This window comes from Modicisalibacter sp. MOD 31.J, from assembly GCF_020147985.1.
GTDB lineage: Bacteria > Pseudomonadota > Gammaproteobacteria > Pseudomonadales > Halomonadaceae > Modicisalibacter > Modicisalibacter coralii.
This window is the reverse complement of the sequence record NZ_JAGXFF010000005.1, coordinates 339761-451192: the sequence shown is the minus strand read 5'-3', so window position 1 is coordinate 451192 and position 111432 is coordinate 339761. Positions and strand designations below refer to the sequence as shown.

Below are 111432 nucleotides of genomic sequence, written 5' to 3'. Positions count from 1 at the left end.
CCTACGAGGCGCTGGTGCAGGCCTTCCGCCACTTCGGCGGCGTGCCGCGCACGGTGCTGGTCGACAACCAGAAGGCGGCGGTGCTGAAGCACGCCAGGGACCACCGGGTGATCTTCAATGCCGGCTTCCTGCAACTGGCCAACCACTACGGCTTCGCGCCCAAGGCGTGCCGTCCACAGCGCCCGCGCACCAAGGGCAAGACCGAACGCATGGTGGGCTATGTGAAGCAGCACTTCTTCCAGCGTTACCGGCAGTTCGAGAGCTACGCCCACCTGAACCAGCTGCTCCTGCTGTGGCTGGAACGGGTCGCCGATCAGCGGCCGTTACGGCAGTTCCGCCAGACCCCGGCCGAGCGCTTTACTGCCGAGGTCGAGGCTCTCCAGGCGCTGCCGGCAATGGACTTTGACACCCGCTACCACGATCTGCGCCGGGTCGGCTGGGACGGCTACATCGAGGTTCGGGGTAACCGCTACAGCGTCCCCGAGAGTTACTGTGGCCAAGCGGTGGTGATCCGGCTGAGCCTGGACGATGAGCTGACCGTTTACTCGCCGGCCGGTGACGCCATCGCGTAGCATCGCCTGCAAGCGCCACAGGCCGGGTGGCGCACCGTGCCGGAGCACCATGCCGCCCTGTGGCAGCAGACCCTGTCAGTGCAGCAGCGTGACCTGCGAGTCTACGAGGAGGTGCTGTGATGGCCCTGGAACAGCTGCTCAACCGCCTGAAGATGGAGCACCTCCAGGCCTCGCTCGACAGCCTCTGCGAGCATGCCAGCAAGCAGGACCTGAACTACCGCGAGTTCCTCGAGCAGGCCCTCGCCCAGGAGTGGGGCGGCCGCCACCAGAAGGGACTGGAATCCCGGCTGAAGCAGGCCCGGCTGCCATGGATCAAGACCTTGGAGCAGTTCGACTTCAGCTTCCAGCCCAGCATCGATCACAAGATCGTGCGCGATCTTGCCGGCCTGGGCTTCGTCGAGCGCGGGGAAAACGTCGTGCTGCTCGGCCCACCCGGTGTGGGCAAGACGCACCTCGCCGTCGCCTTGGCGGTGAAGGCCGCCGAAGCCGGCCACCGCGTGCTGTTCATGACCCTGGATCGGCTGGTCGGCACCCTGATGCGCGCTCGCCAGGAGAATCGCCTGGATCGGCAGCTCCAGCAACTGACCTATCCCAAGGTGTTAGTGTTGGACGAGATGGGCTACCTTCCGATGAACCGCGAGGAGGCCAGCCTGTTCTTCCGCTTGATCAACCGGCGCTACGAGCGGGCCAGTACGATCCTCACCTCGAACAAGTCGTTCATGGACTGGGGCGAGATCTTTGGCGACCAGGTCATCGCCACGGCGATCCTGGATTGACTGCTGCATCACTCGACCACCCTGAACATCAAAGGCGAAAGCTATCGACTGAAGGACAAACGACGAGCTGGCTTGGTGACCACACCTGCCACGAAGGAGGACGAGCCCTCACACGACCCTGAACCTGTTCCGATGAAGGAGCACTGATAAAAACCGGACAATCTGAAGTGATGAAATCCGGACAGCCTTCAATGGCGTTGACACGGGCGCTCCTTTACCTGCCGTAGGCCCCACGGAGGCCTGGTTGTACATTGACCTTCGCTCCAGGTCCTTGTCGGTGTTCCTCGAGCATAAGGTCATCCTGACGATCGGACACGTGGCTATCGGTAGGAATGGCTCGCGGCGGCTTCGTCTTGAAGGCAGCCGCATGACGCCCACTGGAACCTTCCGGATCGATCGCATTAACCGGGAGAGCCGCTTTCATCAATTCTTCGAACTCGACTACCCGAATCCATCCATCGCGCGGGATGCAGTGCGCCAAGGGTTGATATCGATGGCCGAAGCCTAGAGCATCAAGAAGCATTACTCACGCTATCGAGCAGCGCTACCGAGTACCTCGCTTGGCGGGTATATTGGGATTCATGGACTTGGCGGCCGTAGCCCCTACCTCAACCGGCGCATGGACTGGACGGATGGCTGCTTGGCGGTAACCGATGCAGAAATCGATAAGCTATCCCGCTGGGTCAAAGTGGGGACCCAAGTGGTAATCAGCGGGTGACTCCCAGCGAATAACGACCGAGACCTCGTTTATGACAACACAAGTCCGATTGGCTTGGGGAAAGAACCGAGAAGGCCGGCTGACCCACATCACGGATGTCTCCACTGGCAAAGGCTGCCGTTGCGAATGCCCGGCCTGTGGACAACCGCTGATCGCTAAGCGAGGGCAGGTCATGCGTCCTCACTTTGCGCATGCGGTTACCAGCGAATGTAGCCGAGCGCCATCTCTGGCTAGAATCGTCCTGAATCTCCTGGCCCGTCGGGCAATGCATGAGGTAGATGCGCTACCCAACTTCCATCTGCCGGAACAGGCCTATGAGGCTCCCAGTCTGTACGGAGTGGGGGCAGGGGAGCGTCGAGTCGCTCGCGAGAGTCAGGTTTTTATTCCCGATAGGGTGCTGGAGCCAGAAGAGGTGGGTCTCGCAGAGGTTCCTATCGACCTACTGCTCGAGAGTGCAGATGGCTTGCGCCTGGGAGTGGTATTGCACGGAAATCTCAGTGCCGATGAGGTCGGGAAGCTCAAGCATGCCGGGATACCCACATTGTGCTACGACCTCGAGCAACTTGCCGGTCTGGATGTCACGGCCGAGCAAGTCCTGGAGACCCTGAGTTCGCATGAGCGCTCGCGCGATGGGTATTGGCTGTACAGTCGAATTGCCGAGGACGAACTGGCGAAAGCTCTAGACGATCTGGAGGAGCGACGAGAAGCTCTCAGGGCGCAGGAGGTGGCAGAGCGTCGACGTCGAGAAGAATTCGAGCGTGCCAATCGCGAGCGTCGTGCAGCGATGCAAATCCGCCAGCGTACTCCCACTGATACTGTACTTCCGCTGCAGGTTCCAAGCGAGCCGCACCGCTCTGTAGAACAGGATCGCTTGGCTGAGAAAGAGAAGTTACGACGACGACTGCTGGCATTGGTGGACGTCCACATTGAGTGTTGGTCTCGTAATACCCTGGCAACGTTAGCCGCAGAGGAAGAGCGCGCTGCCGCCCTCTCTGAGGCAAAGCAGGGTGCGCGCGCTCGACTACAGGCCTATATCCCGGCGGCTGATGAGATCTGGATACAGGAAGCCCTGTCACCGTGGGTAAAAGAGCTGGCCGAGAAGGGCGCCGACTTAGCTATCAAAATTTGGTGGAAACAACGATCGCGCTGAAGGTGTGTAAAGGCCAGTAGGGCAATGTGATTTTGGTGCTAGACAAGAAGGGCCGGTCATAGCCCTTCTTTCAAGGCGGGATGTTACTGTGCGCGTCAATCCCGCTCCTCGACCAACCAGCTCTCGACAGTGCTGTCGCCGTGCTCGTCTTTCCAGGCTTTGAGCGTCTTCTGATTGCCTCCGCGGGTTTCTACGACCTCGCCAGTATGAGGATTCTTGAAGACCTTGAGTTTGCGGCGACGACGCCCGGTTGGTGCTTGGCTCTTGCTCTGTTCTTGCTTCGGGGGAGCGAGTAGGTCGAGCACGTCTTTGGGCGACTTCTCGAATTCTTTCATCAGAGCCTCAAGACGGCCCTTGAATTCCAGATCTCTCTTAACCTCCTTGTTGTCTTCAAGCTCCTTGAGCTCTTGTGAGAGTTGCTTGAGTAGCTGCTCCTTGCGGGTGTATTCGTTAATCAGTGACATAGTCAGTTCCTTATCTCGGTGAGGCTCTGTTTAAGTATCACGAATAGACCTTGATCAATTCCGGGGCTTAGTCATGAACAGTGTGTAAGCTACCTTAATGTGTGCTAATGGTCAACGCTTGCAAGATAAGTAAAAGAGCATAGTCAAGTGCCGCCAGAGGTTTATATCACTCAGGGTCCATTTCTGTACTGATTTTGGAAAGCTCATCAAGTACACAGAAGACTTCGCCTAAGTCTTCGCTATATGATGCAATGTAGTTGATTGTGACCACTTGGCGCTCAGGGTTGTCGATTGCAACTTCGCGTATTTTTTCTTTATGGTTTGTCCAGAACTGTCCCATGGTCTTGGGATTGAGTCCCCCTAGGATACCTTCTTTGGTGGCAAAGTAGCGCAGCTCATCTTCATTGTAAAAAAATGAGTTGCTTAAGTTCGATAAACAGAAGTCAAGGAAAAGGAATGAGTTTTCAGTATCCACGTCGGGGTTAAAGCAATAGTCAAACATGTATTGATTCATGATCTTGGCGATGTGGCCGGAGTCACTTGTTCCCGACTCATCATAATAGCCACAGCCCACACCTGAGCCAGTTGGAGGGTGCGAATTGCTTAGTTGATAAATTATGAAGGTCTTGATAGAGGACCGAATTGCAGGCACGCGTTGTTTTAAAGAGTCTATGTCTTGCTTATCCTTGATGCCCCCCCGGGGAAAGTTGTTGCCAGATGGGTTTACAATGGAGCCAAGGAATTCTTCATCGGGAATAGAGTCGGCTTCGGTAATGAAGTTCTTATTGGTGTCTATGTAAGTGCGCTTGAATATTGCAAAGGTTTCTTGAGATATTTCCCGCATACCAAATTTCGCGAGGTTGTTAACTTGGCCGGTTGTGGGTGACTCTGGGTCCTGGTGAACGATGAGTGCCCTCTGCAAATTATATAATTGACCATTGCGGTCCGCAGAGCACTGAAGTCTAAATAGCATCAAGTCGTTCCAACCAAGAATGCCTCTTGTAGGATCGGAAAGGCGTTGTAGAAGTCCTAAGTTCTGATGGCGGTCTTCGCCAAATATTCTATGAGCAATCTCTACTGTGTTTTCCGCTGAGTTGTTCCCTTGGCTTGGTCTTCCAATCCACCCCCTACGGTCTAGTAACAAGAGTAGCGAGAATATCGATCTTTGACGCAATCCTCGATCATGATATTCAATTGAAGGGTAGTAAGGCAAATAGTCCACCAAAGTATTGATGGCATCTTGGGCCACAGTGTCTTTCAATTCGTGCGACTGATTGACCAGGAGTTTCCAAAATTTATCATGCACAATGGCTCCGTTTCTAAGATTTAGTTCATTGGACTCAAGAATGGAGGTAATAGAGGTGCCAGATTGGATTCTGTCCACTGCACGTTGATAGAAAGAAAATGTATCTTTAGGGTCTGGTGTTACGAACCTTACAAGCAGCTTTAGGTAATTTTCTAGATTCCTAAAAGAAGGTTGATTGAAGCAGGCGCGTATGGCCATGGTCGGCTCATCAACCCCATTAAACGAATTTAGCTTTAAGTGGTCGGCATCAAAAAGTTGTTTAATGAGGAATGCTGCTGGGGCTGGTTCTTTTTTTAATTTTTCTTCGAAGCCTTCTGAATTTAAAAATTTTTTCTCTGCATGGCTTCTTTTAACAGAAAAGCTACCTGAGCGCCCATCTGTTTCTTCAGAATAGATCTGTCTAAATAGGCCGGGATAGTTAATGTTTAAAAGTATAAGGTTTATAAGGTCCTGTTTGCTGAAGTCGGTTTGGCCGAGGTCGCTTTTTTCAAGCTGCATCATTAGCATGGCATTAATGAATCGCTTTATTTTTCTCATGTTGCCAATCAAAGGGAGATAGTGAGATGCCATATCTCCATCAAGGATGTCTGCTAATTCATTGAGTATGGAGCCGAGGCTAAGCATTGTGTCGGCCGGGATTAAACGTTGTTCACGTTCCGCACGTTTCCATTCACTACGCAGGAAGTCTCGAATGCTTGAGCTGTCAATAAAGAGGTTTAATTTAACTGTTACAAATTTTTCTATAAAGTTTCTCGCTTTTTCGGCGTTTTCCTGAGTGCCGGTTAGTATCTCGGTATCGTAGCAGAGAATATAAGTAGCCTGCGATAAGTTAAAAGTTCGACGAGTGGCAAATAGCACATTGTTTATAGTGTTTGTGTCTAGGCGATCGAGATCATCGATAACTATTATGACACGTCGCCCTATGTACTTAAGAGCATTGTCAATGTCTTCGAGAAGCTCGTCTGCGCTATCCTGTGATGGGTCTAAAGATAGTTTGAATCCGAGAAAAGAGATGTCCGCTTTTCCTCTTAGTAGCCGAGAGTACCGTGTTGCCACTGGTTTGAATTCAGGAACAAAAACCTTGTGTTGAATAGTCGATGATAGGTCACGAATCAATCTGTCAGTTATGTTAGGCTCTGATGCATATCTTAGCGGTTCGAACCGGCAGACAATAACTTTATCGTCTGCTTCATTCCAGTAACGTTCGGCAAGATTTATAAAGCTTGTTTTGCCGACCCCCCATGCCCCGTCGACCCCAAAGATAAGGCCAGAGTGGGCTCCACTTTCAAGTACCATGCTTGCAAAGGACTCTGCTTGTGACTCGTTTTCTAGTAAGTCTTCTTCTTTGGTTCCGATTTCTTCATCAGCAACGAAATATAGCTGGGAGTGTCTTGCCTTTCTTTTAGAAATGTGATGCCGAATTATTTGCGATAGCATTATAGCGCAAAAGAAGGCGGTTATTGCCGGTGCCCAGTTAGGGTCTAGATTTTTAATTGCTGTATGAAACTTAGCTAGCCAATTGGACGCTAGCTCATTCACCCAAATGCCTATGAATACGGCGAAAAGGATATCTACTCTTAGGCTTTGGACTATACGTAGAGCCGATGTAAGAGCCTTCCGTTTGTGTGCGTATATTATACATAACAATAATGGCAAAAGCATCGGAATAAATATCGGCCATGTTGGCACACTGTTTAGCAGTAGGGAGAAATTAGAGCCCATATAAAATGATGTTCGCCAAACTTCTGCAAGAATAAAGCCGATAGCAGAAGATTTGGCGAATATGAGTAGTTCGGGCATTTTCATATTTTTAGTGGCTGACGCCATTAAGTGCCTCCGGGAGGTGGGTCGTCACAATTCTGTAATGGCTATTAATGATAGCAGTTCCTGATAACGATGTTCATACTACCCTGCCGCTTGAGTGCTGGAAAAATCCTATCGGATTGGATTTAACATTCTCGGTTTCCCTGTCCCTCAGCGCTCTGTCACAAAATGACGCTGACCACCAGCGACAGGAAACCAGGATGTTTCAACGCCTATTCTCGCGGCCCGCTGCTCCGCCGATCGCTGCCGGATACCAGGCCCCTCGATCGGGCGAGGCGCTCCTGGCGACGCCTCGTCGTCAGCAGATGGTCAAGTTGATCTGGGATACGACGTCTCTCACTGAGTCTGTCTTCGACGCCTACCTTCTGGCCCCCATTCGCCGCTATGCGGAATTGGTACAGCTTCTGCCTGCCTCTGAGTCACATCATCATGCATACGCTGGCGGGATGCTCGATCACGCCCTCGAGACGGCTTGCTACGGGCTCAAGCTCCGGCAACGTCATCTTCTGCCGCCTGGCGCGAAAGCCGAGGACCAAAGTTCCGCCGGGGAGCTGTGGAGTGCGGCGATCATCTATGGGGCGCTCATGCATGATGCCGCCAAGGTTCTGGTCGATATCGAAATCCACCTGGATGACGGCACTGAGTGGAGGCTCTGGCATGGAGCCATTCCACGACCTTATCGGGTGAGGTATCGCCCTGGGCGAGACTATCACCTGCATGGTGTGATTAACCCACTGCTTTGTGAGCAAGTTCTTGGCCCAAGGGCTCTCGACTGGCTGATGACACAGCCCCAGCTTTTTGCGCTTCTCATGTACACCATCTCGGGGCACACCGAACGCGGTGGAATCATCGCCGAGTTGGTTCATCAGGCCGACCGCGCGAGCGTCGCTAAGGCGCTGGGGGGCGATCCGATACAAGCACTCGCTGCGCCTTCCGAATCCATTCAGAGGAAGCTCGCCGACGGGCTGCGTTATCTGGTACGTGAGCAATTCAAGATCAATCAGAAGGGCGGCGTGGGGTGGTTGACCGACGATGCCCTGTGGTTAGTGTCGCCGCGGGCCGTGAACGAACTCAAGACACATCTATACAGTCAGGGTATCAAAAGCATTCCGGCAGACCTCAATAGGCTGTACGGCGAGCTGCAAGCTCATGGATTGATCGAAGAAGTGGGAGAGGGGAAGTCAGTCTGGAAAATCGAGATCCAGGACGGCGACTGGCAGCAGGTGTTCAACATGATCAAAGTCTCTCCCACGCTGGTCTGGGGAGTGGAAGGGCGTCCAGCCTCTTTCACGGGAACAGTGACTGTTCAAGGGGCCAGCGCAGATGAGTCCTCCAATGTCCAGGCACCAGACGATAACCTAGAATCCAATATACAACTATCTCAAGAAAAGGTGGGCGGAGAAGACCATTCGGGAATGGCAGCTTCTGGGAAGTTGGATGAAGATATTATGTCTCTGTTTCCTGAAAAAATGGATGAGGGCGATACGAAGACAAGGACTACAACGCATTCAGAGAATGACCATGGATTTTCTTCGAACATGCTCGATAGCATGGAGAATGCCGAAGCTGATAAGGGAGCAGGGCCTCCTTTGGAAGAAGTTGGGGAGTATAAAGAAGATCCCAGTCAGGATGCGTGTTATGGGGTTCAGTTTTGGAAATGGCTGAAAACCGGGTTGGCGGATCATTCTATTCTCATCAACGATACTCAGGCACCGGTTCATGTTGTTGACGGAACCTACTTCCTAGTCAGTCCAGGCATATTCAAGAGTTTCAGTCGTTTGGTGCTTGACGATGAATCTCAGTGGAAGTTTGTCCAAAAACGCTTCCAGAAGTTAGGTGTCCATGTAAGAACGCAGGGAAAAAATATACACACTGTCATCGTCGAAGGTCCAAAAAAATCTCGGGAGCTACAAGGATATTTGATCAAGGATCCCAAGTGTCTTGGCCAAAAGGTTCCTGCAGACAATTGGGCGTTGGCGTTGAAGAAAAAAGAAGAAGGGTAAGGTCCCAAAATGAACGACGTTTCGTTTCTTGAGCTTGTCAGTCGCTATTCTGCAGATCGGCATTTGAGGCCGAAGAGTGTCAGTACCTATACAGGCGTGGTCCGCCTGTTCAGGCGATACTTGGAGGCTGATGCGTATCCCAGCATGGTGACACGAGATATGGTGGTGACTTGGAGAGAGTCGATCGTCCGCTCTGCTTCGAACCCAGAGGGAATTGCGGAATCGAGTTGGAATAATTATGCAAGACATCTAAAAGCACTGTATAGATTTGGTATAAAATATCAACTAATAGCCATCACGAGCAACCCGTTCGAGGAGGTGTCTCTAAAACTACCGAGGAAGCCCAAAAAAACACTGACTACGAGTCAAGTCAAGACCGCGAGAGAAGCGTTGAAAATATGCCGCCGCTATGAATCGGATTATAATGAACCCTCAGTCATGCACCCGGCATGGTTTTGGCAAGTTGTGATGGAGACATTTTATTACACAGGGATAAGGCTAAACCAGTTGTTGTGTATCAAAGTGGCGGAAATAAACCTTCGGGAGCGCGTCTTCGTGGCCTCTGCGGAAGGCTCCAAAAATAATAATGAAATGTCTTTGCCTATCCCAGCCCCGTTATATCCCTACATGAGTGAATTGCTTGTGGCGGCTCATCATGCGGGGTTCAGGAAGGGCGATCAGCTTTATAACGTGAATCGTTTCAGTGAGCGGCATAGGCGGTCGGAAATGGATACGTGGCAGGTCGAGGGTTTTTTCAAGAAGCTCTCGCAGTATAGCGGGGGGAAGATCACGCCGCACCGCTTTCGACACACGCTAGCGACAGAGATGATGCAGAATCCTGAAAAAAATATTCACATGGCTCGCGACATACTCAATCATAAGGATCTGCGGTCGACATTGGAGTATGTGCATCCTGATGTGGAAGCGATGCGAGACTTCCTGGACCAGAGGCGTAGCGCCGACATGTGACGACCCGAAGCCCGCTTGGCGGGCTTCTCCGCTTTTGGCCGAATGATTTCTCTGGTTTTTGGTTGACGGGTGTGGGAGCGTCAGCAATACTTTGACTGTCCCTTGTAGTGCAGTGTCATGTGTTCCTGCGGATAGGACATGGCCTCACTACATGCGTCGACAACTGTGCTTGAGAGCGGCTTGCACTGGTTGGTACTGCTATTGACTTGTAATCAGTAGGTCCCGGGTTCGACTCCTGGTGCCAGCACCAACTAAGCGCCGCCAAATCAAGCGCTTACAGATTTTAAAAGCCGCCTTTAAGGGCGGCTTTTTTGTTGTGCATAGATTCGGTATTGCTCCCATGCTTGTCGGGAGTCGATAGGCCACGTTGACGACCTGCTTGTCATCGTTTCGTTACACGAGCCTGACATTCTCTGTCCTGCACGTGCAGCACCAACCTTCGCACCCGAGCATGTGCCTGCTGACCGGCCTCGAGGGCCGGTCGCCTCGTTTCTGCGACGCCTTTCTGGTGCACTTCTAGCGATGTCCGTCGTGACACACTGACAATGACGACCTATCCAGCGGTCAGCGGGATATGCGGGTTAAGGTTGTCATTGAGGGTGTTCGGGTCGAAGTCGGCCATGCGATTGAGAGCCTCAAAATCGAGCAGGCGGATATTGCGTCTCGATCGCTGTATCAGTCCTCGGTTGGCCATTTCCACCAGGGTGCGGCTGACGTGGACGGAACTCATGCCCAGCAGCATGCTGAACTGCCGCTGCAACAGCGGCAGGTCGAAACTGTCGCCCGAGGTTTCTTCGATGCGCTGCAAGCGGTGGTGTACCTCGAGGACGAAGTGGGCAATGCGCGACGCGGCATCGTGACTCAGGACATTGACCATGCGCTGAGTGATCAAGCCCTCCTGTCGTGCGGCGGAGGCCTGCAAGGCCCAGGCCAGCCTGGCGGAACGGCGCATCAATCTGGGCAGCCGATCGATCGGGAAGGGGCTGACCACGCCGTCGGTCAACATCACCGCCGTCGTCGAGTGATCATGGTAGGTGAGATCGCGCAGCCCCATGATGTCGCCGGGTAGAAAGAGGTCGAGAATCTGGCGCGATCCGTCCGCCGAACACTGGCTGGTGTAGGCCCAGCCTTCGCAAAGGGTGTAGAGCTGATCCGGGGTGGTTCGCGATTCCCAGAGCACCGTGCCCTTGGCAACCGGTCGAGGGCTGGCCTCGAGCTCGGCGAGCAGGGCGTGATCGCGTTTCGAAAGGCTGAGGTGATGGCCGATGTTCCTGGCCATGTAGCGTTCCTGTGCAGGCATGGCACGACTCCTTGTGCGCTGCCGGCCGGGAGTGGTGATGTGTTCGAACCCGAACGGCACGACGTAAAGACGGATCCCGTATGGCGATCCGTGGGTTCTCATCACTTCCTCTGTGATATTGACACCGTGGCAAGGTTTACCGGGTTCGGCAAGCAGGAAAATGTTACCGACCCTTGCCCGCAGCCTCCCGAAATATTCTTGGCTTTGCGCCTGCCGAGACGCCCCGGCGGTGTTTGCCTTTATCGCCACAAGCCGCCTGGTTGTCGATGTCACCTGCGAGATTCGGCTATCAGCTGGCCTTGTCGAGGCCCGGATATTGCTCCGATTCGTCGTGAATTAACCTGTGTTGAATAAACGACCCGCTCCGATCTGTTAGTAATGTTGGGTGACATCGTTCATAGGGGGCAGGGGCGAAGGGTGGCGTCGCTGCTTGCCGCCCTTCGTCGTCACCGCTACTGGAACAAGTGGGACAGGCACGGGTTGATGCGATCCGTGAATTTCTCGGGTCGAAAATCGGAAATCTTGGAGAGTGTCTCCAGGTCGTTGATCAAGAAGCTCTGGCGCTGGCGGGTGATCAGGCCGCGATCGGCCAGCTCACTCATGGTGCGGCTGACATGGACTTCGCTCATGCCCAGCAGCATGGCCAGTTGGCGCTGTGTCAGCGGCATCATGAAAGCGTTGCCGGTGGCCTCCCCGATGCGGGTGAGACGGTAATAGATTTCCAGCGCAAAGTGGCCAAGACGCGAGCAGGCATCGTTACTGAGCACGTTCACCAGGCGCTCCGTGATCACTCCCTGCTGACGTGCGGCCGAGGCGTGCAGACCGAGCGCCAGTCGCGGCGACTTGGTGAACAGGTCCTCGAGACGCACGGTGGGAAACGGGCAGATAACGCCGTCGGTGAGCATCGTCGCGGTCGTGTAGTGCGTCACCGAGGTGGCGTCGCGCAGGCCCATGACGTCGCCGGGGAGGAAGATGTCGATGACCTGCTGGGCGCCGTTCTCGGAGCAGTGGAAGGCATAGGCCCACCCGGAGCGCAGGGTATAGAGCTGGGTGGGCGTGTCCTGGGCTTCCCAGAGCACCGTGCCTTTCTCGACCTGACGCGGGTCCTTCTCCAGATCCTTGAGCAAGGCGATGTCGGAGTCGCGCAGATTGACGTGATGACCGAGGTTCTTGGTGACACAGCTTACCGGTTCCTGCATGTCCACATCCTTGTGTCGTCAGTATCGGGGTGAAGGAAGCTTGGCTGTTGCACAGCGATATCCGCCTGGTTTTGCGAGCGAAGCTCTGAATTTACTAGAGCCGCCGTCCAAAAGGGAGATCCGACACGAAAGATCACGTGCCGCAAGCGGCGAACTCATTGGCAGTGCCGTAGTCGACAAGGCAAGGCGGATGTGGCCCAGGCCCAGGGTTGGTTCTCCGCAACCCGCTCCGCTACGTTTATTCAGGTATCAACCACGCAATTCAGGGAGGATGACGTGAGTGACACGGATCTAGGCATGATGGACGCCGGTAGTCTGGTCGAGCTCTTTCGCTCGGGGAAGGCTTCCCCGTTGGAGGCGACCCGCGCCGCGCTGGATCGCATCGACCGCTTCAACGACAAGGTCAACGCCTATGTCCACGTGGACCGGGAGGGCGCCGAAAAGGCGGCTCGCGCCTCGGCTCGTCGCTGGGGCCAGGGCCAGCCATTGAGTGATATCGATGGCGTGCCGGCTTCGCTGAAGGACCTGACCAATGTCGCCGGCATGCCGGCCCGCGAGGGCTCGCTCACGGTGCCGGATACGCTCTGCGAGTCGGATGCCCCCCCGGCGGCCCGGCTGCGCGAGGCCGGTGCCGTACTGCTGGGCAAGACCAACACCCCCGAATTCGGCTGGAAGGCGGTCACCGACAATCGCGTCTACGGGGCTACCTGCAATCCGTGGGATACCCGTCTGACCCCCGGCGGCTCCTCGGGCGGCGCCGCCGCGGCGGCCTCGCTCAACATGGGCGTCTTGCACCAGGGTGGCGACTCGGGCGGCTCGATTCGCATTCCCGCCGCCTTTACCGGGGTTTTCGGGTTCAAGCCGACCTTCGGCTGGACGCCGCAGTGGCCACCGGCCCAGGAACCCTCGCTGTCGCATATCGGCCCGCTGACACGCACCGTGCGGGATTCCGTGCGCATGCTCAACGTGATCGGCCGTTACGACTACCGTGATCCCTACGCGACACGTGGCCAGCCGGAAGATTGGGGGGCCGATCTCGATCAGGACCTGCGCGGGCTGCGCATTGCCTACTCGCCGACGCTGGGCTATGCCGATGTCGATCCGCAGATTGCCGAGCGCGTCCGCGAAGCGGCCCTGCGTCTCGAGGAACTCGGTGCCGAGATCGTCGAGATCGAGCCCGGCTTCGAATCGCCGATCGATATCTTCCGCAAGCTATGGTTCACCGCCTCGCTGGAGCTGTGGTCACAGTGCAGCGAGAAGCAGCGTCAGCAGCTCGATCCCGGCCTGGTCGCCAATGCTCGGCATGCCGAGTCATGGAGCGCTGTCGAGTTGTTCCGCGCGCAGGCCGATCGCGCCCGGCTGGCCGAGCAGCTCGAGCACTTCAATCAGGACTATCATCTGCTGATGACGCCATCGGTGCCGCTCGAACCCTTCGAGATCAATCATGAGGTGCCGCCAGGCAGCAACATGCGCGACTGGGAGGAGTGGGCACCGTTCTCCTATCCCTTCAACCTCAGTCAGCAACCGGCGGCGTCGATTCCCTGCGGGTTCACCGCTTCCGGGCTGCCGGTGGGCTTCCAGTTGGCGGGCGGCAAGTTCGACGATGTTCGCGTATTGCGCGCCTGTCACGCCTACATGGAAGCACACCCGGCGCGCCATCCAGCGGTGCCCGATCCGGCCCAGTACGGTTGATTGTCGCGCGGTTGCAGCGGGGCGCAGCGGTGAGACGCCACCGCGCCCTAGCATGGCAGAGGCCGGGTGTCCTCCTGCCGGCGAGCAGCCAAAGACGCCTTTCATTTATCGATCGAAAGCAAGGAGGAGCATTCGATGATCGTTCGTGACCATAAGGATGCCGAGCAGACCGCCGTCGACGAGGACAAGTTCATCAGCCGCCGCTACACGTTGCGCGCCGATGGCATGGGTCACTCGCTGCACGAGACCTACATCAAGCCCGGCGAGGCCCTGCACATGTGGTACAAGAACCACAAGGAATCGGTGATCTGCATCGAGGGCGAGGGCCAGATCGAGGACCTGACCGAAGGCGGCAAGTGGGACCTCAAGCCTGGTGTCATGTACGCGCTCGACAAGCACCAGAAGCACATTCTCAGCAGCGAGAAGGGCATGACGGTGCTTTGCGTATTCACTCCGTCGCTGGTCGGTCCGGAAGATCACGACGCGGAAGGCAGTTACCCGCTGTACGACGATGACGGGACGCTGATCAAGCACTGAGCGTCGTGGGGAAGAAAAAAGTTACTCAAAACTTGTACAGAGGGGTTTGATTGTCTAGGCTTTGGGTAAGCGGCAATCAGGACGATTGTCCAGGCAAGCAAGGACGCTCAGGCCATGGATGGCCGGCGGGGCAGGCAAGGCACGTTCACGACAGGAGTCATGATCGCCAAGGATGCCCGCGAGCGACCCTCAACGTTTGGCCCCGTACCCCCTGCGGGGCTTTCTTTTGCGCGTCTCATCCTGCCAGGAAGCGTGCTACGGAATATGCCGTGCGACGTCGGCAATCGTTGGTTCGGCATTTGAGTAGAGGCAAAAGTGTGGCATCTTTGACGCCCCTCGATGGCGCAGCGACGCATCGTGGTCACGTCAGGGCAGCCAAGGAGAGTGTAGTGTGATGACGGAGCTCGACCTGGAAGAGGCCAAGCTCGCCCTCAGCGATGCGGATGCCTATCTCCGGTTGGCGAATGCCATGAGCGAGGCGGGCATGTCGTCGGTGACGCCCGGGTACCTGCGCAACCTCGCCGAGGAATTGCGCCGTGAAGGCGACGACGAAGCCTGATCACCGGTGCTTGTCGTTTCATTGACGAGCCAGTAACATTCAACCCGCGCCGACGTAGCTCAGCTGGTAGAGCAACGCACTCGTAATGCGTAGGTCGGTGGTTCGAGTCCACTCGTCGGCACCAGTGAAAACAGAGGGTTGGCGGCAATTCCGCCGCCCTTCTGTATCCCTCTCTCCCCCTATTTGGCACACTCTTGGTACTTCCGCGAGAGTGAACTCATGGCCACATTTCAGAAGCGCTCAGGCTCCTGGCGAGCCATCGTCCGCAAGAAGGGCTACCCCCAAGTCAGCGCCACGTTCGACACCAAGGCGCAGGCCGAGCGGTGGGCGAAGCAGATCGAGACCGAGATGGCACAGTCCCGGTTCATCGACACGCGGGAAGCCGATGCCCTGACGATCGCCGCCGCCCTGGAGCGATATGAACGCGAGATATCGGTGCACAAGAAGAGCTACCGCAACGAGCGTTCACGCCTGGCGATCCTGAAGCGTGACCTGGGCAACTACACACTGACCTCTCTACGGTCATCGGACGTCGCCGCCTACCGTGATCAGCGTCTGGAGGTGGCGTCGGGCTCTACCGTGAGGCGCGACCTGGCGCTGTTATCCCACCTGTACACGATCGCGCTCAAGGAATGGGGCATGCCCGTCGACAACCCCTGCGCGAAGATCCGCAAGCCGAAGCTCAACAACGATCGCGAGCAGCGCGTCAGCGATGCGGAGCTTGGTCGAATCCTCCAGGCGGCACGAGAGCGGCATGCCGAGCTGGCCAGCCTGATCACCCTCGCCGTCGAGAGCGGGATGCGCCGGTCGGAGATCCTGGAACTGAGGCGGGAGAATGTGAAGGGGAGCGTGGCCTATCTGGCCGACACGAAAAACGGCAGCGCTAGAGCGGTGCCGCTATCGAGCGTAGCGCGCGCGGCGATCGGAGAGCTGCCGTCGCGACTCGACGGCCGGCTGTTCTCGCTGCGCCCTGATACCGTCACGCACTACTTCGCCAAGTGCTGCAAGGATGCCGGCGTCGCCGGCCTGCGCTTTCACGATCTGCGTCATGAGGCGACGTCGCGATTCTTTGAGCGAGGCCTGAACATCATGGAGGTGGCCGCGATCACCGGCCACAAGGATCTTCGTATGCTCAGGCGCTATACCCACCTCAACCCCTCAGCGCTTGCGGAGAAACTGGGGTAGAACGCGGCCGCCCTGGACCACGGCGCGGCGCCGGTGCCGCCGCCCCGTCCTCCAACTGATCCAGCCACGTCATCACCGTTGACCGACGCCAGGCCCACAGCCGGCCCATCTTGAAGCGGCCAGGCGGCAGCATGTCGCTGTCGCGTTGAATCGCGTTGCTGATCGCCTGCTGGGTCTTGCCCAGCAGCTTGGCCAGGTCGGTCGCGTACAGGATTTCGCTTCGTTCTTCCATCTTGATGGTCTCCTGGTTACGCCTGGCGGGAACGCCAGCGGTTCACTCGGTTGCGGATCTGGCGGAACTTGGCCGCTGCCCGCGGGTTGCTGTCGAGATCGGCGCGGCTCTGGATCTGACAGGCTGCGCAGAGCCAGTCGCGGGCGTCCTGCGCGTTGTGGGTGCCATCGGGTAGGTCCTCTTCGCTGATGCCGAACTTATGCCTTCGCCGGCGATCAAGGAACAGCCCGAACACGGGATCCTGGCAGAGCATGGCGGCGGCCCTGGCCACTGGGCCGCCCTTGGGTTGTTGGTCGCTCATTCGGCCCCGTCCTTCGCCTCTCGGCGCAGGCGGGTGATCATTTCGCGAGCCCCTGAGCGGCTCAGCATCAGGGACCACTCGAGACCCAGCGCCTTCATTTCCTTCTCGCGATGGGCGAGGCTGGTTTCGGGCGTGTCGTCGAGGATTTTTCCCAATGCCGGAACTGTCTTGGAGAGCGGCGTCCCGTAGCCATTGCAAAGCCGCTCTATGCGCTCCACATGCGCCGCCAGCGCATCGCGCTCGTTGCGCAACCGCTCGTTCTCGGCAATGAGTTTCTCCGCTTCCTCACGAATGCGTGCAAAGCTATGCCTCATGCGCTTGCCGCCTTCACGGATAATATCGCTCATGACTCGCTCTCCCGGGCTTGTCGCTGCCGCTGGGCATCGCGTAGTCGCTTGGCATTGCGACGCTCGCGGCGCATCTGGGCGGCTCGGATTCGTGCCTGGTGGTCGCGAGGTGGCCGCGTGGCCACCTTTGCTCTTTTGTGGTTGATGGTCTGGCTGTCGGCGCTATGCGAGAGCACGGCCATCATGGTGGGAAGCAGCAGGTTCACTGATCACCTCCCTCTGCCGAACGGTCATGCTCGATCGCCTTGGTCGGATCCATGCCCTGCCAGGCGGGCCAGCTGCGGCTTTCGTTCTCGGTCAGCTTGGCCACGATCGCCTCGGTGACGGCGATGCTCGAGTAACTGCCGCCGGCGTAGGCGGAACGCCACGCGCCGTCCATCGCCAGGAGGATGACGTCGACCCACTCGGTGACGTCGAAGGGGGCGGCCTCGATCTCGCGCAGCTCCTTGCGGATGTGGTCGATGACCATCTCGGTGCGCATGCCGGGGCCGAATGTTCTGGCGGAGAACTTGCGTTGCCGCTCGATGATCGACGGCAGGCTCTTGGTCCCGGGGTCCTGTTGCCGCGCTTCGTGGCGCATTAGCAGGGCGGCGTTCAGTGACTTGTGGGAGATCTCGCGACACTCCTCGAGATCCTCCCGCAGCTTGGTGTTGTGGGCCCGGGTGCGTTCGAGCTGCGACAGGGTTTCCTCGAGCTGCTCGCGCAGGACGATAACCTCGTCGCACAGTTCTTGGTATGTCTTGTTCATCGACGTGCCCTCATCTCCCGGATGCCCTGGCACTCGATGCAGGTGTGTGCCCCGGGCGCGGCCTCGCGGCGGGCGGCGGGGATCTCTTCGCCGCAGTCCACACACTCGGCGCGGGCCATATCGACGCCGATCCAGACGGGGCGGTTGGCCAGCGCGCCGGCGAGGTGGCGTTCGCTGATCTCGGCGGCGATGTCGGCGTTGTCAGCCATGGGCGGTGTCCTCCTGTGGCATCGCGGGGGCGTAGACGACGCGGAAGCCGCGGCGCCAGTAACTGAGCCAGATGAGCCAGGCGACCGCGCGGCGGACGTCCCGCCCGGCGCGGGCGGCGACGCCCTGGCTGCGGTCGATATGCTGGTGGACGCGCCCGGCCGGGTCGCGCACCAGGTAGAGCCGGTCACTCATGGCTCAGCTCCTGGATGCGATCGCTGTCGCGGTAGGCGCAGCGGTGTTCGTCGATCGCGCGGCGCAGGTCCTCTTCGCTGGCGAAGGCGACGACCATCGCGTAGCGGTGGCGGGTCGGCTCGTTCGAGTCACTGAGCACGGCGACCTCGCCGGCGTCCTGCAGGGTGCCGCGGGGGATGGCGTTTTGGTGGTTATGCATGGTTCCTCCTGGTTGCGATCAGATGCCCTCGGGCCAGAACTCGGCCGGCTCGGGCTCCGGTGCGGGGATGTGAATGCCGCGCCTGGCCAGCTCTTCGCGGGCTTTCGCGTCGTGCTGGAGTCGCTGGCGTGATTGGGCCTGGAGCATTCGCTCCTCGAAGGTCACGTCATCGAGTTGGGCGCGCACTTCGTCGCTCGCGCGCCACTCGTCGTATCGCCGAACCTGTTCGGCGAGGACCTCCGGCGGGGGTGTGCGGGGGGTGATGTCGACCCCCGTACAGTTATTGACACAAGTCCAAGGGGCCCCGGCTTCGCCGGCGCCCGAGGTGCCCGCCGCGAGCGATTGCCGGGGGCGGATCTCCCAGCGGTACAGCCGGGTGAGGTATTCGGCCTGGCGGCCGCGCGGGTCGGTGACGACCAGCCCCCAGGTCGCGGTGACCGGCTCGCCGTAGCGGCCCCGGGCGGTGATGTCCTGGCTTTCCTCGCCGGTGGCGTGGCTGACCCCGGCGCGGCCGGTGTCGAGCCGCTCGACGCGCCACGGCTTGAGGGGGCGTTCCTTCCGCGGCCGGTTGGGCCCGCCCATCAGGCGGACGAAGCGGTCCCACTCGCCGGCGTTGGCCGCCTGGCGGATCTCGCGCAGCGTCTCGGCCACGCGCGGGGCCGGGCGGGTGGCTTCTTCCCAGCGTTTGAGCTGGTCCTCCTGCTTCTCGGTCAGCCGGCGCACCTCGCGCCACACTGTCACCGAGGGCAGGCCGACGAACTGAAACTGCCTGATTCCCCACGTCGCGGCCCAGGCCTCGATGCGCGGGGCGCTGTCGTTCATCGAGCGGCCGTAGTGGTCGGCGTCCATGAACTGTTCGCCGTTGATGTTCTTCGAGATGTACTTCGCGACGTAGCCCGTCGCCGTGCCGCGGCTGTAATCGATCGCCTTGGCATCGAAGCGGGCGTTGGTCTTGCCGTTGCGGTCGAACAGCTCCTCGGGGGACTCGGCCTCGGCGTATTCACGCAGGGTCTCGGTCACGCGGGCTTCGTCGCCCGGCTTCATCCAGACGAGCAGATGCCAGTGGGGCGTGCCGTCGTGGTGGGGCTCCGCCACGCGGATGCCGTAGATCGCCAGCCCCTCGCGGGCCAGCTTGGCGCGGGCCTGCGCCCACAGCTTCTGCAGGTGCTGCTGGGCCTCGCGGGGTGTCGAACCGTCGTATTTCGGGTTGCGGCGGCAGCGATACCGCTTGCCCTTGCCGGTGCGGTTGGCGATGACCGGGTGGAATCGGCTCGGCGTGGTGATCGTGTAGAACATCCCGACATGGCCGAGATGGCGGGCCTCGGCTTCGGTATCGCGGATCCGCAGCATCAGCTCCGCGCGCCGGTGGTCCGGGTTGGCCAGGCCCAGCTCGGCGAGTTCCGCCAGCGTGTAGACCTGACCGTCCTGGTTGATCGCCTCGATGGTTTCCAGCAGGGCGCGGTTGCGCACCTTCTGGCTGCGGCGGCGGTAAATCGTCATGTCGCTGCAGTAGATGCCGGCCTGGGCGTGCACGCGGTGCGCCTCGCGCTGAATCTGCTCGATCCGGCGCCCGGCGGTGACGCGCAGCTTGCGCCGCCACCACTTGGCATCGCACAGGCGGCCGATCTGCTCGCCAAGTGGCGCCTTGGGATCGGGCGGCTGGATGCCGTGGGCGCGGGCACGCTCGCGGGCGCGGCGCACGGTGAGCGCATCGGCGACCGACTGGCTCATCACCGGCGCGCGGTGCCAGCGGAACACCGCCATCAGCGGGATGCCGGCGGGCGGCGGGGTGAGCGGATTGCGCGCCCGGGCGATCAGCTCCGCCATGTGGCGGTGCTGGGCGGATACGCTCTTGCCGCGCGGCCGGGGCAGTGCCGCCGGGGGCGGCAGCAGGCCCAGGCGCAGGCGACGGTTGTGCTCATTGATGCCGGCGAGGCGCCTGCCGCGCTCGTCCTCGATGGCGCGGGCCTGCGCGGCGGCGTAGGCGACCAGGGCATCGTCGTCATGGGTGGCGTTCAGCCCGCCCAGGACGAGGCGCTGTTCGACCTCGGTCAGCCAACGGTTGGCCGACTGGATGCCCTCGATGGTGGTCGGCTCGCGGCGGCGCAGGGCCTTCGCGCCACGCTCGAGATCGGTGGCGATCGAGGCGAAGCGGCGGTAGACGTGCCCCGGCTCGATCAGATCGCTGGCCTGCCGACGCAGCCAGCGGTTGCCGGCGGCGTTGCCGTAGCGCTTGGCGACGTGGACGAAGCCGGCGGCGAGATCCTCGGCAAGGCTGGGCAGCCGGTCGAAGAACTCGGCCTGACGCCAGCGCCGGCAGTCCGCCGTGCCGTAGGCGCGGGATTGCTCGAGGGCCGTCATGCTTCGCCGTCCCTCTCGATGCTCTTGTAGCCCGCCAGGCGCACCGGCGAGATGGCATCGGCCAGGGCATTGGCACAGGCACGCAGCGCCCGGGCCTCGACCGGGTCGTGGGTTTCCGTGTACCTGGCGAGGTTCCGGCAGGACCGGACCCGCTGGTCCAGATCGTCCGCGATCTGCTCGACGGCCCGCTTGGCGGGCGTGTCTTTCATCAGGCTCATCACGCCTCCTCGTTTCGCAGAACGCCGTTGCTCCTGGCCTCGGCCTCGATCTGGTCGGCGAGCTGGCAAATGCGCTGTTCGACGTCGCGGGCCCAGCCGTCGGTGACTCGGTCGTTGGCCATCGCGTAATCGGTCGCCAGGGTGCGCAGGTTCGTGACCGCCAGAACGGTCGTCGTCTCGAGAGAGAGCGCCATCACGCCACCCCCCGCTCGATCAGCGACAGCCAGTGCAGGGCGGCCTCGGTGTTGCCCTCGGCCAGGGCCTGGCGGGCGTGGGCGGCAAGGTCGCGGCTGGGGTGGGGGCGCTCGCCCTCGAGGCGCTCGCGCAGGCGGCGGGCGTAGCCGCTCATGCGGACGATCGCGGCGCGGATGGCGTCGCGGTCGGGCTTGGCCATCTCGTCGAGAGGACGAACGGCCGCCGCGCGATCGAGCCGGGCGCTACCCAGGATGACGCGACGCTCATCGATGGCGAGATCGGCCCACAACGCGGCGAGGTCACGATCCTCGGCGCGGGCGTGGAGTTCGGCGCGCAGCGCGCCCCACTCCCCGCGGTCGGGTTCGACCGCGGGGCTGGCGTGGCTGGGCGTGGGTAGATGGTGAATCGAGGCCATGGCGGCACCTCCGAAACGTCGGCTTGCGATGAAACGAACGGGCGGTCAGCGCTGGATGACGAGCAGCCGGCCGGTTTCCTTGTTGGCGGTGGCGAGGCGCTGCGACTGCAGCAGGTTCAACAGGTCGGCGACGGTGAGCAGCACGCGCTGGCCACGGCCGGTGTTGAGGATCAGGCCCTGCGTGGTAGTGGCGTCGAGCTCGATGGTCGCGAGTTTGTTGAGGCTATCGAGATCGGCGTAAGCCAGGCCGGCGGCGTTTTCCGCCGCGCGCTCGGGCATGTCGTGGTTGACCATCAGGTCCTCGATGCAGCCATCGAGCAGGTAGTCGCGGCGCGGGGTGCGGCCGACGTAGCGCCACAGGTGCGCGGTGGCGAGGTTCTCCGGCTGGAGGTGCGGGGCGCGGGCCTTGGCGATCGGGGTGACGGTAGCGGTGTTCATGGTTTCAGTTCCTAGTAATGGCGCCCCTCTGTCGGGGGCTGTTTTCGGGATTGACGGTTCAGTGGCCCATCACCAACTGCTCGAGCATCGCCTTGCGGCTGCCCGGGTCGAGGGGGATGCGCACGCCGGGGGCGGGCCGCAGGCTGGGCGAGAGCGAGATCGCGCATTCGACGTAGAACTTGCCGCCCCAGCCGCACTCGGGGTTGATGCACTGCGCATAGACTTCGTAGAGCACCGGCGAGGGCCGCTTGCTGGTTCGTGTGATGGTGCGATCGGCGCAGTGGGGGCAAAGAATCCTCACCGAGATACTCCTGACTTGATGGGATAGAGGGCTCGGCCTCGGCCCGTGAGACCCTGCGCGCCCTTGCGCAGGCGGCGGCGGATCAGCCACTCGATGGCCTGCTCGCGGGTTTCGAGCCCTTCCTGTTGGCGTACCTGCTCGATCAGGTATTCCAGTTGGGCGTCGGCGTTGAGTCGCTCTTCGGGCATGGGGACTCCTTGAGGTCCTGAAAAAGGCCTCGGTTCAACCGGCCTGCTGGCTGACACTGGTGGTGTCGAGGTCCGCGATGCCGAGCGTTTCGAGGGCCTCCTTGAGCACCAACTGGCGCAGCAGGGCGGCACGCTCGATGCCGGTGTAGTCGACCAGCGCATCGATCAGGCGGGCCTCGTACTTATCGAGATTGATGGCGCCGTAACGGCTGCGAACGCGTTTCGGGTCCTGGTACATGACGGTTTTCCTTATCGAGTGATCAGGAAGCAGCGTTGTGACGGTTCATTTGCTCCAGGCCGCGCAGGGCGAGAAGCCGCACGGTGGCCGACAGCGACCGGCTCTCGGCGCGAGCGACGGACTGAAACTTCTCGCGCTCTTCGGGGGTGACTTGCGTCATCACCTGGCAACTGACGCCGTTAGGCGAACGGGTGACGGGGGCCGTGGTGGACATGTGTTAATCTCCTTTGTGGAATTACCGGCAATTCGATTAAGAGGTTTGAGCAATGGCTGAGCGCGTTCCCTTCGATCCTTTCAACAGCCCCGAGCAAGCGGCCCAAGACGTGGTGCTGGAGCTATGCCGCACCGGAGCCTTCGGCGTTGGAAGCGGGCAAAACCTGATGGGCCGAGATGACGGCGAAGACCTGGCCGAAGCGGTCAGCGCGTTTCATGAGAAGCTGACGGCTTACTACAAGAGCCTGAAGTCGCGTTGATCACCGACAGGCCCGCCACCAGCGCGGTCGCGATCTCGGTAGCGCGTGTTTCCAGGTCACCGGCTTTGGTGCCACTTTTCGCCAGCTCCCCGACCGCATGGGCGAGCGTCTGGCTGGCGACGCCCCGCTGTGAATGCGGCAGGTAAACCAGTGCGGATGGCTCTTGGTGATTGTGCTGCGGCATGAGTAGACCTCTTTTGGTTACTCTAAATTGTCTTACGGATACTAAGGTAATCGAATGATGGTTCTGAAAAGCGAACCTGTCAAGAGGGTGGTACTCGCAAGATGACTCTTGGGTCCAGATTACGAGAGGAGCGTGAGCGCGTAGGGATGACCCAGACGGCCCTGGCGGCCCGGGGTGGTGTTGCGAAGAACACCCAAATTCTTTACGAGACTGACCGACGCAGCCCCAAGGCTGATTACCTTCAGGCTGTAGCTGAGGCAGGTATCGACCCCGCTTACGTCCTAACTGGCCAACGTTTGGTGTCGCAGAGTGCTACACCAATGACGGCCTCCCGCCTCGATGACGGCGCCATTCTGAGTGGTGCCGATGCAGAGGCCGAGGACGTGACCCTGGTGCACCTCTACGACGTGGAGGGGGCGGCGGGTGACGGTCGCTCGCTCGAGGGCGAGCCGATCGCCGGAGTGATTCGCTTCGACACCGAGACGCTCAAGATCATGGGGATCCCGACCGCCAATCTGGCGGGGGTGAAGGTGCGCGGGGATTCGATGGAAGGGTCGCTCAACGATGGCGACTGGGTCCTGATCAACCGGGGCGACCAGGACGTGCGTCAGGATGGGGTGTTCCTGCTGCTGGTGAGTGGCGAGCGGCGCATCAAGCGCGTGCAGCGCCTGGCGGGCGGGGCGCTCTACCTGATCAGCGACAATGACCGGTACCAGCCGGAGATGATCCGGCCCCAGGACATGCACGACGTGCGGGTGCTGGGCCGCTGCGTGGTGCGGATCGGGCCGATCGCGTAGCTGTAGAACTGTAGAGCCGTAGAACCGCACGCACGGTTCTATGGGATGAATAAGGGCGGACCACCGCCCAGTTAACAGCAGGGGGCATCATGAAGGATCTGTTGGCAGCGCTGATCATGATTTTAGCGCTTGTGGGTGTCTGGTACTGGATCGCCAAGCGGTTGCAAAACAGCGGTCGTGGTTTCGTGCTTCGCCATCTGGCGGGTAGCGTGTGTGGTTTCGGGGCATTGTTCGTTATCGGGATCGTCCTCGCCGCTGTCGGTCTCCTTGAGCCTAGCGAGTCTTCCCAGGCGCCAGCGGATGGCGAGGAGTCCGAGGTGGCGGGGTCCTCCACGTCGAATGGTTCCGTAGACTCCGACCTGTCATCGCTCTACACGGTCCTCAGTGACGACTACCTCGGGAACATGAAGCGGACGGTGGAAGTCGAGTTGGACGATCGAATTACCCGCGACCAACTGACCCAGATAGCCAAGGCTATCCGTGCCGACCAAACGCACGACACCGAACGGACGTTCATCGGCTACCGGCTCGCGGAACAGCAGGGCGGTGGCACTTACTGGGCGACCACTCACTACAACCCCGACCTCGCTGTCCAAATCCTGGGTAGCACCATTGATCAGCAAGCGGAGATTGAAGCCAGCGATACCGGCCCGAAACAGTTCGCTTCTATTAAAGCCGCGTTCGAGCAATTCCAAGATTACCCGCCGGGAAATGGACATTTTGAACTGGTCGGGAATAACCCCCTTCATATCCGGGTTTCTCCCGATGTTTTCGATGCGGATCCCAGCGATGTCATCCATGATTCGACCTGGCGTGCCGCTTTCTATGGCGTATTCACTACCTTCGTGCATACCGATGCGGAGCGAGTGATCGTCGACGCTATTCCGCTGGAGAATCAGGAGGTAGGAGACGAGCACCCCGAGCCTATTGACGCGCAACGTATCTCGCTCGACATGACACGCGACGATGCAATATCTGTCGTTCGTGAGTTGATGGGATTCGATTCGGTGGACCAGGTCAAAGAGCCGACCCAGTATGGTTACCAGTGGAGTGGGGGGTTCCAGTCGTACTACTATGACAACCTCGATGCCTTCGCAGAAGCTGTCAGCCCATACTGCAGCGGCAGCTGTTCATAGCTCGTAGTATCTGATGAAAGTCACTTATCTCGGGCCGCTGCGCCTTGGCGGCGGCCACGCGGCATTGGCTGATGTGCCGGTCAGCGACCTGCCGGCGAGCTGTTACGTGGTGGAAGTGAGCGAGGACGCCGGTGTCGACGGCGAGATCATCGAGGGCGACGTGCTGATCGTCGACGAGGCGTTGCCGGCGCAGCACGGCGACCTGGTGCTGATTGGCGAGGACTGCGAGCTTTATCTCTACCGGAGCCACCGGATCGGCGGCGGGATGCGGATGCTGCCGATGGGCGGCGGTGAAGGGTGCTTTGCCCGGCGTGTGGATTGCCGGGGCGTGGTGGTGCGATGGGCGAGGCAGGAGCTGGCCGAATTCTGATAAGAAATTACGATAACGCGACAAGGGGAATCATCATGAAACCTATCCCAAAAGCACTGGTTGTCTTTGCCTTTCTGGCGCTATCTGGTGCGAGTATCGTATATGCGCAGTCAGGCGACGATGTTTCTACTGGATTAGAAACTGCCAAGGCTTTGACTGCGGAGTCGTTCAAGAGCGCAGCCGAAAGCGTGTTTTCTCCGTCAATTTTGGAAAGTGTCGAATACGATACTGGTCAGGGCTCCATCACCTTTCAGGCGCCCAAAGTGCTGCCCGATTATTTCGAGTCTGGCGATAAGGTTAACAAGATAATCGCCATCGACTCCGCCCGCCTGTTTAGACACCTGCCGTCGTTGGAAAGTCTCTCCCTGAGAATTCCGGTTGGCGGAGATGACGTGCAGGCGACTTTGCCTCGCCAAGCGGTTGAAGAGTTCTATGGGGTTCGCTTTTCTGAGCTACATAATGACATGAATGCGTGGCGAGAAGACTTCAGTTCCAAGTACGATAACAAGGCATCTAGGAAAAAGTTCGTCGAAGAATTTTTCTAATTCGACACCGCTGGAGAAATTTCGACCTGAGACATAGGTCATTGCGTTGTCAACATTAAATATAGCGTTCTCAAGGCCACGCTTATCTTTAGGCACTTGCCATAACCAAAACGAGGATTGTTCAATGAGTTCAACTGAAAAATTTACAGTCGGTGATACCGTGAAGCTTAAGTCGGGTGGCCCAATTATGACTGTACGTAACTATAACAGGCCTAATAAACTTTATACGTGTCAATGGTTCGCAGGAAAAAAATTAGAGATGGGGCATTTTCCTGAAGACTCTCTTGAGCTGACTGAGAAAGCAGAATGAAGCCAGCGGATGTGGCGGCTTGGATGCTTGCCGAACTAGAGCGTCAAGATTGCCTCTACCAGGACGATGTTGTCGATTACCTGGTAAGGGGAAAGGCAGAACATCTTTTGCGAGAAAACGCGGATGGAAACCTGGTGATCGGTCGAAGCGTTTTGACTGCATTCCAGCGCCTGACTGAGACGAATGTCGTCTGGGTGAGGCCTGATCGGTATTGGCGTTTTCGCGTGCCAGAAGATGAGCCTGGAAGAGAAGCACGAGGCTAAAAAAGGGTATCCGGATTAAGTGTTTGAAGGGGCCTTCTAGCCCCTCCAAGTGCTTAGTCCGGCCAGAAGGTTGATAGATCGACGCCGAAGTTCTTCTCTTGCTCCGGCAGTCCCATGCTGTAGGTCATGGTAGCCCTGCCCAGGAATGGGGATACCCTGGTCTGTGGCGACTTCTTCTTGTGCTTGGTATTCAGGCAGGTGGAGGGCATTGTCTGTCAGACTGGTCACGCGACCCCCTTACCGTTCCAGCTTGCTTGACAGCGATAAAGCGTTAAGACCTCGACGGCGAAGGATTCGTGTAATATCCGCCCATACCCCCGCGGGGATTGGGCGATCACCGCTCATCCACTGGCGCACACGGCGGGCATCACCAATGCCTAGATCACGAGCCAGGTCAGTTTGCCAGCGCTCTCCGTAAAGAGCCTGACCTGCCTCAGACAGCTCAGCCGGGCCACAAGCCTTGGCCTTGTCTGCGGCGGCCATCCACTGGTAGTAGCCGAGCCAGAAAGGCCCCTGGTCTTCAATCTTCACGCCACCCTTTGGATCAGATAGATCATCAGGGAGGCGGCTGACGAGCCGGTCCAAATCTTCGCCAGCGTATTTAGCTGTAGGTGAGCGCATCACCTTGGCCAGGCCGGTCGCAGGCTGAACAAGTATGACGTCAATCATCTCTGGCTCAGCGCCGTCGGGAAGGGCGCAGCGCGTGATCTGGCCGAGGGTGTACATGGTTTCAGGATTCATGATTGCCTCTGGGAATTTGTAAGCCCCGGCGCTGGGCCGGGGCGGCGGGGTTTAGTGTTCGACGCACTCAGGGACATCTGCTGCGTCGGCACCATCTTCCCACCAGCGCTCGACTTGCTCTCGCTGCTCGAGGCTGACTTCGAAAGCCACCAGACCCTTGATGTCTCCATCCGTCCCGACCTCGCTTGCCGCATCCTTCATTGCCTGCTCAGCAGTCTGTGCGTCCCAGGCTCCCCAATATGAGCCATTCGCGAAAATAGCGTAGAGCGTGTTTTCGATAGCGCCGCCGTTATACATTTTTCAGCTCCTTGTCGTTTCTTGGCAGTGAGTCTCGCAAAACCCCGGCGCGCGCCGGGGTAACGTGAAGTGGGGGTCACTTGATGATGACGTAATCGGCTGCCTGGCTGCGGCGGTCGATCAAGTCGCATCCGATCAAGCGCTCAATGGTCTCGATGGCGGCGCTAGAGTCGCGGCCGCGACCGTCTTGGAGGCGGAGCTTGCCGTCCTCTTCCCACCAGACCTTGGTGGCGGCCTGGCCTACGTCGAGATAGTGGCGCTTCATGGTGCCCTTCTGCCAGGCTGAGACAGATTGGACGCCGGCGGTTTGCTGGATCTGCTCGAGGGTGATGGTTTTCATGGCTAAGCCCCTTTGGCTATCGGTCGGCCCCTATGGCCTTACCGTTGTACCTAGTTTAAGGTACAAAACAAGCATCGTCAACCACTTTCTGCGCTGTGACCTCGAAAAAGTCACAACACCCTGGGTTACGGAATTAACCATCTATTCCGGATACCCTTTATAACCCCAGTAACTCTATTTGGTCCGATCAACCCGTATCGATCTCGAGCGAGAGCGTGGTGGTGTAGCCGGTGTCGCTCATATCGTGCACGACCTCGGTGATCAGCCAGGGCGTGGCGTCGATCTCGGCCTTGAAGTCGCGCAGGGTGACCGGCGTCTCGGGGTAGAGGTCGGCGCGCCCCTCGGCGAGAACCAGGCTCATCTCGGCCAGGCCGCGCTGGATGCGTTGCCATTCGGCGGTGGCTTCCTCGGTGGCGTGGTCCGCGTTCTCGTAGGTGGGGCGCAGGCGCTTGGCGTTGCCGGTGTCGCCGATGACGACGCGCTGGCGTTCGGCGGTTTCCAGGCTCGACCAGTAGGCGATGACGCCGGTCCAGGACTCGCGGTCGCTGGCGATGTAGCGGTGGCGGTCGCCGACGTCGCGGCGCAGGGTGAGTCCGGGGATCCTGGTGCCACCGGCGGTCTTGCCGGTGCCCTTGGGGAGGAACAGCAACTGGCCGTTCTTGGGGGTGCAGGTGGCATCGAAGCGTTCGGCCAGGCGCGTGAGCAGGTGCATGTCGCTCTCGTCAGTTTGATCAAGGTGTTCGATGAAGATGCCGGCGAGCGCCCCGCCGATGCGCGGGCTCAGGTCGAGCCGGCCGGCGAGGTCGCCGACGATCATGCCCAGGTACTTCTTCTGCCAGCTGCCACAGCGCTTGGCCGGGTTGTCGATGCGCAGGTCGGCACTGCGCGCGCGGATGGTGAGCGTGTCGGGGGCGCCGGCGTGTTCGACCTCGTCGACGATGTAGGTGCCGCGATCGATCAGCCCCTGGTCCTGGAAGCCGAGGGACAGGCCCAGCCGGGCCCCTTTGCGGGGGATGGCGAGGCGGCCGTCGTGGTCCTCGAGCGTGAATTCGAGCTGGTCGGCGTCCATGGCGCGCTTGTCGACCAGGCGCAGGCGTTGCAGGCGGGCGTCCAGCGCGGGGCTGATGGACATGCCGAGGCCGGAGATCAGATAGCCGGGCTTGCGGGCGGGTTTCATGGCTTAGACCAGACGGGTGATGGCTTGCAGGGTGGCGGGGGTGATCTGGCCGAACAGGCTGGCGTTGTCCTCGTCGACGCGCTCGAGGGTGAGGTCGAATTCGATCTGTTGCGCGGCGCCGTCGCGCATGAAGGCGCTCTTGCGCTCGTTGATGCGGTGCAGGACGAACAGGCCGTAATGGGTGCCGGCGCCTTCGATCAACGGCCAGGCGTTGCCCTCGGCGGCCATCTCGCGCAGTTCGTCCAGGTTCTGTTGGCCGCCGGTGAACGCGGGCAGCAGGGTGCCGGTGAGGGTGATGGTGTCGTCGCCCGGGCCGAGAAACTGGCGGGCCGGGCGGCGGCCGACGCGCTTCTGGGCTTCCTGTCGCCAGCTCGAGGCGCGCTGCAATTCCTGATAGGCGGCGGTTTCGAGGCCGAACACGAACATGCCGTAGGTCATCATCATGGCACGATGCTCCTAGTCGATATCGTTGAAGGCACTGCGCCGGCGAACGCCGCGATCCCGCGCGGCGTCGTCGAGGGCACGCTGGACCTCGGCGGCGACGTAACGGGCCAGGGCGCGTTCGTCCATGCCGGGTGCGGGCTGGACGTTGATGTCGCCGATGGTGATGTTGACGGTGTTGCCGCCGGACGATTGCAGCGGGGGGCGGCGGTCGATCGCCAGGTCGGCCACGTCGGGCCGCTGGATACGCAGGTCCGGCAGCGTCGGCAGGCTGGGCCGTCGGATCTCCAGCGCCGGCAGGTCGGGGAGCGTCGGCGGCTGGATGGCCATGGCGGGCAGGGCGGCGGTACCCAGGGCCATGCCGGCGCCGGCGCGCTTGAGATTGCGGGCCAGGCCATCGACGGCACGCAGGGGCTCGCGCTGACGATCCTGCAGGCCCAGCGTCAGGCCGTCGACAGTGTGCCGGCCGTACTCGGCGAACACGCGCGAAGGAGAGCGGATGCCGAGCTTGTCCTTGAACCAGCCGCCCACGTTGTCCGCCATCTCGCCGGCGGCATCCACTGCCGCCCCTGCGCCGTCCTTGATACCTTTACCCACGCCGCTGGCGACGTCCTTGCCGGCTTGCCACATGCTGCCCGGCAGTTCCTTGAGGTAGGCGATAGCCTCGTCCCACTTGGCCTTGAGCTGGCCCATCAGGTCCCAGGCGGCGACCATGTCGCGGATGGCGTCGATCGCCTTGCCGGGCAGTGACGTGAACCCTTCCCAGAATTGCATGGCGCCGTTCTTGATGACGTCCCAGGCGGCGAGGATGGCGTCGCCCAGCGTGCCGAGCCGATCGGGCACGTCGACACCGAGCTTTTCCAGCCCGGCGATGGCGGCCCGATAGATCAGCCCGATGGGGTTCCAGTTGAGCAGCAGCCGGATCACCGCGCCGGCGCCGTCGTCGAAGGCGGCTTTCACGTCGGCCCAGCGATCGCGGAAGAACTGGCTGATGTCGTCCCAGTTGCGATAGATCAGGTAGGCGGCTCCGGCGATGGCGGTGATGGCCAGGCCGATGGGATTGAGCAGGAACATCCGGCCGACCAGCGCGAACGTGCGGCCCAGCCAGAGCAGGGCCTTGCCGATCGCGGGAATGGCGCCCTTGGCGAGCTTGAGCAGCTTGCCCCCCGTGCCGCCGGTCTGAATGCTCAGCAGCGCGAGCCCATAACGGACGGTGACGATGGGGCCGAGTATAGAGGCCATCATGATCGTGAAGGCGCCGCCCACGGCGACCAGGATGGCGAGGCCTGCTGCGGCCTTGGCGATGCCGCCGGCGAGCTCCGGGTTCTCCTTGATCCAGTTGCCGACCGCGCGGGTGATCGCGGTGACGTTCTGGATCAGCTCGCGTAGCGGCCCCTCGTTGGTATCGGTGATCGAGATCCCGACTTCCTCCCACGCCGACTTGAGGCCCTTCAAGTCGCCGCCGATGTTGTCGGCCATGGTCTTTGCCACGCGGCTGCTTTCGCCGGCGGCGTTCTCGAGGATGCCGACGAACCGCTCGACGCCGGCGGCGCCCTGCTGGTCGATCAGCTCGGCCATGCCGGCGCCGGGCTCCTCGCCGAAAATGGCCTTGAGGTAGCCTGCCCGGTCGGCGTTGCCCATGTTTTCGGTCGCGCGGGCCACGTCGGCGAGGATCCTGGGCACGTCGCGCAGGTTGCCGTCAGCGTCTTGCGCGTTGATGCCGAGTGTCTCGAGCGCGCCGGCGGCCTTGCCGGTGGGCGCGGCAAGGCGCGTCATCATCGCGCGCAGTGTGGTGCCGGCCTGGCTGCCCTGAATGCCGACGTTGCCCAGCAGGCCGGCCATGGCCGCGGCCTGCTCGAGCGAGAGCCCCATCGCCTTGGCCTGCGGGGCGACGTACTTCATCGACTCGCCGAGCATCTCAAGATCGACGTTGGCGCGCGTCGTCGTGGCCGTGAGGACATCGCCGACACGGCCCATCTGGTCCGGGTCGAGCCCGAAGCCGCTGAGGATGTTCGAGCTGATATCCGCCGTGCGCCCCAGGTCCATGTCATTGGCGAGCGCCAGATTCAGCATGTCCTCCATCGCGGTGTGGATGGCATCCGGCGTGAATCCCGCCATGGCTAGGAACGCTTGCCCCTGGCCGACTTCGGTCGCGCTGAACGCGGTGCTCGACCCCAGGTCCCGGGATTGTTGGCGCAGGGCGTCCATGCGCGCGTCGTTCTTGCCCAGCCGGGTGAGCGCTTGCACCTGGCTCATCTGTTCGAACCACTCGACGCCCGGGGCGAGTAGCCTGCTGCCGGCGTAGAGCGCGGCGCCGCCGGCGGCCAGGCCGGTCATGCCCGCGCCGCGTGCCGCGTTGATTCGGCCCATGCTGCGGTCGAACTGCTGGGACGCCTGCTGCGCTCGGCGCTGTTGTGCGGCGAGTTGCTGCAGCTTGCGCTTCTGTTCGTCGACTTCTCTGTTGGCCTCGCTGATCTGCTGGCTGAGATGCTGCTGGGCTTGTCCCAATTGCCGGGTATCAACCCCGGATTGATCGAGTGTCGATCTCAGTCGCTGGAGGGTCTGACGTTCGTCGTCATAGCGCCGGCTGAGCTTGCGGGCCTGCTCGATCGCCTTGCGCCGTTCGGCCGCCAGTGCTGCGCTGTCGCCCTGGTTGTCCTTCATCTGCCGTGACAAACGCTTGATGCGTTCCTGCTGCTCGCGCAGGGCCTGGCCGGTGGCATTGGACTGGTTTTTCAGCTTTTTGAACGCGCTGACGTCTTTTTGCACGGCTTGTAGCCGTTTGAGCTTTTGACGTTGCTCCTTGAGGGCGCTCGATGCCGCGTCCGTCGAGCGCTGGATCGCCTTCATCGGGCGGGTCGCCTGGTCGATGGCCCGGAGCATCACTTCGAGTTTCAGGTCGCGGGCCATCGGCGGGTCCTATCGTGGCTTGGATGGTTCGTGGCGGCGGCGGGCGCGTTCGCGCCAGTCCATGAGTTCGACGAGGGGCATGTCGTCCATGTCGGCGGGCGCCCAGTGGAACACCATGGCGAGATCCGCCATGGCGTCGTCGACGTGCTCGGGGAGCGTCAGTCGTTCTCCACGCGGGCCGACCTCGGCAGCAAAAAACCGGCGACCACACCACCCAGTTGGACGAGGTCGGCGGGGTCCATGTCGCGGATCTCGGCCTCGGTGAGCGCGGGGTCGGTGATGCGCGGCAGGACCTTGGTCAACGCCTGCACGTCCATCTGCAGGACGTCGGTCAGCGCGACGCCACGCAGGGCGCCGGACTTGGGTTTGCGGACGTGGATCTCGGTGATCGAGGTCTTGCCGCGGGCGATCGGCTCGTCCAGCACGACGGTCTCGACGCCGGTCGTCTGGTTGGGCTGTGCCGGAGTCTCGGGGGTGGATGCTGCGTTTTCCATGAGCGTGTTCCTGGTCAGTCAGATGGTGGAATGAGCCCCGGCTATCCGGGGCGGTGGCGGGTTAAATGCCCAGGGCCTGGCGGCGCTGCGCGAGGCGGTCTTCGCCGCGGACCTTGAACACGTAGCCCGGCCGGTCCATCTCGACGATTTCCTCGCCGTCCACGGTCAGCTTGTAATAGCTGAGCGTGGTGGTGACCTCGCCGGTGGTGTTCTCGCCCTTGCTGGCGTCGCCCATGCCGATGGTCTTGTGGCGGCCGCGCACGACGATCTCGACGGCGACGGTGTCGCCGGTCTCGTCGGACTCGTAGGCGCCGGTGAAGCGCAGTTGGGCGGCGTCGTGGACCGGCGAGCCGAAAGTGTCGAACAGGCCGTCGACGATCAGGCCGCCGGGCGTCCATGTGAACTCCTGCAGGTTGGCGCCCATGTCGACTTCGATGGGGCCGTCCATGCCGCCGCCTTCGTACTCGACCATGCGGCGTGCCAGCTCGGGCAGCGTGAGTTTCGTCACCTGCCCTTGCCAGTTGTTGCCGTCGCCGAACAGGTTGAAGTCCTTGAGGATCTTGGGGATGGCCATGGGAAGCTCCTATCAGGCGGCGGCGATGCGCTCGGCGAAGTCGACGAGGTAGCGGTCGGTGATGCGCTGCTGCAGCAGCAGGTTTTCCAGCGGCGGTACCGGGGTGTAGTCGTAATCGATGTAGAGCTTGCCGCTCTTGAGCACTTCCTTGCTGTTCAGCGTCTCGTCGAACCATGCGCCGCCGTCGATCAGGTAGCCTTGGCGCTTCAACTCGCGGAACTTGGCATTGATGCCCTCGACGATGTCCTTGACCAGGCTGGGGTGCATGGGCTTGTCGACCGCCCACAGGTGCGCTTCGGCCATGGTATCGGCCAGTACCTGTGCTGTGCGGGTGTAGGACTCGAAGGCGAACAGTGGGTCCTCGCTGCAGGTGCGCGAGCCCCAGAAGCGAAAGCCTGACTTGTTGATCAGCGTGGTGACCTCGGCGGCGTTGAGCACACCGGCATCGGTGGCCGGGTCCTGGAGATCCCAGAACACGTCCGCGCTGATGCCGGTGACGCCGTTGACGGGGACGTTGGAGAGCGTCTTGTGCCAGCCGATCTCGTTGTCGAGCCGGGCGCGATGGCCGAGCGCCTTGGCCACCGCCGACAGCGGCCGGGTCTCTTCGGCGGTGGTATCGAAGGCCTCGAAGTCGGGCCAGATGACCATGCCCTCACGGGCGCCGAAGTTCTCGCGGTACATGACCGCTTCCCCGACGGTCTGGCAGCCCTGGGCGCTGACGTAGGCGAAGGCGCGCAGCTTCTGGGCGATAGCGATCAGCTCGGCGGCGACGCTTTCGTTGTCGAGTTCGGGCACGCCGAGGATGCGCGGTCGGACGCCGAAGCGCTGCTCGGCGGCGAGTAGGGCCTGCATGCCGGTCTTGCGGCCGGTGGTGTCGTCGACGCCACCGATCAGGTTGGCGGTGGTTTCGGCGTCGTCGGCGCCGGCCTCGACGCGGACCACCACCGCCAGCGCGCGGGTCTCGGCGACGATGGCGCGCAGCGAGCGGGCCAGTGTGCCGTCGGTGCCGGCATTGCCGAGCGCGGCATACAGATCGGTGACGAGCACCGGGGTGTTGAGCGGGAAAGCGTCGGCGTCGGCATCGGCGGACGTGGCCACCAGCCCGATCACGGCGGTGGATACCGTGCGAATCGGCCGGGTGCCTTCGTTGATCTCGATGACCTCGACACCGTGATGGTAATCGGCCATGGGGGCTCCTGCGGGGTGAGCGTTCGAGCTGTCATGCTTGCCCGCGGGGGAGCGAGTCTCCAGCACTCGCGGTTGTAGATGGCCGATCTACAACGCGCGAGTTACGAGTTACCAGGTGATGGTGTCGATGGTCTCGAGGGTGGCGGCCTGGATCTGCGCGGCGAGTTGTGCCTCGCGTTCGATCAGTTGCGAGCGGCGCGCGGCGATGTCGAGCAGCGCCTGGCGGACGTCGGCGACGGGATGATCCGCGTGAAACTGGTCATCGCTGTCTTTCCATGATGGAAACGTGTTGAGGCTTTGCGCATCGGCGAGATCGACGGCTTCTCGAAGCGCCTGGCGGTTTTCGGGGTCGCCCCCGTAGCGGATGCCGTTGAGCGTGATGCCCTGGGCTTCGGCGGCTTTGCGGGCGTCCTCGATCTCGCGCCGCTTGACGTCCTGAGCGTCGGCGAGGCGTTGGGCCAGCTCATCGGCAGTGTAGTCCCGCACGCTCCACGCCTGCCGCCACTCGCCATCCTCGCCCTTCTCGAACCCGGAAGGCTCGACGACATCACCGGCCGGCGGCTCGCTATCTACGACATACGCGCGCGGCGGAGCGAGTTGGGCCAGGGTCTCGGCGGGCGGATTGCGGGGAAGCGGGATGCCGGTCGCTTGGCTGATCTTGCGCGAGGATTCGAGTTCGTGGGTTTCAGTGTTGATGATCATCTATTACTCCACTTAGATGCAGAGAGTCGAATTCGATAATGAGTTGCCCGTAGCCAGTTCCGTTAGCCACGCATCACCGGAATTCTTAGCTCGCCCAACGACACTGCCATTTTTAGAAGAGTAATATACTTCGTAGCCCAAAGCGACATCGACACCGTAGGTCGAAACCTCGGTGGTTGATGCGGTCATGGGTCCGTAGGCGCCTAGGTAGCCATTTGAGTCGATTGAGTTTGTTTGGATCACATTACCCTCGCGTGTCACATAAATGTTTGGGGTTTCTCTCGACTTCCTGGCAAATTTCTTTGGTATATTTCCGTTACCATAGTTACCTTGGTAACTAAAAGAAGAGTTGAACGCTCTCACTAAAGAGCTATTGGTTATGAAATGAAACCCTGAGCCGTTGAATGCGACAAGCTCATCGTAGGTGTATGATGAAGTGTTAGCAATCAGTGTCTGAAGAGACGCTGCTGCGCCATTTCCATAAGTATCGAAATAGTAGAGATACTTCAGAGTATTTCCAGCAAAATATACCCGAAGCCCGTCAGTGCTCAGGCTATTAACGGCTGTTGCTCCTTCGGCTTTTTTGAACCCGATTGTACAAGTGAGGTCCGGCCCCCGCCACGCACCGAGAACATACGTGCTACCATCGTGAGCAGCAAAGTATATTTCTTTTATTTTCCCGTCAGAGTCCCTTGTCTCGCATATCTCACCTGGCTTCACAACAAAACCCTGTGCCGCAGACGACTTCTGAACAAGCTCAAGGGTGTTTACATCGAACTTGTAGAGGTCTTTTGCATAAAGATCCCAAAGATAAAGATAATCATCATCTTTGACCATGTAGTTTGGAGCGATGCCGGCGAGTGCTGACCCCGTTAAATCGGACCACTTTCTTTTTGTTAGAACTCTACCATCAGAACGGTCAAGATAAGCAATCCCGTATTCTGGCCCCGCCCCTCCGAAATCAATGAGTGTCGCCACCGCAACGAAGTCTTTGAAAGAGTTCTTTCCGCGCGCCCCCATCAACATCTCAATCATTGCTTCATTCCCACGCTGCCCCGCCAATACGATCCCGTCCACCACAAAAGGTACTGGGTCCAGTACGCTCCAGCCTCGGGCACTTCGCCGCTATCCCAGTAGGCCGCACTCGGCAGCTGCGTGAACGACAGCCCCGCCGCGCCGACGGCAAAAACGATCACCAGCATCGATCGATCCTCAGGCGCGTTATCAAAGTTGACCGTGCGCAGCGAGCTGTTGCCTACGAGCGCTACCTGCGGGCCGGCTGATAGATCGAGGTCAATAGCCGTCGAGGCGTGGGCCTGGTAGTTCCGATTGACGGCGAGGTCGTAACGCCCGAGCGCGGCCGACGCGGTACCGGCGGTAAGGGCGGCCTGGATATCGTCGGGTACGTTGCCCACGGCGGACTGGCCGTCGTCGTTGACCGTCGGGTAGTCGCCGGCGCGGGCGAGATCGCCCGGTCTCAGGGCGGTGATGGCCAGGTTGTCCAGTTGCTCCTGCCAGCCGGCCTCGGCCAGCAGGGTGGCGATGGCGTCGGCATTTTCCTGTGCGCTGTCGCGCAGCTCGTCGATCTCGGTGAGCGTCGCCTGGGCGCTGGTGTTGGACTGCTGGCGAATGGCCTGGATCTCGCCGAGCACGCCCTGGGCCTGGGCCAGAATCGGGGCGATGTGCTCGTCGACCAGGGTCTGGGCGATGCCGTCGGTAGCGGTCTGGGCCTGGGCGAGGATGGCGTTGACCTGCGCGATCACCGGGGTGAGGTGCTCGTCGACCAGGGCGACCGCGAGGCCGTCGGTCTCGGTGCGCGCGGCCTCGAGCAGGGCGTCGACCTCGTCGGTGAGCGGGCGGATGTAGTCGTCGATTCGCCGTAGCCCGAGTTCGCGCAACTGGGCGACCTGGCTGTCCCAGTTGATGCGCACGCGCTCGAGGGCGTCCAGTCGTGAGTCGAGATCCGCCCAGATCGGGTTGAAGTACGACTGGCCGAGACGGGTCACCCCGTCGCGCATCTGGTAGTTGGGCAGTCGGGTGGCCATGCTCGCTCCTTACAGCGCGATATCGTAGCGTTCGGCGACGTGGAATCCGACGAAGGGGTCGGTGGTCGCGCCGTCGATGCGAATGGCGTAGGCCGTGGCCGGCGCGTCCAGAGTGAATCGGGATTCCAGCCAGTGGCTGCGGCCGTCGACGCGCTCGGTGATCTGGCCAGTAGCGGCGACCGCGGTGCCATCGACGATCAGGGCGACGTCCACGGTGTGCACGTCGGGGACGTAGTCCTCGACCAGGGTGCGCACGATCAGGGTGTCGCTGGGGGTGTCGAGGGTGCGCTCGGTGGAGTAGTGGCGGAACGCTGTGCCGTGCTGAGCGAGCTTGACCTGGCTGCCGTTGAGCTGCAGGCCGGGCATCAGGTCGGTGGTGCCGGTGAAGACCACGCGCAGCGGCAGCAGCGCGGGCGAGACGTCGAGCGCTTCGGCGGTGCCGGCTTCGATGGTGTACCAGACACCGCCGATACGGTACTCGAAGGCAAGCTCGGTGCCGTCGGGGGTGAAGCCCTGGAACAGCATGTCGATGTCGTGGATGCCGCCGGCGAGCTCGAGGGCCTTGAGCTGGATGGCGACGCGGGGCGCGCGGAACTTGGCGAAGTTCAAGCGCATCATCAGGTCGCGGTCGCTGGCTTCGATGAAGAACTCGCGGTCCTGGCTGTAGCAGAGGATGCCCTGGGTGTATTCGGTGCCCTTGGCGAAGCCGACGCGGTGCGCACCGCCGGAGGTGACGACCAGGGCGTAGCGCTTGCCGGCCTCGATGAACACCGGGCGGTCCCAGGGGATGCGTTGCCAGCCGGCGGCCAGACCGTCGGCGGTGAGGGTGGCGGCGGCGAGCACACGGTCCATATTGGGCTGGCCGTTCTTGACCGCGGTGAGCATGACAGTGACGGCGCCGTCGTTGGCCACGCTGGTGAAGTACAGCTCGGCGCTGGTGTGCCAGCCGGTCTGGGCCGACAGGAAGGTCTGGCCGATGATGCTGCCCTGCACGGTGTGGGTTGTGGTCTCGGCGTCCCAGTAGGGTTCCTCGTAGTCGTCCGCCCAGAACTGGGTGATGCGCACCCAGTGGGTGAGCCCGCCGGGGCCGTCGCGATTGCCGTGATCGTCTTTGACCTCGAAGGTCTCGCCGTCCTTGCTGAAGATCCCGCTGGCAATGTCGTAGTTGCCGCTGCGCCAGAAGCTCGAGTTGGTGCATACGGTGCGCGTGGCGCCGTAGCGGATACGCTGCCGGGTCATGGTGCGGCGCACGGTCTCGACGGTCTGGTACTGGTACTGGTTGATGGTCATTTCGCCGGCGCGGGTTTCCAGGCGCAGGCGCGGCTGCTCATCGAAGCGTGGCAGCAGGAAACCGTCATCGCTGAGGCTGGCCGCGCCGTCCAGCGGGTTGTCGATGGCGAGCTGACTGGTCGCGGTGGCCCCGGGGGCGAAGCGGATGCCCTCGTCGAGATAGGCGCTGTAGTCGGCCGGGCTGTCGTCGGTCTCGCGAGCATCGAGGTAGTGATCGGCGCCGTAGAACACGTAGTCGTCGGGCAGCTCGAGGCGCTCCTTGACCTTGGCCATGTCCATGCCGAGCTGGATGGCCTGCTCGATCGTGGCGCGACGATTCAGGCCATCAGCCAGGCCCGCGATGTCGGACTGAATGTGCGCGATACGCGGCTCGGCGGTGGTGATCCAGCCTTCGACGGTGCCCAGCCGGCCGGCGACCTGGTGCAGGTTGGGTAGGCGGCGGGTCTCGGCCAGCACGATTTCCTGGATGCCCGAGCTGTTGAGGCGGACCTGGGCGATCAGGGTGTAGCCGGTAGGCGGCTCGGGCTTTTCGGGGGTGGGGGATTCCAACCCCTGGGCGATGTGTACCTCGGCGACACGGGCGCGCTGCATGGCGACCGTCTGTGGCTCGACCTCGCGGGTCTGCAGGTCGACCAGGAAGTCGCGGGGCTCGAGGTTGGTCTCGATCTCCTGGCCGACCACGGAAACGGCCAGCCACTTCTCGTCCTGCAGGGGCAGCAGGCCGAACACGCTTTTGATCTGCGGCGCGTCGATGGTGTAGACGCGGCCGTCGCTGCCGTCATAGAGCCGGCCGGCGGCGATGTTGAGTTCGGTCGCGCTGGACGACGACACGCTCATGCCGGTGTAGTGGCGCTCGCCGGAGATCGCGTCGTGAATGACGTGCGACAGGGCGTCGTCGCCCCACTGTTGGGTGTTGTCCAGGTCGGTTGCCTGGAGTTCCTGACGGTCGCGGTAGATGACCTGCTTTTCCATGGGGTGCTCCGGTTATCGCTCGATGATCTGCCCGGCGGTGTAGTCGCCGGCGACGAGGGTCTGGCGGGCCAGCAAGGGGCTGGTGTGTCGGGTGTCGATCAGGATCTTGTCGGCCTCGGCGCGCATCCACGCCATGGCGTCCAGCGTCGGGGTCAGGTGTTGGCCGGCGCCGCGGTCTGCTGGCATCAGCGAGCCGATGTGGCCATCGAGATGCAGGGTGGTCGAGCGGCGCGCCGGCACGCGCACGCGGGCCTCGACGTGGAACGCCGGCATGCCCAGCCGGGTGGCGCCCAGGTGCGCCGGGCTCGCGGTGGTGCGACCCTGGATGTCGGGGTCGTGCAGGTAGCTGCGCCGGTAGTAGCGGGTCTCGCTGTCCAGCCGGGCGAGGTGCTGGCCGCCGACCGGCAGGCCGGTGAGCTGGGCACGCGGACGCGGCGCGCGCTCGCCGACGATCTCGACGTCGGTTGAGAGCGGCTCGAGCGATGCCGTGGTGGTGCGGATCGATAGCGAGGCCGTGGCGTAGCGGTAGGCCTGCTGGTCGACTCGATAGAGCCGTTGCCCGGCGTGGAAATTCGCGGGGTACCCGCCCAGCCACTGGCCGCAGTGCAGGCCGACCGAGCGACCCGCGCGGGCCACTTCGAGGGTGGCGTTGCCGGTGGCGTCGGTATGGCGCCACTCTCGCGAGGTCAGCTCGGTCTCGGTGCCGTCGGGCCGCCACAGCGTGGTGCGAGACGTGGCCCGGAACACGGCATCGCTGCGCAGCGCGGGCTCGCTGGGCTGACCCACATGGGCGTGGCCCAGCATGAGGGACTGGGCGACCGTGCGCGCACGTCGCGGGTAGATGCGCAGTTGCGGCATGGCGGCCAGCCAGTCGCGCCGCGATTGGGCATCCCAGTAGCCGAGAAAGGTCTTGGCCGGCGGCGTGATCAGGCGCGTGACCTCGCCGGCGGTCAGGCGGGCACCGGCGCGCAGCCCGGCGGCGGTGCCGATCAGGCCATGCAGGCGGCGACTGCGCGCGATGATGTCGCGGCGCGCGCGTTCGTCGTCGGGCCAGATCGGGACGTTCTCGCCCCAGGCCAGCCAGGGCAGCAGCTCGGCGGGGATGCGCTGGGGATCGTAGAGCGTGCGCAGGATCTCGGGCGAGACGTCCGAGGTGGTGGCCTGGGCGACCCGACGAGCCTGGGCGGTGGCGTTGGGTGGCAGCAGTGGCGCCAGGTGGTCAGTCATCGCGAACCTCGACACGCAGATCGATCTGGGTGCAGACGGCAATCTGGCCCGCGCCGCGCGCCAGGGTGTCGGCCGGGGCGATCAGCTCGACGGTGCGCGCGCCGTCCGGGAGCAGGGCGGCCTGCAGTGCCGGGCGATGGATGTCGACCCGAAAGGCGGTGGCCTTGAGATAGGCATCGAGCTGGGTGCGGGCGGCGGCGAGCAGGCGCTGCGGATCCGGCCCGCGCGGCACGACCAGGGTGGCCTCGATGCGGTAGGCGAGGATGTCGGCCACGCCGACGCGCAGGTCGACGCCCACCGGCTGGACATCCTCGGCCTGCAGGCGTTGCTTGGCGGCGCTGACGGCCGTGCCGGTCGCCGGCCCGACGATGGTGGCCAGTGCCTGGTTGCTGGGCTGGGAGAACAGGGCGCGGCCGATGGCCAGTTGCTCGAGCGTGACGTCGGCCTGGTTGACGGTCTGGCGAGTGAGCAGGGCGATACGTACCACGCCCGGACGCTCCTGCCAGGCATCGACCTGGACCACATCGGGGTGGGCGTCGAGCGCGACACGGCGGTAACGCTCGGCGGGGCCCGCGGCGGCGACCTGGTAGAACGCCAGTTGGGTGCGCTCGCGCAGGCGCTCGTCGCTCTCGCCGGCGAGGCGTTGGGTCTCGTAACGCCCGGCGACCCCGTCGAGGTCGGCGCCGAAGTTGGCGGCCAGCATGCCGGCGGCCGCGGCTTCGTTGATGCGCTGACGCAGAACCATCTCGCGGTAGGCGTTCTCCTGCAGGTACTTGGTCAGCGGCTCGGACTCCAGGGCGAGCAGGTCGGCGACGGCCGCGCGCTCGTCGGCGGGGTAAAGTTCGAGCAGCCGGGCCTGACGGTCGGCGAGGATCGCCTCGAAGTCGATGTTCTCGACGACGGCCGGCAGCGGCAGCCGCGACAGATCGATGGGCGTGGTCATCGCAGCGGGACCTCCAGGGAGACGGGTTGGCCCTCGACGGTCTGGGCGTCGATGATCAGCGAGGCGTGGCCGGGCTGGCCGGCATCGATGCGATGGCCCAGGGTGTTGACGCGGATGCGTGGCTCCCAGCGGGCGAGCGCGATGACCGCGGCGGCGTACAGGCGCAGCAGATTGGCGTCGTTGAGCGGTTGGTCGATGATGTCGGGCAGCAGGGAGCCGTACTCGCGGCGCATGACGCGGGTTCCGAGCGGCGTGGTCAAAATGTCGGCCACGCTTTGCTCGATGTGCGCGAGGCCGCCGAGCGCCGTGCCGGTGCGGTCGTTCATGCCCGCCATCACACCGGCCCCTTGCTGATGCTCGATCCCGACATGACGCCCTTGTGGCGGTGCGTGTCGCCGATGTCGGTGCCGTTGTGGGTGACGGCGCCGCCGGCGATCGACAGCTTGCCCTGGATCTTGGTGTCGCCATCGATCGTCAGCCCGCCCTTTGCGGTCAGCGTCATCGCCGCCTCGGTAGTGACGGCTATATCGCCCTGGGCGGTGATCGTGGCGGACCCGGGTAGCGTGGCCTCGAGGTGCGAGCGCTCGTGGTCATAGACCAGCGTGGCACCGTCGGGCAGCTCGACCATGGTGACGTTGAGGTCGTGCGTCGGTGTCGGCGGGGGCAGCGCCTTTTGGTAGATACCTGGCATGACGATGGCCCCTTCCAGAATCCCTCCCGGGGCGATCACCAGTACTTGCTCGCCGGGCGTCGGCGGGTTCCAGGTGCGGGTCGTGCCCACGCGCGATTCCCGCCAGTGCAGCCAGCCGGTGGTGATGTCGCCGGTGGCCACGCGCACGCGGGGCGGTTTGTAGTCGGGCGGCGGTGCGCCGGGATCGATCTCGCTCACGGTGCCGATGCGAACGATGTTGTGGATCAGGCGCAGCAGTTCGGGGGACGTTTGCATGTGGCCATGCTTGCGCGGCCCGGCGGTCAGCTCTAGCGCGGGTGGTTGTAGATCGGCGATCTACAACGTGTCGAGGTGGTCGATGACGCCGTCGAGGATGCGCTGGCGATCGGCATCGGTGATGCCGACCAGGCGGCGTTCGGGGTAGTCGTAGTAGGGCCCGTCGCGATCGACGCGGGCGCGCAGGCCCTCTTGGTGGATCCGGGCGATGTGGGCGACACGGCCGACGAAGCCGACCTCGGCGGTGTCGCCCTGGGCGCGGGCCTTGAGGTACTTGGCCGTGCGGATCTTCGCGAACATGGCCTTGCGCCGGATCGCGCCCTGCTGGGCACGGTATTGGGGCTTGCGGGGCGCGAACGGCGTGCCGTCGGGATTCTGCTGGGCCTTGATGCGCTCGCGCTGGCTGCGGCGCAGGTCGAGCGCGACACGCCGGGCGAGCTGGCGGCGCTGGCCGGCATCGAGCCGCGCGAGCAACGGGGCGACCCAGTCCTCGAGCGCCTGCAGGTCGTCACTCATGTGCCGCGCCCCACTCGGCGATCAGTGACCAGTCGCGATGGGTGGCCGGGTCGCGGATGAAGACCTGCCAATGCGACGCCGGGCAGGCATCGATGGGGTACTCGGGCATGAGGTGCTTGACATCAATGCGGCCTTGCTCGCAGTCGACCAGCGCGACGACGCGCTCGGTGAGCATGACGGTCAGGGCGAGATCCCAGCGGTCATTGGCGAGGATCTCGGCTTCCAGGGTGACCGCCTCGTCGGGGGTGAGGTCGGGCTGGTAGTGGGCGAGCCACTGCAGCAGCGGGACCATCACGGTGTCGAGGGTGCCGCTGTAGTCGGTGAGTACGATCTGGGCGGGCACGCGGTACTCGTGGGACAGGTGCTCGCCACGGTGGAAAGCGACGCGGCCGTCCTGGATGAACATCAGCAGCCGATCGGGATCATTGGCCAGGCCGGGGATGCTGGCGAGCAGGTGATTGCGCAGGGCGGTGAGTTTTTTCATCGCGTGTCGACCCTATCCAGCAGCCCCGGACCGGTGCCCTTGATGCGGCCGGCGGTCTTCTCGATGCTGCGCCCGGCGATATAGCCGCCGATGCCGATCTTGATCGTCTCCCAGAGGAAGTCGGGCAGCTCGAGCTGCAAGCCGACCCCGAACATGGCGCCGAGGTAAGGCGCGATCAGGTAGTTGTTGGCGATGATGGCGACGATCACCAGCATCAGCAGCGGTCGCCAGTTGCGTTGCAGCCAGGACTCGCCGGTGGCCTCGGCGAGGATGATCTTCATCCGTGCCTGCAGCGTGGCGTCCTGCTGGTCGATCAGTCGCCGGCGAAGTTCGGCCTTGAGTCGGTTGGCCTGATCCTTGTCCTCGACGGCCTTGTCGATGACGTCCATGACCGGCTCGGCGATGGTGCCGATCAGACTGCTGATGAGGTTCATGCGGCAAGTTCCTCCTGTAGAGCCAGCGCATGGCGGCGAGCGGCAGCGGCGAGGCGGCTGTCGTAGTCGTGCTTCGCGTAGGCGGGTCCGTTGTAACGCTCGGCGAAGACTGTCCAATGACGGCCCCTCAACGCGTCGTGCAGGGTGGGGTCGGCCTCGATGAAGCGCACGAAGGCCTCGAGCTGGCTGGATTCGGATTCCTGCATATTCGCGACAAATGCGTGAATCGACGCATAGCCTAGCCGGTGCCAGTGATAGCCCATGATCTGGAACAGCCCCCAGGAACAGGACTCCAGCGCCGAAGCGTCGTCGAGGTCACGGGCACGATCGAGCCGTTGCCACTCGGCGATGCCGCCGACGTAGCCGCCGGGCCTGCGGTTGACCAGGTCCGGTTGCAGGCGTGCGATCGGCTCCGGCGGGATGCCGTGCAGTCGCAGCCGGCGGCGCATGATGTGGCGTTCGTAGAGGATCGCCGGGCGGTCGACGGCGAAGAAGCCCCGGCCGCGGGACTCGACTTCGTTGACCGCCATGACCGCGGCAAGATCGACGTCGAGGCGGTCGGCGGCCTGCTCGAGGTCTACTTGCTTGAGCGTCTTGGGCAGTGGCCTGCCTTGCAGGGCGGCGCGAGTCTTGGGGCCGGCGAGACCGTCGACGACGAGGCCGTGCCGACGTTGCTCGGCACGAACGGCGACTTCGGTCTGGTCGCCGAACCAGCCGTCGACCTCGATCGCGTGCCCGGCACGCGCCAGGTCCTGCTGCAGCGAGGTGACGCGATACCCGTGATCACCGTGACGCAGGATCATGGGCGAGTCTCCTCGAGGCGGCTGACGCGTTGCTTGAGTGCCCGGACGTCGTCCTGCAGGGCGCCGATCTCGCGGCTGGCGTCGGCCTTGCGGTAATAGAGGTTGCTCCAGTCGCGCAGATCGCTGCGCAGACTGGCGATCTGCGCGCCCTGGTAGGTGATGCGTTCGCGTAGTGCGGCGCTATCCTCGCCCAGCGAGACCAGCTTGAGACCGGCCCAGCCGAGCAGGGCGACCAGAATCAACTGGATGCCGGTCTGTAGATGCCGCTCGAAGACGTTGGGTTTCACGTTTCGATCCTCGGTTGCCTCTGACATGGTTTCCTCGGTCAGTCCTGCGTCTCAGTCCCACAGCTGCACGACATCGGTGCGCTGCGGTGGTATTGGGTCATCGGGCAGCATGACGGGCGTGCCCTGGGGGAGCGCCGGGCCCAGCTCGGCCAGGCCGGGGTTGAGCGTGAGCACCTGCTCGGTGATGCCGGCGGTGCGCCCGAAGACTCGGTAGCAGAGGGCGTCGAGCGGCTCGCGCTGATGGGCATGGACGATGCGCGGCATCAAATCAGTTCCACCGTGGTGTGCGGTTCGCCGATGATCTCGGCGACCGCCCAGCGGGCATCACGACGATAGTCCTCGGCGGCATCCGCCTTGGCCTCACCGCGTTCGTCGCCGTCCTGAGTCGCGCTGACCTCGCGGTATCGCTCGAGCAGTTGGGCATGCGCCTCGGCGTAGACGGCGCGGACGTAGAGCAGCGAGTGGTGCCCGCTGATCTGCCAGTCCTCGAGGGGCACGGCGTCGGCGGTGGTGTGGCCGGCCTCGACCTGCTCGCGCTGCCAGTCGGCGAGCTGCCGGTTGAGGCTGGCCATGGCGATGCGCAGGGCGGTCAGCACTCGCGGTGTCGTGACGGTGGATTCGACGCGGTGCTCGCTGCGAAACGTGTCGGGATCGATGGCGGGCCAGAAGCCGTTGTTGGCGATCTCGGGGGTTTCGGTGGCGGCGGTGCCGTTGCCGTAGGCGACGAGTGACATGGCTGGCCCTCAAGAAAGGGGGTGGGTCGGGATCGACGAGATGAGGCCTATGGCCCGCTCTCCCCCGACGCCCCCTTGGCGTCGGCGTGCGACTCGGTGGCCGATCAGGCGTTGCCCTGATCGTTGGCGTTCTTGATCTCGCGCTCCAGGCGTTCGATGTCCTTCTTCACCCCGGCGCGCTCGTTGAGCGCGAGGGCCGCCTGCAACTGCTCGAGGGCATCGTCGGGCCGGCCCGCGTCGCGGTAGGCGTAGCCCAGCGACTTGTGGAGCTTGGCGCGGATCTCGTCGTGCATGTCGTGATCGGCGACCAGGGCGTCGGCACGCTCGAGCAGATCGACCAGGGCCGGAGCATCGGCGCCTTCCTCGCCGAGCATACGCAGCGCCTGATCGGCGATCTCTTCGGCGATCAGGCTGGCGGTGTCACGCTCGTAGCGGTCGGGCGTCTGCAGGTCGTGCTTCATGGCGTACTCGGCAATGTCCAGGGCACCGGCGAGGTCGCCAGTGTCGATGCGCCAGACGAGCACGGTCATCAGCACGTCGTCCTGGGCGCCGTTGCCGCCCTCGAGCACGCCGGTGATGTAGGCGTCGAACTGGGGCAGCAGCTCGTGCTTCTTGGCGATCTTGGCCTGCACAGACTTGATGGCCTTGAGCGTGCGGCGGGCCTCCCAGAGCGCGGCGGCGTGCAGCTCGTACTGCTCACCGTTCTGGGGCTGGCTGGGGTCGGCGGTCCCCGCCGCCTGGGCGGCGGAGACTCGCTGGAAGTGGCGGCGGGCTGGGCTGTGCATCGCTCACTCCTTACTTGCTAGTGATGTTCTCGATGAGGCAGCCGAACCCGTAATCCTCCACGACATAGGCGTCGTTGCTGGACTCGTAGTTCTCGACGCGTTTGCGCTCGGGCTTGTCCTTGATATAGCGACGGCGGCTGCCGTTCTGCCAGTAGAGCGACAGGTTGCTGAGCGCGGTGATGAAGATCGCGCCGTCGGGGACGAAGGGCGCGCGCACGGCTTGCAGGCCTCCGACACGCTTCTGGCTGATGATCAGGTCCAGGGCACGCTGCTCGGTGGGCGGTTGCTCCTTGTTGACCAGCGGGAAGTACTTATCGGCGAGCATCTTCCGGCCCATGATCGCCACCAGGTCGGTGGACTCCCGGAACCACGGGTCGATCATCTCGTTGACGGCATCCATGACCAGGGCATCGAGGTTTGCGTAGTCACCGACGATGCCGTTTTCCGCCGCTTCGTCATCGGTGTCATCGATCAGGATCTTACCGTCCGTCTTGCCACCCGAGAGCACGCGGGCCGGGGCGTCGTTACGGTAGTGCTGCAGCCAACCGATATTCAGATCCTGCAAAAGCGGGTTTGCGACACGATCGGTTTCGGCCGCCGCCATCGTGCCGTTGAAGCCCACCATGATTCGGTCGAGTGCCTGCTGGCGGATGATGGCGTTGCGCACCCGGGTCTGGAAATCGGGGAACTTGGCCCAGGCGTCCAATTTGCTCCACGGGAGGTAGGTGTCGAACTCGGTCGACACGCACTCATAGCCATTGGGGTCCAGCCCGGTGAGGTCGCGCGGCGCGCGGTCTTTCTGGGTGGTGTCGGTGCGTCCGGCGATCGGGCCGCTGATGCCCAGGCCGAGCTTTTCGCCCTTCAACTCGTCGACGCCGACGATGTTGATCTGGCTGAGGAACTCGCTCGATTCCTGGATCTTGGTCTCCAGCGTCTGCTGCACGCTGGGTGCCACGGCGAAGCTCTCGGCGGCGCTGGATACGCCCGAGAGATGGGCGATGCGTTCGCGCAGGCGGTTGAGGGCGATGCGGGTGTCGTTGCGCATGGATGGCGATCCTTAGCAGTCGGTCAGTTCGGTACCGCCATCGCCGCCAGTGGCGGTTGCGCGGGCCGGCGTGTCGGGGGTTTGGTCGAGCGTGGTGTAGAGCGCTTCGAGACGCCGCTGGGTCTCGGCGTGGGCGTCCTGCAACTCCTTGAAGGCCTCGGCGGTGGGGCGCTTGGCGAGGTCGTCGCGCACGGCGTTGTGCTTCTCGACGAACAGCTCGAGGGTGCCTTCGAGCTCGGTGCGAAAGGCGGCGAAGCCCTGGGCGGTCTTGGCGTCGTGACGCTTGAACAGTGCCTTGACCCGCTCGGTGAGCGTGGGTCCGTTGTCGGCCGGCGGTTCCTCGCTGAAATCGAGCTCGGTTTCGATCGCGGCGGTGAAGAGGTTCTTGGCGCGCTGTTTCTTGTGGGCCAGCGGGGAGGCCTGGCCCTGCTGGGCGCTGAACTGCAGCATCTCGGTACCCAGCGACGCCGGGGAGTCGGTCACCGCGAGCCCCACGAGATACGCTTCACCGGTGTCGGCGAACTCCGGGTCCACTTCGATGCTGGTGTAGACCTTCTGGCGTTCGCCGTTGATCTGCTTGAGCTTGTCGGTGGGGTCGAGCTGCACGAAAAGCCCGAGCTTGCCGTCCTCGACTTCCTCGGCCTTGACCGCGGTGACGTCGCCCAGCGCCGGAAAGGGGCCGTCGGCGAACAGGCCGCGAGTGTGCTCGAGCCAGACGCGGGCACCGTACTTGCTGCGGTCGAAGTTGTTGGCCATCTGCGTGATCCAGTCACGCGAGATCTTGCGGCCGTCGGTCGTGGCGCCTTCGGTGGCGACGCGGAACCATTTCATGGCGGTGTCCTCGGGGATAGCGGCATTCGTCGTGCCGTCAGGTTCCGCGCCGGTTGATATCAACTCAACGCCGCCGCGTTGTAGATTCCCGATCTACAACGCGTCATGAGCGGGCTCGCCGGGGCGCGCGGGTACGCTGGCCGCATGACGACGACAGCCCCCGACACCCCCGACTCCCCGCGACTGACGGCCCGCCACCTGTACTGGCAGGGCTGGCGTGTCGCGCGAATCGCCGAGTTTCTCGACCTGAAGCCGGCCACTGTTCACAGCTGGAAGGATCGCGACGGCTGGGAAGACGCGAAGCCGACCCAGCGGGTGGAAGGGGCGCTCGAGGCCCGCCTGGTGCAGTTGATCGTGAAGGATCGGAAAACCAGCGGTGACTACAAAGAGATCGACCTCTTGGGGAGGCAGATCGAGCGACTGGCCCGGGTTCACCGGTACCAGGAGACGGGCAAGGAGGGCGACCTCAATCCGAACCTCGCCGCGCGCAACGCCGGCGAGAAGCGCAAGCCGCGGCGCAACGCACTGACCGACGAGCAGCTGGTCGCGCTGCAGGACGCCTTTCACGACTCGCTGTTCGACTATCAGCGGACCTGGTATGCCGCCGGCCAGAAGCACCGGATCCGCAATATCCTGAAAAGCCGGCAGATCGGGGCGACGTTCTACTTCGCCCGCGAGGCGATCGTCGACGCCTTCACCACGGGCAAGAACAAGATCTTCCTTTCCGCTTCGAAGGCCCAGGCGCACATTTTCAAGAGCTACATCATCCAGTTCGTCAAAGAGACCTGCGACGTCGAACTCCGCGGCGACCCGATCATCCTCGACAACGGGGCGGAACTGCACTTTCTGGGCACCAACAGCAAAACAGCCCAGGGCTATCACGGTGACGTCTACCTCGACGAATATTTCTGGATTCTCAACTTCGAGCAGTTCCGCAAGGTGGCCTCGGCGATGGCCACCCATAAGCAATGGCGTCAGACCTATTTCTCGACGCCGTCGTCGCTGGCACACGAGGCGCACCCGTTCTGGACCGGCGAGCGGATCAATCGCCGGCGCAAGAAGGCCGACCGGGTCGAGATCGATACCAGCCACGCCGCACTCAAGGACGGCGCGCTATGCGGCGATCGACAATGGAAACAGGTGGTCACGGTTTACGACGCCCAGGCCGGCGGCTGTGATCTGTTCGACATCGATGACCTGCGCTTCGAGTACAGCGACGATGAGTTCTCGAATCTCTTTCTGTGCGAGTTCGTTGACGACAGCCAGAGCGCGTTCCCGCTGGGTGTGCTCCAGGGCTGCATGGTCGATGCCTGGGAAGAGTGGGACGACTACCGGCCGTTCGCGCCGCGCCCGGTGGGCAGCCGTGGGGTGTGGATCGGCTACGACCCGACCGGGACCAGCGAGGACGGTGACGGCGCCGGGCTGGTGGTGGTGCTGCCGGCCAGGTCATCGAGCGAGCAGCACCGGATCCTCGAGCGCCACCGGCTGAAAGGGCAGGACTACGAGGCACAGGCCGCATTCATCAAGGGCTTCGCCAACAAGTACGACATCGACCACATCGGTATCGACACCACCGGGATTGGCGGCGCTGTGGCCGAGCACGTCGAGAAGTGGTTCCCGCTGGTGACCCGGTACCACTACACCGCCGATCTCAAGGCCCGGATGGTGATGCAGACCCAGCAGATCATCCGCAAGGACCGCTTGGCGTTCGACGCCGGGTGGACCGACCTGGCCCAGTCCTTCATGGCGATCAAGAAAGAGCTCACCGCCAGCGGTCGCCAATTCACCTACACCTCGGGGCGCAATGCCAAGACCGGCCACGCGGACCTCGCGTGGGCGACGATGCACGCGCTCCATAACGAACCGATCGACGGCCCCGCCGGCGAGACCAGCGAATCCCTGATGGAGATCTTCGAATGAGCGAGTCAGCCACCGCCAAGCCGCGCGTGCGCGTCCCTGCCGTGCTCAGCCAGAGTAGTGCCCCGGCTCGGGCCGAGGCATTCAGCTTCGGGGACCCCGAGCCGGTCACCAGTCTGCGAGACTTCTTCTATGAGGGGGTGTGGCTGTCGCCGAACGAGTGGTACGAGCCACCGATCCCGTTCACGATCCTGGCGAAAAGCTACCGGGCAACGGCGCACCACGGCTCGGCGCTCCAGGTGAAGCGCAACATCCTGCTGCGGACCTTCCAGCCGCATCCGCTGTTGAGCCGGCAGGCGTTCTCTGCGTTGGCCCTCGACCACCTGGTGTTCGGCAACAGCTACCTCGAAGAGATCCGCGGGCGCCTGGGGCGGCTGCTCGAGCTGCGCCGCCTGCCGGCCAAGTACATGCGCCGCGGCGCCCAGGTGGATCGCTATTTCTGGGTTCCGGACTGGATCAATCGCACCGAGCTGCCGGCGGGGCGGACCATCCACCTGATGGAGCCCGACATCGACCAGGAGGTCTATGGGCTGCCGGACTACATCGGCTCGCTGCAGTCGGCCTGGCTCAACGAGTCCGCGACGCTGTTCCGGCGCCGGTACTATCTCAACGGCAGCCATGCCGGGTTCATCATGTACGTGAACGACGAGGCCCACGACAAGAACGACATCACGGCGATGCGTCAGGCGCTGCGCGACTCGAAGGGGCCGGGTAACTTCCGCAACCTGTTTCTCTACGCGCCGAAGGGCAAGAAGGACGGGGTGCAGATCATCCCGGTGTCGGAGGTGGCGGCCAAGGATGAGTTCTGGAACATCAAAAATATCACCAGGGACGACCAACTGGCCGGGCATCGCATCCCGCCCCAGTTGATGGGTATAATCCCGCAGAACACGGGCGGATTCGGTGACGTTGAAAAGGCCGCCCGGGTGTTTGTGGCCAACGAGCTTGAGCCCCTCCAGCAGACCATGCTTGAGATCAATGACCGGGTCGGCGAGGAAGTGGTGAGGTTCCGCCCCTACTCGCTGGATGCACCGCAGCCTGCCGACCCGCTCGACCCCAGCCGATAGCTTCGGCTCCAGTTCCTAGTAAGACCTCGCCGCCCACCCGGGCGGCATTTTTTTGCTTGCGTGCTGCCTCTCGATTTTGCGACGCGTTAGCTTTTCGATTTGCGACTATGCCGCGAGACGCGCCGCAGCGCTCGCGTGAGCGCTGCTGAGCGTTCGCCTTCGTCGCGCCTTGCTTCTGTCGTGATCGGCGCGCACGCGGCCAGCCTGCCCCACCCCCGGCCCTGCCAGCGACCCATGGCGCGCCGTCGACACCCCGCCCCGCCCGCGCGCTAAATGGGGCTGAATTTATGCACTCCTGCACCTGGGCGGAAGCCGCGCCATGACTGGGGCTCGAGGCGGTTATACTGCGCCGAATTTTTATGCGGATTTACGCGCTTTTTATCCACAGTCGGTTTGTCACGGCGATGGTGTGGAAATCGCTAGGCGTTAGGGGGCCCTGTGGTGCACTCTTGGTACATCGAGTGTGCCAAAAATCGAGTATTTGCGAATCGTCTCATTTTTACAGAGGCGGCGTATTTTCTGGGGTGGCGGGCTGGAGGGCGCATGTTATGGGGTGTCGCTATTGCACTCGTAATGCGTAGGTCGGTGGTTCGAGTCCACTCGTCGGCACCAGTGAAAACAGAGGGTTGGCGGCAATTCCGCCGCCCTTCTTTCAATGCGCTGCGAATCTTGCGGAAGATCGCGGCTCACCTCGAGCGCCCCCGTCCGTTCCTTTCCCACCCTGTTGTTCCTTTCCCGCTCACGGTTCCAGAAGTGCAGTGCCTATGGCTATGTCGGATTCGCTCGACGGATGTCTGGCTAAGTCGACTTTGTGAAACATTGCAAAAGCCGCGTTGAAAAGCCGTTTTCCTGTTTCAGAAGCCCCGCCCGATACCGATACTCCTCACAACCGCGAAACGACAACCACTGAGGAGTGGCACATGCTCTCACGTTTCAAGATAGGCACTCGGTTGGGAATTGCCTTTGGCGCCGTTCTGGCATTGCTGCTCGGTACCTTCGCCACCGGATCCCTCGGGCTCTACTCGATAAAGGCCATAACGGATAAAACGCTCAACGAGGACATCGCGTTGGGCAACAACGCGGCGACGATCCAGACGCTGGCACTCGAAGAGCGCCGATTCGAGAAGGATACCTTCATCAACATTGCGGATGCCGAGAAGTCCGATGCCTATTTCGGCAAGTGGGAGGCGTCGCGGCAGGCCCTGGCGGCCGCGCTCGAGGAAGGGGGGCGCTTGGCGCGTCAGGAAGCGATACAGACCCTCTACGGTGATGCCGAAAAGGCGCTGGAAGCTTATGCAGCGGGTTTCCGCTCCGTGCATGAACGGATCGTCAGCGGCGAAATCCGGGAGACGGCGCAGGCCAATCGGGCCTTCAGCCAGTACAAGGATGCCATCTATCGCCTCGAGGACCTGGCGGAGAAGATCGACGTGGCGGTATCGGAGCGGGTGGCTCTCGCCAGGGGGCAGATCGATCAGCAGTATCGGATCTCGCTCTGGTCGCTGGTGATGTTCGCCGCGATCGCGCTCATGCTGGCGGTGGTATTGGCCTACGTGATTACCCTGAGTATCTCCCGACCCCTGCATCGTGCCGTCGGCGTCGCGCAGCGCGTTGCCGATGGGGATCTGACGTCGCACATCGACCGCGATGGACGCGATGAGATCTCGGTGCTGTTCACGGCGCTGGACGACATGCAGGACAACCTGAGCGGGCTGGTTCGGGAACTTCGTCGCAGTAGCGAGAGCGTGTTCACCGGTTCCAACGAGATCGCCCTGGGCAGCCAGGACCTGGCCTCGCGGACGGAGGCTCAGGCGGCCGCGCTCCAGGAGACCGCTTCGAGCATGGAGGAGATGGCGTCGACGGTTCGCCAGAACACGGATTCCGCTCAGGAGGCGGACCGGCTGTCCGGTGACGCGGCGGATGCCGCCGAGGTGGGGGGCGTCGAGGTAAAACGCACCACGCAACTGATGGAGGCGATCGCCGAGAGTTCCAGGCAGGTCAACGCCGTCGTGGAGATCATCGACTCGATTGCCTTCCAGACCAATATTCTCGCCTTGAACGCCTCGGTCGAAGCGGCTCGTGCCGGTGAGCAGGGACGGGGTTTTGCCGTGGTCGCCCAGGAGGTCCGTTCACTGGCGAGTCGTAGTGCGGAATCGGCGAAGAGCATTCGCGAGATGGTCGAGACCACGGTCCGGGACATCGCGGGCGGCGTCGAGCAGGCCAAGCGCAGCGGCGAGACGATCGAGTCCTCGGTGGCCGCGATCAGGCAGGTGTCCAATCTGATGAAGGAGATCTCGATTGCCACCCGTGAACAGAACAGTGGCATCGAGCAGATCAACATCGCCCTGACCCAACTGGACTCGGCGACGCAGCAGAACGCCTCGCTGGTGGATGAAACGAGTCAGGCTGCGGCGTCCCTGAAGGGACAGGCCGAAACGCTGGCCGGGATGATCGCAAAATTCCGCACCAGCGATCAGTACGTGGTCGCGACCCCCTCTCCGGCGTCCGAGCCGGCTCGAGCCCCTGTTCCTGCCGTGCCCGAGCGCCGGAAGCTCGGAAACAGTACCACGGAGGCATGGGAAGCGTTCTGATCGCGACTGACGGGCCGTTATGATGGCCAGGCTGCGGTGCCTACTCGCGAAGTTCGCCGGCGATATAGCGAAAACTGCCCATCGGGAAGCCTGATGGACAGTTTTCCAGCCAATGCCCGGTTTTGACATGCCGTGTTCGGGAGGGCTTTAGAGTTGCTTTCATAACCGATGGACGGGATGGGCTTCCTCGGTGGCAAGGCCCGAGGCGTCGGACCGTTGCGAGGGCGCTGTAAACCCCTCCCTGGGCGCTACCTTTGCCATCCATGGCAAAGGGCCCTCGCTTCGCCTTGCCCCCGACGCCCATCATCATCAGGGTTTGAAAACGCGTCCTTAAGTTTCCGGTATGCCCAGGTTGTGTCGCGGGGCATAGCATGTCGCCACGGCCCGGCGGCGGTGCCGCCAGCCTTGGTTTAGCGGCACTGCCTCGCTCAGTCAGTCACGAGGTCCGCCGGCGAGTCGATAGCCGGGCAACACCGGCATCCTCGATATCGGGCGGTGCGACTGAGCGCTTGGTGGACCCGCCACTCCTTGAGTGAAGGATTCAGTTTGCGTAATCACGAGCGAAGGCGGCTAGAGAATCCTGCAGCCGCTTCTCGGGGATGGCGGCGCCGATGGATCGAAACTTCCAAGTGTTTTCGTGACGGTATACGCTGCCCATGATCATGCTGACACGGCCCGAGAAGGAGGGGTCATTCGCGACGTCGAAGGTCGCGAAGATGTTGCCCTTGCCGGCTTTTCCGTCGTGGATACGGATGCCTGCGAAGGGAATCTCGCCGAAGTTCTGCATCGAGAATGAGTTCAGAACCAGCGCCAGCTTGTCGACGTTGGCCGGGACGCTCTTGAGGTCGATCTGAATGACTTCGTTGTCTTGGCCATCGTCGCCACCCGTATCACCGACTCGGTCGTCGCCGCTGTGCTTGATCGAGCCGCATGACGAAGTGAGCTTCTGGAAAAAGACCGTATCGACCAGATTACCCTGTGCATCGAACAGGCCTACTGAGGCATCCAGGTCGACCGCGACGTGCTTCTTGCCGCCGAAGAAACCTTTCTTCTCGATGGCCCCCCAGTTAACACCGATCTCGATATAGTCCAGCGTGCCGCCATCCTGTTTTTCCAGGCTGATACGTTGCCCCTTGGACAGACTGATAGCCATACGATTTCCTTCCTATGAATGAGTGTACTGCTATTACGACGGAAAACGCCGAGCGGCCTCGGCCCGGCTTGCTCTCGTTAGCCGAATAGGCCGCCTAGCAGGCCTTTCTTTTTCGGTGTTGCGGGAACATTCACGAAACGGTACGAAATATTGGCTTGCTTGTTGTACTTTTCGGAGTGTTTGGTCTGGGCACCCTTGAAGACGGCTGGACCGACAATATCGATATCGATAGAGTCATTCTTCCAGAAGATCCACGGTGTTTCTTCTTGACCTGGCTTCGAGGTCTTGCCGGATGGCGCAAGGATGACTTCGTCCTCGGTGACAATCGCGTAGCCGATGACATAGGTGTAGATGTTGGGATTGTTGGCGCCGGGTCCCTGGTTGAAATCGAAGCTGCAAACGACCTCATCGTTGCCACAGCTCATCTTCATTTGCGGGCGTAGGGAGGCGACCGAGACCGCGCCATTGTTCAGCGCCGAGTAGACGCTGAAGCACAAAGCCACGGGGCCGCCGGCCCGCTTGGCGATATCACGCGCCACGGTGATCACCTCTTCGCCGGGCATGTCGACGCTGGCACTCTGGACGTCACCGTGGTGATGGGCGAACGGCGGTTCCTGAAGCGAGCCGCGATATTCGCCGTCCACCAGGTACATCTTGTCACCCGGATGCAGGATCGAGCAGCGCAGGTCGAGGTCGTCGTTGCCATCGTCGCCATCGCCATTGTCGACCCATTGGGCGCGGACCACGATGTCGGAACTTCCCTTGCTCAGGTCGATCGTTGCCGTTTCGTCGGGCTTGGTAAGGTTGATCATCTCGGTTCTCTCGCGTTATTGGGCTATGAAGTGGACTGCAGGGTGGCGATACGCCTTGCCCAGTGACTGTGGCAGGCTTGCTCCAGCATCTGGCCGGCATCCTGAAAAACGGCATCGTGGCTGTTGAGCAAGGCGTGGGCCTGTTGTTTCTGACGTCTCAAGGCCTGGGCAAAATGCTCTTCGATCACTGCCAGCTGGGAGGGATGTACGCAGGTCTTGGAATAGAAGCCCCAGGCGATGTCCTGGGCAACTTCACGGGAGAGCGTCTCCGTCTCGCCGATCAGGTCGCAGACCGGCGCGGCTAGTTCATAACCCGCCGGTCGGAACAGCGTGATCAGGCGTTCCAGCGTCGAGCGCAGCGGCGTTTCGTAGACCGTTTGACCTGGCTGACGCTTGAGACCGATGGCGCCCAGTAGATCGTTGGCGCCGATACGCAGCGCGATCACCGGGTTGCGCAGGCTCTGGACGGCCTCGAGTGTCGCCAAGGCGGTGTCCTCGCGAAATAGCGAGGGGGTTTCGAGGGTCGGCATGACGGGCAACTGGGGGCAACGCTCGAGCACGTCGTGCCACTCGGGGGCCGAGGTATCGTCGAATTTGGGGATCACCACGCCATCGAGGCGTGCCAGGGCCTCGGGCACTTCTATCAACTGGCGAAGCACGAACGGGTTGCGTGGCCGCACGAAACGTAGAAATGTTACCTCGTCGGGAGCGGCCTGCAGCGTTCGGATCAAGCGGCGAACGGCCCAGGCCACCGCATCGGCTGCCACGGCATCCTCGGTGCACAGGATCAGTGACCGTGCACCATGACAGCCATCGGCAAGAATGCTCTCGAGCGACTTGTGGGTCGCCGGTACATAGAGGGAGGCGCCCATATCGCCATAGCGAGGGCAGGTCATCATGGCGCCTCCTGATGAACCAGGGCCTGGATCAGTGAGCAGGCATGAAAAGGCATGTCGGGGCGTACCTCGATTGCCACGCCCTTTTCCTCGGCAAGCAGCAGGAGATGCTCGACATCGGGATGCGCCGGGTCGCGCACCATCAACAAGGCCGGTACACGGCGCAGCATCACCCGCGTGGCTTCGGCGATGCCCGGCTTGATGTGGTTGATATCATGGACCGCGTAGTCGCGCTGGATCCGGTCGAGCATTGCCTGCATCAGGGCCTGCTGGCGTGTCCGATCGGCGTCCGACGGGGGGGCGACCGCTGGGCTCGGTGTGATCAGATGCGCAGCGACATGCTCGATGAAAGCTTGGCTACGGTCGTGTTCGGCGAGTTCGTGGTACACCACGCAGCCGTGGAAGGCACCAGCCGGCACTCGATGATTGAGCACCGAGCGCGAAACGAGACCCGACACGGTGGCATTGAGTATGCCGGAGGGGATCGCGTAATCCTCGCAGGTTGCCGCGTAGTCGGCAGTGCCGCCAATGTCCGAGATCACCGCCAGCCGCGGAACGATGGTGTCCTTGTTCCTGGCTCGGCGTGTGTCGTTGTAGCGGGCTATGTCCTGACGAAGCTCGCGAGTGATGACACCCTTGGCTGTCCAGGCATCGACGAAGACGACACGTCGGGGGTCGACGCCGACATCGTCCAGCAAATAATCCATCGCGATGCTATCGATGCCGCGGTCGCGGATTATCGAGACACTGTAATGGTGGCAGGCCTGATGTTCATGGTTGATCAGCGCGCGGCGCAGAAGGGCGCCGGCCGGTGTTCCTGCCCGCACCAGACTCACCAGGACGAGTGGCGTGTCGCTGTGTCCCAGGTCAGCGACGATCTGGCTTGCGAGCTGACGAACTTCATTGGCGAGGCGAGGCGCATAGCGCTCGCAGAGCGTCTCGAACAGTGCCAGGTAGCGAGGGCTGGGCGCTGACTCGCGATGAATCATCTCGCTGTAGTGAGCCTGGCCCGACTGGATTCGGCGCTCTTTTTCCTCGATGGTAAGGTAGTCCGCCTCGATCGGGGTCAGCAGGAACTGGCAGTCATCCGGCAGATAGGAGCCATGCAGAGGGGCGAGCGCGGCCGCAGTCATTGTGCGATATCCTTCAGCTGGTTCCAGATTTGACTCTGCGTGGGTATCAAGGCCATGTCTCCCCGGGTCATGAAACGCAGATCCGATAGGCTGTCACCGAGGGTTATCACGGTATCCTCGGGCTGGCGCTGAACGACCTCGTCGAGCAGGAAGCGGCAGGCCTCGGCCTTGCAGGTATAGGGTGGGCGCAGAGCGGCATTGCGACGATTGGCGTGGAGATTCAGCCCATGCTCCCGGGCGATGCGTGCGCACAGGTCATGTGCCTCATCGGGCAGCGTTCCGGATGCCTTGATTGATAGATACACAGGCACCTCGAGATCCTCGAGCAGGCGCAGTGAAACGTCCAGTGCCGGATAGGCACTTGGCAGAGTTGCTTGCAGTGCGGCATGAGCCCGAGCAAGGACGCTTCGCGCCTCGTCGAGTCGAGGCGCCAGGCGTGCCCGCCATGCTGGGTGTACCCGCCCGTTTTGGGTGACCAGTGCACCATGGCTGACCACGGCATAGCCCCCCCGGAATGGCAGTGCAACACGTTCCAGTGCATAGCTGGTTCGACCGGTCACCGGAACGATGAGGTCTGCCGATTCCGCGAGCAATCGCCACAGCGTGTGCTGTTGATGGGTCTGGAAGGATAGTGGTCGTCCCTGGCCATCGACGGCCGCCAGGTTTACCCCGGTCGCCGTATCGGGCAGGGACCGCTCACTGGTAAACAGTGTGTCGTCCAGATCGGTCAGCAGAATAAGTCGGCCCCCGCTCATGCCATGACTCCATCGGCTTGCCCGGCGAGACGCCGGTGAGCTGCTTCGAGTGCCTGGCTCAATGCCGGACGGCCGATGCCGTCGAAGGCCAGGGGGGTATGGCGTAATGGGGCGTTGTACAAGAAGTGGGTCTTGCCATTATTACCGGGAGCAGGGTGCTCAAGGCGGGATGTCACGGCGTCGCCGAGTGCGATCGGTGAACGTGTCGAGCTTTGGAAAAGGACATCCATGCCTTGCTTCTCGAGATCCAGGGCCAGCCGGAAAGGGGCATCGAGAAACTCGCCCATGCCATAGACCACATGGGGTCGGCTAGGGTCGAGTCTCCGGTGCAGTTCTATTTCCCGTGAAGGGGCCAGGGGCGTCGCGGTGAGAATCTTGCCGTAAAGGCCTTCTCGTTCAAGGGGGCGGGGAGTATCAGGCGACTCGCTGGAGGTCAGCAAGACATCGCAGAAGTCGGTGTCGACATCGCCCGGCAAGCTCGCCTGGTAGGTGGGATCCGGCGAGAAGTCGAACGTGCCGGCCATCAACTGCACGAATTCGACATCGACGTGTCTCGGCAACGCCGCCAACAGCCGGGACCGGGCAGCGTCGGTCAACCAGCTCACCAGCGAGACGATGTGCAGCCGTTTGACGTGGGCCAGCTCGGGCTGGGCGAGCAATGTGCTGGCAAGTTGCGCCAGGGTCAAACCGGTCGATATCTCGTCGTCGACCAGTACCAGATCCCGGGTGCCCTCGATGGCTAGTGCGGCCTCGCTGGAAAGCCGTGCCATGTGCATGGTATCGGCATGCGAATGTGCCTCCCGGATACGTATCCAAGGCTTGGGTACCAGAAATCGCGTGGTGTGGTGGAAGACGCTATGCGTATGCAAGTCTCCCAGGTGACGAGCGATGCCGGCACCAAGGCCCACGGCGGTCTCGGCCATGCCCACCACATAGGCCGTGTCACCGAGTAGATGAATGGATTCTGCGAGTTCGGCATGAATGGCATCCATCTTTGTCGGGCGAACCGGAATGTGTTTGCCCAGGACTCGCGACACGAAAAGGTATCCCCGACGAGGGTTGAGACGCGAGGCGAACGCGAGGAGTTCGTCGAGTCGGTGACCATTGTCGGTGAGTTCTAGTGTCAGACGACCCGCCTGAATACCGTGGATCATGTTCTGCGTACTCATGCCGGTCTTTTCCGGTTGTTCCGGAAACTCTGGAAAACCCGCTTCAAGATGTTGGTCAGGCAGTAAACCACCCAACCGGCGGTGCTCAAGCTGGCCAGAAGTACCAGCTTGTAGCGGGCATCGTCGATCCCGCCGAACAGGCTTTCCAGAATGGTCCAGATCACCAGTGCCAACAGCACCGGAATTACCAGCAGGTGCCACCACATCTCCGTGCGACCGACCCTGACACGATAACGCCCCATGGTGATCGCCGAACGTCGATGCAGGAAGCACACGCCGCCGGCCAGAACCGACAAGCCGAACGCCAGCAGATAAAGCCAGTCGTTATGCACCATCATTCCCCAAGTCACGAGCCAGGTTATCACTAACCAGAAGGCCCCTTCGCCCGCACCGATCAGATCGGCTCGAAGCTTGGCTTTCATCGACATGCCGTCTTCTCCAGCTCAAAGGGTAGGGGCAAGAAAAGCCCCCACCCGAGTGTCGATTCAGGAAGCATTCAAGCCGTACTTGGATGCCAGGTCGGCGAGACCGCCACTGAAGCCCTGGCCGATGGCACGGAACTTCCACTCACCGTTGTTGCGATAGACTTCGCAGAAGATCATTGCGTCTTCCACCGAGTAGTCTTCGGACAAGTCATAACGCACGATCTCTTGATCGCTCTCGTCGTTGATGACGCGGGCAAAGGCATTCTCGACCTGGCCGAAGTTTTGTCCACGCGATTGAGCGTCATGGATGGTAACGGTAACGGCGATCTTGTCGACGTCTGACGGGACCTTCTCGAGGTCGACCTTGATGACTTCGTCATCGCCGTCGCCTGCGCCGGTGCGGTTGTCACCCATGTGCTCCACCGAACCGTCGGTGGATTTCAGGTTGTTGTAGAAGATGAAGTCCTGATCTTGGCGACACTTGCCTTCGCTATTGGTCAGAAAAACGCTGGCATCGAGGTCGAAGTCCTGCCCCGTGGTGACACGGGCATCCCATCCCAGCCCGATGCGGATCTTCTTGATCCCCGGGGCTTCCTTGCTCAGCGAGATGTTGCCGCCTTTGGAAAGAGAAATAGCCATTCGTCACGTTTCCCGAGTCGTCATTGATTGAAGTCGGCCAGGATCGTCCCTGGCCGGATGAAAAATTACTGGAGGCCGTAGCCTTTGAGGAAGGCGGCCAAGCCACCGGCGAAGCCATCGCCCTTGGCAGCGAAGCGCCAGTCACCATCCTTCTTGTACAGTTCACCGAAGATGACCGCGGTTTCGGTGGAGTAGTCTTCGGATAGGTCGTAGCGTGCGACCGGCTCGTCGTTACCATCCTTGAGGATGCGTACGAAAGCGTTATTGACCATGCCGAAGTTCTGGCCGCGGGCATCCGCTTCGTGGATGGTAACGACAAGCACGATCTTCGCGATGTCGGCATTGAGCTGGGTCAGGTCGACCGTGATGGTCTCGTCATCGCCGTCGCCTTCGCCGGTGCGGTTGTCGCCGGAAGAAGCGACGCCGCCGCAAGGAGACGCAAGCTGGCCGTAGAACACCAGGGAACTGGTGCCGCCGACGGGCTGATCATTGGCGTCCAGCAGGAGTGCAGAGGCGTCCAGGTCGAAGTCGGCGCCATCCGTGATGCGAGTGTCCCAGCCCATGCCGAGGGTGAATTTCGTGGCGCCGGGGGCTTCCTTGGACAGGTTGATGCGGCTGCCCTTGCTCAGATCGATCATGTAACGCTCCTTTAGTGCGATAAACGGGATAGCACCTGGCAAAGAGGCACTGGCAAATGCCCGTCGGGTACTTGCCAATGCCCCCCGAAGGGGGCACCGGATGCCTAGTTGTTGTTGCTAACGCTCTCTTCCTTGGCCGGAAACACCAGGCTTAACAGGACGCCTCCGAGGATCAATGCCAGTACCACGAACAGGCTGACCTGATGGTCGATGTGGTAGATGCCCAGCGCCGAGCTTGCCAGCTTCGCGGCGATAAACACCAGTACCAGCGCGACAGCCTTCTCCAGGTAGACGAGATACTTGGCGGCGGCGGCCAGCATGAAGTACAGGTTACGCAGCCCGAGGATCGCGAAGATCACCGAGGCGTAGACGAGGAAGGGCTCCTGCGTGACGGCAATGATGGCCGGCACGCTGTCAAAGCTGAAGATGATGTCGGAGATCTCGATGCACATCAGACACAGCAACATGGGGGTGGCATAGAAGGCCGCCCGCTTTGGCAGCTCGAAGCCTTCGCGTTCGGCGACCTCATAAGCCTTGTCCTTGCGCACCAGGAAATGCTTGCCGACCAGTCGTGGGATCACCGGCACGATGCGGCGAGTCAACCGAACGGACCAGTGATCGGAGTAATCCTCGGACGCTTCGTCATCGGCGTTGCCGATGAACATCTTGACACCGGTCCACAGGACGATGGCGGCGAACAGGACTTCGATCCAGTGGGAAAGGCCGAACACTGCAGTGCCCGCGGCGACGAAGATGGCGCGGAAGATCAAGGCGCCAGCAATACCGTAGTAAAGGATCCGGTGCTGGAGGATTCCCTTGATGTTGAAGCTCGCGAAGATTGCCACGAATACCATCATGTTATCGATCGAAAGTGCTTTTTCGAGCACATAACCCGACAGGAAAAGGCTCGCGGCTTCCGGCGAATAGCGAAGGTTCAGATAGCCATAGAAGGCCAATGCCAGGGCGATCCAGAAGACCGACCAGGCGGCGGCGTTCTTGAAGGTGACTTCTTCGGCATTGCGATGCGAGAACAGGTCGAGCCACACCGATGCCACGACGGCGATCGCCAGAATGACGACCGCCTCGACGGGAAAGCCAAAGTCCATGTAGTGAGCGTCTCTTTACAGGCCGAATTCTGCCGGATCGAGACCCAGCTCCTTGGCGATCTTGGAGGCTTGAGCCTGCTCCTGAGCATCGAAGTCGCCGTCCGCACCGCCGATGGCGATTGCCAGGCGTACCACCATGCGTGCCTGGTCCGGGTTTTTCCGGACCTTGCCGATGTCGCTCATGGCGGTGATTTCGGCGATATCGACATCCGTGTCGGGATTGTCGGCGTCCAAGGCATCCAGATAATTCTTGAAACGCTTGGCAACTTCGCTGGGGTCGAAGACACTGAGCGCATCGTGGGCGCGCACGAAAGCGATCGCCTTCTGCTTTTCCTCGCGGCTGATGGTGCCATCGGCAACGGTGATCATGGCACTGGCTGCCATGGCGGCATTCAGGAAGCTGTCGTTCTTGAATTTCTGGGCGTCTGCCTTGAGCGACGAGAAGGATTCACGGGCTTTCGCAACGATGGAATTGAGCATGCTTACCTCTAATGATAGCGTATGATGAGCGGTTATTTCAGCGTAGGTTACTAAAAATCATTGTCGTTTCAATGGATATCCTGTCGTTTCCGCTGCCCCATGTGGATGGTTTTTGACAGCGTGTCAAAAAACTCTTGCCTTTCTCGGATGCCTGTGGGGCGAATGGAAAAGCCTTGTGCGACAGAAGGTTATAAGTCGCAGGCCGAAAGATGCGTTACGGCTTGCTGCCTCCAAGATACCCGGAGTGTCAATGAGGTTGCAGGAAGGGACATCAATTTAACCATGAAGTTCCTTGCTTTCCAGTGCTCTTTACTACCTTCTTGCAGCGGCGGTCAAGCGTGTAAGACATTTGCCATTGCTTTTGTAAGTGATCGCCGACAATGGGGGTGGTTGTGAGGTCGGCTCGACGTTTCTCTAGCCACATCATGAGACTTTTGCCATTGTCGACGCTGGCGATCCCTGCGAATGCTGGTATGGCCAGTCGCCCTGCCGTCAGCGGCTGCGCCGAAATCGCGGTATGACCGTCGGCAATTGCCTTAACCGAGGATGTAGTAAGCAATGAGTACCCCTCTCGTCGCTGGCCAGAATGCCAAGCTTTCGACGTCGCAGCTGACGTTGCAGTTCAATGTCGACCATGCATCGTCCATCGACCTGGATGCCTCGGCGATCCTGCTCGCCAAGACTGGCAAGGTGTCGTCCGATGTCGATTTCGTCTTCTTCAATCAGCCACGTCATGCCTCCGGTGCGGTGTCGCAGGAAGACGGGTCAACGTTTAGCGTCGACTTGAGCAAGGTGCCGCCGCACCTGGAGCGCATCGCCTTCGTCCTGACCGTCGAGCAAGGCCTGTCCGCACTGGCCGGCGGCTACAGCTTTCGGCTCTTCGGCGCAGGCGACGACTTCACGTTCGGCGGCCAAGGCGCCGGCCGTCCCGAGAAATCCCTGATCGTCTGCGAATTGTATCGTCGCAATGATGAATGGAAGGTGAAAGTGGTCGACCAGGGGTTTGCCGGCGGCATGGCGCCACTCGCCGAACACTTTGGCGTCGAGGTCGAGGGTGGCGCCGGCCAGGCCACGCCTCGTGAGACGCCGTCAGCGGCCAAGCCCGGTCCCGAGGCCAAGAAGTCGATCAATCTCAGTAAGATAACCCTGGACAAGAAGGGCGACACGATATCGCTGGAAAAGACGTCGAGCTCTTTCGGCAAGATCCACGTCAACCTGAACTGGAACCCGGGCGGCGGTGGCGGCGCCAAGAAAGGCTTGCTGGGCTCGCTACTGGGTGGCGGCAAGTCGGGGGGCATCGATCTGGACCTGGGGTGCATGTACGAGTTTCGCGATGGCACCAAGGGCATCGTGCAGGCCCTCGGCCGGCATTTCGGTAGCCTCGACAGTGCTCCCTACATCTTCCTGGATGGCGACGATCGAACGGGGGCGGTGAATGCCGGCGAAAACCTCTATATCAATGGCAAGCACTGGAGCGACGTCAAGCGTGTGATGATCTTCGCCTTCATCTACGAGGGTGTGCCCAACTGGGCCCAGACCGATGGCCGTGTCGTGATCAAGACGCCCGATCAACCGGAAATCGAGATCCGCATGGATGCCAGTGGCAGCCAGCAGAACTTCTGCGTGATCGCAATGCTGGAAAATCGAGACGGCGCGTTGCACATCTCCAAGGAAGTGAATTACTTCGCGGGCCACCAGGTCGCGGACAAGCAGTACGGCTTCGGCTTCCGCTGGAAGGCGGGTCGGAAGTAGACCGCGGCGGCGGGAACGTCTGATGGGCCTGCCATGCTCCTATCATGCCTGGTGGGTCGCGTCCCGAGCGGTCTCGGGGAATCGGCGACGTCGGCCCACCATCGCGCACTACCGACACTAACCGTCACGAGGAATCCATGAGACGACTGCCCGTGTACCTTGTCCTCGACAAGTCCTATTCCATGGCCGGTGAGCCGATCGATGCCGTCAACCAGGGGCTGCAGGCGCTTGTCGACATGTTGCGACAAGACCCTTTCGCCCTGGAGACGGTGCATCTCTCGGTCATCGAGTTCAGCTCGAAAGCCGAGCATACCGTGGGGTTGTCCGACCTGATGACCTTCCAGCCGCCCACGCTCCGTCCGGATGGTTCGACGTCCCTTGGCGCCGCGTTGACGCTGACCGCCGAGGGAATCCGCCGGGAGGTCAAGACAGCGACCCGTGATGCCAAGGGTGACTGGCGCCCGCTGGTATTCGTGTTCACCGATGGCGTTGCCAATGATGACCTGGAGGCCGGTGTCCAGGCCATGAAGAACGTCAGCGTGGCCAAGGTGGTTGGCTGCGCGGCGGGTGCCGAGGCCGACGTGGCGGATCTGCAGCGGTTCGCCACGGATGTGGTTCGGTTGGACAGTAACGACGCCGAGTCGATCCGCGCTTTCTTCGCCTGGGTGTCGGCAAGCGTCTCGATGACCAGCCAGTCCGTGGAGTCCGGCGGCGGCGATGGCGTTGCGGAACTGCCGCCGCCGCCTCGAGAAATCAATGTCATCGACCTGCACAAAGATTGAGGCCAGGAGTCACCATGGATCGTCGACTACCCATTTATTTGCTCATCGACTCGTCGGGCTCCATGCGCGGCGAGCCCATTCAGTCGGTCAACGTTGGGCTGGCAGCGATGCTGACGGCCCTGCGCCAGGATCCCTATGCGCTGGAGACCGTGTACCTTTCGGTCATTACCTTCGATCATCAGGTGAAGGAGCTGCTCCCCCTGCAGCCGTTGGCCGACGCCCAGGTCGAGGACATCGAGCTGCCCCGTTCCGGAGCGACCCATATGGGGGAAGGTCTCGACAAGGTTTGCGATTGTGTGGAGCGGGACGTCATCACTTCGACCGCCGAGCAGAAGGGCGACTTTCGACCGATGCTGTTCGTCATGACCGATGGCGCACCGTCGGACCTGATGGACTTCGAGGCGGCGGTAAAGCGTATCAAGGGGATGAAGTTCTCGGAGATCATCGCCTGTGCCGCGGGCCCCAAGGCCAAGCAGGAGCATCTGAAGAAGTTCGCGACCAAGACGGTGAGTCTCGAGACCATGGACAGTGCCGGTTTCGCCACGTACTTCCAGTGGGTTTCGGCCTCCATCGCGGCTAACGCCAGCGGCCAGCAGCATGGTGCTGACGATGACATCACCTTGCCGCCGCCGCCCGACGAAGTTCAGGTTGTCTTGTAACGCGAGGCCGTGATGCGACGTTTACCGATTTTCTTCGTGCTCGATGTCTCGGAGTCCATGGCTGGCGAGCCACTGGTTCAGTTGCAGGCTGCCATGGAGTCGATCGTCGAGCAGCTTCGTCAGGATCCCAACGCCCTGGAGACTGTGTACATCTCGGTGATCGCCTTCGCCGGGAAGGCGGGCATGGTGGTGCCATTGGTCGAGTTGATGAGCTTCTATCCGCCGCGCTTGCCCCTGGGGGGCGGCACGGCGCTGGGCGAGGCGCTCGATGAGTTGATGACGCGTATCGAGATCGATGTCAAGAAGACCACGCCCGATCGACGAGGTGACTGGGAGCCGGTTGTCTACCTGCTGACCGATGGCCGTCCGACCGATCGTACCGAGGCGGCGATTCGTCGTTGGCGCCAGCAGTATGCCAGTCGTGCCCACCTGATTGCCGTGACCCTGGGCGGCGCCGCCGATGCCCGGATACTCAAGCAGCTCACCGATGATGTCGTGGCCCTGGGGGCCGGTGGTGACGATGATCTGAGCCGCTTCGCGCGATGGGTTTCCGCGTCGGTCGCCGCTCAGAGTCAGGCACTCGACATGGGCCAGAGCGCACCGGGTATTTCACTGGCCAAGGCCGAGGAGGTGGGGATCAGCCTGGTCAAGGATGGCGATGCGGCGCCAGTCGACGACCAGGTCGTCGTCTTTACCGGGCGTTGCCATCGCAGCCGGAAGCCGTACCTGCTCAAGTACAACGCCATATCGGTGCCAGGGGGCTTCGGTGGGCCTGCAGGGCAGGGCGTCTACGGACTCGAGGGTGTCTATCCGTTGAGCGAAACGTATTTCGAATGGAGTGCTGAAGGGGGGAGTGCCGCGACGGTTAGCAGCGATCAGCTCGAGGGCGTGCCGCCGTGTCCGCATTGCGCAGCGGCCACGTCGTTTGCGATGTGCCGTTGTGGCAGGTTGATGTGCTGCAACGGGCCCGGGGTGCAGACCTGCCCCTGGTGTGATGCCTCCATCGAGTTCGGCGACGGTGGTGGTAGCCGTTTCGATATCGGCAGGGGGCAAGGGTGAGGCGGTCGCAAGCGTATTACACCCGCGTGCTCTCCAGTTTGATGTACGCGAATCCTCGGCAGCGACTGAAGGATAGCCTGATGGAGCGCGTGATGACCGAGACCGACGCGGCGGAGATGATCGACGCGTTTCGAGAGCAATTGCATGACAAGCTGGCTCGGCACTTTGCCGAGAGCGCCGAGAAGCACCAAGCGCCCGAAGTCCAGCCGGACGGCTTCACGCCGGGCATCGCCATCAGCGAGGAAACCACAGTGTCTGGACATCATGATACCGATTCGGATGATCCGCACGCCGCCGCCTCTCTGCAGCCCGGCGACATTCCGGTATCGTCGAGCCCCCCGCCCGAGCCACCGCCGGTGCCGACCCGCACCGAGAGCCTGCCCAATGGCCGCGTCGGCCAGGTTTACGAGGTCGAGCTCGACGCGGTGATCGACCACCTGCCGTCGCGCCTGGTTCTCGAGGACGATGCCGGCACCGGCCTGACGTTGACCGAGACGCGGTGGCTGCAGGGAAAGCCGACGCTGAGCGGTTCGGTGGTGCTGTCGATGGTGGGAGTCGATAGTCGCGATGAGCCGGTCGAGCGCCTGACACTCAAGCTGGCGCTGATCCCGAGTTCACGGGACCTCTGGCAGAACCGGGCGTCCGACCCGAATGCGCCCTACGCCAAGCCCGACGCCGTGGTCGAACGGCTGGCGGCGGGCGATGGCTGGCGTATGGCCGTGGGATCGCTGCGCGGTCGCTCTCACGCCCATCGTGGCGGTCAGCGGGATGACGAAGGCGTGATCGATCGCACGACATCAGGCTGGAACCTGTTGTTGGTTGGCGATGGCGCGGGTTCCTGTGAATTTTCCCGACAAGGTAGCCTGCTGGCGACGACGACCGCTCGCGATACCCTGCTTGCGACTCTCGACGAGAACGCCGGTACCGAGCTGGAGCGGGCCGTGTTGACGTGGTGGGCGGAGGGTGATCGTTCGCGAATGCCGCAAGCGCTGGTGATCCCCCTGCAGGAGACCATCATTACCGCCGTACATCGGGGGCACCGGGCGATCCACGACGAAGCCGAGGCCTCCGGTCGCCCCCTGAAGGCCTTTTCGACCACCCTGCTGCTGGCGCTGCACAAGCAAACCTCGCAAGGGCACGTGGTGGTGACCTTCGGTATCGGCGATGGGGCGATCGCGGCGCTCTTCGAGGGCTGCCGGGCGACGCTCATGAACAGTGCCGACTCGGGGCAGCATGCCGGGCAGACCCGCTTTCTCGATGCCCCGTTGTTTCAGGAGGGTCAGAGCCTCTATCAGCGCGTCAAGGTCGGCGTATTCGAAACCCTGGACGCACTGATTCTGGCGACCGATGGCGTGACCGATCCCAAGTTCGATTCCGATAATGCCATGCAGGAAGCCGCAGGCTGGTGGTCGCTATACGGAGAACTGGCTCCGGTCCTGGCCGCACCGCGGTGTGAGGAGGAGCGGGACCCGTTGCTCGAGTACCTGGATTTCTTCATCGAGCGTCATCACGACGACCGGACGCTGGCGGTGCTGTATCGGGACGGTCGGGTGGCGAATGCCGACTCGGGAGACGCTACGGATGAGTGAATCGATCATCACCCTGACCGATTCGAACGGCGAGCGGATCGAGTTTCGTGACAAGATCATCGCCAGCGGTGGCATGAAGGATGTCTATGCCAGTCCCGACAAGCGTTATGTGGTGGCGTTCTACCGCAACGCCCTGGATGCGGCAGCGCGTCAGCGTCTGGAAATGATCACCGGCACCTATCGCCAGCGGATTTTCGACGACACCCGGGGCGATTATTGGGAGCAGCTATTCTGCTGGCCCACCGCGACGGTGGAGTACAATGGACGGGTCGGCATCGTGGCGCCTTTCTACAAGGACCACTTCTTCTTCGAGCATGGTTCGTTCAATGGCGACATGCTCAAGATTCAGGGCAAGGACAAGGAAGGCAAGTGGTTCGCGTCACCCAACAACCAGTTCAAGTTTCTCGATGCGCGCGAGCGGGGGAGCTGGCTCAATTACCTGCAGCTTTGCCTGCGTCTGGCACGCGCCGTGCGGCGATTGCACGCGGCGGGGCTGGCGCATAGCGACCTGAGCTACAAGAACGTGCTGCTGGCTCCCACCAAGGGCCAGGTTTGCATCATCGATGTCGACGGGCTCGTGGTGCCCGATCGCTTTCCGCCGGAGGTCGTGGGCACGCCCGACTTCATCGCCCCGGAGTGCGTGGCAAGTAGCCATCTGCCGAAGACCGACCCGAACCGTGCCCTGCCCAGCATCCTGACCGATCGGCATGCGCTGGCCGTGATGGTCTACACCCTGTTGCTGCTGCGGCACCCGCTGCGCGGCAAAAAGGTGCATGCCGAGGACCCCGGCGAGGACGAGCGTCTGACCATGGGGGCCGAGGCGCTGTTCGTCGAGCACCCTGATGATGCCAGCAACCGCATCGATCCCAGCGAGGCCAAACCGACCGAAATGCCGTGGAAGGACCCGAGTCGGCTGCCCTATACCGTGACCGGTCCCTATCTCAAGGCACTGTTCGACCGGGCCTTCATCGAGGGGTTGCACGAGCCTCGCAGCCGGCCCAGTGCCGACGAGTGGGAGGCGGCACTGATCAAGACGGTCGACCTGATTCAACCGTGCCAGAATCGTGACTGCCAGCAAGGCTGGTTCGTCTTCGACAACACCAGGGCGCCACGCTGCCCCTTCTGTGGCACGCCCTATCGGGGGCGACTGCCGGTGATCAATCTTTACTCGAAGCGAGGCGACCGCTACCGGCCGGATAACCATCGGTTGATGGTTTACTCCAATCAGAGTCTCTTTCCCTGGCACATCGATCGAACGATCGTGCCCAACGAGCGACTGGCCGAGAGGCACAAATCGCGTGTCGGTTATTTCGTGCACCACAAGGCACGTTGGTTCCTGGTCAACGAGGGCATGCCGGCGTTGGTGAATGTGGGAACGGGGGAGCCAATACCGGTAGGCGGCAAGGTGGAACTCGCCGACGGACTGCAACTGTTGACCGGGACCTCGTCAGGCAGCCGCCTGCTCTACTTGCAGTTGGTGTAGCGGTAAAGGCCCGGACAAGACGTGACGGCGTCAGGGGGAAGGCGTGCGGGGAGCGCCGTCGTCTTTGGGAATCTCACCGAATCATGCCCGGCAGCGCGCGGGCGGCATGAGTCCGGCGCCAGGCCATGTACGCCTCGGGTGGCAGGGCCGGCGAGATGAGAAACCCCTGTATCTGATCGCAGCCCAGGTCGCTCAATATCTTGTACTGTTCGTCGGTCTCGACGCCTTCGGCGGTGACCGTCAGGCTCAGGGCATGGCCGACCTCGATCATGCATTTCATCAGCGCCCGGGCGCGAGGGTCGCTCTCGAGATCCTGCACGAAGGCACGGTCGATCTTGAGCCCCGAGATCGGCAGGTGGCGCAGGTACTTGAAGGAGGAAAAGCCGGTTCCGAAATCGTCGATGCTGACGCCGGCACCGAAGTCGCGGATTTTCTGAATGACGGCCTTGGCGAAGGCCAGGTCCTGAATCAGCGCCCCTTCGGTGATCTCGACCTCGAGGCGCCGGGGGTCGATACCTTGCGACTCGACCAGCGCCTGCAATCGGTAGAGCAGACTCTCGTCGTAGAGGTTGCGTACCGAGAAATTGATGCTCACGGGCTCGTCATGCTGCATGGCGAAGCGGCAGGCACGTTCGGTCACGTACTCGGTGATCGGCGCGATCAGCGAGGTATCCTCGACCTTGGGCATGAACAGGCCCGGCGCCACCAGACTGCCGTCATCGCTGCGCCATCGCAGCAGGGCTTCACAACCACAGACCCGGCCATCGGCCAGGCGGATCTTGGGTTGATAGTGCAGCTCGAATTCCTCGCGCTCGACGCCGCGCCGCACGCGGGAGATCAACTGGACCGTCTGCAGCGTGCGTCGCTGATAGTCTGGCGAATAGTGACAGTGGCTGCGTTTATGCTCGAGCGCGGCGAGCATGGCCATGCGTGACTCGCGTATCAGGTCGTCGAACAGATTGCCGTCACGCCGGCCGAGGGCGCTGCCCAGGACCAGCTGCGGGCGAATGGGCAGGTCCTGGATGACGATGTTGCGTTCACCGGCCTCGCTCAGTGCCTCGGCGAGTCGGGCAATGTCGGGGCGCCGGATGTCCCTGAACAGCAGCAGCATTTCGGCGTTGCCGTAGCGATAGACGCCCTCGATGGCCGGGAACTCCACCCGAAAGCGTGTGCCCAGGGCGGTGACCAGGGCGTCCGTGGCATCCGCCCCCAGGGCCTCGAGCACGTCGGTGATGTCGGTGATGCGAACCAGAAAGAGGGCCATCGAGGCACGCTGCTCGGCGGGCGCGAGGACATCGCACGACAGCGACTCCTCCAGGGCGACCAGGTTGAGCAGGCCGGAGCGGGGATCGTGGCGCAAGACCATCTCGCGCAGTCGATTGGCCTCTTCCAGCATCTTGAAGAGCCACCCGGTGAAACCGCCGATCGCCAGATACAGGCTCAGCCGGACCAGATAGTTGCTGATGGGTTGTGTCGTCCCGGTGGCCACCTCGAGCGGCAGGCACGCCAACAGGGAGGCGGCGACGAAGGCGGCCGTCAGGCCGCCGTAGACGTGATACCAGGCGGCGCTCAGGATCACCGGAATCAGCATCAGGTACGGATAGGCGTAAGCCGTGCCGCCGGTCGCATAGACGATCAGGCACCCCAGGCCCATCAGGCAGGCCAGCACGCCGAGACATCGCAGATGCCGGCCCGCCCTGCCCCTGGGATACAACGGAATGAACCGTTGCCACGGCAGTCCCTTGGCGATATCGGATCGCATAATGTCCCCTGCCGTTGTCATTATTGGAGCCCTCGATTTTCATGAGGGTTGTAGACAACATAGTGGGGCGACAATGGGTTGGCAACGCATGGCGAATCCCAGCCGGTGCGGCCGAGATTCATTCGCCCGTCACTGTCGGTGTAAGGGCTTGTCCCTCTGACCGGGAAGCATGGAAGGTTTCAAGACGCCTCGATCTCAGGGCCCGCCGGCGATCAGCGCCGGGGGGAGGACGAGCGCCTGATGGTCACAGGCGAGGTAGTCGCCGTTGAAATCGGCCATGCACTCGAGGCGTCGCGGGTCGAGAATCACCATGTGGAAGTGCTGGCGGCGTACCAGCCCCAGGCAGGCCAGGGCAGTGAAGGTGCGGCTGACGTGAACCGTGCTCATGCCCAGGGCATCGGCCAGATCCTGCTGTGACAACGGCAGCAGAAAACTCTGGGTGGCCGTGTCGTTCATGGCGCCCGACAGCCGGGCGCGGCACTCGCAGAGAAAGTGAGCCAGACGCTCGCGAGCGTTGCGGCGTGCCACGCTCACCAGGCGTTCGGCCAGCATGGCCTGATGCTGGTTGGCGATGGCGAAGAGCGCGGTCTTGAGCCGTTCCGAGCGTTCGAAGAGCTCGAAAACGCGAGTGTAGGGATACTCGCTGACCTGGCCGTCGGTCAGCATGGAGACGTCGTTGCGCCGTTCGCCGGTGACCAGTTCGAAGATACCCAGGATGTCGCCGGGCAGGAAGACTTCCAGCAACTGGCGACTGCCGTCGGGCAGATAACGGGCCGAACAGGCCCAGCCTTCGCTGAGGACCAGCAGGGTGTCCGCCGGATCGCCTTCGTGCCACAGCCAGTCTCCCGCCGCCACCGGCCGGGAGTCGCGCTCCAGTTCGCTCAGCAGAGCGGTTTCTGCCTCGCTCAGCGAGACGAAATGCCCGAAACGCTTCAACATGTGACTGCTCACGTGTCGCACGCACTCTCCTAATCAGCAGTCCTGCAAAAAGCGCAAAAGAAACCATGATCGGTAGCTTCCCTGCGATAACGTAGGTTTACTTTCGCATGGGTTGTGCCAAAGGTTGCGTGCTTGGGGCGCGATGTGAGAAGCCCCTCGACAGCGGGCCGGGATGACCTCGCCCCGGTCGATTACCGACTTGGACAGGCGAGTCGGCATCGGGTTCGACGCGGCAGGCGAGCCCCGGGCGGGAGGTCGAGCCGTACGGCGGGGCCCAGCCGGGGGCCGTTGCGGCGGCGATGCGCGTGCGCCAGGGCGGGTGGTTGCAAGATAGGGGGAATCTTCTAGGATACGTACCCGCTGAGGCATCAAAGGATCCCTATCGACAAGCCAGCGAATCGATCGTCATAGGACTGGATCTGAACCTGATCACAAACTTCGGAGGTGATTGGATGTCAGTACAGACCGCATCCCGCAGCCGTGCCGCCACGGCATCCCAGCGACGTGACCACTACCCCACCCGGCTGTCCCGGCGCCCCGAGACGCTCTGGATCCCGCGCCAGGAAGGCGTGGTCCGGGGCCGGGCCGAAGACGGCCCCCTGGGCCCGGACGAGCTCGACCGCTTCGAGCGCGACGGTTTCCTGTTCGAGCCCGGTTTTCTCTCTGCCGAGGAAGTCGCCGAGCTGCGCGCCGAACTCAAGGCGCTGCTCGACAACGACGACTTCCGTGGCAAGGACTTCAGCATCACCGAGCCCGACAGCCAGGAAATCCGCTCGCTGTTCGCGGTGCACTTCCTGTCGCAGCGTTTCGCCCAGTTGGCGCGTGACGCGCGTCTCACCGGTCGCGTGCGCCAGATACTCGGCGGCAATGCCTATGTGCATCAGTCGCGCATCAACTACAAGCCGGGCTTTCACGGCAAGGGCTTCAACTGGCACTCGGACTTCGAAACCTGGCACGCCGAGGACGGCATGCCGGCGATGCACGCGGTGAGCGCCTCGATCGTGCTGACCGACAACCATCACTTCAACGGTCCGCTGATGCTGATCCCCGGCTCGCACAAGGTCTTCGTGCCCTGCCTGGGCGAGACGCCGGACGATCATCACAAGCAGTCGCTGAAGACCCAGGAGTTCGGCGTGCCCGGCACTGACGCGCTGGAGCGGTTGATCGATGCCAACGGCATCGCGTCGCCCACCGGAGCGGCCGGCGGCCTGCTGCTGTTCGACTGCAACACCCTGCACGGCTCGAACGCCAACATGTCCCCCGACCCGCGCAGCAACGTGTTCTTCGTCTACAACCGCTGGGACAACGCCTGTGTCGAGCCCTATGGCGCACGCCGCAAGCGCCCGGCGTTCCTCGCCCATCGCCCCGAGGAGACCTGGCGTCCCTAGTGACGCCGAGCCACCGGCCTCACGACGAGGCAGCGACAGGCCAACGGCCCCGACAGCGGGGCCGTTGCCGTTCGTGCACCCGGCTAGGGTAGACTGCGGGTTCCATGATCGTTACAGGGAGCCAGGCCATGGCCTTCACCGCGCACTTTACCGACGGCAAGCCCTTCGCCGAACCGCTGGGCAAGATCGTTTGCGTCGGGCGCAATTATGCCGAGCACGCCCGCGAGCTCGACAACCCGGTACCCAGCGAGCCGCTGCTGTTCATCAAGCCGTCGACGGCCGCCGTGAGCCTGGATGCGCCGCTCGAGGCGCCGTTCGCCCACGGTGAGGTGCACTTCGAGACCGAGCTGGCGCTGCTGATCGGCGAGCGGCTGACGGCGGCGACACCCGCCCAGGCCGCCCGGGCGGTGGCGGGGCTGGGGCTGGGGCTGGACCTGACCCGGCGCGACGTGCAGTCGCGGCTCAAGGAGAAGGGCCACCCGTGGGAGATCGCCAAGGCCTTCGATGCCGCCTGCCCGCTGTCGGCCTTTGCCGCCGTCGAGGGCGAACCGGACTGGCAGAGCCTGCACTTCACGCTGGACATCGACGACGAGCGTCGCCAGACCGGGGACAGCCGCGACATGCTGTTCGCCATCCCCGAACTGCTCGCCGAGATGAGCCGCCACTTCACGCTCGAACCCGGCGACGTGGTACTCACCGGCACCCCCGCCGGGGTCGGCGTGCTGCCCCGGGGGGCCGAGCTGCGCCTGGCGCTGGCGGCCGGGGCGAGCCACGGCGGGGTCGAGGTGACCACGCGCACCGCGCCGTGACGCCGGCTCAGGGCTCACTCCAGGTAGGTATAGCCTTCCAGGCCGGCCGCGAGGTCGTCCATGAAGCGCGCGCGCTCCTCGGCGTCCAGTGAACTGGCCTCGAGCTGGGCATCGAGACGCGCGCGCAGTACCGCGGCGTCGAAATTGACGTAGTGCAGCACGTCGGCGACGCGATCGCCGTGCTGCACGTTGGACAGCCGCCAGCGCCCGTCGGCGTCGAGCGAGGCGTCCACCGAGTCGGTATCGCCGAACAGGTTGTGCAGGTCGCCGAGGATCTCCTGATAGGCGCCGACCAGGAACAGGCCCAGCAGCCGGTCGTCGTCATCGTCCCACTCGGGCAGCGGCAGGGTGGTCTCCAGGCCCTGGCCGTCGACGTAGCGGTCGATGCGACCGTCGGAGTCGCAGGTGATGTCCTGGATCACCCCGCGACGGGTCGTCGGCCGGTCGAGCCCGGTCAGGGGCAGCACCGGGAAGACCTGCTCGATGCCCCACACGTCGGGCAGCGACTGGAACAGCGAGAAGTTGACGAACAGCTTGTCGGCGAGCTTCTCGGCGAGTTCGTCGATGATCTCGCGGTGGGCGCGGTTGCGATTGTCGAGCCGCGAGCGCAGCCGGGCGCAGGCGGCGAAATACACCGCTTCGCCCTCGGCGCGGGCGGTGATGCCGGTCAGGCCCATGACGAAGCGCTCGTGCAGTTCGCCGATCGCCTGGACCAGGTCGTGCCAGGCCTCCATCAGACCGCGCGGATCGACCCGTCGGCACAGCAGGTCGTGGACCCGCCACAACTCGTCGAGCTGCGGGTCGCCCTCGACCTGACGGGGCGGCGGGGCCTCGCTGACGCGCTCCTCGCCGATCACGTTGGTGATCAGTACCGCGTGATGCGCCGTGAGCGCGCGGCCCGACTCGCTGATCAGGTGCGGCTGCGGCAGCCCCTGGTCGTCACAGGCTTGACGGAAGGCGTAGACCACGTTGCGGGCGTACTCGAGCATCGAGTAGTTGGCCGAGCAGAAGCTGCGCGAGCGGGTGCCCTCGTAGTCCACGCCCAGCCCGCCGCCGACGTCGACGGTGTCCACCGGCGCGCCGAGTTCGCGCAGGCTCTGGTAGAAGCGCGCGCACTCGCGCAGGCCGCGCTGGATGTCGCGGATATTGGCGATCTGCGAGCCCAGATGGAAATGCACCAGCTGCAGGCTCGCCAGTGCGCCGGCGCCGCGCAACTGCTCGACGACCTCGAGGATCTGGCTGGTGGTGAGGCCGAACTTGGACTTCTCGCCACCGGTGTTCTGCCAACGCCCGCGGCCCACCGTGGCCAGGCGCGCGCGCAGGCCGATTCGCGGTGTCACGCCCAGTCGCGCGGCCTCCTCGAGGATCAACGGCAGTTCGGAAAGCTTCTCGACCACCAGGTAGACCCGGTGACCGAGGCGCTCGCCCATCAGCGCCAGGCGAATGTATTCGCGATCCTTGTAGCCGTTGCAGACGATCAGCGACGGGCCGTCGCCGGAGAGCGCGAGTACCGCCAGCAGTTCCGGCTTGCTGCCGGCCTCGAGGCCCACGCGGTCGCGGCCGCGTTCGTGCGTGGCGAGAATCTCCTCGACCACGCGGCGCTGCTGGTTGACCTTGATCGGGTAGACCGCCGTGTAGCCGCCATTGAACGCCTCCTCGGCCATGGCGGTGTCGAAGGCCGCGCACAGCTGCTCGACCCGATCGTGGAGGATGTCGGTGAAGCGCACCAGCACCGGCAACTGCAGGCCGGCTCCGCGCAGCTCGTCGACCAGGGCGTCGAGCGGCAGCGCCGGCCCCTCGGCCTCGCTGCCCAGCGGGCGGACGATGGCGTGGCCGTGGTCGTCGACATCGAAGTAGCCGCTGCCCCACTGGTCGATGTTGTAGGTACGGCGTGCCTGCTCGGCAGTGGCGGTCATGGCATTCTCCTCGGCGAGACGGGGCGACCCGATAACGAAACGCGGCGCATTATGCGGCCGCGTGTCCGGTCTGTCAGCGATTCAGTGAGCGAGGATAGCAGCGCCTAGCCCGGCAGGGGCAAGTTGCCTTCAGCGATGCGCGTTTTGAGGATGGTCCGGAAGCGCGCCGGGTCGTGGGGCGTGAGTTCGTGCGCCGGCGGATCGACGTAGATCACCAGCAGCCGCGACAGCCAGTAGCGCAGGGCGGTCATGCGCAGCATCATCGGCCACTGTTCGCGTTCGGTCCCGGTCAGCGGCCGGCGGGCGAGATAGGCCTCGAGCAGGGCGTCGTGGCGGGACGGATCGAGCCGGCCGTCGTCGTCGCTGGCCCAGTCGTTGACGACGATTGCCAGGTCGAATAGCAGATCGCCGGTGCAGCCGTTGTAGAAGTCGATGATGCCGCCCAGGGCGTCGCCGTCGAACAGCGTGTTGTCGCGGAACAGATCGCCGTGAATGGCGCCCCGGGGCAGACTGTCGGCGTCGCCGAACACCCCCTGGTAGAGGTCGACCTCGTCGGCCATCAGCGCCTGATCCTCGGGCGGCAGATAGCTCATCACCTGATGATGATTGGCCAGCAGCCAATGCAGGTCGCGCGGGTTGGGCCGCTGGCCGTCGAAGCGCTGGCCGACATGGTGCATGCGCCCCAGGGCATCGCCCAGCGCCCGGCACTGGGCCAGGTTGGGAGCGCTGGGATGCTTGCCGGGCAGCCGCGGAAACAGCAGTGCCGGCTTGCCGGCCAGGCTCTGCAGGGCAATGCCCTCGCGGTCGTGCAACGGACCCGGGACCGGCAGGCGGTGGTCGGCGAGATAGTCGAGCAGGTCGACGAAGAACGGCAGCTCGTCGTGCTCGCCCTGCTCGAACAGGGTCAGCACCAGCGACCGTCGATCGGTGGTGACGAAGAAGGTGGAGTTCTCGGTACCGCTGGCGACGCCCTCGAGCGTCACCAGGCGGCCCGCATCGAAGCGCTCGAGAAAGCTCGCGACCTGGGCGTCGTCGAGCGGGGTGAATACGGCCATGGTGGTCTCGCCCTGATTGCCAAGCGCGCTATTGTAGCGACTCGAACGCGCCCCTTGCAGTGGGGGGCGCGAGTCTGCCACCCATGGCTGGCAGGGGTGGCCGCGCCGCGTTCACCAGGAGATCAGCACCCACTGCGGCGGGACGACCCGCTGGGCATCGCTGCGGTGGAAGTCGCCGTCGCCGTTGTCGTCGACCAGGTAGTACGAGGGGCCGTGCTTGGGCTTGATCTCGATCGCGTAGAGCTGACCGTTGACGCGGTATTCGCGGATCGTGCGATCCTCTTCCTGGCGCACGGTGACGTCCGGCTGCACCGAGTCGTCGTTGGTGTCCTGGGCCAGTACCGGCGCGGCCGTACCGGCCAGCAGCGGCAGGGCGAGAAGCAGCGCGGCGAGCAGGCGAAGCGGTTTCATGATGAGCCTCCGGAGTCGTCGGGCGGGTCACCGCCAGTGTATGCGCAATGCGCGGCGTCATGCACTGACTTTAGTCAAGACCGATGGAAGACGCGCCGGCTCGACCGGGGGTGACGGGCATCGCCGGCGCCTGACGGGCCCGGCCGGCTTGCGTATCATGGGCGCATCGAACGCTGCCCCGCTTAGGTACCGACATGGCTGACACCCCGCCCATCGTCCTCGTCGACGGTTCTTCCTACCTGTACCGGGCCTTCCACGCCCTGCCGCCGCTGACTACCTCCAGCGGTCAGCCCACCGGCGCGGTCAAGGGCGTGCTCAACATGCTCAAGAGCCTGATCAGGCAGTATCCCGACAGCCCCATGGCGGTGGTCTTCGACGCCAAGGGCAAGACCTTCCGCGACGAACTCTTCGAGCAGTACAAGGCTCAGCGTCCGCCGATGCCCGACGACCTGAAGAGCCAGGTCGAGCCGCTGCACGCCTGCATCCGCGCACTCGGCGTGCCGCTGCTGTGCATCGAGGGGGTCGAGGCCGACGACGTGATCGGTACCCTGGCGCGCCACGCCACCGAGGCCGGCCGGGATGCGGTGATCTCCACCGGCGACAAGGACATGGCGCAGCTGGTCAACCGCCACATCACGCTGGTCAACACCATGAAGGGCGAGACCCTCGACGTCGCAGGCGTCGAGGCCAAGTTCGGCCTGCCGCCGGAGCTGATCATCGACTACCTCGCGCTGATGGGCGACAAGGTCGACAACATCCCCGGCGTGCCCGGCGTCGGCGAGAAGACCGCGCTGGGCCTGCTGCAGGGCATCGGTGGCGGCCTGGACGCCATCTACGCCGACCTCGCGCGGATCAAGACGCTGTCGTTCCGGGGGGCCAAGACCCTCGACAAGAAGCTCGAGGCCAACCGTGAGCAGGCCTACCTGTCGTATCAGCTGGCGACCATCAAGACCGACTGCGAACTGCCGGTGGGGCTCGACGACCTGCACATCGCGCATCCCGACCGCGAGACGCTCACCGCGCTGTATCGCGAGCTGGAATTCAAGAACTGGCTCGCCGAGCTGCTAGAGGGCCGCGATACCGGCGTCGATGACGTCGCCGGCGCGGCATCGAGCGGGGCCGACGAGACCGCCGAGGATGTCACCCTGGCCAAGCCCGCCCGCCAGGACCACACCCTGCTGACCCGGGAGGCATTCGATACCTGGCTGGCGCGGCTCGCCGAGGCCGAGACCTTCTGCTTCGATCTCGAGACCACCAGCCTCGACTACATGGAAGCCGAGATCGTCGGTATCGGGCTGGCGCTGGAACCGGGTGAGGCAGCCTATATCCCGCTCGCCCACGATTACCTCGATGCCCCCGAGCAGCTTGACCGCGACGCCGTGCTCGCCGCACTCAAGCCGCTGCTCGAGGACCCGGCCAAGGGCAAGATCGGCCAGAACCTCAAGTACGACATCTCGGTGCTCGCCCGCTACGCCATCCGGGTCGTCGGGGCCTTGACCGACACCATGCTCGAGTCCTACGTGCTCAACTCCACGGCGACCCGCCACGACATGGACTCGCTGGCACTCAAGTACCTGGGCGAGAAGACCATCGGCTTCGAGGAGGTCGCCGGCAAGGGGGCCAAGCAGCTGACCTTCAACCAGATCGCCCTCGAGCAGGCGGTGCCCTACGCCTGCGAGGATGTCGACGTCACCCTGCGCCTGCACAACGAGCTGCGCCCGCGCATCGAGGCCGAAGGGCGTCTGGCCGAGGTCCTCGACACCCTCGAACGGCCGATGATCCCGGTGTTGTCGCGCATGGAGCGCACCGGCGTGGCGCTCGACGCGGCACGCCTGCACGCCCAGAGCCAGGAACTCGAGGGCCGTATCCGTGACCTCGAGAAGGACGCCTTCGAGATCGCCGGGCGCGAGTTCAACCTCGGCTCGCCCAAGCAGCTCGGCGAGATCCTCTTCGACGAGCTCAAGATTCCGGTGCTCAAGAAGACGCCCAAGGGCGCGCCGTCCACCGCCGAAGCGGTGCTCGAGGAACTGGCCCTGGACTACCCGCTGCCCAAGGTGATCATCGCCCACCGCGGGCTGACCAAGCTCAAGTCCACCTACACCGACAAGCTGCCGCAACTGGTCAACAAGCGCACCGGGCGCATCCACACCAGCTACCATCAGGCGGTGACCGCCACCGGCCGGCTGTCGTCGTCCGACCCCAACCTGCAGAACATCCCCATCCGCACCGAGGAGGGGCGCAAGATCCGCCAGGCGTTCATCGCCCGGCCCGGCTATCGCATCGTCGCCGCCGACTACTCGCAGATCGAGCTGCGCATCATGGCGCACCTTTCCGAGGACGCGGGGCTGCTCGAGGCCTTCGCCGAGGAGCGCGACATCCACACCGCCACCGCCGCCGAGGTGTTCGGCATCGCCCCCGAGCAGGTCAGCCACGAGCAGCGGCGCAGCGCCAAGGCGATCAACTTCGGGCTGATCTACGGCATGAGCGCCTGGGGCCTGGGCAAGCAGCTGCACATCGAGCGCAATCAGGCGCAGACCTACATCGACCGTTACTTCGACCGTTACCCCGGCGTGGCGCGCTTCATGGACAGCATTCGCGCCCAGGCCGCCGAGGACGGTTTCGTGGAGACGGTGTTCGGCCGCCGCCTCTACCTGCCGGAGATCAAGGCCCAGAACCACGCCCGTCGTCAGGCCGCCGAACGCACCGCGATCAACGCCCCGATGCAGGGCACCGCGGCCGACATCATCAAGCGCGCGATGATCGACGTCGACGGCTGGCTCAACCCGCGCGACGGCGCGGCCGAATTCGATGCCTGGATGGTCATGCAGGTCCACGACGAGCTGGTCTTCGAGGTCGACGAGACCCAGGTCGAGGGCTTCATCGATACCGTCAAGCGGCGCATGCAGACCGCCGCCGAACTCAAGGTGCCGCTGGTGGTCGAGGCCGAGTCGGGGGCCAACTGGGACGAGGCGCACTGACGCGCCTTCACGGACGCTAAGCAGGCGGCGGAGTGCGGCGCCTGGAACGATGATCGCCGGTGTCATGGCGATGCCACGGGAGACAAGCATGTTCGATTATTCACTGGCCCACTGGCTGACCTTCTTCATTGCGGCGGTGCTGCTCAACCTGTCGCCGGGACCGGACATGGCGTTCATTCTCGGTCAGACGGCGCGTGGCGGCCGCCGCTGTGGTTACACGGCGATGCTAGGGGGCTGGTGCGGGACCGGAGTGCACGTGCTGATGGCGGCGCTGGGCCTGTCGGCGATCCTTGCCACCTCCGCGCTGGCCTTCTCGCTGGTCAAGTGGGTCGGCGCCGCCTACCTGATCTGGCTGGGCATCCAGGCGCTACGCAGTGCCGGCAGCGCCTGGCAGTTCGAGAGCGGGATCCGTCCGGCCGGGCATCGGGCGGTCTTCCGCCAGGGCGTGCTGGTCGCCGTGCTCAATCCCAAGGTGGCGATCTTCTTCCTGGCCTTCCTGCCGCAGTTCGTGGTGCCCGGCGCGGGACCCGCCCCGGCGCAGTTGTTCCTGCACGGCTGCCTGATCATCGTCGTCGCCGGGCTGGTCGAGCCGCCACTGGTGCATCTCGGGGCCTGGCTGTCCGGCGCGCTGCGGCGCAGTCCGCGTCTGGGGGCCTGGCTGGAACGCGGCCTGGGGGTGACACTCATCGGCCTCGGCACGCGACTGGCATTGAGCGGACGGGATTGAGGCCGACGAGGGGAGAATGTCACAGATTGTCACAACTCATTCTCCGGCCATTGCGGGGCGACGAGCCGCGACGCATCATGGGCGTGTCGTCACAGCCGACCACTCGACGCAAGGCATGGACGGGCAAAGTCCCCGTCACGCATCGTAACCGACACACGCGCTGGTCCCGATTCGTCGAGTGTCAACGACCCAGAAAAACAGGTGACGCAGGGAAACAGCTCCCGGCCCCCCATGGGGTCGGGAGTTTTTTTATGGCGGGCAACCGCTTTCTGGCATGGGGGCGGGCGGGCTCCGGTCGCAGCCTTGCGGGCCAACGCGGCGACTCGTCATCAGGCCAAGGAACCGTGGCCGGCCAGTGATTGACCCCATCGATCGGGGGCATAGGCATACGTCGGGTGGTGGAGGGCTTATGCTGGTAGCGAATGTCACTGGTGAAGGAGAACAGCGCATGGCGAATGAATCGCAGTCACCGCAAGACGGCCCGGACGAGGAGACGATCCGCCTGGCCACGCAGATCTTCAACGCGGCACGTGAGGGCGAGGCCGAGAACTTCCGCCACTGGCTGGCCCAGGGGCTGCCGCCCAACATGCGCAATCACAACGGCGACAGCCTGTTGATGCTGGCCAGTTACCACGGCCATGTCGAGACCACGCGGGTCCTGCTCGAACACGGCGCCGACCCGGAGCTCTACAACGACAGGGGCCAGAATCCGCTGGCCGGCGCGGCCTTCAAGGGCAATCTGCCGATGGTTCGGCTACTCCTCGAACACGGTGCCGCCGTCGACGGCACCACGCCCGACGGCAAGACCGCCTTGATGTTCGCGGCGATGTTCGACAACGGCGAGATCGTCGACTTCCTGCTCGCGCGGGGCGCCGATCCGCGGGCCCGCGAGAGCCACGGCATGACCGCCCTCGAACTGGCTGCGGCGATGGGCGCCGAGACCACCCGCGAGCGACTGGCCGCGCTCGGCGCCTGACCCGGACCGGGCTCAACTCGGGGCAAGGGCGTCGGGCTCGTCGAGGTCCTTGAGAATCCCGGCGTCGCCCACGGGCACCTCGATACACGCTTGCGGATGCTCGCGCAGCAGTCGGCGGGCCCCGTCGTCGCCGTCGAGCCGGCTCAGTGCCGGCCAGAAATGCCGCCCGAACACCACCGGGTGGCCCCCCACGCCCTGGAAGGTCGGTCGCACGATACGATCCGCACGGGCCTCGCCGATCAGCGCCTCGAAGGTGGCCGCGCGCACCCACGGCATGTCGCCCAGCATCACGGCCACCGCCTGCGCGCGACTGTCGCGCTGCATCGCCTGCATGCCCACCGCCAGTGTGTTGCCCATGCCGCGTGGTGCCTCGGGGTTGACCAGGGTAATGACGTCAGCGGGGACGCCCAGGCTGGCGGGGTCGTCGTCGGGGCCGATGACCACGCGGAGCTCCGGAAAGTACGGGCGAAGCGTCGCCAGGGTGGCGGCGAGCAGCGTGCCGCGACCGGGCAGCGGGGCGACGCGCTTGTCGCTGCCGAAACGGCGCGACTGGCCGGCCGCCAGGACCAGCGCGGCGACGGCGCGGCTTGCGGCGTTGGGTTCAGAGGGCATGGCGGTCGCGTCCGTGATAGACCCGCAGGATATCGGCCACCACCGCCAGACCTATCTCGGCCGGCGTGCGACTGCCCAGGTCGAGGCCGATCGGCATGTGAATGCGGGCGAGCTCCTCCGGCCCCAGCCCACCCGACCGCATCAGCCGGGTGGCGCGCGCGTCCGAGGTCCGTCGCGAGCCCATCACGCCGACATAGAAGGCCGCAGTGCGCACCGCCTCGAGCATGGTCAGGTCATCGAGGCGTGGGTCGTGGGTCAGCGCCACCACCGCGGTGGCGCCATGGCAGCCGCCCGTGGCGATGAACGAGGCGGGCAGCACCGGCTCCACGCGCACGCCCTCGACGGCGAACGTCCGGCAGGCCGCCTCGCGCGGGTCGCAGACGACCACCTCGTGGCCGAGTTCGCGGGCGAAACGGGCGCAGGCCTCGGCGACCGGCGAGATGCCGGCGACGATCAGGCGCACCACCGGGCCGATGCGCATCGTCACCGCGTCGTCGCGATGCTCGACCGCCGGGCCGTCGACCTCGAGGGGGCTGTCGGCGAAGCCGCCGTCGCCGAGCGAGACCCGGCGTACCCGACGGCGCTGACCGGCCAGTGCATCACACAGGGCCGCCAGGTGGTCGAGCCAGTCCGGCGTGGCCGGTCGGCGCTCGACGAGCACCTCGAGGACACCGCCGCAGGGCAGGGCGAGACGCCCGCTGGCCGCGGGGGTCTCGCCATAGCGCTGCACGGCGGCGGGGGCGGAAAACTCGCCGGCGGCGAGCTGGTCGAGAAAGGCCTCCTCGACGCAGCCGCCGGACAGCGAGCCGAGATGGGTGCCGTCGCCCCGGGCGACGAGCAGCGCGCCCGGGGGCCTGGGCGAGGAACCATAGGTCGAGATGACCGTGCACAGCCAGATCGTGTGGCCGTCCCCGGCCCAGTCGCGTGCCTGATGCAGCACGCGGTAGTCCATGTCATGCATAGGGAATGGTGATCGTCGGGTGGTGGTGCTTCCAGCGTAGGGTGGCGGCGCCCGGGTGTCTCCCACGACAGGCGGGGCGGGCTCTTCCACTATGGGCCGGTCGGACGTGTCCCGCCACTGAATTGTGCGATTGTGCGACATCGCCGTGGCGGCTTCACCCAAGGTCGTCTTGCCACGCCCGGCGGCAGTGGCGACGCTGAAGCCACACCCACGATACCGACGCCGGGGCTGACATGGCCAATGAATCGCTCGCCGACATCCAGCCGACCCAATGGGACGCGACGCTGCTGCTGCGTGGCCTCGACGCGATGACCGAATGGGTGGTGGTGGTCGACGCCGAGGGGCGCATCACCTACCTCAACGCTCCCTACGCCGATTTCCTCGAGGTCGATCCGGTCGCCGCCCTGGGCCGCCCGGTCGCTGAGGTGATCGAGAATACCCGCATGCCCGAGGTGCTGGCATCGGGCAAGGCCGAACTCGCCCAACTGCAACTGGTGCGCGGCCATCACATGATCGCCCACCGCTACCCAATCCGCAGCGGCGGCCGGGTCGTCGGCGCGATCGGCACGGTGATCTATCACGACACCTGGGAGTGGCGGCAGATGAACGCCCAGGTTCAGGCTCTCGAAGCCGAGGTCGACTACTATCGGCAGGCGCTCGATGCCCGCGCCGGCGCGCGCTGGCAGCTCACCGACGTGGTCGGCGAGAGCGAGGCGATGCGCGGACTCAATGCCAAGGTGCGCAAGATCGCGCCGGGCGATGCCTCGGTGCTGATCCGCGGCGAGTCGGGCACCGGCAAGGAGCTCTACGCCCACGCCCTGCACCGGCTGTCCGAGCGCGCCGGCGGGCCCTTCATCAAGCTCAACTGTGCGGCGATTCCCGAGCAGTTGCTGGAGGCCGAGCTGTTCGGCTACGAGGATGGCGCCTTCACCGGGGCGCGCAAGGGCGGCAAGCCGGGCAAGTTCCAGCTCGCCCACGGCGGCACGCTGTTCCTCGACGAGATCGGCGACATGCCGCCGGCGATGCAGGTCAAGCTGCTGCGCGTGCTGCAGGATCGCGAAGTCGAGGCGGTGGGCGCGACCCGGCTGGTGCCGGTCGACGTGCGGGTGATCGCCGCCACCCATCGGCCGCTGGAGAGCCTGGTCGCGCGCGGCGAGTTCCGCGAGGACCTGTTCTATCGCATCAACGTGGTGCCGCTGACGATCCCGCCGCTGCGCGAACGTCGCGAGGACATCCCGGTGCTGGCCCGGCACCTGCTGGCCCGGCTCGCCGAACGTCGCGGCCGGCGCTGTCCGGTGCTCGGCGAGGCGGCGCTGGCCTGCCTGTGTCGGCATGCCTGGCCGGGCAACGTTCGCGAGCTGGAGAACGTGCTCGAGGCGGCCTTCTACCTGGGCGGATCACGCCTCGGTGTCGACGACCTGCCCGAGGCCCTGCGAGGCGGTGTCGCCGCCCCGGCGCCGTACGACCTGTCGCTCAAGGCGGCGCTGGCCAGCGCCGAGTGCGAGGCGCTGGAGCGGGCGCTGCGCGAGTGCGGCGGCAATCGCACCCGCGCCGCGCGCCGGCTGGGGATCGCCAAATCGTCGTTCTACGAAAAGCTCGCCCGTCACGGGCTGGTCAGCGACCGCCAGTCCGCCTGAGCGTCCGCATGGGCGGACGGCGTCCGAAATGCCGGACGCTCTGGTTCGTGCGCCCCGCGCCCTTCCCGGCGTTTCTCGCCGCCTGAGCGTCCGATTTTCCGGACGTTTCGGGCCATCCCTGGCCTCGCCCCGCCGCCCGTTCCGCCGTCGCTGCGTTTTCTTTGCCCACAGGGCTCTGAAAACAAAGGGGTTTTCGGTGTCCTGGCAGCCTCCTTGCTGGTCTCCTTCGAACCCCCGGATGGGGGACAACAACAACGCTCAAGGAGAACGCACCATGCCAAGTTCCGTCACCCCCCGTTCGCTGCTGGCGTCGGCGGTCGGCCTGGCGGTCGCCGCCGCGGTCACCGTCCCCGCGCATGCCGAGGGGCCCAAGCAGCTCGACGTGGCCAGCACCTTCTCGACCCAGAACTTCCTCGGCGCCGGCGCCAAACACCTTTCCCAGGAACTCGAGACCGCCACCGGCGGCGCGGTGTCGCTGCGCGTCCACGAGCCGGGCGATCTGGTGCCGCCGTTCGAGGTCTTCAACTCGGTGTCGTCGGGCGCCGTGCAGGCCGGCTGGGACTGGATCGGCTACTGGGCCGGCACCGTGCCGATCACCAACCTCTACGGCGCGCTGCCGTTCGGGCCCTCGCCGGAAGCCTTCATGTCGTGGATGTGGGCCGGCGAGGGCACCGAGCTGCTGCAGAAGGCCTACGACCCCTACGGCGTGAAGGTGCTGCCGTGCTTCATCTCGCCCCAGGAGACCGGCGGCTGGTACAACAAGGAGATCAATTCGCCGGAGGACTTCAAGGGCCTGTCGATGCGCATCTCGGGGCTGGGCGCCAAGGTGCTCAACAAGCTCGGCGCCTCGACCCAGCTGGTGCCGGGCAACGAGATCTACCTGGCGCTGGAGCGCGGGCGCGTCGACGCCACCGAATTCTCGGTGCCGCAGGTCGATGCGGCGATGGGCTTCGACGAGGTCGCCAAGTATTACTACTTCCCGGGCTGGCACCAGAGCGCGAGCTGGTTCTCGCTGCTGGTCAATCAGCAGGTCTGGGACGAGTACAGCGACGAGCGCAAGGCGCAGTTCGAGACCGCCTGCCGCGCCACCCTGCAGTGGGCGATGGCCGAGGCGCCACCGGAGCAGGTACGTACCATCCACAAGCTCGAGGAGAAGGGCGTGCAGGTCAAGCGCTTCCCCGACTCGGTGATCAAGGCGCTGCAGGATGCCTGGGTCGAGGTGCGCCAGGAGGAGATGGACCAGAATCCGGCCTTCGCCGAGGCCTACAAGTCGCTGATGCAGCACGTCAAGCTGATCGACGAGTGGTACGAGCTGCAGGCGCTGCCCGACCCGCAGCCGATCCGCGATAACGACGCCGGGTCCGAAGGAGGCGCCTGATGCCGCACGCCGACCTTGCGCCCTGGCGCAGTCGAGGCGGCGCGGTGTGCGAAGCCCTGGCCCGACCGCTGGTCGGGCTCGGGCTGTGGGTAGGTCGCGTCTCCAGCTGGCTGGTGCTGCTGGTGACGCTGGCCGTGCTCACCACCGTGACGCTCAACGCCCTGGGCATCAACGAGATCGCCGAATGGCAGGCCCCGGTGGTGCTGTTCGGCAAGGCCCTGACCATCAACAGCATTACCGAGCTGCAGTGGCACCTGTTCGGGATTCTCACCCTGCTCGGCGGCACCTATGCACTACATCACGACAGCCACGTGCGCGTCGATCTGGTCTATCAGAAGCTCTCGCCGCGTGGCCGGGCGGTGATCGACATCCTCGGCCACCTGGTCTTTCTGATTCCGTTCTGCCTGCTGGTGGCCTGGCTCTCCAAGCACTTCGTGATGATGTCGTATCTCTCCGGCGAGCACTCCAATTACGGCGGGCTCACCGACCGCTACCTGATCAAGGCGATGCTGCCGATCGGCCTGGTGTTCCTGGCACTGGGCGCGCTGGGTCAGGTGCTGCACAACCTCGCCGGTCTGTTCGATCCGCGTCACCTGACGCCCGCCCACGATACCCGGGAGGAGATCCATGGCTGAGTTCCTGGCGGAATACGCCCTGGCCCTGACGATGATCGTCACCCTGCTCGCGGGCATCTTCACCGGCTATCCGGTGGCCTTCCTGCTCGGCGGGCTGGGCATCGCCTTCGCCTTCATCGGCGGCATCCCGCTGCCGTTCCTGGGCACCGTGGGCTCGCGCATCTTCGGCGGGGTGATCGAGAACTGGCTGATGATCGCCATCCCGCTGTTCGTGTTCATGGGGCTGATGCTCGAGCGTTCGGGGGTCGCCCGTCGGTTGCTGCTGACCCTGCAGCGGCTGTTCGGTCGCACCCATGGCGGGCTGGCCGTCTCGGTGGCACTGCTCGGCGTGGTGATGGCGGCGAGCACCGGCATCATCGGCGCCTCGGTGGTGATGCTGGGCCTCCTGGCGCTGCCGGTGATGCTCAAGCAGGGCTACCGCGCCGAGATGGCCTGCGGGGTGATCGCCGCCTCGGGCACCCTGGGGATCCTGATCCCGCCGTCGATCATGCTGGTGCTGATGGGCTCGATCCTGCAGGTCTCGGTGGGCGCGCTGTTCAAGGCCGCGCTGCTGCCGGGGCTGCTGCTGGGCGCGCTCTACGTCGCCTACCTGCTGATCACCGCGCGGCTCAAGCCGGACTGGGCGCCGCTCGCCGACCGCGACGCGGCGGACGCCGACACCACCCCGTTGCCGCTGGCGCTGCTGCGCGACCTGCTGGGGCCGGTGGCGCTGATCGTCGCCGTGCTCGGCTCGATCATGGCCGGCATCGCCACGCCCACCGAGGCGGCGGCGATCGGCGCCGCGGGCAGCCTGCTGCTGGCGCTGGTCATGCGCAGCCTGGACTGGGCGACCCTGCGCGAGGCGGTGCGCGAGACCTCGCGGACCTCGGCGATGATCCTGTTCGTGGTGATCGGCGCGACCTGCTTCTCGGTGGTCTTCAAGCGCCTGGGCGGCGACTACATGATCGAGTCGCTGATCACCGGCACCGGGCTCGGCCCCTACGGGCTGATGCTGCTGATCATGGGGCTGATCTTCGTGCTCGGCTTCTTCCTCGAGTGGATCGAGATCAGCTTCGTGGTGCTGCCGCTGGTCGCCCCGGTGATCGAGGCGCTCGACTTCGGCTACGGCCTGTCGGGCCAGGCGCTGCTGATCTGGTTCGCGATCCTGGTGGCGATCAATCTGCAGACCAGCTTCCTGACCCCGCCGTTCGGCTATGCGCTGTTCTACCTCAAGGGCATCACCGAGGGGCAGATCGGCATCGGCACCATCTACCGCTCGATCATCCCCTTCGTGCTGCTGCAGCTCACCGGGCTGATCCTGTGCCTGGTGTTTCCGGCGCTGGTGTTGTGGCTGCCGGGCCTCCTGTGAGAGGAGGGGATCGCTGTGCGTAAACGGGTCCTGATCGCCGGCGGCGGCGAGCTGCTCGAGGCGCTCGCCCGGGCCTTCCTCGAGGAGGGCGCGACGGTGGCGCTGCTCACGCCCGATGCACAGAGCCTCGAGCGGGTGCTCGACGGACTGGGCGGCGAGCGCGAGGATCGTTTCGGGCGGGTCGCGGGGGAGGGCGCGCTGGATGCGCTGCTGGGACGCCTGGCGCGGCTCGACGTGCTGGTCTGCGCGCCCCGACCGCTGGCGCGCAGCGTGCCCCTGGAGCGGCGCCTGAGCGAGCAGGTCGCCGGACCGTCGAGTCTTCTGCAGGTGGCCCGCGCCTGGATGCACAGCCGCGGCGGGGGCCGCCTGGTGGCGGTGGCGCCCGAGGGCGACAGTCAGGCGGCGAGCATGGTCCGCGAGGCCCTGGCGGCGCTGGTGCGGCGGTTGGCCGAGGCCAGTGGCCCGGGGACCCGCATCAACCTGCTCTGCCCGCAGGGGGCCTCGAGTGTGGCGGTGGCGGACTGCGCCCGCTTTCTCGGCGGAGGTGGTGGGCGGGCGCTCAATGGCCAAGTGTTGACCCTGTCAGCCTAGCATCTCAGCGCGGCACCAAGCCTCTCAGGAACACCGTCGTGCAGTGGCGGGCTCGCGCGTTACACGCCTCGGTGGTGGTCGAGATACGTCGCCCGAGCAGCGCATCGATATGCCATTCGCCGAGCAGCATGCCCATGAACATGCCGGCCGCCTCGCGGGGGTCGTCGATGACTAGCCGGCCCCGGGCGACCTGCTCGGCGAGGTAGGTGGCGAGTTCCCGGCGGATGCGGTCGGGCCCGCGACTCAGGAACATCTCGCCGAGTTCGGGGACTCGCTCGGCCTCGAAGGCCAGCCCCCGCTTGAGTCGCATGACCCCCGGGTCGAGGCTCAGCTCGAGCATCCGCCGCCCCAGGTCATAGAGGACCTGCTCGGGGACCGTCGCCTCGCGACGCCCCTCCTCGAGCACCACCCAGGCGGTGGCGATATGCCGCTCCAGAGCGGCCATGAACAGCCCCTCCTTGTTGCCGAACTGCTTGTACAGCGTGGCCAGCGAGCCGCCGGCGCGGGCGACGATCTCGTTGACGCTGGCGCCGGCGTAGCCCTGTTCGAGAAACACGTCGCGGGCGGCGTCGAGCAAGCGTTCCCGGCGTGCCAGGCCGCGGGCGTTGGTCTGCGGGGATGAGCGCGTGTCACGGTCGCAAGGGGGCATGCGCTGACTCCTCGGTGGGCGATGTCGTTCGGCGTGGCGATGTAGTGTAGCATTCATTACACTATAGCGTCCGTCATCCGGCAATGGCGTCCGGGTGCGCAGCGAATCGAGGAGGCAACATGAAACAGGCGGGCAAGGTCGTGGTCGCCCTGGTCGCGGTCGTGGCCCTGGCGGCGCTGGCCTGGTGGGGTTGGCACTGGTGGCGGACCGGCCGCTTCCTCGAGGAGACCGACAACGCCTACGTGCACACCGACAGCGTGGCCATCCGCGCCGAGCTCTCGGCGCGCGTCGCCGAGGTGGCGGTCGACGACAACCAGTCGGTCGCACGCGGTGCCTTGCTGGTGCGCCTCGACGACGACAGCTATCGCGACCAGGTCAGCCAGGCGCAGGCGCAGCTCGCCGTGGCGACGGCCTCGATCGCCCAGGCGACGCGCCGGGTGGCGCTCCAGCAGGCGGCGATCGACGAGGCCAGGGCCCAGGTCGAGGCCGCCCAGGCCGATGTCGACCAGGCCCGGCAGCATCTGGAACGCTCGTCGAAGCTGGCCTCGCGCAACTACGCCTCGCGTCAGCAGCGCGAGGACGACCAGGCGGCCCTGCGTGTCGCCCGGGCGACGCTCGCCGCGCGCGAAGCCTCGGTGATCTCGGCCAGGCGCCAACTGGCGGTCGCCGAATCCGACGTCGACAGTGCCCGGGCCAATCGCGACGCCGCCGAGGCCGATCTGGCCCGGGCCCGCCATCAGCTGGAGAAGACGCGTATCGTCGCCCCGCGCGACGGCGTGGTCGGCAATCTCACCGCCGAGGCGGGCACGCTCGCCCAGCCCTCGCTGACGCTGCTGCAACTGGTGCCCATCGAATCCGCCTACGTGGTCGCCAACTACAAGGAGACCCAGCTCGCGCGGATGCGCGTCGGCCAGCCGGTGGAGATCCACGTCGACGCCTATCCGGACATCACCTTCACCGGCGTGATCGACAGCCTGTCGCCGGCCACCGGCACCGAGTTCAGCCTGCTGCCGCAGGACAACGCCACCGGCAACTTCAACAAGATCGTCCAGCGGGTGCCGGTGAAGATTCGCGTCACCGGCCCCGACGATGCCCTGGGCCGGCTGCGCTCGGGGCTGTCGGTGGTCCCCGAGGTCGATACCCGCGAGCTGGACCCGGACGACGGCGGTGAACTGGCCGCGTCTGCCGGGACGCCGGCCACCGGGTCGCCGGCCGCCGGATCGCCGGCCGCCGAGTCGCCGGCCGCCAGGAGCGGTTCGTGAGCGAAGCCGCTGTCGGCAGCGCCCGCCAGGGCGTCAGCGACATGCCGCCCTGGCCGCAGCGTATCGGCTTCATCGCCGCGGTGTTCGGCATGTTCATGGCGATCCTCGACATCCAGATCGTCGCCAGCTCGCTCAACGAGATCCAGTCGGGGCTGTCGGCCAGCGAGGACGAGATCTCCTGGGTACAGACCGCCTACCTGATCGCCGAGATCGTGATGATCCCGCTGTCGGGCATGCTGACGCGGATCCTGTCGACGCGGGTGGCGTTCACCCTGTCCTGCGCCGGCTTCACCCTGGCCAGCCTGGGCTGTGCGCTGACCACCTCGATCGAGCAACTGGTGATCCTGCGCGCCATCCAGGGGTTCGCCGGCGGGGCGATGATCCCCATCACCCAGGCGGTGAGCTTCTCGATCTTCCCGCGGCGGGTGATGGGCAGCGTGCAGGCGGTGATCGGCATGGTGGTGACCATGGCGCCGTCGGTGGGGCCGACGGTGGGTGGCTACATCACCGAACTGATGAGCTGGCACTGGCTGTTCCTGGCCAATGTGGTCCCCGGGGTGCTGGTGTGCTGGGCGGCCTGGACCTTCCTCGACATCGACGAGGCCGATCATGCCGTGGCCCGGCGGCTCGACGTGATCGGCCTGGTGTTGATCGCGGTATTCCTGGGCTCGCTGGAGTTCGTCCTCGAGGAGGGCCCCGGCGACGACTGGTTCGCCAGCGACCGGATCCTGATCACGACGGTCGTCTGTGTCCTCGCCGGGGTGTGGTTCTTCACCCGCACCTTGCGCCACGACCATCCGATCGTCGATCTGCATGCCTTCGCCAACCGCAACTTCGCGCTCGGCGCCGGGCTGGGGTTCATCATCGGCATCGCGCTCTACGGGCTGGTCTACATCATGCCGCTGTTCTTCGGCTACGTGCGTCACTACTCGAGCCTGCAGATCGGCGAGGTGATGTTCGTCACCGGGCTGACGATGTTCTGCTGCGCGCCGGTGGTCGGCCAGCTCTCCAACCGGCTCGACCTGCGCGTGCTGCTGCTCGCCGGTCTGCTGCTGGTGGGCATCGGCACCATGATGAACGCCGATCTGACCGTGGAGTCGGGCTTCTGGCAGTTCTGCTTGCCCCAGGTGATCCGCGGCATGGGGCTGATCCTGTGCATCATTCCCGCCTCGCGGATCGCGCTGGGCACCCTGCCGCCCGCCGAGGTGGGCAACGCCAGCGGGCTGTTCAACGTGATGCGCAACCTGGGGGGCGCGGTGGGTCTGGCGCTGCTCGACACGGTGCGCGACATCCGCGAGGACTTCCACTGGAACGCGCTGATTCCGGCGATCGACACCGGCCGCGAGGTGGTCGTCGCGGAAATCGCCAAGTATCAGGCGATGCTCGCCGGCTCGGTGCCGGATGCCTATCACGCCGCGGTGGGCATGATCGCCCAGCGGGTCTCGCAGCAGGCGATGGTGATGGCCTTCAACGACATCTTCCTGTGGCTGGGATTGATCTACCTGGCCAGCGTGCCGTTGGTGTTCCTGCTGAGAAAGATCGAGGCGTGACGCGCTAGCGTCGCGTTTGTCCTCCTCGGATTCCTTACCTAGGGTTAATGGGACCCTGGCGGCGTCCTGACAACGCCGCCCGGGCCCCGACCCGCTTCGATGAGGACCGGCATGATGGACCATTCCGACGCGTCCCCGCAGGATGCGGACGCGCTGACGGTGACGCTCACCGTCAACGGCGAGACCCACCGACTCACCCTGGCGCCCAACGTGGTACTGCTCGACGCCCTGCGCGATCGGCTCGGCCTGACCGGTACCAAGAAGGGCTGCGATCACGGCCAGTGCGGCGCCTGTACCGTGCATGTCGATGGCCGGGCGATCAATTCCTGCCTGCGCCTGGCGGCGATGTGCGAGGGCCGGGCGATCACCACCGTCGAGGGCCTGGCCCGCGACGGCGCCCTGCATCCCGTGCAGCAGGCCTTCCTCGATCAGGATGCCTACCAGTGCGGCTTCTGCACCTCGGGGCAGATGATGTCCGCCGCGGCGCTGCTCGACGACGGGCGGATCGGCGACTCCGACGCCGAGATCCGCGAGGCGATGAGCGGCAATCTCTGCCGCTGCGGCGCCTACAAGAACATTCTCGCGGCGATCCGTCAGGCCGAGTCCGCCTCGAGCGGGCGGGGAGGGGACGCATGAGACCCTTCGCCTTCGATACCGCCACGGATTCCGGCGCGGCGATCGCCATCCACGGCGGCGACGACCGACGTGCCTATATCGCCGGTGGCACCACCCTGATCGACCTGGTCAAGCTCGACGTCATGCGTCCCGCGGCACTGATCGACGTCAGCCGGCTGCCGCTGGCCGAGGTCGAACGCCTCGACGACGGCCGGCTGCGCATCGGCGCGGCGGTGACCAACAGCGAGCTCGCCCATCACCCGCTGGTCCGCGAACACTACCCGCTGCTCGCCCAGGCGATTCTCGCCGGCGCCTCGACCCAGATCCGCAACATGGCGACCACCGCCGGCAACGTCATGCAGCGTACCCGATGCCCCTACTACCGCGATGCCGCGGCGGCCTGCAACCGTCGCGAGCCGGGCAGCGGCTGCGATGCCCTGCACGGCATCAATCGCATGCACGCGGTGCTCGGCGTCAGCGAGCAGTGCATCGCCACCCACCCCTCGGACATGTGCGTGGCGCTGGCCGCCCTGGGCGCGACCCTGACCCTCGAGGGGCCCGAGGGCCGGCGCGAGATCGCCTTCAGCGACTTCCATCGCCTGCCCGCCGAGCACCCCGAGATCGAGCATGAACTCGCCCCCGGCGAGCTGATCACCCACGTCACCCTCGACACGCCGCTGGTCGGCGGCGGGGCGGCCTATCTCAAGCTGCGCGATCGCGCCTCCTACGAATTCGCCCTGTCCTCGGCGGGCGCCGTGGTCGCTCTGGAGGGCGAGGTGATCAGCGACGTGCGTCTGGCCCTGGGTGGCGTGGCGACCAAGCCGTGGCGCGCGGTGGAGGCCGAGCGGGCCCTCGACGGCCAGCCGGCGGTGGCGAGCTCCTTCGAGGTGGCGGCCGACGCGGCGCTGCAGGACGCGGTGCCCCGCGAGCACAATGCCTTCAAGATCCCGCTGGCCCGCCAGGCGATCGTGCGCGCCCTGCGTGACGCGACCGCGCGTGCCGGGACGACCACCACGACACGGGGGAATCAGGGATGACGACCCAGACCATCGGCCAGCGCACCCCGCGGGTGGACGGCGAGTTCAAGCTCACCGGCCGCGCCGACTACGCCGTCGATCACAGCGCGCCGGGCATGCTCATCGGCTACCCGGTGCCGGCGAGCATCGCCCACGGCACGCTTGCCGGGCTCGACCTGGAAACCGCCCGGGCGATGCCCGGGGTGGTCGATATCTTCCACCACGGCCATTTCCCGACCCTGGCCCGGTCGCCCAACAGCATGGCGCAGCAGAACGTGGTCAGCGAAGTGCGCCTGCCGTTCGAGGACACCCGCATCCACTACGACGGCCAGCTCGTGGCGCTGGTGGTCGCGGAGACCTTCGAGCAGGCCCGCGCCGCGGCCCACGCCGTGCGCGCCGAGTATCACGAGGAAGCCGGGGCGATCGGCGGCCTGCTGCACACCGACCGCGACGGCGAGTGGCAGGCGGGGCAGGCGCGTTCCCGGGGCGAGCCCCGGGAAGCCTGGGAGCAGTCTCCCGTGCGCATCGACCGGACCTACACCATCGCCGCCGAGAGCCATGTGCCGATGGAGGTCCATACCACCCTCGCCGAGTGGCGCGACGGCCGGTTGCGGGTCCACGAATCCAGCCAGGGGGTGCTCTTCCAGCGCAAGGCGATGGCGCGGATCTTCGACATCGCCGAGGAGGACGTCGAGGTGGTCTCGCACTACATCGGCTCCGGGTTCGGCAACAAGCTGTTCATGTGGCCCCATGCCGTGGCCACCGCGGCGGCGGCCCGCGAGGTGGGGCGGCCGGTGCGCACGGTGATGCCACGCCAGCAGGACATGGCCACCACCGGCAATCGCCCGGCCTCGCGTCAGCGCCTGCGCCTGGCCGCCGACGAGGCGGGGCGGCTCACCGCGATCCGCCACGACAGCACCACCGAGACCTCGCCCGTGCACACCCATGTCGATGCGGTGGGCTCGGCCACGCCCAGCCTCTATGCCTGCGACAACGTCGCGGTGGGCCAGCGGCTGGTCACCGTCAACCACGGCACGCCCTGCCCGATGCGCGGCCCCGGCGAGGTGTCGGGGCTGTTCGCCCTGGAATGCGCGATGGACGAGCTGGCCGGCGAGCTGGGCATCGACCCGCTCGATCTGCGCCGGCGCAATCATGCCGAGCGCGACCCCGGCAAGGATCTGCCCTGGTCGAGCAAGCATCTCGATGCCTGCTACGACAACGCCGCGGCCCGCTTCGGCTGGTCGCGGCGCGAGCCGGGCATCGGCGCGATGCGGGACGGCGACGAGATCCTCGGCTGGGGCATGGCCAGCTGTACCTGGTTCGCCGGCCGTCAGCCCTGCGCCGCGAGGGTCGAGCTGCACGCCGACGGCCACGTCACCGCCGCCTGCGGCACCCAGGACATCGGTACCGGTACCTACACCGTCGTCGCCCAGACCGTCGCCGAACTGACCGGGGTGCCGCTGTCGCGCATCGAGGTACGCCTCGGCGAGTCCAGCCTGCCGGCGGGGCCGCTCTCCGGCGGCTCGATGGCCACGGCGACCACCCTGCCGGCGGTGGCTGCGGCCACCCGCCAGGCCCTCGACGCCCTCAAGGAGGTCGCCACCGGCGATGGCGGGGCGTTTGCCGGTGTCGCGGGTGAATCCCTCGGCGTCGAGCAGGGCACGCTGACCGACGGTGGCGGCCGTCGGGTGGGCTTCGCCGAGGTACTCGAGGGCCGCCGGCTGGCCAGTGTCACCGGGGACGGCCAGGCTGCGCCGGGCGACGAGAAGACCCGCTACAGCTTCCGCTCGTTCGGCGCGCACTTCGTCGAGGTGCGCTGGGACCCGGGTATCTCGCGGCTGCGCGTCTCGCGGGTGGTCAGCGACTTCGACATCGGCCGGGCCATCAATCCCGCCACGGCGCGCAATCAGGTCGAGGGCAGCATCGTCATGGGCATCGGCATGGCGCTGCTCGAGGGCCTCGATTACGATCCGCGCGACGCGCGGCTGGTCAACAACAACTACGCCGACTATCTGATCCCCACCCATGCCGACATGCCGGAGATCGACGTCGAGCTGCTCGATCACCCGGACTTCGCCTTCAACGAATTCGGGGCCCGCGGGGTCGGCGAGATCGGCCTGACCGGGATCGCCGCGGCGATCGCCAACGCCGTGTATCACGCCACCGGCAAGCGCCTCCGCGACCTGCCGATCCGCCTCGAACACCTGCTGGTGGAGTAGGCCGGCGGGGTCTTGGGTGGTGCCTTCTGATCGCTGCCCAGCGTGCCGCGCTGGGCAGTGTCGTGACGGACACATGATTGTCAGCGTCGCGTCATCTTGGCGCGCGATCATCCGGTCCTGGCGACCCGGCGCGACGCCCCGTCGGCGCCGGTCGACCGTGACCCGATCCGCCTGATGACCAAGGACCATCCCATGACCCAGTCTGTCGATAGCAACCGCCGCCGCCTGCTCGGCTTCATGGCGGGGGCTCCGCTGTTGCCGCTCGCCGGCGGGCTCGCCGGCTTGACGACCAGCGGTTCCGCGCTCGCCGCCGGCGATGTCACCCTGGCCTCGGTGAGCTTCCTGCCGATGCCGGCGCCCTCGCTGAGCAACCCGGCCGCCATGGCGACCACCACCATCGGTTCGGCGATGCAGTTGCACATGAGTGACGGCACCAGTCGCCAGGTCAAGCTGGCCTATCATCCCTTCTTCATCACCGGCGACCGGGTGCCCGACGGCCAGGGCGGCACGCTGGTCGCCGGCGGCTACTACGACATCGACAATCGGCCGATCCTGGATCCCTCGGCCGGCAATCGCCAGTTCTTCTCCGACTGCCCGGATGGCACCAGCCTGCTGACGGTCGAGAATGCCCGGGTCGATGGCGTGTACGGCAATCCGGTGTTCGCCGTCGTGCAGTTCGAGTACACCACCCGCAACGGCGCCGACGAGTCGATGTACGGCCGGCTGCCCTCGCCGATCGCGGTGCTGACCCTGGATCAGAACCCGGAAACCGGCGAGCTGACACTGGTCAAGTACCACAACGTCGACACCTCGCCGGTGGGCGGGCTGTGGATCACCTGCGGCGCCAGCCTGTCGCCCTGGGGCACGCACCTGGCCAGCGAGGAGTACGAGCCGGACGCCGCGGTCGCCGACGACGCCGAATTCAAGAGCTTCTGCCAGCATCTGTTCGGCGACGAGACGCGCGGTACGCCCTACAATTACGGCCACCTGCCGGAAGTCACCGTCCATCCGGACGGCAGCGGCAGCGTCGTCAAGCACTACAACCTCGGGCGCATTTCCCACGAGCTGATTCAGGTCATGCCCGACGAGCGCACCGTGCTGATGGGCGACGACGCCACCAACGGCGGGCTGTTCATGTTCGTCGCCGACCAGCCGCGGGACCTGTCGTCCGGCACGCTGTACGTGGGCAAGTGGAGCCAGGTCTCCGGGGTGGGGCCCGGCGCCGGCGACATCGGCTGGATCCGCCTGGGACACGCCACCAGCGCCGAGATCCAGAAACTGGTCGACGACGGCATCCAGGCGGCGGACATCATGGACATCCGCACCGAGGACCCGCAGGACGCCAGCTTCACCCGCATCCCCTACAGCGGCAAGACCAACTGGATCAAGCTCGAGCCGGGCATGGAGAAGGCCGCGGCCTTCCTCGAGACCCATCGCTACGCGGCGCTCAAGGGCGCGTCGATGGGCTTCACCAAGATGGAAGGCACCACCGTCAACGCCGCCGACAAGACGGCCTATTCGGCCATGTCCTACATCTACAAGACGATGACCGACGGCAGCAACGAGATCCATGTCGAGGGGCCGGTCGCCGGCGCGGTCTACGCGCACACCCTGCGCGGTGGCCAGCAGGACAGCGACGGCCAGCCCATCGACAGCGAGTGGGTGTCGGTGCACATGGCGGTGCCGCCCAACTTGGTCGGCGAGGACCTGGCCGAGCCCGACGCGCTGGGCAACACGGCGCATGCCGAGCGCATCGCCAACCCGGACAACATCAAGTACTCCGAGGAGCTGCGCACGCTGTTCATCGGCGAGGACAGCGGCAACCACGTCAACAACTTCCTGTGGGCCTACAACGTCGACAGCGGCAAGCTGGCCCGTCTCATGTCGTGCCCGGCGGGCGCCGAGTCCACCGGCCTGCAAGCCGTCGACTCGGTCAATGGCTGGACCTACATCATGAGCAACTTCCAGCACCCCGGGGACTGGGAAAGCCCGCTGCACGACAAGGTCCGCGAGACGCTCGATCCCTACGTGCGCGCCAACTACAAGGACCGCTACGGCGCCGCGGTGGGCTATATCACCGGCATGCCCAAGCTGAGCTGAGTCGAACCCTCAGTCGCTTCACCGGGCCGCCGCCACGGCGTCCCGGCCCGCCACCCATCGCCGAGGCCTGTGCCGTTCGACCGCGCTGGCCTCGGCGGCGCGCATGACGCATCCTGTGCGCCATGCACGCTTCCCTGACCGAGTCTCTCGCTTCGCTACGCCATTGCCTGGTCGCGCGTCGCCACCGTGCCCTGCTGTGGGTCGACGGCGAGCCCGCCGAGGCCGTCGCCCGGGGGCTGGCCCTGTGGCGTGCCGGCGATTGGCGGGACCCTCTGTGGCTGGGCCCCGCGTCACCGGATGCAGGCATCGCGGCGCTGCCCGCCGCCAAGGCACGCACCCGACTGGGCGGCGAGCACGATCTGGTGGTGATCGATGGCGTCTCCGCAACAGGCGGCTTCGACCCCGACGCCTTCGGCGCCGTGTCGGGCACCGTGCGCGCCGGCGGGCTGCTGGTGCTGCTGACCCCGCGTGCCTGGCGCGAGGGCGTTCCCTGTCCCGATGCCGATTACGCGCGCCTGGCCGCCTGGCCGCATGCCCGCGAGAGCCTGCCGGCACGAACGCTCGGCCGCCTCGCCCGGCAGCTCGCCGCCTCGCCGCTGACCCTGCACTGGCCGGCCGCCGCCGCCCTGCCGACACTCGCGCTGCCCGCGGCACCGGCCTTCGCGCCGTCTCCCGTCGAGGACGCCGACTGCCTGACGGCCGATCAGGCCCAGGCCGTGAGACGCCTCGAACGCCTGCGCCGGCGTCGTCCGCTGGTCATCAGCGCCGATCGCGGCCGCGGCAAGAGTGCCGCGCTGGGCATCGCCGCGGCACGGCGACTGGCCGCCGGCGAGAGCGAGCTGTGGTTGACCGCCCCGCGATCCGCCGCCGTGGAACCGGTCTTCGCGCGCCTCGCCGCGTTGCTGCCCGAGGGGCGGCGCGAGGGCCAGGCGTTCTCGGTCGACACCTCGCGCGGTGTCTCGGTGCTGCGCTTTCTGGCGCCGGACGCCGTCGAGCCGGCGCTCGCCGGCCCCGGAGTCGATCCGCGCTCGCCGCCCACGCTGTTCGTCGACGAGGCGGCGGCGATCCCCGCGCCGCTGCTCGGACGCTGGCTGGCGGCGTTTCCGCGGCTCGCCTTCGCCACCACCGTGCACGGCTACGAGGGCACCGGGCGGGGGTTCGCGGTGCGCTTTCGCGCGCGACTCGACCGCGACACCCCCGACTGGCGCGCCTGTTCGCTCGACGCGCCGGTGCGCTGGGCCCCGAATGATCCGCTCGAAGCGCTGACCCGCAATCTGCTGCTGCTCGACGCCGAGCCCGCCACGGACGCCGACGTGGCGGCGGCGCTCGCGCGTGGCGACGGGTTGCGCTATCGCACTCTCGACCGCGCGGCCCTGGCCGGCGACGAGCGCCGCCTCGCCGAACTGTTCGGCCTGCTGGTCCAGGCTCACTACCGCACCACGCCGGGCGACCTGCGCCAGCTGCTCGATGCGCCGGACGTGCATGTGCTCACCGCCGACGTCGCGGGGCACTGCGTGGGGGTTTGTCTGGCGCAGGCCGAGGGCGGTTTCCCACGTGATCTGGCCGAGGCGGTGAGGCTCGGTCGGCGTCGCCCGCGGGGGCATCTGCTCGCCCAGTCGCTGGCCGCCCATGGCGGCTGGCGCGAGGCCGCCGAGGCGCGCTGGTGGCGCATCCAGCGCATCGCCGTGCATCCCGCCGCGCGGCGGCGCGGCATCGCCACGCGGCTGGTGGCGACGCTGGCCGCGCGGGCGCACGATGCCGGTATCGATCAACTGGGTGTCAGCTACGGTGCCGAGCCGACGCTACTCACCTTCTGGCGCGCCCAGGGCTTCGTCAGTCTGCGCCTGGGACTGAGTCGCGAAGCCGCCAGCGGCGAACACGCGCTGATGATGGGGCGTGCGCTTCACGCCGCTGCCGAGGCGCGTTTGTCGGAGTGGCGCGACGACTTCCAGCGCCTGCTGCCGAGCCTGCTGGGCACGGTGCTGGCCGCGCTGCCCCCCCGGCTGGTCACCCGCTTGCTCGACGAGGCGCCGGTGCCGGCGCTGGACGCGGCGACCCGCGAGCGCACCGCCTGGTTCGCCGCGGGGGGCGGCGAGCTGGCGCTGGTGCGGCCGTGGCTGGCGCGGGCCTTTCGAATCGTGCGTCACCAGTCGCCGCGAACTCTGAGCGATAAGGCGTGGGACGACCTGGTGGCGCCGCTCTTTCTGGGCCGCGACGCGCCGGCGGGAGACGAGGGCGGGGCGGGGCGCAAGGCCCGGCTGCAGCACCGGCGCGAGCTGGCGGCACGCCTGAGCGAGGCGCTCGAGGCGCGGCATCGTGAACCACGTTGATGCAGGTCAAGGGGTGAAGGCGCACAGCGCGTAGACTGGCCCCAAATGGACGGCGGTGCGCCGCGTCCCATAACCAGACTGACTCCCTGACTCCGGTTCCGCGATGCAAACCACAACGACCACTCCCCTCGGCTGGCTCAAGCAGGAGAGCCGCCGCGTACGCACGCCCGTCGCCTGGGCCATCGGCCTGGGGCTCGCCAGCGGCGTGCTGCTGATCGTCCAGGCGACCCTGCTCGCCCACGTCGCCGATGGCGCGATCTTCCAGCAGGCGCCGCTGGCCACGCTGTGGCCGGCCTTCGCCGCCATGCTGGCGATCCTGCTGCTGCGCGGCGGGCTGACCTACGCCGTCGAACACTTTGCCTTCACGGCGGCGAGCACCGTCAAGCTCGCGGTGCGCGAACGCCTGATGGGCCAGCTGCAGGCGCTGGGGCTGGTCTGGCAGCGCGGCGCCCAGACCGGCGACGTGGTCAACACCGTCACCGACGGCGTCGAACACCTCGAGGCCTATTACGCCCGCTACCTGCCGCAGACCGCGCTGGCGGCGCTGATCCCGCTGGCGATCCTGGCGGTGATCCTGCCCATCGACTGGGTCTCGGCGTTGATCCTGATGGTCACCGCGCCGCTGATCCCGGTGTTCATGATCTTCATCGGCAAGGGCGCAGAGAAGCTCAACCAGCGCCAGTGGCGGCGCATGGGCCAGCTTTCCGGGCACTTCCTCGACGCCCTGCAGGGGCTGACCACCCTCAAGGTCTTCAACCTGGGGCGGCGCGAGGCGCGGCTGATCGAACGGCTCTCCGACGAGTACCGCACCAGCACGCTCAAGGTGCTGCGCCTGGCCTTCGTCTCGTCGCTGGTGCTGGAGTTCCTGGCCACGGTGAGCATCGCCCTGGTCGCGGTGCTGATCGGTTTCCGGCTGCTGTGGGGCGAGCTGGACTTCGAATCGGGCTTTCTGGTGCTGCTGCTGGCACCGGAGTTCTATCTGCCGCTGCGCAACATGGGCGGGGTCTATCACGCGCGCATGGAAGCCCTCGGGGCCGCCGAGCGCATCGTCGAACTGCTCGACGCGCCGACCCTCGAGTGGACCGGCACGCGGCGCGACGGTGTCGGCCCGGGGCAGGTGCCGCGGGTCGAGCTGGCCGGGCTCGGCTACACCTATCCCGCCGACGACGTCGCCAGCGACGATGACGCCACCGCCGGCAAGGCACCGGTGCCGCGCCAGCCGGCGCTGGATGACGTCTCGCTGAGCATCGCCCCCGGCGAGACGGTCGCGGTCGTCGGTCCCTCGGGTGCCGGCAAGAGCACCCTGGCGTTGATGCTGCTAGGCCTGCTGCGCCCCGATCGCGGCGCGGTGACGGTGGATGGCGTGGCCCTCGACGAGATCGACATCGCTGCCTGGCGCGAGACCCTGGCCTGGGTGCCGCAGCAGCCGCGGCTGTTCTTCGGCACGCTGCGCGACAACCTCTGTCTGGGGCGGGACGTCGACGACGCGGCCCTGTGGCGTGCCCTCGAGCAGGCCCAGGCTCGGGACTTCGTCGCCGCCCTGCCGCAAGGGCTCGACACGCCGCTCGGCGAACGCGGCCTGCGTCTGTCCGGCGGCGAGGCGCAGCGTCTGGCGATCGCCCGGGCCCTGGTGCGCGACGCCGGCTTCGTGGTCGCCGACGAGATCAGCGCGCATCTCGATGCCGACAACGAGCGCGCCCTGGTCACGGCCCTGAAGGCGTTGGGCGAGGGGCGCAGCCTGGTGATCATCGCCCACCGTCTGGCGACCGTGCGCCACGCCGATCGCATCGTGGTGCTCGAGGCGGGACGCGTGCGCGAGCAGGGCAGCCACGATGAACTGCTCGCCGCCGGCGGGCGCTATGCCCGGCTGGTCTCGGGCACTGCCGGGGAGGCACTGTGATGAGCGATCTGCGCTGGTGGCTGACCCTGGCCCGCCCCTATCTCGGCTACTTCGTGCTGGGCATCCTGCTCAGCGTGGTGACCGTCTCCGCCAACATGGCACTGCTCGCCGTCTCGGGCTGGTTCCTGGCAAGCATGGCGGCGGCGGGGCTGGCGTCGGCGGACTTCAACTACTTCACGCCGGCGGCGTTGATCCGCGGCCTGGCGATCACCCGCACCGGCGGGCGTTATCTCGAGCGGCTGGTCAGCCACGACGCCACGCTGCGTCTGCTCACCGGTTTGCGGGTGTGGTTCTACCGCCAGGTGGAGCCGCTCTCGCCGCTGCAGTTGCAGGGCCTGCGCAGCGGCGACCTGCTGGCGCGCATCCGTGCCGACATCGACACCCTGGACAACGTCTATCTGCGGCTGTTGACCCCGGCGGTGGTGGCGCTGGTCTGCGTGACCGGCGCGGTGGCCGTGCTCGCCGTCTACAGCCCGGCGGTGGCGCTGGTCGACCTGGCCCTGCTGCTGGCGGCCGGGGCCTTGTTGCCGGCGCTGGTCGAGCGGCTCGGGCGGCGCCCCGGGGCCGAGGCGGTCGAGGTCGGCGCGGCGCTCAAGGCCGAGGTCGTCGACGCCGTCGAGGGCCTAGGCGAGCTGACGGTGTTCGGCGCCCTCGACGAACGCCGCCGCCGGGTCGACGAACTGGGGCGGCGCTGGATCGCCTGTCAGGCGCGCCTGTCGCGGCTGTCGGGGCTGTCCCAGGCCGGGGTGCTGGTTCTCACCCATCTGGCGGTGCTGGCCACCGCCTGGCTGATGGTGCCGCGGCTGCAGTCGCCGGGGGTGTCGGCAGTGGACTTCGCGCCGGTGGTGCTGCTGGCGATGGGCTGTTTCGAGGCCGTGGCCCAGTTGCCCGGCGCCTGGCAGGCACTGGGCCAGATGCGTGCGGCGACCCGTCGGCTGCGCGCCTTCGAGGCGTTGCGCCCGGCAGTGGCCGAGCCCCGGACCCCGGCCGATGCGCCCGCGGGGGATGCGCTGCGCTTCGCCGGAGTCGGCGTGCGCCACGCGGCGGAGGGCGCGGCGGCGCTGGAGGGCCTCGATCTGGCCATTGCCCCGGGCGAGCGTCTCGCCCTGGTGGGCCCCAGCGGCGCCGGCAAGAGTACCGTCGCCCAGCTGCTGTTGCGGCTGGTCGAGGCCGAGCGCGGCACCCTGCACTGGGACGACCGACCGATCGGCGACTATCGCAGCGAGGACCTGCGCGCGCGCATCGCCTACGTGCCGCAGAAGATCTACCTGTTCCACGCCACGGTGCGCGACAACCTGCTGATCGGCAACCCCGAGGCCGACGAGGACGCGATGATCGAGGCCGCACGCCGGGCCTGCCTGCACGACGAGATCCTGGCGCTCCCCGAGGGCTACGACACCCTGGTGGGCGAGGAGGGGCTCAAGCTGTCCGGTGGCCAGATCCGTCGCCTGGGCATCGCCCGGGCGCTGCTGCGCGACGCGCCCCTGGTGATCCTCGACGAGCCCTGCGAGGGGCTGGACAACACTACCGCGGCCCGCCTGTGGCGCAACCTGGACGGCTATCTGGCGGGGCGCACCCTGCTGCTGATCAGCCACCACATGGCCTGGGTGCGCGACGTCGATCGCGTGGTGATGCTCGAACGGGGTCGTCTATTGGCCGCGGGCGATCACGCCACGCTGATGCGCGACTGCGCCGATTACCGGCGTCTCGCCGGGGGCGGCCTGTCGGGTGGCGCTAGTGACGATGAAAGCGCCTGCGACGCCGCGTCGCGGCCTGTCGATGCCACCCCCCTGAACGGCCCTTGATGCAGGTCAAAAGGCCCGTTCGGGCGTTGGTTTACCCTGATTGGGTATCTTTCCCCGGTCTCGCTTGCGTCTCGCATCGGGCGCCGGTTTCGCAGCAGGGATCATAGAGAGCACCTCCGCCATGCAAGAACTAGACACCGTCATAGAGTTGTCGCGGCTGCAGTTCGCGGCCACGGCGCTGTACCATTATCTCTTCGTGCCGCTCACGCTGGGCCTGTCGGTCCTGCTGGCGACCATGGAGACCATCTACGTCATCACCGGGCGCGACATCTACCGGCAGATGACCCACTTCTGGTCGAAGCTGTTCGCCATCAACTTCGCCCTGGGGGTGGCCACCGGGCTGACCATGGAGTTCGAGTTCGGCACCAACTGGTCGACCTACTCGCACTTCGTCGGCGACATCTTCGGTGCGCCGCTGGCCATCGAAGGGCTGATGGCGTTCTTCCTCGAGTCGACCTTCGTCGGCCTGATGCTGTTCGGCTGGGGCAAGCTGTCCCGCGGCAAGCATCTGCTGGTGACCTACATGGTGGCGCTGGGCTCCAACCTTTCGGCGCTGTGGATCCTGGTCGCCAACGGCTACATGCAGAACCCCGTCGGCTCGGTGTTCAACCCCGACACCATGCGCATGGAGCTGACCAGCCTGCCGGATCTGATCTTCAGCCCCGAGGCCCAGGCCAAGTTCGTCCACACCAGCATCGCCGGCTACGTGACCGCGGCGATCTTCGTGGTGGGCATCAGCGCCTTCTACCTGCTGCGTCGCCGCCACATCGAGCTGGCCAAGCGTTCCTTCCGGGTCGCCGCGCTGTTCGGCGTGTTCGCCACCGTCGGCGTGATCTCGCTGGGTGACGCCCTGGGCTTCATCAACGGCAGCGCCCAGCCCACCAAGCTGGCCGCCATGGAAGGGCTGTGGGAAACCGCCGAGGCACCGGCCGGCTTCAACCTGATCGCCTGGCCCAACCAGGAGGAAAAGCGCAACGACTTCGAGGTCCAGGTGCCTTACCTGCTCACCCCGCTGGTCACCCACACCTTCGACGAGTCGATCCCCGGCGTGAACGACCTGGAAGCCGACGCAGAGACCAAGATCCGCGACGGTATCCCGGCACTGATCGCGCTGCAGACCCTGCGCGAAAACCCCGACGATGCCGAGGCACGGGCGACCTTCGACGCCCATCAGGACAACCTGGGCTACGCGCTGCTGGTCCAGCGCTACGCCGAGGACGTCTCCCAGGCCACCGATGCGCAGATCGCCAAGGCGGCGGCCGACACCATCCCGCCGGTGGCGACGGTGTTCTGGTCATTCCGCGTCATGGTGGTCACGGCCTTCTTGATGATGGCCTTCCTGATCCTCGCGGTCATCTACTCGCTGCGCGGTACCCTGCATCGGCATAACTGGTTCCTGCGCCTGGCACCGTGGATGATTCCGGTTCCGTTCATCGCCAACGAGGCCGGCTGGATCGTCGCCGAACTGGGTCGCCAGCCGTGGACGGTCTACGGCCAACTGCCGACCTGGTTGTCCGCCTCCACCCACAGCGTCGGTTACATGGTCTTCTCGCTGATTGGCTTCGTACTGCTCTACACCCTGTTCATCGTCATCGAGATGTTCCTGATGGTGAAATTCATCCGCCTGGGGCCGAGCGAGGGCAAGCACGAATCGCCTGCCGAGCCGACCTCTCAACGTCATTCATCCCAGTGGAGCGAGGCCTGAGCCATGGATCCGTACATTCTACTCAAGGTGACCTGGTGGGTACTGCTGGGCGTGCTGTTGATCGGCCTGGCAGTGATGGTCGGCATGGACATGGGCGTCGGCGCCGCGCTGCGCTACCTGGGCCGCACCGACGGTGAGCGTCGCGCGGTGATCAACATGATCGCCCCGCACTGGGACGGCAACCAGGTGTGGTTCATCCTCGGCGGCGGCGCGGTGTTCGCCGCCTGGCCGACCATCTACGCCACCGCCTTCTCGGGGCTCTATGTGGTCATGCTGGTCCTGCTGTGGTCGATGATCGTGCGTCCGCTGGGCTTCGAGTACCGCAGCAAGCTGCCCGGCGAGCGCTGGCGCGGTGCCTGGGACTGGATGCTGTTCGTCTCCGGCGCGGTACCGATGATCGTCTTCGGCGCGGCGATGGGCAACATGCTGGAAGGCGTACCCTTCCACTTCTCCTGGAACATGATCTCCTACTACACCGGCAGCTTCATCAGCCTGTTCAACCCCTTCGCCGTGCTGTGCGGGGTGATGTCGCTGGCGCTGGCGCTCTATCAGGGCGGGGCGATGGTGATGAACCGCGGTACCGGGGTGATTCGCGAGCGCGCCTGCCGGCTGGTCACCGTCGCCGGTCTGGCGGCCCTGGCGGTGTTCACCATCTGCGGCATCTGGGTGTCGATGATGCATGGCTACGAGATCACCGCGGGCGGCGATCCCGCCGGCCCGGCATTGCCGCTCAACAAGACCGTGGAAACCGCGTCCGGTGCCTGGCTCGCCAACTATGGCGCGCATCCGGCGCTGTGGCTGATCCCGGCGGCGGTCTACCTGGCCGTGCTGGGCGGCATCGCCGCGGCCCGCGCCGGCCTGTCGCACCTGGCCTGGTGGCTGGGCGCGCTGGCCTGGGCCGCCACCCTGGTGACGCTGGGCACGGCGATGTTCCCGTTCCTGATGCCGTCCTCCAGCGAACCCAGCCACAGCCTGACCGTGTGGGACGCCTCCTCGAGCCTGGGGACGCTGGGCTGGATGCTGGCCTTCACCGCGGTCTTCATCCCGATCATCGGTATCTACACCAGCTGGGCCTTCTGGGTGATGCGCGGCAAGGTGACGCCGGAATCGATCGCCCACGACGAACACGCCTACTGATTGCGGAGCGCGCACCATGAAACAGATTCTGATCTTTCTCTTCTGGCTGCTCATCGCCGCGGTGGCGATCGCCCTGACCATCGTGCTGGGCGAGCGCGGCGCCTGGTACTTCGCCTGGGTGCTGGGCACGGTGATGATCGTGCTGATCGCCGCGGCGGGCACGGCGATCATCGACGCCCGTTACGAGGAGCATCACGACGATCAGTACTGAACGCGGCTGCGTTCGCTGAGTCCCCGACGCCCCGGCCATCGCGCCGGGGCGTCGGCGTTTCTGGGCGGGGGCTTCGTTGCCGGCGTTTCATCGCTACAATGACACGCGACAGACCGATCAGGATCGATACGCCTCTATGAACGAACACTTGGAAACGTTGACGCCGGCCCCGCTGTGGCGTCACTTCCGCACCCTGTGCAACACGCCGCGGCCGTCCGGCCAGGAGGCGGGCATCGCGCGCGCCATCGTCGAGTGGGCCACGGCTCGCGGCCTCGCCCACGATGTCGACGAGGCGGGCAATCTGCGCCTGAAGAAGCCGGCGGCGCCGGGCTGCGAGCAGGCCCCGGGGGTGATCCTCCAGGGCCATCTGGACATGGTCGCCCAGGCCAACGCCGATCAGCCCCACGACTTCTCCCGCGATCCCATCGAGACCTACATCGCCGACGGCTGGCTGCACGCCCGGGGCACCACGCTGGGAGCCGACAACGGTCTGGGCGTGGCCGCGGCGCTGGCGGTGCTCGAGGACGACACGCTGCGCCACGGGCCGCTCGAGGCGCTGTTCACCGTCGAGGAGGAGTCGTCGATGGGCGGGGCGCTGCGCCTGGCCGAGAACTGGCTGGAGGGCGACCTGCTGCTCAACCTGGATTCCGAGGACCGCGGCGAGGTCTACATCGGCTGTGCCGGCGGTGCCGACGTGGTGGTCGAGGCCAGCCTGCCGCAAAGTGCCGTGCGCGACGACGAGCGCGCCTGGCAACTGTCCCTGACCGGGCTGGTCGGCGGCCACTCGGGGATCGACATCCACAAGGGGCGCGGCAACGCCAACCGCCTGCTGGTGCGCGTGCTGCGTGCGCTGGCGCCGTGTGGCGTGCGGCTGGTCGACTATCGGGGCGGCACGCTGCGCAACGCCCTGCCGCGCGAGGCCTTCGCCAGCCTGGTGATGAGCGAGGGCGAAGGCGATGCGGCCCAGGCACGGCTCGCCGAGCTGCAGGCGGAACTGGTCGCCGAGCTGGCCGGGGTCGACGACGGCCTGACGCTGGCCCTCGAGCCGCTCGAGCAGGTCCCCGGCGAGGCCCTGACCTCCACGGCCAGCGAGATGCTGCTGGCGGCGCTGCACGTTGCCCCGTGTGGCGTGGAGCGGATGAGTGCCGAGGTTCCGGGGGTGGTCGAGACCTCCAACAACCTGGGCGTGGTCAGTCTCGCGGCAGGGCGCTTTCATCTCTGCGCGCTGGTGCGTTCGCTGCGCGACAGCGCCTGCGCCGACATGGCCGACCGCTTTCGCGCGCTGTTCGGACTGATCGGCGCCGAGACCCGCGTCGAACACGCCTACCCGGGCTGGACGCCGGCCCCCGACAGCCCGTTGCTGACGCGTTTCCGCGAGATCCACCAGCGCCTGACGGGTCGCGACCCGGCGGTCAAGGTGATCCATGCCGGACTGGAGTGCGGGATTCTCGGCGGCAAGTATCCGCAGCTGGAGATGATCTCGTTCGGTCCGCAGATCCGCGGCGCCCACTCGCCCGACGAACGTGCCGAACTCGACTCGGTGGCGGAGTTCTGGCAACTGCTGCGGGCGATGATCGAGGCGCTCGC

Annotated in this window: 114 protein-coding genes, 3 tRNA genes and 3 pseudogenes (2 of these 120 only partly in view); 51 read left to right on the top strand and 69 right to left on the bottom strand. The window is 64.6% G+C overall.

The window, feature by feature from the left end; translation table 11 throughout:
* The 4 genes and pseudogenes from istA to KGR00_RS18985 form a co-directional block, all read left to right on the top strand.
* Positions 1–692: pseudogene (gene istA / locus KGR00_RS19010) on the top strand (IS21 family transposase) (it extends 490 nt beyond the left edge of the window).
* A pseudogene (gene istB / locus KGR00_RS19005) lies at positions 689–1495 on the top strand (IS21-like element helper ATPase IstB). Before istA ends, istB begins: the two co-directional pseudogenes overlap by 4 nt.
* A gap of 97 nt (positions 1496–1592) precedes the next feature.
* A complete protein-coding gene (locus KGR00_RS19000; RefSeq protein WP_224418753.1) occupies positions 1593–1856 on the top strand; it encodes a L,D-transpeptidase in 264 nt (87 codons plus the stop codon).
* Positions 1857–2331: 475 nt separating this feature from the next.
* Positions 2332–3216, top strand: coding sequence for a hypothetical protein (locus KGR00_RS18985; RefSeq protein WP_224419902.1), 885 nt, complete (start codon positions 2332–2334; stop codon positions 3214–3216).
* Positions 3217–3311: 95 nt separating this feature from the next.
* On the opposite strand, the gene KGR00_RS18980 is transcribed toward KGR00_RS18985, so the two are convergent.
* A complete protein-coding gene (locus KGR00_RS18980) occupies positions 3312–3680 on the bottom strand; it encodes a histone-like nucleoid-structuring protein, MvaT/MvaU family (RefSeq protein ID WP_224418754.1) in 369 nt (122 codons plus the stop codon).
* Between the two features lie 166 nt (positions 3681–3846).
* Entirely contained in the window at positions 3847–6813 is a 2967-nt protein-coding gene (locus KGR00_RS18975) for a KAP family NTPase (RefSeq protein WP_224418755.1), read from the bottom strand.
* A 197-nt stretch (positions 6814–7010) separates the two neighbouring features.
* On the opposite strand from KGR00_RS18975, the gene mobH reads away from it, so the two are divergent.
* From mobH to KGR00_RS18960, 3 genes are all read left to right on the top strand, one after another.
* Complete coding sequence (mobH, locus tag KGR00_RS18970) at positions 7011–8813, top strand: MobH family relaxase (RefSeq protein WP_224418756.1); 1803 nt, start codon at positions 7011–7013, stop codon at positions 8811–8813.
* A gap of 9 nt (positions 8814–8822) precedes the next feature.
* Positions 8823–9782, top strand: a complete 960-nt coding sequence (locus tag KGR00_RS18965; protein ID WP_224418757.1) for a site-specific integrase — start codon at positions 8823–8825, stop codon at positions 9780–9782.
* A 178-nt stretch (positions 9783–9960) separates the two neighbouring features.
* Positions 9961–10032 (top strand) — tRNA-Thr (locus tag KGR00_RS18960).
* 303 nt (positions 10033–10335) lie between these two features.
* Here KGR00_RS18960 and KGR00_RS18955 read toward each other — a convergent pair.
* Together KGR00_RS18955 and KGR00_RS18950 are read right to left on the bottom strand one after the other, a co-directional pair.
* Positions 10336–11082, bottom strand: a complete 747-nt coding sequence (locus KGR00_RS18955) for a Crp/Fnr family transcriptional regulator (RefSeq protein ID WP_162500865.1) — start codon at positions 11080–11082, stop codon at positions 10336–10338.
* 452 nt (positions 11083–11534) lie between these two features.
* A complete protein-coding gene (locus tag KGR00_RS18950) occupies positions 11535–12281 on the bottom strand; it encodes a Crp/Fnr family transcriptional regulator (protein ID WP_129140474.1) in 747 nt (248 codons plus the stop codon).
* 276 nt (positions 12282–12557) lie between these two features.
* On the opposite strand from KGR00_RS18950, the gene KGR00_RS18945 reads away from it, so the two are divergent.
* From KGR00_RS18945 to KGR00_RS18925, 5 genes are all read left to right on the top strand, one after another.
* On the top strand, positions 12558–13973 hold the full coding sequence (locus KGR00_RS18945; RefSeq protein WP_224418759.1) for an amidase: 1416 nt from the start codon (positions 12558–12560) through the stop codon (positions 13971–13973).
* Between the two features lie 135 nt (positions 13974–14108).
* The gene (locus KGR00_RS18940; protein ID WP_129140473.1) at positions 14109–14510 is read left to right on the top strand and encodes an ectoine synthase; all 402 of its coding nucleotides are present in this window, start codon (positions 14109–14111) and stop codon (positions 14508–14510) included.
* 394 nt (positions 14511–14904) lie between these two features.
* The gene (locus KGR00_RS18935; RefSeq protein WP_162500864.1) at positions 14905–15069 is read left to right on the top strand and encodes a hypothetical protein; all 165 of its coding nucleotides are present in this window, start codon (positions 14905–14907) and stop codon (positions 15067–15069) included.
* Positions 15070–15117: 48 nt separating this feature from the next.
* Positions 15118–15193: transfer RNA gene (locus tag KGR00_RS18930), tRNA-Thr, on the top strand.
* Positions 15194–15288: 95 nt separating this feature from the next.
* A complete protein-coding gene (locus KGR00_RS18925) occupies positions 15289–16254 on the top strand; it encodes a site-specific integrase (protein ID WP_224424511.1) in 966 nt (321 codons plus the stop codon).
* On the opposite strand, the gene KGR00_RS18920 is transcribed toward KGR00_RS18925, so the two are convergent.
* Genes KGR00_RS18920 through KGR00_RS18840 form a run of 17 tightly spaced genes read right to left on the bottom strand, consistent with a single transcriptional unit; the run spans position 16220 to position 23051 of the window.
* A complete protein-coding gene (locus KGR00_RS18920) occupies positions 16220–16486 on the bottom strand; it encodes a hypothetical protein (RefSeq protein WP_224424510.1) in 267 nt (88 codons plus the stop codon). The genes KGR00_RS18925 and KGR00_RS18920 overlap by 35 nt on opposite strands.
* Positions 16487–16502: 16 nt before the next feature.
* A complete protein-coding gene (locus KGR00_RS18915; RefSeq protein ID WP_224424509.1) occupies positions 16503–16787 on the bottom strand; it encodes a hypothetical protein in 285 nt (94 codons plus the stop codon).
* Entirely contained in the window at positions 16784–17134 is a 351-nt protein-coding gene (locus KGR00_RS18910; protein WP_224424508.1) for a hypothetical protein, read from the bottom strand. The genes KGR00_RS18915 and KGR00_RS18910 overlap by 4 nt, the downstream gene beginning before the upstream one ends.
* Positions 17131–17340, bottom strand: a complete 210-nt coding sequence (locus tag KGR00_RS18905) for a hypothetical protein (RefSeq protein ID WP_224424507.1) — start codon at positions 17338–17340, stop codon at positions 17131–17133. The genes KGR00_RS18910 and KGR00_RS18905 overlap by 4 nt, the downstream gene beginning before the upstream one ends.
* Positions 17337–17882 carry a dATP/dGTP pyrophosphohydrolase domain-containing protein gene (locus tag KGR00_RS18900; RefSeq protein ID WP_224424506.1) on the bottom strand — a complete coding sequence of 182 codons (546 nt, stop codon included), beginning with the start codon at positions 17880–17882 and terminating at the stop codon, positions 17337–17339. The genes KGR00_RS18905 and KGR00_RS18900 overlap by 4 nt, the downstream gene beginning before the upstream one ends.
* Positions 17879–18091: a TraR/DksA family transcriptional regulator gene (locus KGR00_RS18895; RefSeq protein ID WP_224424505.1), complete on the bottom strand. Its 213-nt coding sequence runs from the start codon at positions 18089–18091 to the stop codon at positions 17879–17881. Before KGR00_RS18895 ends, KGR00_RS18900 begins: the two co-directional genes overlap by 4 nt.
* The gene (locus KGR00_RS18890; RefSeq protein WP_224424504.1) at positions 18084–18284 is read right to left on the bottom strand and encodes a hypothetical protein; all 201 of its coding nucleotides are present in this window, start codon (positions 18282–18284) and stop codon (positions 18084–18086) included. The genes KGR00_RS18895 and KGR00_RS18890 overlap by 8 nt, the downstream gene beginning before the upstream one ends.
* Positions 18277–18483, bottom strand: a complete 207-nt coding sequence (locus KGR00_RS18885) for a hypothetical protein (protein WP_224424503.1) — start codon at positions 18481–18483, stop codon at positions 18277–18279. The genes KGR00_RS18890 and KGR00_RS18885 overlap by 8 nt, the downstream gene beginning before the upstream one ends.
* An 18-nt stretch (positions 18484–18501) precedes the next feature.
* Positions 18502–20844 (bottom strand): replication endonuclease, encoded by a 2343-nt coding sequence (locus KGR00_RS18880; protein ID WP_224424502.1) that lies wholly within the window; start codon positions 20842–20844, stop codon positions 18502–18504.
* On the bottom strand, positions 20841–21062 hold the full coding sequence (locus KGR00_RS18875) for a hypothetical protein (protein ID WP_224424501.1): 222 nt from the start codon (positions 21060–21062) through the stop codon (positions 20841–20843). Before KGR00_RS18875 ends, KGR00_RS18880 begins: the two co-directional genes overlap by 4 nt.
* Entirely contained in the window at positions 21062–21256 is a 195-nt protein-coding gene (locus KGR00_RS18870; RefSeq protein ID WP_224424500.1) for a hypothetical protein, read from the bottom strand. Before KGR00_RS18870 ends, KGR00_RS18875 begins: the two co-directional genes overlap by 1 nt.
* Positions 21256–21672, bottom strand: a complete 417-nt coding sequence (locus tag KGR00_RS18865; RefSeq protein WP_224424499.1) for a hypothetical protein — start codon at positions 21670–21672, stop codon at positions 21256–21258. The genes KGR00_RS18870 and KGR00_RS18865 overlap by 1 nt, the downstream gene beginning before the upstream one ends.
* Before the next feature lie 45 nt (positions 21673–21717).
* Positions 21718–22110 (bottom strand): hypothetical protein, encoded by a 393-nt coding sequence (locus KGR00_RS18860; RefSeq protein WP_224424498.1) that lies wholly within the window; start codon positions 22108–22110, stop codon positions 21718–21720.
* A 58-nt stretch (positions 22111–22168) separates the two neighbouring features.
* Positions 22169–22411 carry an ogr/Delta-like zinc finger family protein gene (locus tag KGR00_RS18855; RefSeq protein WP_224424497.1) on the bottom strand — a complete coding sequence of 81 codons (243 nt, stop codon included), beginning with the start codon at positions 22409–22411 and terminating at the stop codon, positions 22169–22171.
* Positions 22408–22599 carry a hypothetical protein gene (locus KGR00_RS18850; protein WP_224424496.1) on the bottom strand — a complete coding sequence of 64 codons (192 nt, stop codon included), beginning with the start codon at positions 22597–22599 and terminating at the stop codon, positions 22408–22410. Before KGR00_RS18850 ends, KGR00_RS18855 begins: the two co-directional genes overlap by 4 nt.
* A gap of 34 nt (positions 22600–22633) precedes the next feature.
* Positions 22634–22837 (bottom strand): hypothetical protein, encoded by a 204-nt coding sequence (locus KGR00_RS18845; RefSeq protein WP_224424495.1) that lies wholly within the window; start codon positions 22835–22837, stop codon positions 22634–22636.
* 22 nt (positions 22838–22859) lie between these two features.
* Positions 22860–23051 (bottom strand): hypothetical protein, encoded by a 192-nt coding sequence (locus KGR00_RS18840; RefSeq protein ID WP_224424494.1) that lies wholly within the window; start codon positions 23049–23051, stop codon positions 22860–22862.
* A 52-nt stretch (positions 23052–23103) separates the two neighbouring features.
* Here KGR00_RS18840 and KGR00_RS18835 point away from each other — a divergent pair, with 52 nt between their 5' ends.
* The 6 genes from KGR00_RS18835 to KGR00_RS18805 all read left to right on the top strand — a co-directional run bounded on the left by KGR00_RS18835 (position 23104) and on the right by KGR00_RS18805 (position 26652).
* A complete protein-coding gene (locus tag KGR00_RS18835; RefSeq protein WP_224424493.1) occupies positions 23104–23310 on the top strand; it encodes a hypothetical protein in 207 nt (68 codons plus the stop codon).
* A 504-nt stretch (positions 23311–23814) separates the two neighbouring features.
* Positions 23815–24291 carry a S24 family peptidase gene (locus KGR00_RS18825; protein ID WP_224424518.1) on the top strand — a complete coding sequence of 159 codons (477 nt, stop codon included), beginning with the start codon at positions 23815–23817 and terminating at the stop codon, positions 24289–24291.
* Between the two features lie 89 nt (positions 24292–24380).
* Positions 24381–25427, top strand: coding sequence for a hypothetical protein (locus KGR00_RS18820; RefSeq protein ID WP_224424492.1), 1047 nt, complete (start codon positions 24381–24383; stop codon positions 25425–25427).
* A 13-nt stretch (positions 25428–25440) separates the two neighbouring features.
* Complete coding sequence (locus KGR00_RS18815) at positions 25441–25797, top strand: hypothetical protein (protein ID WP_224424491.1); 357 nt, start codon at positions 25441–25443, stop codon at positions 25795–25797.
* Between the two features lie 35 nt (positions 25798–25832).
* Positions 25833–26342, top strand: coding sequence for a hypothetical protein (locus KGR00_RS18810; RefSeq protein WP_224424490.1), 510 nt, complete (start codon positions 25833–25835; stop codon positions 26340–26342).
* Positions 26343–26466: 124 nt separating this feature from the next.
* On the top strand, positions 26467–26652 hold the full coding sequence (locus KGR00_RS18805) for a DUF2158 domain-containing protein (RefSeq protein ID WP_224424489.1): 186 nt from the start codon (positions 26467–26469) through the stop codon (positions 26650–26652).
* A gap of 316 nt (positions 26653–26968) precedes the next feature.
* Here KGR00_RS18805 and KGR00_RS18800 read toward each other — a convergent pair.
* The 28 genes and pseudogenes from KGR00_RS18800 to KGR00_RS18660 all read right to left on the bottom strand — a co-directional run.
* A pseudogene (locus KGR00_RS18800) lies at positions 26969–27103 on the bottom strand (ISL3 family transposase); the annotation flags it as partial.
* A gap of 49 nt (positions 27104–27152) precedes the next feature.
* Positions 27153–27656, bottom strand: coding sequence for a hypothetical protein (locus tag KGR00_RS18795; RefSeq protein WP_224424488.1), 504 nt, complete (start codon positions 27654–27656; stop codon positions 27153–27155).
* Between the two features lie 51 nt (positions 27657–27707).
* Positions 27708–27953, bottom strand: coding sequence for a hypothetical protein (locus KGR00_RS18790; RefSeq protein ID WP_224424487.1), 246 nt, complete (start codon positions 27951–27953; stop codon positions 27708–27710).
* Positions 27954–28029: 76 nt separating this feature from the next.
* Positions 28030–28293 (bottom strand): hypothetical protein, encoded by a 264-nt coding sequence (locus KGR00_RS18785; RefSeq protein ID WP_224424486.1) that lies wholly within the window; start codon positions 28291–28293, stop codon positions 28030–28032.
* Between the two features lie 187 nt (positions 28294–28480).
* Positions 28481–29470, bottom strand: a complete 990-nt coding sequence (locus KGR00_RS18780; RefSeq protein WP_224424485.1) for a contractile injection system protein, VgrG/Pvc8 family — start codon at positions 29468–29470, stop codon at positions 28481–28483.
* A gap of 3 nt (positions 29471–29473) precedes the next feature.
* Positions 29474–29914, bottom strand: coding sequence for a phage tail protein (locus tag KGR00_RS18775; protein WP_224424484.1), 441 nt, complete (start codon positions 29912–29914; stop codon positions 29474–29476).
* A gap of 12 nt (positions 29915–29926) precedes the next feature.
* Entirely contained in the window at positions 29927–32821 is a 2895-nt protein-coding gene (locus KGR00_RS18770; protein WP_224424483.1) for a phage tail tape measure protein, read from the bottom strand.
* A gap of 158 nt (positions 32822–32979) precedes the next feature.
* Positions 32980–33315 carry a phage tail assembly protein gene (locus KGR00_RS18760; protein ID WP_224424482.1) on the bottom strand — a complete coding sequence of 112 codons (336 nt, stop codon included), beginning with the start codon at positions 33313–33315 and terminating at the stop codon, positions 32980–32982.
* A gap of 61 nt (positions 33316–33376) precedes the next feature.
* Positions 33377–33889, bottom strand: coding sequence for a phage major tail tube protein (locus KGR00_RS18755; RefSeq protein ID WP_224424481.1), 513 nt, complete (start codon positions 33887–33889; stop codon positions 33377–33379).
* Positions 33890–33901: 12 nt separating this feature from the next.
* Complete coding sequence (locus KGR00_RS18750) at positions 33902–35077, bottom strand: phage tail sheath protein (protein WP_224424480.1); 1176 nt, start codon at positions 35075–35077, stop codon at positions 33902–33904.
* 108 nt (positions 35078–35185) lie between these two features.
* The gene (locus KGR00_RS18745) at positions 35186–35779 is read right to left on the bottom strand and encodes a DUF4376 domain-containing protein (RefSeq protein ID WP_224424479.1); all 594 of its coding nucleotides are present in this window, start codon (positions 35777–35779) and stop codon (positions 35186–35188) included.
* A gap of 12 nt (positions 35780–35791) precedes the next feature.
* A complete protein-coding gene (locus tag KGR00_RS18740; RefSeq protein WP_224424478.1) occupies positions 35792–36814 on the bottom strand; it encodes a hypothetical protein in 1023 nt (340 codons plus the stop codon).
* Positions 36811–37824, bottom strand: coding sequence for a hypothetical protein (locus tag KGR00_RS18735; RefSeq protein WP_224424477.1), 1014 nt, complete (start codon positions 37822–37824; stop codon positions 36811–36813). Before KGR00_RS18735 ends, KGR00_RS18740 begins: the two co-directional genes overlap by 4 nt.
* A 9-nt stretch (positions 37825–37833) precedes the next feature.
* The gene (locus tag KGR00_RS18730; protein WP_224424476.1) at positions 37834–40086 is read right to left on the bottom strand and encodes a hypothetical protein; all 2253 of its coding nucleotides are present in this window, start codon (positions 40084–40086) and stop codon (positions 37834–37836) included.
* A 12-nt stretch (positions 40087–40098) separates the two neighbouring features.
* The gene (locus tag KGR00_RS18725) at positions 40099–41313 is read right to left on the bottom strand and encodes a phage tail protein I (RefSeq protein ID WP_224424475.1); all 1215 of its coding nucleotides are present in this window, start codon (positions 41311–41313) and stop codon (positions 40099–40101) included.
* Complete coding sequence (locus KGR00_RS18720) at positions 41306–42256, bottom strand: baseplate J/gp47 family protein (protein ID WP_224424474.1); 951 nt, start codon at positions 42254–42256, stop codon at positions 41306–41308. Before KGR00_RS18720 ends, KGR00_RS18725 begins: the two co-directional genes overlap by 8 nt.
* Positions 42253–42591 carry a GPW/gp25 family protein gene (locus KGR00_RS18715; RefSeq protein WP_224424473.1) on the bottom strand — a complete coding sequence of 113 codons (339 nt, stop codon included), beginning with the start codon at positions 42589–42591 and terminating at the stop codon, positions 42253–42255. The genes KGR00_RS18720 and KGR00_RS18715 overlap by 4 nt, the downstream gene beginning before the upstream one ends.
* On the bottom strand, positions 42591–43202 hold the full coding sequence (locus KGR00_RS18710) for a phage baseplate assembly protein V (RefSeq protein ID WP_224424472.1): 612 nt from the start codon (positions 43200–43202) through the stop codon (positions 42591–42593). The genes KGR00_RS18715 and KGR00_RS18710 overlap by 1 nt, the downstream gene beginning before the upstream one ends.
* A 60-nt stretch (positions 43203–43262) precedes the next feature.
* Positions 43263–43718, bottom strand: a complete 456-nt coding sequence (locus tag KGR00_RS18705) for a phage virion morphogenesis protein (RefSeq protein ID WP_224424471.1) — start codon at positions 43716–43718, stop codon at positions 43263–43265.
* The gene (locus KGR00_RS18700) at positions 43711–44202 is read right to left on the bottom strand and encodes a phage tail protein (protein ID WP_224424470.1); all 492 of its coding nucleotides are present in this window, start codon (positions 44200–44202) and stop codon (positions 43711–43713) included. The genes KGR00_RS18705 and KGR00_RS18700 overlap by 8 nt, the downstream gene beginning before the upstream one ends.
* Positions 44199–44636, bottom strand: a complete 438-nt coding sequence (locus KGR00_RS18695; RefSeq protein WP_224424469.1) for a 3TM-type holin — start codon at positions 44634–44636, stop codon at positions 44199–44201. Before KGR00_RS18695 ends, KGR00_RS18700 begins: the two co-directional genes overlap by 4 nt.
* Positions 44633–45439 (bottom strand): N-acetylmuramidase family protein, encoded by an 807-nt coding sequence (locus tag KGR00_RS18690; RefSeq protein ID WP_224424468.1) that lies wholly within the window; start codon positions 45437–45439, stop codon positions 44633–44635. Before KGR00_RS18690 ends, KGR00_RS18695 begins: the two co-directional genes overlap by 4 nt.
* On the bottom strand, positions 45436–45726 hold the full coding sequence (locus KGR00_RS18685; protein WP_224424467.1) for a hypothetical protein: 291 nt from the start codon (positions 45724–45726) through the stop codon (positions 45436–45438). The genes KGR00_RS18690 and KGR00_RS18685 overlap by 4 nt, the downstream gene beginning before the upstream one ends.
* Before the next feature lie 51 nt (positions 45727–45777).
* Positions 45778–45990 (bottom strand): tail protein X, encoded by a 213-nt coding sequence (locus tag KGR00_RS18680; protein ID WP_224424466.1) that lies wholly within the window; start codon positions 45988–45990, stop codon positions 45778–45780.
* The gene (locus KGR00_RS18675; RefSeq protein ID WP_224424465.1) at positions 45990–46460 is read right to left on the bottom strand and encodes a head completion/stabilization protein; all 471 of its coding nucleotides are present in this window, start codon (positions 46458–46460) and stop codon (positions 45990–45992) included. Before KGR00_RS18675 ends, KGR00_RS18680 begins: the two co-directional genes overlap by 1 nt.
* A 104-nt stretch (positions 46461–46564) precedes the next feature.
* Positions 46565–47245, bottom strand: coding sequence for a phage terminase small subunit (gene gpM, locus KGR00_RS18670; RefSeq protein ID WP_224424464.1), 681 nt, complete (start codon positions 47243–47245; stop codon positions 46565–46567).
* Positions 47246–47255: 10 nt separating this feature from the next.
* Complete coding sequence (locus tag KGR00_RS18665; protein ID WP_224424463.1) at positions 47256–48290, bottom strand: phage major capsid protein, P2 family; 1035 nt, start codon at positions 48288–48290, stop codon at positions 47256–47258.
* Positions 48291–48302: 12 nt separating this feature from the next.
* Complete coding sequence (locus KGR00_RS18660) at positions 48303–49121, bottom strand: GPO family capsid scaffolding protein (protein WP_224424462.1); 819 nt, start codon at positions 49119–49121, stop codon at positions 48303–48305.
* Positions 49122–49265: 144 nt separating this feature from the next.
* Between KGR00_RS18660 and KGR00_RS18655 the strand changes: the two genes are divergently transcribed.
* From KGR00_RS18655 to KGR00_RS18640, 4 genes are all read left to right on the top strand, one after another.
* Entirely contained in the window at positions 49266–51041 is a 1776-nt protein-coding gene (locus KGR00_RS18655; protein ID WP_224424461.1) for a terminase family protein, read from the top strand.
* The gene (locus tag KGR00_RS18650; RefSeq protein WP_224424460.1) at positions 51038–52105 is read left to right on the top strand and encodes a phage portal protein; all 1068 of its coding nucleotides are present in this window, start codon (positions 51038–51040) and stop codon (positions 52103–52105) included. Before KGR00_RS18655 ends, KGR00_RS18650 begins: the two co-directional genes overlap by 4 nt.
* Positions 52106–52611: 506 nt before the next feature.
* Positions 52612–52717: transfer RNA gene (locus KGR00_RS18645), tRNA-Ser, on the top strand.
* Between the two features lie 308 nt (positions 52718–53025).
* Positions 53026–54693, top strand: a complete 1668-nt coding sequence (locus KGR00_RS18640; protein ID WP_224418760.1) for a methyl-accepting chemotaxis protein — start codon at positions 53026–53028, stop codon at positions 54691–54693.
* Between the two features lie 541 nt (positions 54694–55234).
* Here the strand turns inward: KGR00_RS18640 and KGR00_RS18635 are convergent.
* The 12 genes from KGR00_RS18635 to KGR00_RS18580 form a co-directional block, all read right to left on the bottom strand.
* On the bottom strand, positions 55235–55846 hold the full coding sequence (locus KGR00_RS18635) for a TerD family protein (protein ID WP_129140472.1): 612 nt from the start codon (positions 55844–55846) through the stop codon (positions 55235–55237).
* A 77-nt stretch (positions 55847–55923) separates the two neighbouring features.
* Positions 55924–56658 carry a hypothetical protein gene (locus tag KGR00_RS18630; protein WP_129140471.1) on the bottom strand — a complete coding sequence of 245 codons (735 nt, stop codon included), beginning with the start codon at positions 56656–56658 and terminating at the stop codon, positions 55924–55926.
* Between the two features lie 23 nt (positions 56659–56681).
* Entirely contained in the window at positions 56682–57557 is an 876-nt protein-coding gene (locus KGR00_RS18625) for an aldolase/citrate lyase family protein (protein ID WP_224418761.1), read from the bottom strand.
* On the bottom strand, positions 57554–58687 hold the full coding sequence (locus KGR00_RS18620; RefSeq protein ID WP_224418762.1) for a cysteine protease StiP family protein: 1134 nt from the start codon (positions 58685–58687) through the stop codon (positions 57554–57556). The genes KGR00_RS18625 and KGR00_RS18620 overlap by 4 nt, the downstream gene beginning before the upstream one ends.
* Positions 58684–59442: a hypothetical protein gene (locus KGR00_RS18615; RefSeq protein WP_129140468.1), complete on the bottom strand. Its 759-nt coding sequence runs from the start codon at positions 59440–59442 to the stop codon at positions 58684–58686. Before KGR00_RS18615 ends, KGR00_RS18620 begins: the two co-directional genes overlap by 4 nt.
* Complete coding sequence (locus tag KGR00_RS18610) at positions 59439–60611, bottom strand: phosphoribosyltransferase domain-containing protein (RefSeq protein WP_224418763.1); 1173 nt, start codon at positions 60609–60611, stop codon at positions 59439–59441. The genes KGR00_RS18615 and KGR00_RS18610 overlap by 4 nt, the downstream gene beginning before the upstream one ends.
* A complete protein-coding gene (locus KGR00_RS18605; protein ID WP_162500862.1) occupies positions 60608–61039 on the bottom strand; it encodes a hypothetical protein in 432 nt (143 codons plus the stop codon). The genes KGR00_RS18610 and KGR00_RS18605 overlap by 4 nt, the downstream gene beginning before the upstream one ends.
* 57 nt (positions 61040–61096) lie before the next feature.
* Positions 61097–61675: a TerD family protein gene (locus KGR00_RS18600; RefSeq protein ID WP_224418764.1), complete on the bottom strand. Its 579-nt coding sequence runs from the start codon at positions 61673–61675 to the stop codon at positions 61097–61099.
* A gap of 65 nt (positions 61676–61740) precedes the next feature.
* Positions 61741–62313 carry a TerD family protein gene (locus KGR00_RS18595; RefSeq protein WP_129140465.1) on the bottom strand — a complete coding sequence of 191 codons (573 nt, stop codon included), beginning with the start codon at positions 62311–62313 and terminating at the stop codon, positions 61741–61743.
* Positions 62314–62417: 104 nt separating this feature from the next.
* Positions 62418–63419, bottom strand: a complete 1002-nt coding sequence (locus KGR00_RS18590) for a TerC/Alx family metal homeostasis membrane protein (RefSeq protein WP_224418765.1) — start codon at positions 63417–63419, stop codon at positions 62418–62420.
* Positions 63420–63434: 15 nt separating this feature from the next.
* Positions 63435–63899 (bottom strand): TerB family tellurite resistance protein, encoded by a 465-nt coding sequence (locus KGR00_RS18585; RefSeq protein WP_129140463.1) that lies wholly within the window; start codon positions 63897–63899, stop codon positions 63435–63437.
* A gap of 271 nt (positions 63900–64170) precedes the next feature.
* Positions 64171–64458 carry a hypothetical protein gene (locus KGR00_RS18580; RefSeq protein ID WP_224418766.1) on the bottom strand — a complete coding sequence of 96 codons (288 nt, stop codon included), beginning with the start codon at positions 64456–64458 and terminating at the stop codon, positions 64171–64173.
* Between KGR00_RS18580 and KGR00_RS18575 the strand changes: the two genes are divergently transcribed.
* From KGR00_RS18575 to KGR00_RS18550, 6 genes are all read left to right on the top strand, one after another.
* A complete protein-coding gene (locus tag KGR00_RS18575) occupies positions 64458–65651 on the top strand; it encodes a TerD family protein (protein ID WP_224418767.1) in 1194 nt (397 codons plus the stop codon). The genes KGR00_RS18580 and KGR00_RS18575 overlap by 1 nt on opposite strands.
* 137 nt (positions 65652–65788) lie before the next feature.
* A complete protein-coding gene (locus tag KGR00_RS18570; protein WP_129140461.1) occupies positions 65789–66433 on the top strand; it encodes a VWA domain-containing protein in 645 nt (214 codons plus the stop codon).
* A gap of 14 nt (positions 66434–66447) precedes the next feature.
* Positions 66448–67092, top strand: a complete 645-nt coding sequence (locus KGR00_RS18565; RefSeq protein ID WP_129140460.1) for a VWA domain-containing protein — start codon at positions 66448–66450, stop codon at positions 67090–67092.
* 12 nt (positions 67093–67104) lie between these two features.
* Positions 67105–68151 carry a TerY-C metal binding domain-containing protein gene (locus tag KGR00_RS18560; RefSeq protein ID WP_224418768.1) on the top strand — a complete coding sequence of 349 codons (1047 nt, stop codon included), beginning with the start codon at positions 67105–67107 and terminating at the stop codon, positions 68149–68151.
* Between the two features lie 92 nt (positions 68152–68243).
* Positions 68244–69740: a PP2C family serine/threonine-protein phosphatase gene (locus tag KGR00_RS18555; protein WP_224418769.1), complete on the top strand. Its 1497-nt coding sequence runs from the start codon at positions 68244–68246 to the stop codon at positions 69738–69740.
* Positions 69733–71223, top strand: coding sequence for a lipopolysaccharide kinase InaA family protein (locus KGR00_RS18550; RefSeq protein ID WP_224418770.1), 1491 nt, complete (start codon positions 69733–69735; stop codon positions 71221–71223). The genes KGR00_RS18555 and KGR00_RS18550 overlap by 8 nt, the downstream gene beginning before the upstream one ends.
* A gap of 73 nt (positions 71224–71296) precedes the next feature.
* Here KGR00_RS18550 and KGR00_RS18545 read toward each other — a convergent pair whose 3' ends face one another.
* Both KGR00_RS18545 and KGR00_RS18540 read right to left on the bottom strand, forming a co-directional pair.
* Positions 71297–72985, bottom strand: coding sequence for a bifunctional diguanylate cyclase/phosphodiesterase (locus tag KGR00_RS18545; protein WP_224418771.1), 1689 nt, complete (start codon positions 72983–72985; stop codon positions 71297–71299).
* 195 nt (positions 72986–73180) lie between these two features.
* A complete protein-coding gene (locus KGR00_RS18540; protein ID WP_224418772.1) occupies positions 73181–73924 on the bottom strand; it encodes a Crp/Fnr family transcriptional regulator in 744 nt (247 codons plus the stop codon).
* Between the two features lie 452 nt (positions 73925–74376).
* Here KGR00_RS18540 and thpD point away from each other — a divergent pair, with 452 nt between their 5' ends.
* Together thpD and KGR00_RS18530 are read left to right on the top strand one after the other, a co-directional pair.
* Positions 74377–75312 (top strand): ectoine hydroxylase, encoded by a 936-nt coding sequence (thpD, locus tag KGR00_RS18535; protein ID WP_224418773.1) that lies wholly within the window; start codon positions 74377–74379, stop codon positions 75310–75312.
* 128 nt (positions 75313–75440) lie between these two features.
* The gene (locus KGR00_RS18530) at positions 75441–76121 is read left to right on the top strand and encodes a fumarylacetoacetate hydrolase family protein (protein ID WP_224418774.1); all 681 of its coding nucleotides are present in this window, start codon (positions 75441–75443) and stop codon (positions 76119–76121) included.
* A gap of 14 nt (positions 76122–76135) precedes the next feature.
* Here KGR00_RS18530 and speA read toward each other — a convergent pair whose 3' ends face one another.
* The 3 genes from speA to KGR00_RS18515 all read right to left on the bottom strand — a co-directional run bounded on the left by speA (position 76136) and on the right by KGR00_RS18515 (position 79503).
* Positions 76136–78037 (bottom strand): biosynthetic arginine decarboxylase, encoded by a 1902-nt coding sequence (speA, locus tag KGR00_RS18525; protein ID WP_129140452.1) that lies wholly within the window; start codon positions 78035–78037, stop codon positions 76136–76138.
* Between the two features lie 104 nt (positions 78038–78141).
* Positions 78142–79092, bottom strand: coding sequence for a homoserine kinase (locus tag KGR00_RS18520; RefSeq protein WP_129140451.1), 951 nt, complete (start codon positions 79090–79092; stop codon positions 78142–78144).
* A gap of 111 nt (positions 79093–79203) precedes the next feature.
* On the bottom strand, positions 79204–79503 hold the full coding sequence (locus KGR00_RS18515) for a DUF2782 domain-containing protein (protein ID WP_129140450.1): 300 nt from the start codon (positions 79501–79503) through the stop codon (positions 79204–79206).
* A gap of 194 nt (positions 79504–79697) precedes the next feature.
* Between KGR00_RS18515 and polA the strand changes: the two genes are divergently transcribed.
* The 3 genes from polA (at position 79698) to KGR00_RS18500 (ending at position 84184) form a co-directional block, all read left to right on the top strand.
* A complete protein-coding gene (gene polA / locus KGR00_RS18510) occupies positions 79698–82481 on the top strand; it encodes a DNA polymerase I (protein ID WP_224418775.1) in 2784 nt (927 codons plus the stop codon).
* Between the two features lie 88 nt (positions 82482–82569).
* Positions 82570–83208 carry a LysE family translocator gene (locus KGR00_RS18505; RefSeq protein WP_224418776.1) on the top strand — a complete coding sequence of 213 codons (639 nt, stop codon included), beginning with the start codon at positions 82570–82572 and terminating at the stop codon, positions 83206–83208.
* A gap of 448 nt (positions 83209–83656) precedes the next feature.
* Entirely contained in the window at positions 83657–84184 is a 528-nt protein-coding gene (locus KGR00_RS18500) for an ankyrin repeat domain-containing protein (RefSeq protein ID WP_224418777.1), read from the top strand.
* Between the two features lie 12 nt (positions 84185–84196).
* Here the strand turns inward: KGR00_RS18500 and KGR00_RS18495 are convergent, their stop codons facing one another.
* Both KGR00_RS18495 and KGR00_RS18490 read right to left on the bottom strand, forming a co-directional pair.
* Positions 84197–84796 carry a nucleotidyltransferase family protein gene (locus tag KGR00_RS18495; protein ID WP_129140446.1) on the bottom strand — a complete coding sequence of 200 codons (600 nt, stop codon included), beginning with the start codon at positions 84794–84796 and terminating at the stop codon, positions 84197–84199.
* Positions 84786–85757, bottom strand: coding sequence for an XdhC family protein (locus KGR00_RS18490; protein ID WP_224418778.1), 972 nt, complete (start codon positions 85755–85757; stop codon positions 84786–84788). The genes KGR00_RS18495 and KGR00_RS18490 overlap by 11 nt, the downstream gene beginning before the upstream one ends.
* Positions 85758–85990: 233 nt before the next feature.
* Between KGR00_RS18490 and KGR00_RS18485 the strand changes: the two genes are divergently transcribed.
* The 5 genes from KGR00_RS18485 (at position 85991) to KGR00_RS18465 (ending at position 91346) form a co-directional block, all read left to right on the top strand.
* Complete coding sequence (locus KGR00_RS18485; RefSeq protein ID WP_224418779.1) at positions 85991–87394, top strand: sigma 54-interacting transcriptional regulator; 1404 nt, start codon at positions 85991–85993, stop codon at positions 87392–87394.
* A 274-nt stretch (positions 87395–87668) separates the two neighbouring features.
* Positions 87669–88772: a TRAP transporter substrate-binding protein DctP gene (locus KGR00_RS18480; protein ID WP_224418780.1), complete on the top strand. Its 1104-nt coding sequence runs from the start codon at positions 87669–87671 to the stop codon at positions 88770–88772.
* A complete protein-coding gene (locus KGR00_RS18475; protein ID WP_224418781.1) occupies positions 88772–89407 on the top strand; it encodes a TRAP transporter small permease subunit in 636 nt (211 codons plus the stop codon). Before KGR00_RS18480 ends, KGR00_RS18475 begins: the two co-directional genes overlap by 1 nt.
* Positions 89400–90755, top strand: a complete 1356-nt coding sequence (locus tag KGR00_RS18470) for a TRAP transporter large permease subunit (protein ID WP_224418782.1) — start codon at positions 89400–89402, stop codon at positions 90753–90755. The genes KGR00_RS18475 and KGR00_RS18470 overlap by 8 nt, the downstream gene beginning before the upstream one ends.
* Positions 90756–90770: 15 nt before the next feature.
* A complete protein-coding gene (locus tag KGR00_RS18465; RefSeq protein WP_129140440.1) occupies positions 90771–91346 on the top strand; it encodes a hypothetical protein in 576 nt (191 codons plus the stop codon).
* A gap of 4 nt (positions 91347–91350) precedes the next feature.
* On the opposite strand, the gene KGR00_RS18460 is transcribed toward KGR00_RS18465, so the two are convergent.
* Positions 91351–91995 (bottom strand): TetR/AcrR family transcriptional regulator, encoded by a 645-nt coding sequence (locus KGR00_RS18460; RefSeq protein WP_129140439.1) that lies wholly within the window; start codon positions 91993–91995, stop codon positions 91351–91353.
* Between the two features lie 119 nt (positions 91996–92114).
* On the opposite strand from KGR00_RS18460, the gene KGR00_RS18455 reads away from it, so the two are divergent.
* From KGR00_RS18455 to KGR00_RS18395, 13 genes are all read left to right on the top strand, one after another.
* Entirely contained in the window at positions 92115–93257 is a 1143-nt protein-coding gene (locus KGR00_RS18455; protein WP_224418783.1) for an HlyD family secretion protein, read from the top strand.
* Complete coding sequence (locus KGR00_RS18450; protein ID WP_224418784.1) at positions 93254–94807, top strand: DHA2 family efflux MFS transporter permease subunit; 1554 nt, start codon at positions 93254–93256, stop codon at positions 94805–94807. Before KGR00_RS18455 ends, KGR00_RS18450 begins: the two co-directional genes overlap by 4 nt.
* 111 nt (positions 94808–94918) lie before the next feature.
* Entirely contained in the window at positions 94919–95443 is a 525-nt protein-coding gene (locus KGR00_RS18445; RefSeq protein WP_224418785.1) for a (2Fe-2S)-binding protein, read from the top strand.
* A complete protein-coding gene (locus KGR00_RS18440; protein WP_224418786.1) occupies positions 95440–96459 on the top strand; it encodes a xanthine dehydrogenase family protein subunit M in 1020 nt (339 codons plus the stop codon). Before KGR00_RS18445 ends, KGR00_RS18440 begins: the two co-directional genes overlap by 4 nt.
* A complete protein-coding gene (locus KGR00_RS18435; protein ID WP_224418787.1) occupies positions 96456–98657 on the top strand; it encodes a xanthine dehydrogenase family protein molybdopterin-binding subunit in 2202 nt (733 codons plus the stop codon). Before KGR00_RS18440 ends, KGR00_RS18435 begins: the two co-directional genes overlap by 4 nt.
* A 192-nt stretch (positions 98658–98849) precedes the next feature.
* Entirely contained in the window at positions 98850–100757 is a 1908-nt protein-coding gene (locus KGR00_RS18430; RefSeq protein ID WP_224418788.1) for an alkaline phosphatase PhoX, read from the top strand.
* Between the two features lie 122 nt (positions 100758–100879).
* Positions 100880–103087 (top strand): GNAT family N-acetyltransferase, encoded by a 2208-nt coding sequence (locus tag KGR00_RS18425; RefSeq protein ID WP_224418789.1) that lies wholly within the window; start codon positions 100880–100882, stop codon positions 103085–103087.
* Between the two features lie 103 nt (positions 103088–103190).
* A complete protein-coding gene (gene cydD / locus KGR00_RS18420) occupies positions 103191–104987 on the top strand; it encodes a thiol reductant ABC exporter subunit CydD (protein WP_224418790.1) in 1797 nt (598 codons plus the stop codon).
* Positions 104987–106792: a thiol reductant ABC exporter subunit CydC gene (gene cydC, locus KGR00_RS18415; RefSeq protein WP_224418791.1), complete on the top strand. Its 1806-nt coding sequence runs from the start codon at positions 104987–104989 to the stop codon at positions 106790–106792. Before cydD ends, cydC begins: the two co-directional genes overlap by 1 nt.
* 121 nt (positions 106793–106913) lie before the next feature.
* The gene (locus KGR00_RS18410) at positions 106914–108497 is read left to right on the top strand and encodes a cytochrome ubiquinol oxidase subunit I (RefSeq protein ID WP_129140431.1); all 1584 of its coding nucleotides are present in this window, start codon (positions 106914–106916) and stop codon (positions 108495–108497) included.
* A 3-nt stretch (positions 108498–108500) separates the two neighbouring features.
* Positions 108501–109634, top strand: a complete 1134-nt coding sequence (cydB, locus tag KGR00_RS18405) for a cytochrome d ubiquinol oxidase subunit II (RefSeq protein WP_129140430.1) — start codon at positions 108501–108503, stop codon at positions 109632–109634.
* 16 nt (positions 109635–109650) lie between these two features.
* A complete protein-coding gene (locus KGR00_RS18400; protein ID WP_224418792.1) occupies positions 109651–109845 on the top strand; it encodes a hypothetical protein in 195 nt (64 codons plus the stop codon).
* Between the two features lie 136 nt (positions 109846–109981).
* Positions 109982–111432, top strand: partial view of an aminoacyl-histidine dipeptidase gene (locus KGR00_RS18395; protein ID WP_224418793.1) — the 5' portion only. 19 nt of this gene lie beyond the right edge of the window; only the first 1451 of its 1470 coding nucleotides appear in the window; the start codon lies at positions 109982–109984; its stop codon lies beyond the right edge, outside the window.

Bases quoted from the DNA above. Each gene is read 5' to 3' on its own strand.
- KGR00_RS18985 (WP_224419902.1), top strand. From the start codon at position 2,332: ATGCATGAGGTAGATGCGCTACCCAACTTCCATCTGCCGGAACAGGCC.
- KGR00_RS18980 (WP_224418754.1), bottom strand. From the start codon at position 3,680: ATGTCACTGATTAACGAATACACCCGCAAGGAGCAGCTACTCAAGCAA.
- KGR00_RS18975 (WP_224418755.1), bottom strand. From the start codon at position 6,813: ATGGCGTCAGCCACTAAAAATATGAAAATGCCCGAACTACTCATATTC.
- mobH (WP_224418756.1), top strand. From the start codon at position 7,011: ATGTTTCAACGCCTATTCTCGCGGCCCGCTGCTCCGCCGATCGCTGCC.
- KGR00_RS18965 (WP_224418757.1), top strand. From the start codon at position 8,823: ATGAACGACGTTTCGTTTCTTGAGCTTGTCAGTCGCTATTCTGCAGAT.
- KGR00_RS18955 (WP_162500865.1), bottom strand. From the start codon at position 11,082: ATGCCTGCACAGGAACGCTACATGGCCAGGAACATCGGCCATCACCTC.
- KGR00_RS18950 (WP_129140474.1), bottom strand. From the start codon at position 12,281: ATGCAGGAACCGGTAAGCTGTGTCACCAAGAACCTCGGTCATCACGTC.
- KGR00_RS18940 (WP_129140473.1), top strand. From the start codon at position 14,109: ATGATCGTTCGTGACCATAAGGATGCCGAGCAGACCGCCGTCGACGAG.
- KGR00_RS18935 (WP_162500864.1), top strand. From the start codon at position 14,905: ATGACGGAGCTCGACCTGGAAGAGGCCAAGCTCGCCCTCAGCGATGCG.
- KGR00_RS18925 (WP_224424511.1), top strand. From the start codon at position 15,289: ATGGCCACATTTCAGAAGCGCTCAGGCTCCTGGCGAGCCATCGTCCGC.
- KGR00_RS18920 (WP_224424510.1), bottom strand. From the start codon at position 16,486: ATGGAAGAACGAAGCGAAATCCTGTACGCGACCGACCTGGCCAAGCTG.
- KGR00_RS18915 (WP_224424509.1), bottom strand. From the start codon at position 16,787: ATGAGCGACCAACAACCCAAGGGCGGCCCAGTGGCCAGGGCCGCCGCC.
- KGR00_RS18910 (WP_224424508.1), bottom strand. From the start codon at position 17,134: ATGAGCGATATTATCCGTGAAGGCGGCAAGCGCATGAGGCATAGCTTT.
- KGR00_RS18900 (WP_224424506.1), bottom strand. From the start codon at position 17,882: ATGAACAAGACATACCAAGAACTGTGCGACGAGGTTATCGTCCTGCGC.
- KGR00_RS18895 (WP_224424505.1), bottom strand. From the start codon at position 18,091: ATGGCTGACAACGCCGACATCGCCGCCGAGATCAGCGAACGCCACCTC.
- KGR00_RS18890 (WP_224424504.1), bottom strand. From the start codon at position 18,284: ATGAGTGACCGGCTCTACCTGGTGCGCGACCCGGCCGGGCGCGTCCAC.
- KGR00_RS18885 (WP_224424503.1), bottom strand. From the start codon at position 18,483: ATGCATAACCACCAAAACGCCATCCCCCGCGGCACCCTGCAGGACGCC.
- KGR00_RS18880 (WP_224424502.1), bottom strand. From the start codon at position 20,844: ATGACGGCCCTCGAGCAATCCCGCGCCTACGGCACGGCGGACTGCCGG.
- KGR00_RS18875 (WP_224424501.1), bottom strand. From the start codon at position 21,062: ATGAGCCTGATGAAAGACACGCCCGCCAAGCGGGCCGTCGAGCAGATC.
- KGR00_RS18870 (WP_224424500.1), bottom strand. From the start codon at position 21,256: ATGGCGCTCTCTCTCGAGACGACGACCGTTCTGGCGGTCACGAACCTG.
- KGR00_RS18865 (WP_224424499.1), bottom strand. From the start codon at position 21,672: ATGGCCTCGATTCACCATCTACCCACGCCCAGCCACGCCAGCCCCGCG.
- KGR00_RS18860 (WP_224424498.1), bottom strand. From the start codon at position 22,110: ATGAACACCGCTACCGTCACCCCGATCGCCAAGGCCCGCGCCCCGCAC.
- KGR00_RS18850 (WP_224424496.1), bottom strand. From the start codon at position 22,599: ATGCCCGAAGAGCGACTCAACGCCGACGCCCAACTGGAATACCTGATC.
- KGR00_RS18845 (WP_224424495.1), bottom strand. From the start codon at position 22,837: ATGTACCAGGACCCGAAACGCGTTCGCAGCCGTTACGGCGCCATCAAT.
- KGR00_RS18840 (WP_224424494.1), bottom strand. From the start codon at position 23,051: ATGTCCACCACGGCCCCCGTCACCCGTTCGCCTAACGGCGTCAGTTGC.
- KGR00_RS18835 (WP_224424493.1), top strand. From the start codon at position 23,104: ATGGCTGAGCGCGTTCCCTTCGATCCTTTCAACAGCCCCGAGCAAGCG.
- KGR00_RS18825 (WP_224424518.1), top strand. From the start codon at position 23,815: ATGACGGCCTCCCGCCTCGATGACGGCGCCATTCTGAGTGGTGCCGAT.
- KGR00_RS18820 (WP_224424492.1), top strand. From the start codon at position 24,381: ATGAAGGATCTGTTGGCAGCGCTGATCATGATTTTAGCGCTTGTGGGT.
- KGR00_RS18815 (WP_224424491.1), top strand. From the start codon at position 25,441: ATGAAAGTCACTTATCTCGGGCCGCTGCGCCTTGGCGGCGGCCACGCG.
- KGR00_RS18810 (WP_224424490.1), top strand. From the start codon at position 25,833: ATGAAACCTATCCCAAAAGCACTGGTTGTCTTTGCCTTTCTGGCGCTA.
- KGR00_RS18805 (WP_224424489.1), top strand. From the start codon at position 26,467: ATGAGTTCAACTGAAAAATTTACAGTCGGTGATACCGTGAAGCTTAAG.
- KGR00_RS18795 (WP_224424488.1), bottom strand. From the start codon at position 27,656: ATGAATCCTGAAACCATGTACACCCTCGGCCAGATCACGCGCTGCGCC.
- KGR00_RS18790 (WP_224424487.1), bottom strand. From the start codon at position 27,953: ATGTATAACGGCGGCGCTATCGAAAACACGCTCTACGCTATTTTCGCG.
- KGR00_RS18785 (WP_224424486.1), bottom strand. From the start codon at position 28,293: ATGAAAACCATCACCCTCGAGCAGATCCAGCAAACCGCCGGCGTCCAA.
- KGR00_RS18780 (WP_224424485.1), bottom strand. From the start codon at position 29,470: ATGAAACCCGCCCGCAAGCCCGGCTATCTGATCTCCGGCCTCGGCATG.
- KGR00_RS18775 (WP_224424484.1), bottom strand. From the start codon at position 29,914: ATGATGATGACCTACGGCATGTTCGTGTTCGGCCTCGAAACCGCCGCC.
- KGR00_RS18770 (WP_224424483.1), bottom strand. From the start codon at position 32,821: ATGGCCCGCGACCTGAAACTCGAAGTGATGCTCCGGGCCATCGACCAG.
- KGR00_RS18760 (WP_224424482.1), bottom strand. From the start codon at position 33,315: ATGGAAAACGCAGCATCCACCCCCGAGACTCCGGCACAGCCCAACCAG.
- KGR00_RS18755 (WP_224424481.1), bottom strand. From the start codon at position 33,889: ATGGCCATCCCCAAGATCCTCAAGGACTTCAACCTGTTCGGCGACGGC.
- KGR00_RS18750 (WP_224424480.1), bottom strand. From the start codon at position 35,077: ATGGCCGATTACCATCACGGTGTCGAGGTCATCGAGATCAACGAAGGC.
- KGR00_RS18745 (WP_224424479.1), bottom strand. From the start codon at position 35,779: ATGATCATCAACACTGAAACCCACGAACTCGAATCCTCGCGCAAGATC.
- KGR00_RS18740 (WP_224424478.1), bottom strand. From the start codon at position 36,814: ATGATTGAGATGTTGATGGGGGCGCGCGGAAAGAACTCTTTCAAAGAC.
- KGR00_RS18735 (WP_224424477.1), bottom strand. From the start codon at position 37,824: ATGGCCACCCGACTGCCCAACTACCAGATGCGCGACGGGGTGACCCGT.
- KGR00_RS18730 (WP_224424476.1), bottom strand. From the start codon at position 40,086: ATGGAAAAGCAGGTCATCTACCGCGACCGTCAGGAACTCCAGGCAACC.
- KGR00_RS18725 (WP_224424475.1), bottom strand. From the start codon at position 41,313: ATGACTGACCACCTGGCGCCACTGCTGCCACCCAACGCCACCGCCCAG.
- KGR00_RS18720 (WP_224424474.1), bottom strand. From the start codon at position 42,256: ATGACCACGCCCATCGATCTGTCGCGGCTGCCGCTGCCGGCCGTCGTC.
- KGR00_RS18715 (WP_224424473.1), bottom strand. From the start codon at position 42,591: ATGGCGGGCATGAACGACCGCACCGGCACGGCGCTCGGCGGCCTCGCG.
- KGR00_RS18710 (WP_224424472.1), bottom strand. From the start codon at position 43,202: ATGCAAACGTCCCCCGAACTGCTGCGCCTGATCCACAACATCGTTCGC.
- KGR00_RS18705 (WP_224424471.1), bottom strand. From the start codon at position 43,718: ATGAGTGACGACCTGCAGGCGCTCGAGGACTGGGTCGCCCCGTTGCTC.
- KGR00_RS18700 (WP_224424470.1), bottom strand. From the start codon at position 44,202: ATGAAAAAACTCACCGCCCTGCGCAATCACCTGCTCGCCAGCATCCCC.
- KGR00_RS18695 (WP_224424469.1), bottom strand. From the start codon at position 44,636: ATGAACCTCATCAGCAGTCTGATCGGCACCATCGCCGAGCCGGTCATG.
- KGR00_RS18690 (WP_224424468.1), bottom strand. From the start codon at position 45,439: ATGATCCTGCGTCACGGTGATCACGGGTATCGCGTCACCTCGCTGCAG.
- KGR00_RS18680 (WP_224424466.1), bottom strand. From the start codon at position 45,990: ATGCCGCGCATCGTCCATGCCCATCAGCGCGAGCCGCTCGACGCCCTC.
- KGR00_RS18675 (WP_224424465.1), bottom strand. From the start codon at position 46,460: ATGTCACTCGTCGCCTACGGCAACGGCACCGCCGCCACCGAAACCCCC.
- gpM (WP_224424464.1), bottom strand. From the start codon at position 47,245: ATGCACAGCCCAGCCCGCCGCCACTTCCAGCGAGTCTCCGCCGCCCAG.
- KGR00_RS18665 (WP_224424463.1), bottom strand. From the start codon at position 48,290: ATGCGCAACGACACCCGCATCGCCCTCAACCGCCTGCGCGAACGCATC.
- KGR00_RS18660 (WP_224424462.1), bottom strand. From the start codon at position 49,121: ATGAAATGGTTCCGCGTCGCCACCGAAGGCGCCACGACCGACGGCCGC.
- KGR00_RS18655 (WP_224424461.1), top strand. From the start codon at position 49,266: ATGACGACGACAGCCCCCGACACCCCCGACTCCCCGCGACTGACGGCC.
- KGR00_RS18650 (WP_224424460.1), top strand. From the start codon at position 51,038: ATGAGCGAGTCAGCCACCGCCAAGCCGCGCGTGCGCGTCCCTGCCGTG.
- KGR00_RS18640 (WP_224418760.1), top strand. From the start codon at position 53,026: ATGCTCTCACGTTTCAAGATAGGCACTCGGTTGGGAATTGCCTTTGGC.
- KGR00_RS18635 (WP_129140472.1), bottom strand. From the start codon at position 55,846: ATGGCTATCAGTCTGTCCAAGGGGCAACGTATCAGCCTGGAAAAACAG.
- KGR00_RS18630 (WP_129140471.1), bottom strand. From the start codon at position 56,658: ATGATCAACCTTACCAAGCCCGACGAAACGGCAACGATCGACCTGAGC.
- KGR00_RS18625 (WP_224418761.1), bottom strand. From the start codon at position 57,557: ATGATGACCTGCCCTCGCTATGGCGATATGGGCGCCTCCCTCTATGTA.
- KGR00_RS18620 (WP_224418762.1), bottom strand. From the start codon at position 58,687: ATGACTGCGGCCGCGCTCGCCCCTCTGCATGGCTCCTATCTGCCGGAT.
- KGR00_RS18615 (WP_129140468.1), bottom strand. From the start codon at position 59,442: ATGAGCGGGGGCCGACTTATTCTGCTGACCGATCTGGACGACACACTG.
- KGR00_RS18610 (WP_224418763.1), bottom strand. From the start codon at position 60,611: ATGAGTACGCAGAACATGATCCACGGTATTCAGGCGGGTCGTCTGACA.
- KGR00_RS18605 (WP_162500862.1), bottom strand. From the start codon at position 61,039: ATGTCGATGAAAGCCAAGCTTCGAGCCGATCTGATCGGTGCGGGCGAA.
- KGR00_RS18600 (WP_224418764.1), bottom strand. From the start codon at position 61,675: ATGGCTATTTCTCTTTCCAAAGGCGGCAACATCTCGCTGAGCAAGGAA.
- KGR00_RS18595 (WP_129140465.1), bottom strand. From the start codon at position 62,313: ATGATCGATCTGAGCAAGGGCAGCCGCATCAACCTGTCCAAGGAAGCC.
- KGR00_RS18590 (WP_224418765.1), bottom strand. From the start codon at position 63,419: ATGGACTTTGGCTTTCCCGTCGAGGCGGTCGTCATTCTGGCGATCGCC.
- KGR00_RS18585 (WP_129140463.1), bottom strand. From the start codon at position 63,899: ATGCTCAATTCCATCGTTGCGAAAGCCCGTGAATCCTTCTCGTCGCTC.
- KGR00_RS18575 (WP_224418767.1), top strand. From the start codon at position 64,458: ATGAGTACCCCTCTCGTCGCTGGCCAGAATGCCAAGCTTTCGACGTCG.
- KGR00_RS18570 (WP_129140461.1), top strand. From the start codon at position 65,789: ATGAGACGACTGCCCGTGTACCTTGTCCTCGACAAGTCCTATTCCATG.
- KGR00_RS18565 (WP_129140460.1), top strand. From the start codon at position 66,448: ATGGATCGTCGACTACCCATTTATTTGCTCATCGACTCGTCGGGCTCC.
- KGR00_RS18560 (WP_224418768.1), top strand. From the start codon at position 67,105: ATGCGACGTTTACCGATTTTCTTCGTGCTCGATGTCTCGGAGTCCATG.
- KGR00_RS18555 (WP_224418769.1), top strand. From the start codon at position 68,244: ATGACCGAGACCGACGCGGCGGAGATGATCGACGCGTTTCGAGAGCAA.
- KGR00_RS18550 (WP_224418770.1), top strand. From the start codon at position 69,733: ATGAGTGAATCGATCATCACCCTGACCGATTCGAACGGCGAGCGGATC.
- KGR00_RS18545 (WP_224418771.1), bottom strand. From the start codon at position 72,985: ATGCGATCCGATATCGCCAAGGGACTGCCGTGGCAACGGTTCATTCCG.
- KGR00_RS18540 (WP_224418772.1), bottom strand. From the start codon at position 73,924: ATGTTGAAGCGTTTCGGGCATTTCGTCTCGCTGAGCGAGGCAGAAACC.
- thpD (WP_224418773.1), top strand. From the start codon at position 74,377: ATGTCAGTACAGACCGCATCCCGCAGCCGTGCCGCCACGGCATCCCAG.
- KGR00_RS18530 (WP_224418774.1), top strand. From the start codon at position 75,441: ATGGCCTTCACCGCGCACTTTACCGACGGCAAGCCCTTCGCCGAACCG.
- speA (WP_129140452.1), bottom strand. From the start codon at position 78,037: ATGACCGCCACTGCCGAGCAGGCACGCCGTACCTACAACATCGACCAG.
- KGR00_RS18520 (WP_129140451.1), bottom strand. From the start codon at position 79,092: ATGGCCGTATTCACCCCGCTCGACGACGCCCAGGTCGCGAGCTTTCTC.
- KGR00_RS18515 (WP_129140450.1), bottom strand. From the start codon at position 79,503: ATGAAACCGCTTCGCCTGCTCGCCGCGCTGCTTCTCGCCCTGCCGCTG.
- polA (WP_224418775.1), top strand. From the start codon at position 79,698: ATGGCTGACACCCCGCCCATCGTCCTCGTCGACGGTTCTTCCTACCTG.
- KGR00_RS18505 (WP_224418776.1), top strand. From the start codon at position 82,570: ATGTTCGATTATTCACTGGCCCACTGGCTGACCTTCTTCATTGCGGCG.
- KGR00_RS18500 (WP_224418777.1), top strand. From the start codon at position 83,657: ATGGCGAATGAATCGCAGTCACCGCAAGACGGCCCGGACGAGGAGACG.
- KGR00_RS18495 (WP_129140446.1), bottom strand. From the start codon at position 84,796: ATGCCCTCTGAACCCAACGCCGCAAGCCGCGCCGTCGCCGCGCTGGTC.
- KGR00_RS18490 (WP_224418778.1), bottom strand. From the start codon at position 85,757: ATGCATGACATGGACTACCGCGTGCTGCATCAGGCACGCGACTGGGCC.
- KGR00_RS18485 (WP_224418779.1), top strand. From the start codon at position 85,991: ATGGCCAATGAATCGCTCGCCGACATCCAGCCGACCCAATGGGACGCG.
- KGR00_RS18480 (WP_224418780.1), top strand. From the start codon at position 87,669: ATGCCAAGTTCCGTCACCCCCCGTTCGCTGCTGGCGTCGGCGGTCGGC.
- KGR00_RS18475 (WP_224418781.1), top strand. From the start codon at position 88,772: ATGCCGCACGCCGACCTTGCGCCCTGGCGCAGTCGAGGCGGCGCGGTG.
- KGR00_RS18470 (WP_224418782.1), top strand. From the start codon at position 89,400: ATGGCTGAGTTCCTGGCGGAATACGCCCTGGCCCTGACGATGATCGTC.
- KGR00_RS18460 (WP_129140439.1), bottom strand. From the start codon at position 91,995: ATGCCCCCTTGCGACCGTGACACGCGCTCATCCCCGCAGACCAACGCC.
- KGR00_RS18455 (WP_224418783.1), top strand. From the start codon at position 92,115: ATGAAACAGGCGGGCAAGGTCGTGGTCGCCCTGGTCGCGGTCGTGGCC.
- KGR00_RS18445 (WP_224418785.1), top strand. From the start codon at position 94,919: ATGATGGACCATTCCGACGCGTCCCCGCAGGATGCGGACGCGCTGACG.
- KGR00_RS18440 (WP_224418786.1), top strand. From the start codon at position 95,440: ATGAGACCCTTCGCCTTCGATACCGCCACGGATTCCGGCGCGGCGATC.
- KGR00_RS18435 (WP_224418787.1), top strand. From the start codon at position 96,456: ATGACGACCCAGACCATCGGCCAGCGCACCCCGCGGGTGGACGGCGAG.
- KGR00_RS18430 (WP_224418788.1), top strand. From the start codon at position 98,850: ATGACCCAGTCTGTCGATAGCAACCGCCGCCGCCTGCTCGGCTTCATG.
- KGR00_RS18425 (WP_224418789.1), top strand. From the start codon at position 100,880: ATGCACGCTTCCCTGACCGAGTCTCTCGCTTCGCTACGCCATTGCCTG.
- cydD (WP_224418790.1), top strand. From the start codon at position 103,191: ATGCAAACCACAACGACCACTCCCCTCGGCTGGCTCAAGCAGGAGAGC.
- cydC (WP_224418791.1), top strand. From the start codon at position 104,987: ATGAGCGATCTGCGCTGGTGGCTGACCCTGGCCCGCCCCTATCTCGGC.
- KGR00_RS18410 (WP_129140431.1), top strand. From the start codon at position 106,914: ATGCAAGAACTAGACACCGTCATAGAGTTGTCGCGGCTGCAGTTCGCG.
- cydB (WP_129140430.1), top strand. From the start codon at position 108,501: ATGGATCCGTACATTCTACTCAAGGTGACCTGGTGGGTACTGCTGGGC.
- KGR00_RS18400 (WP_224418792.1), top strand. From the start codon at position 109,651: ATGAAACAGATTCTGATCTTTCTCTTCTGGCTGCTCATCGCCGCGGTG.